Raw genomic sequence first — 115343 nt, forward strand, 5'->3', positions numbered from 1 at the left:
CTACTGATACAACTCCCACGTGAAGTATGGCCGGCTTCTTCCCAACACTTTTCACATAGTGGGGCCCCCCATTATTACTCTCTATAAATGCATCACCTGCTTTAAAGAAATTAATTTCTTCACCCCTCACATGCTTTAATCTTCCTCTGGTGACATGAATCAACATTGGGGAAGGATGAGTATGAATTGGAGTTTTCAAGCCAACTGGAATTTTTACTTTTAAGAGTCTTAATTCAGGCTTACCCTCGAGATAATTAAAATTTTTACCACTTAGTCCTTTTGAACTTTGAATAATAGGTATAACTTCAATCTTTTCTTCTGCAAGAGAAGGTTTTGGTAAAGCTAAAGTCCCAATTAAAAGGAAGCAAACTGGAATAAATTTCTTTAATCTCATTAGATATTTGAGTTTCACTAATAATAGGTAGTTTGCAAAAATAATAAACTAATTTATTTTTTATATAATTTTTCTAATTGCTTAATTTCCTCTCTTAAATCCTTACCTCTATTATTTAATTTATTATTCTTAATAACTATTGGGATAATCCACCAGGCTTGAAGACCTAAAAAGATAAATACTAGGATCAATAATTCAAAAGTACCAGGCTGCATTTGATAAATAACCCTTCTTTGTTAATAACATTATTCTAAAAGTTATTAAACATTCATGAGATATTAAATATTTCTAGGCTGCCTCTAATTCAATGTTAAGTTCAATTCCCTTTGAAATGATTGCTTCTTTAAATTCAATAAGTTTGGAAATTATTCTCTGCTTCTCAGGTTCAGTTTTATGGATATCATCTACAACTTCCTGCATTGCAAGTGTTACTTTTTGTAGTTTGATTTCTAGATCTTCCCTGTAATTCATAAACTTAAAGAAATTATCTTATTTATTAAAAAACAAAATAATTATTAGTAAATAAGTACTTAACCTTAAAAGGATTGACAGCAAAACAATGAGGATATAATTTATAGTACAAATGTATTAACAATCAGCCAGCCGATTAAAGGTAAAGTATGGATCCTAAGTACTCATTTGGTTGTAGCACTAGCAAGCCCAAAGGATGCCTACTAAATCCCGAAGGCAGCAGAATTATCTTTTTCGAAGAATGCAAAAATTCTCTTGAACCTAATTCGAAAATTCATACTCATCTTTTCTTTACAAATCACCTTGGCGAACCTGGAGGGTACAAATCCTCTGAAAAACTCAACATAGACTCAGCCTGGGAAAAGTGGCACGAACTGCACCAAAAAGGATGGACAGAAGTATCTCATAATTACGGATAAGTGATCCGGCCAAGAAAAAGCCTTTATAGATGAAAGGTGCAAACTAGCTCCTTTTTTTTTATCTTGCTATACAAATAATAAAAGATGATTTAACTTCTTCTGCTTCAATGAAATATTGTGGAATTAACTGAGCTAATTAGGGATTACGTTGCTACAGAATTATTATCAAATATTGAACTTGACTTTCTTGAAGGAGAATTATGGGAAACTACTCAACATATCGCAGAAATAAATACAGTAATCAAAGCCCCTAAAAACATATGCAAGAAATTAGGACTAGATGAGAAATCTTGTTGGCATTTATGCTGTGCAGCAGTTCTTGACTCCTCAAGACCATTAAAAAATGGACAAAATAGAGTTGATGATTTTAAAAAACTAATTAATCTAAATAAAATCAGCTACATATAAAAAAGACTCAATGATACGTTTACTTATTGCATCAATTCTTTTTTTTGTACCCCTAGGAGGTTTTGCTGATGAAAAGCAAAGAGAAATTGAGAATGAAGCTATAAATCTTGTCATTAAAAAATATGGAAAAGGCCTAGAAAATAGATTAAAAGGAACGGGAGTAACCCCCAGTTATCGAAGTTGGTATGAAAATGATTGTTTTGTAAGTATTGCAGCAGGTACATACCAAGAAGATACTTGGTCGGCAATAAAGTGGTTTAGCGTTAATGTCTGTTCTGAATCAGCTGAAATAATGGAAAGTGAATGAAGAGAATAAGGCGCTTATTAGTTTTACAGCATTTAGAAATAGAAGGGCCAGGTCTTTTTGAACAAATTGCTAAAGAAAGAGATTTGAAAATCGAAATTATTCGTTTAGATAATAAAAATGCTCTGCCGCAAACAAAAAAAGGTGACTTAATTCTAATTATGGGTGGACCAATGGGAGTTAAAGATATTGGAAGCGACAGATATCCCTGGCTTAAGTTAGAAAGAGATTTTATAAAAAAAGAATTAGAAAATGAAAGACCTATAATCGGTGTTTGCTTGGGTGCTCAGTTGCTTGCGAGTGCTGCTGGAGGAGATGTAGAAATTCTTAAATATGGATCACCTCCAAAAGCATTACCGGAAATTGGATGGTCTCAAATTTTTATTAATAAATTAAATAAAGACTTTAAAGCACTGTTTGAAGACCCTTTTCATGTACTGCATTGGCATGGAGATAGGATTTTATTACCTAATAAAGCAGTACTCATTGCTAGTAGTTCACGTTGTAAGGAACAGTTTTTTAGGATTGGTAATTTTGCTTACGGATTACAATTCCATATAGAGACGACGGGGGGAATGATAAATAACTGGATTAAAGAAGATAAAGAGTTTGTCCTTAAAGGATTAGGCTTAAATGGTCAGGAAACTTTAAAAGAAGAGAATAAAAAATATATTGATAAAACTTTTTTAAAAAGAAAGCTTCTAATAAATAAATTATTTGAATTATTAGATAATTAAAAAGAGCATAATAATCCAGTAAAAAAGGGCTTGATAAAGCCCCTGAAAAAATTTAAAAAGGATTTTTATTAGAAAATACCTGGAAGAATTTGACCAGTAAAATAGTAGGCTCCTACAAGAGCAAACATTCCAAGCATTGCTGCTTTACCATTAAGCTTTTCAGCTTTTTCGGTCATGATTTTTTTTGCGAATTCCATAAGAAAGTAAAATAAATTATATCTAAAAACTAATTATTCAAATATCAGAATGATGTAGTTTTTTCTACCAAATTGATATCTTTCTAAGGATTTTAAAATAAATACTGAAACAACAAATTGAATTTTTAATAGTTTCGAGCCAATCTGTAAAGCGTAGCAAGCCTAAAAAACAACAATTTAAAAGTTATTGTTACTGATATGTGACATTTATGTAGTAAATATCTTGAAAATAACTTAATTTCGGCCTAATACTTTACATTTGTTAATAGTAGTGTTACATTAGTTAACAATTACATAATTTAAATGGTTAATTCTAACGTTACTACTGAATCAGGTGGCAGACAGAATATGTTTCCAACTGAGACACGTCCTTACATAGATGAGTCTGTTTCATATGACAGCTACCCACAAAATGCTGAAAAAGTTAATGGTCGTTGGGCAATGATTGGACTTGTTGCATTAGTAGGTGCCTACGTTTCAACTGGACAAATTATTCCTGGCATTTTTTAATGAGTCCACTTTCAGGTTTCTTAGCCGTAATTGTATTCTTTACAGCCATCCTTGTTGCTTATCTAACCAAGCAATTTCAAAACGAAAATTTAAACTATTCTTCTTTTAATCAAATGAAAAACACAAACACAAAAGTCAAAACAATCGAAAAAGAAAAAGTTGTTGCAGAAACTCTCAACGGAAGATTCGCAATGCTTGGATTAATTGCTGCTGTTGGAGCATATCTCACAACAGGTCAAATAATTCCTGGTTTCGTTTAAATAAAAACTATTTATAAAACTTTCAACTGAGAAAAATGGAAAATTCAAAACCAACTTATTGGCAAAATGCCGAGAGAACCAATGGAAGAATGGCAATGATGGGCTTATTTGCATTAGTTGTAAATTATGGCTTATTCGGCTGGATAATCCCCGGAATTTTTTAGAATGAATTTAGGCTTACTTTTTCTTAAAGTAAATACTTTGGGAGTTATAACTCTTTCTGAACTTGATTGGATAACTAACCATCAATCTGAATTTTCAAGGTTAGATATGGCTTTAGTTATCAAGATCGGCCGTCTTATGGATTCTGGAGTGGTAGAAATTGATAATAGATTGCCTGTTTAATTTTTAAAAAATGATCGTCATGAGTGTTTGTCAATAGGGATACTGACAAACACTTTTTTATGAGAAAAAATATTTGTAAAAAAAAGAGATTGTTTCTTAGCTAAAAACAATCTCTAAATTACCTAATTCTTACATGAAAATTTCAAGTAAGCTTTCAGATATTAACTGATTTGTTTTTATAGTAAATCCGTAAAAATGCTTTTGTAATTTATCTTTTTAAACCACCTCTTTTTATCCAAAGGAACCATGTAACCCAAATAGGAGGGAGGAATCTTATTAAAAAAGAAATTTTATACATATAAAATGGGGCATTTTCACTTTGAAATAAATTCATCAAAAAGGAAGATATAGTTACCCAAAGTAAAATTATTAATATATTTGCTCCCAACAAAGCGAACTTATTTTGTTTGAATATTTTTGGCATAAAATAAATTTTTTATATTCTTAATTTTAAATAACCTTGGGAAGTAAATTATACATTATCAAAAAAACTTTAAATTTAAAATCCATATCCAAATAAAAAAAATACTAAATTTTAATCCTTCTCCAAATAACATTCCAAAAATAATAGGAGGCGAAAATATTAAAAAAAGAATAGAGAATAAACTAAATAAAGCAAATGATCCTCTTAGAAAAAAATTTTTTCTTTTTGTTCTTCTTAAATTTTTTAAAGTATTCCACTCCCATTCGATAAACTTGTAAAATTTTTCTGAAAATAAAAATAAATACTTCATTAATATTACTAATTTTTATCAGTTTTCCCTATTTATAAAATTAATTTAACTTATTAGCAATAAACTTTATCTCCTTTTTCGGATAGATAGTAAATTTTATTTTCCGAACTTACAAAGAAAGTTAATCCCTTATATTGTGATCTTCTATATCTTTCTAATCTAAGTTTGTGTAAATCCCAATTATCTGTGCTTATATCAGGATTGAATTCTTTTTCTTTTAAGAAAAAAATGTGAGGTGGACTAATAATTCTTTTGTTTTCTGACCTTTTTTTTCGTTTTGAATAGAAAGATAAGATACATAAAATTACTAAAAAAACAATCAGCAAGATAAGAATTAATAATATATTTGTCATTGTCAATTATCGAATTAAAAAAATTTTATTTTTAAAAATAAAAAACTTTTTACAACAACTTTTTTTAGTAAGTAAAAAATCCTATTTTTATATTCTTGTATTTTTGAATACTTATCAAGGGTTTACTTAAACAGATGATGAAATTAATTTCATTTTCTAAATGACTCAAAATTCCATGAATACTCCCTATGCAAAAAGAGTAGCTGAAAAATTTAAAGAGGCTCAAAACTACCTAAAAACAAATGGTTTTAGCAGATCCACTAAACATTTACTAGAAGATATTGAGAATACAGTTGAAAAATAATGTATTAAGTCATCATTTTCAAAAGATATAATATGAATGACTTAATTTATTTTCTAAAGTTATTTTAGATATCAAAAAACAAATTTTTAATATCCGAATAAAAACATTAATTTCAATAATGTTTTTAACTGTCACATCTGGTTGCTCTGTTCTTCATGAAAATAAAGATTTATCGAAAGAACTAAACAATAAATTTAACAGAGAAATTATAAGTAACTTCTCAAAGGCGATATCAAAATACCCTGATAATTTTTTATTTTACCTAGAGAGAGGAATAGCCAAACATGATTATGGAGATTATGTTGGTGCAATTAAAGATTTTAATATTTCATCAAAACTTAATCAAAACCCTAGAGTCATTTTAAAAAAAGCAAATTCCAAATACGCTATCGGAGATCATAAGGGTGCAATTAAAGATTACGAAAGATTAATTTCAAAAAAGATTTTTCAGGATCAGGTTTTTTATAATATCGCAAATTCTCAATTTATACTTCTAAACTATACTGAGGCAATTGAGAACTATACTAAATTCATTGAATACGTTCAAGATGAAGAAAATTCATATTTAAATAGAGGTAATGCAAAATTTAAAATAAGTGATTATTTGGGCGCTTTAAAAGACTATGAAAAATTCCTCGATATCAATAAAAAATCCTATATAGTTTTTAATAATATGGGAGTAACTAATTACAATTTAAAAGAATATAGGAGAGCTTTAAAAGATTTCAAAAAATCCCTAAAAATAAAACCCAATAATTACAATACTTTCTACAATAAATCAATAACACATTTCAAATTAAAAGAGTTTAAAAAAGCTTGTATTGACTTAAAAAAGTCAATCAAGCTAGGTAAAGAAGTATTTAAGAAAGAATATTCAGAAATATGTTTTTAAAATTTACCAATATTTTTTTTTGAGTATTAGGAAATAAATCTTTTTTATTTTGCTAAGAGAGCCTCAAGTCCAGCTATTTCGGCTGCCAACTTAGAAGTATCTTCACCTGCCGCTGCTGCTTTAGATAATTCTCTTTTCTTGAAATTCAGTTTAGCCTTGGCTTGCTTTTTCTTTTTAGCGGCCTTTGCTGCGGGTGAGGCGCCACCACCGCTTCCGCCACAAGCAATAAGATTATCCTTATTTACTTCATATTCAAATTTTTCTGTAAGATGATTTGCAAGTAGTTCGTTACCCACCAAGATACTCAATGGGAATGCAATTAACGCGCCCAGGGAAAGTTTTAAAACTTTACTTAACTTCATTAAATAAAATAAATTTGTAAAATTCTATGGGTTTATGTTTAGAAGAAATCAACCACGACATAATATTTAATATTTTTAAAATTTTAATTTTAAAATCTATCTATTTATTACCTCAATTATATCTTCAGCAAGTTTTGAACTTATTTTACTAGCTGCAAATTCAGTAAAATGACTATAGTCCAAAAACCAACTACTCGATTCAGCCTTTAGCGAATAATCAATATAAATTATATTTTTATTTTTTTCTATTTCTTCAGCCAAGGTTTCTCTATAATCTTTCTCAATCAAGTAGATCTCTCTCTCTGAAATTTTAGGTGGGAAAATAGGATTCCCAATCAAATGTTTTATCCCAATTAAATATTTATAATTTTGCCCATTTAATTGCTCTTTCGATAGAGAACTAAAGTAATTAGGTGCATATACATAAATATATTTGCTATCTAAATCAAGATTAGCAGTAGAACTAATATTCCTTAATGTAGATTGAATTGCATAATTTTTAATCTTTTCATATTCTGCGAAATCTAAATTTAATCTCTGTTCCAGGACCTCTTTAAGATTCTTATTTTTTATATTTGTTTCTGCATTTATTGTTAACTGTTTCCTTTCCATAATACCTGGCTTCACTTTATTAATAGATCTCAAATCATCTAGAAAGGTAAGTAAATAACTGCCTTTTTTTATCGAATTTAAGAATGCAATAAAACCACTTCTTATATTTCCTAGTGAGCTGCTAGTTAAAAAATTTACGTACTCAATATTATTTTTATTAATCATCATGCCATTAGCAAAACTATATTCATTTCTCTTTTCATCATTTTTTACTAAAAGTCTCATAAAATTCCAAAAATCTTGGATACCTCCAAAACTCACGATTAGATCTAGAGATGGCAAATAATCATTAAATGGTTCAGAGTTTAAATATCTAAAAGTTTCTACATGTTCTTGCCATGTATTAAAACCTGAATAAGCCCCGTTTATAAGATCAATTCTAGGATTTTCATTTCTTAAGTTTTTTTCTAATTGACTAGCAAAAGTTTTAGCATTATCAAAACCATAAAGTCCTTCCCCCATCGCAACACTATTACCAAGAAGCAAAATTCCATATGTATCCTTTTGCTTCCTGTCATTTTCATAAGGAGTCTTAATAAAACCATTTCGATCGCAAATTAAAAATTTATAATTTTCTGGATTAGCGTACTTATTAGCACAATTTTCTCTCCAGCCAGTTAAAGAATCATATCTTGTTCCATTAGTTAATTTTGTATTTGATTTATTTACAACAAAGAGTGTTATTTCTAAAATAAAAATTATTACTGGAATAAATATACTGGTATAAACTATAAACTTTATAATTTCATTTTTACTCCTCATTTTGAAGATATAAATATATTAATTACAAATATATTTTAAAATGAATATTAAATCTAACAATTCAAAATTATTAAAACCTTATCAACAAAAGCTAAATCGCAATATAAGTAAAAGGAACGATTACTTGCACTACGCTGATTATTAAAATCAAAATGATAGCCAACAAAATTGCTGTTATCAAAGCGGCCTGAATAGGAGTTGCATTCTTCCACGCAGATACTGTGATATGTTTTAAAAATCGAAAAAAACTAAACATTTAAATTTTTAAGTTTTTCTTTTTAGCAATCCTAAGTCAGTTAAAAGATAACTTAATTTTGTTCTCGAACAAACCATAAGTCCATCAACCAAGTCAAAGCAAGTAGGATCCCCACTAACATTTAGTGAAGAGTTAGCAAGTATTTCGATTCCCAAAGGCTCTAACTTAGAAAATAATTTACCTAGAGAAGAGTTATTTTCAACAATTTGAATACGTGCTGTTCCATCAACATGCGTTGTAGGAAATTTCAAAGAAACATTATCTTTAAGACATTCGCATGTTGCACTCATAGATTTATAGCAATCAATAATTTCGGGCCTTAATTTATAATATTTTTTCGCAATTTCATATCTCATAGCTGGAGAAGTTGGCCTAAAGGGACTTCTATTCTTTATGACAGTATTTAAGTTTTTTACAGCATCTTTATTTTTTCCATCACATATTAGAGATCTGTTGCCTAATGCTCTTGGACCTGTTTCACTGCAAGATAAAACTGTCCCGACAACTTCTCCTGCACTTATAAGTTCAGCAGCTTTTAAAAAAGCAGCGTCTTCATTTCTCTCGAGAAAAGTAAATTCATTTGAAATAATTTGCTCTGTGATAAGTTCATCATTTCTTATCTCTTTTAAAGAAGGAAATAAAGAAGGCTTGGAAATATTTAAACCACTATAGGAATTAGATTTTATATAGCAATATAAAGCAGCTCCTATGGCACACCCAGCGTCCCCAGGACTTGGTGGAATAATTATCTCATCAACAAATGGCAGTTGCGCAAGACTATCAATTGATGCTGAGTTCATAGAAACTCCACCTGAAAAAAGAAATCTTCTAGAACTAGTTATTTTATAGGCATGGGTAAAAATTTTTCTAAGTAGATAAGTTACCAAATCTTGGGCTCCCCTTGCTATGTCTGCATATCTCTTAAAATCATTATTTCCCGGAATAAGTTGAACGAACGGATTGCGAGCAGGGCCTAATAAGTCTTCTAATTTACTGCTGAATGAGTTAGATATTGATAAGTGATAATCAAAATAACTCATATCAGAAATTATTTTATTAGAAGTTGAATCCCAGTCCATTAGCCCTCTTACTAACTTTGCTAATTTACTGTTTGAATCACCAAAAGAAGCTAATCCCATAACTTTATATTCACCTTCATTAATTGCAAACCCTAAGTAATCAGTAATACTTGAATAGAAAAGACCTAGAGAAATAGGATATGGACATTCCCACAACTCATTAATCTCAGTAGGATCCACTATTTGACTAATTGAAGCCGTGCTTCTATCTCCAAATCCATCAACAACCACAGAGCAAATATCTTCTTTAGAATTTGAATACGCAAGAGCAGTTAAGGTATGGGATAAATGGTGATCACAATAAATTAATTTAGTCTCTAATCCTCTAAAAATTTTTGCAAAATCTAGGTAACAAGAAACTGATGAACGATTAAAATTACGAAACTGATGAGAAAGCAGCTCTAGGCTTTTTGGCATATGATTAGAAGCTTCTTTTACGATATGTAAGAATGCACTTAGAGGCCTTTCATAGAATGCGACTTTTTCGATATCTTTTAAATTAAGTTTATTAGTATCTAATATTTTTTTTATAGACCGCTTTGGAAAAGATTTATCACCCTTTATTTGACTTAGAGACTCTTCTCTACAAAAATCGATAAGTAATCCATTTCTATCAACTAATGCAGCCGAGGATTCATGATTATATCCAGTTACTCCAATAAACATTTTCTTTAATTACTAAATACTCTAAAGAATAGAGTTGGTTGAAATATCCATAAGATTTTTACCTTTTCTTTTAAATTCATTTAAATTTAATTTCTTAGAAATAGTTCCAGCCAAATAAGCCATAACTATATATAAGGGAGTCAGAAGTCTATCAAGAACCTTTAAATTTGCATCATATATTTTTCTTCCTTTATTATTTACAGTCTCTCTAATCCGGTAAATAATTAACTGCCAAGGCTGTAAAGCAGAGTAGTTTTTTAAAAAATGTTTTTTAGCCATTCCATGATGACGAAGTTCATCTTTCATAACGCCTGAAATTATTCTTCCTTCTTGAGTATTACTTCCAACTAAAGTTAATATCTTTTCAAAAGATGATTTTGCTAAAAGTTCGTTTGTATAAACAAAAGCAATAAAGTCTTTAAATTTCATTGTATCTATCAGAAAGCCTTTATTGGAGATGTAACCCTTTGTTATTAATGAGGGAGGTGTAAATCTAAAATCTCTAGCTTTTTCAACTGAGGCTATCTTTCCTCTTTTAGAAAGCATCTTAAAAAAATATCCAGCATGAATATATTCATCTTTAGCATGCATAAAATAACCGAATGCTTGCTTGGAAGAGTTAGTTCCTTTGCATGCCGCAAGCATTTCCAAGGCGGAAGCTAATTCTGCATGAGCTGTTTCATAAAAAATAGGTAGTTCTGACTGAATCTTTTTCATCTCACTTTAAACATTAAATAAAAACTCCATGACATCTCCTTCATTCACTACATACTCTTTACCTTCACTTCTGAGTAACCCTTTATTTTTTGCGTTAGCAAATGAACCTGAATCAATTAAATTTTGATACGAAATAGTCTGAGCTCTTATAAATCCTTTTTCAAAATCAGTATGAATTACGCCTGCTGCTTGTGGCGCAGTCATCCCATCTTTTATGGTCCATGCTTTTGTCTCCTTTTCTCCAGTAGTGAAATAAGTTTTTAATCCCAATAATTTATATGTTGATCTAATTAAAGAACTTAACCCCCCTTCCTCTACTCCTAAACCAATAAGATAGTCTTTTTTATCTTCTGGTTCTAACTCTATTAATTCAGATTCAACTTGCGCTGATATTTTTATACATTCTGTATTTTCTTTGCTTGCAAAACTCTGAACTTTTGATGAAAAATCATTACCTTCAGCTAAATCATTTTCATTCAAATTTGTTGCGTAAATAATTGGTTTAGCAGTAAGGAAGCCTAGTTGCTTAATTATTAAATTTTCTTCTTCACTCAAAGATATTGATCTAACTGAAAGTCCTTTCTGTAGCTCTTCTTCAATTTTTTCTAGTAAATTATCTTCTTTTGCTGCTTCTTTACTAGTTCTAACCTGTTTTTTAATTCTTTCTCTTCTTTTTTGGAGTTGGGATAAATCAGCTAAATTCAATTCCAGATTAATTATCTCAATGTCATCCAAGGGATCTACCTTACCGGAAACATGAATTACATCACTATCTTCAAAGCACCTCACAACATGAACTATTGCATCAACCTCCCTAATATTTGATAAAAACTTATTTCCCAAACCTTCTCCTTTATTAGCTCCTTTTACTAGTCCTGCGATATCTACAAATTCAATTTTTGTTGGGATAATATTTTGGCTAGAACTTAGATCACCTAACTCTTGCAACCTTTGATCTGGGACTGAAACTATGCCTTTATTAGGCTCTATCGTACAAAAGGGAAAATTAGCCGCTTGGGCCTTAGCATTTTCTACAAGTGCATTAAATAGAGTTGATTTTCCAACATTTGGTAATCCAATAATACCTGCTTTTAACATTTGAAAAAACTTATGGAAAAATTATCAAGAAAACATCTTCTAGTAATATAGTATTTACTTAACCAATCTTGGATAAGTTAATTATAATCGTCTTGATTATTTATTTAGTTCCTAAATATTCTCTACTTCTGCTTTTAAAAAGAAATGTTTGATTTAATAAAAAAAAATATAAATTTAAGAAGTGGAATTATGCTGCTTTCTCTAGCTATATTTTTCGTTTTTATAACCAATGCCTTCAAGAAAAATAAGTCAAAAGATATTTCTGATTTTGTAGTTCAAGTGGAAAAAGGAATCCTCTCAGATTCAATTAATACTAGTGGTGAAGTAAAAGCAATAAGGACAAGCAATATTGGGCCTCGGAAGCAAGGCGTAATAAAAGAAATCAAAGTAGATGAGGGGGATCTTGTAAAAAAAGATCAGGTTCTAGCTTCTCTTGATGATGAAGACTTTATCTATAAAATTGAAGAACTTGAATTAAATGTAGAAAAACAAAAATCTGAATTTTTAAGAAGAGAATATTTATATCAAGAAGGTGCGGTAAGTAAAGAAGACTATGAAAGTTATAAAAATAACTACAACATTAGTAGCGCAAAACTTAATGATGCAAAAGCTGAAAAAAGTTTCTATCTAATTAAAGCTCCTTATGGAGGGAAGATAACTGCAAAATATGCTGAGATAGGATCTTATGTCACACCAAGTACAAACTTAAGTTCAGACCCTAAAACCAAAAACTTTATTTTTGAACTATCAGAGGGCCTAGAAATTGTTGCGAAAGTTCCTGAGAGTGACATTGGCAGAATAAAAATAGGTCAAGAAGCCTCAGTAAGAATTGAGGCTTATCCATCAAAAAAATATAGTGCCATAGTTAAAAAAATAGCTACAAGAGCTGTAAAAGATAATAATGTAACCTCATTCGAAGTAACTTTAAATTTTAAAGATATTTCTGAAGAAATTAAAATTGGAATGACTGCAGATCTTGAATTTAGAGTCCAAGGGAATGAAGAAAAGATCTTAGTGCCAACAGTTTCTATTGTCACTGAAAAAGGTGAAAAAGGAATTTTGAAAGTTGATAAAAACAATTCTCCCAAATTTGAAAAAATCGAAATTGGTATTAGTAGTGGAAATAAAACTTCAGTAATTGATGGATTAGAACCTGGAGAGCAAATCTTTATTGATATTCCACCTTGGGCTAAGAAGAGAAAATGAGTTTAAAATCTGAAAACTCTAAAAAACCAATTTTACTTTTAGTCGATGGTCACTCACTTGCTTTTAGAAGCTTCTATGCATTTAGCAAAGGGATTGATGGAGGTTTAACAACTAAAGAAGGATTCCCAACAAGTGTGACTTATGGATTTCTAAAAAGTCTTCTTGATAATTGCAAAAATATTAGTCCTGAGGGTGTTTGTATTACGTTTGATACCGAAAAACCAACTTTCAGACATGAATTAGATCCAAATTATAAGGCCAATAGAGATGTAGCACCAGATGTTTTTTTTCAGGATATTGAACAACTAGAAATCATTTTAGAAGAAAGCCTTAATTTACCAATTTTTAAATCTCCCGGTTATGAAGCTGATGATCTTTTAGGCACAATTGCAAATGATGCTTCTTCTAAGGGATGGTGCGTGAATATTCTTTCTGGAGATAGGGACTTATTTCAATTAGTAGATGATCAAAAAGATATTTATGTACTTTATATGGGTGGTGGTCCATATGCGAAAAGTGGCAATCCAACTCTTATGAATGAAAATGGAGTAAAAGAAAAATTAGGTGTTGCGCCAGAAAGAGTAGTTGATCTTAAAGCCCTAACTGGTGATAGTTCTGATAATATTCCTGGTATTAAAGGGGTAGGTCCAAAAACTGCAATTAATCTACTAAAAGAGAACGATACGCTTGATGGAATCTATCAGGCTTTGGACAAGATTCAGCAGAACAATGATAAGAAATATAAAGGATTCATCAAAGGTTCAGTTATAGAAAAGCTCAGAAACGATAAACATAATGCTTTTCTTTCCAGAGATTTAGCAAAAATAAATACTGAGGTGCCTTTGATTTTAAGTAACGGTTATGAATTAAAAAATATAAATCAAGAACTACTTTCAGAGTCACTGAAAAAATTAGAACTATCAACACTACTTAGACAAATTGATATTTTCAATTCAACTTTCAGCAAAGGTGGTTTTGACAAAAATAATGTGGCTAAAGAGGAGGAGAAAGATCCAAAGGTCCCTAGTAAAAGTGAATTAGAAAATAGTGAAAACAAAATACCTAAAATCAACGTAACTGTTGTAAATGATTTCGAATTACTTGATAAATTAATCCAAAGACTAGATAAGACCAATCAAATAGTTTCTTTAGATACAGAGACCAATAGTTTGAATCCAATCGATGCAGAACTTGTTGGGATAGGGTTATGTCTTGGAGAAGAAAATGATGATTTATTTTATATACCTCTTGGTCATCAAACAAAAAAAGAGACTTCCAATCAATTATCAATTGAAGATGTTTTCTCAAAGCTAAGAAATTGGATAGAAGATCCAAACAAAGAAAAGGCACTCCAAAATTCTAAATTTGATAGGCAAATATTTTTTAATCATGGACTTGATCTTAAAGGCGTAACCTTTGACACCTTGTTAGCAGACTACCTTCTTAATAATCAGGAGAAACATGGGTTGGGTGAAATTAGTTCTAGATTATTTGGATTTAAGCCCCCCTCATTTAAGGAAACCGTTGGGAAGAATAAAGACTTTTCATTTGTTGATATTGATGAAGCAAGTATTTACTGCGGTTATGATGTTTTTCTAACTTTTAAGATTGTAAAAATTTTTAAGGAAAGTTTTTCAAAGGAAAAAGATGAATTAATCAAATTGTTCGAAGAAATCGAGCTACCTTTAGAGCCGGTATTGTCCCAAATGGAAATGAATGGCATAACCATCGACATCCCTTATTTGGATAAACTCTCAAAAGAATTAAAAAGTACCTTAGAAGATATTCAAAGTAAAGTTTATGAGTTAGCAGAGGAGAGTTTCAATCTATCTTCACCAAAACAACTTGGTGAGATCTTGTTTGAAAAATTAAATTTGGATAAGAAAAAATCACGGAAAACAAAAACAGGATGGAGTACAGATGCAGTAGTTCTGGAAAGATTAGTCGACGAACATGAAATAATCCAACATTTAATAAAACATAGAACTCTTAGCAAATTACTTAGCACCTATATTGATGCTCTTCCAAATCTTATTAACGAAAAGACAGGAAGAGTTCATACAAACTTTAATCAAGCTGCTACAGCGACTGGGAGACTAAGTAGTAGCAATCCTAATCTTCAAAATATCCCGGTTAGGACTGAATTTAGTAGGAGAATCAGAAAAGCATTCTTGCCTGAAAAAAATTGGAAACTTTTATCAGCTGATTATTCTCAGATCGAATTAAGAATACTCGCTCACTTAGCGGATGAAGAAATACTAATAAATGCATTTCATAAAAATAATGACATTCATTCTTTGACTGCAAGATTAATTTTTGAGAAAGAAGAAATTTCCTCTGATGAGAGGAGAGTTGGGAAAACAATAAATTTCGGAGTTATCTATGGTATGGGAATTAAAAAGTTTGCCCGTTCAACAGGAGTAAGTACTCCAGAGGCAAAAGAATTCCTAATAAAATACAAAGAAAGATATTCAAAAATTTTCAAATTTCTTGAACTCCAAGAAAGGCTTGCCTTATCAAAAGGTTATGTAAAAACAATTTTTGGTAGAAAGAGAGAATTTAAGTTTGATAAAAATGGACTTGGAAGACTAATAGGAAAAGATCCTTACGAAATTGACCTGCAATCTGCAAGAAGGGCTGGCATGGAAGCACAGTCATTAAGAGCCGCAGCTAATGCACCAATTCAGGGTTCAAGTGCAGACATTATTAAAATTGCAATGGTTCAACTAAATAAGAAATTCATAGAAATGAATGTTCCCGCAAAAATGCTTTTACAAGTACATGATGAATTATTGTTTGAAGTTGAACCAGATTCTTTGGAATTTACGACAAAATTAGTAAAGAAGACTATGGAAGATTGTGTAAAATTAAATGTGCCTCTTTTAGTTGATATTGGTATTGGAGACAATTGGATGGAGACAAAATAAACCTTATGAAATACTAAATTTAAGATGATCAAACTTTTTAATACTTTAAGCAAAAGAGTTGAGGTTTTTAAGCCTATTGATGATGTTGTTAAAATTTATTGTTGTGGAGTTACTGTTTATGATTTATGTCATCTTGGTCATGCCAGAAGTTATATAGCTTGGGATGTATTGAGAAGATTTTTAATTTACAGTAATTTCAAAGTGAAGTATGTTCAAAATTTTACAGATATTGATGACAAGATCTTAAAGAGGGCTAAAGAAGAAAGCAGTTCAATGAAGGAAGTATCTGAAAAGAATATCATTGAATTTCATAAAGATATGGATTCTTTAGGGATAATGCGTCCGGATAGCATGCCAAGAGCAACGAATCATATATGCAATATCTGCTCCTTCATAACAATCCTTGAGGACAAAGGTTATGCATACTCTAGGGATGGAGACGTTTATTATTCTGTTTTCAAAAATAAAAATTATGGAAAGCTAAGTAATCAAAATTTAAAAGAACAAAATATTAATCAACAAGGAAGAATGGTTAATGAGGAAAATAGTAAAAAACTTAATCCACAAGATTTTGCGCTATGGAAAAAAGCCAAAGATGATGAACCATTTTTTGATTCGCCATGGGGTAGAGGTAGGCCAGGATGGCATATTGAATGTTCGGCTATGGTTAAAGATGAATTAGGAGATACTATCGATATCCATTTAGGTGGCTCTGATTTGATTTTTCCACATCATGAGAATGAAATCGCCCAATCAGAAGCTGCCAATGGCAAAAAGCTAGCGAACTATTGGTTACACAATGGGATGGTCAATGTAAATGGACAAAAGATGAGTAAATCTCTTAAAAATTTTAAAACTATCAGAGAGCTAATTAAATCAGGTATTAGCCCTATGACTTTACGATATTTTGTTATGACTGTGAATTATAGAAAACCACTTGATTTTACTGAAGAAGCTTTAAGGAGTGCTTCAGAGGCTTGGAAAAACATTAATGTAGCCCTTTCTTTGTTGGACCTTACAAAAGGTGCTTTTAAATCTATTGATAAGAATGAATCTATCGAAGACGAATATAAAGAGAAAATAAGCTTTGAATTATCTCAAAAAAAGCTTAAATTTTCTGAGGCTCTGGGAAATGACCTTAATACAGCAGGTGCTATTGCAATTATTTACGATTTAGCAAAACCATTAAAAAACTTTTTAAACCAATTTCAAAGGGTTGAAGGTTTTAAAATAGACCTAAATGAAAAATTCTTTCTACTTGAGAATTTTAAAACTCTTGAAAAGTTGACTGAGGTACTTGGTCTTAAAAAAGAGGTTTTAGTAAAAGAAAGTAAAATAACAGAAGAAGAAATATTAATGCTTATTAATGAAAGATTGAAAGCAAAAAAAGAAAAGAATTATACGAAGGCCGATGAAATTAGGAATTTGTTAAAAGAAAAAGGTATTGAACTTATTGATCAATCAAAGGAAATAACAACTTGGATAAGGGTCTAAATTTTAAGAAAAAAACCAATTTGAAATTTTTGTTTTTTAAATACACCTTTAAATGGGAAGATATTAGAAATATCAGAGAAAATTGAAATACATTACTGTGCTCGGTTCTACTGGTTCAATTGGGACTCAAACTCTCGAAATAGCCAGTGAGCAGCCTGATAAGTTTAAAGCCGTAGCTCTTTCGGCGGGGAAAAATATTAATTTATTAACTGAACAAGTTAAAACACATAAACCAGAAGTAGTTGCGATTGAGGATGAAAATCTTATAGAAGATTTAAAAGATAATATTAATAACTTAGATTTAGATAGTGCACCCTTGGTTTTAAGTGGGAAGGAGGGGATTAACGCAGTTGCAGCATGGGATAAGGCAGATACTGTGGTTACAGGGATAGTAGGCTGTGCAGGCTTAATTCCAACAATGTCAGCAATTAATGCGGGGAAAAATATTGCACTTGCTAACAAAGAAACTTTAATTGCGGCAGGGCCAATTGTTATTCCTGCATTAAAGAAAAATAATAGTAGGCTTTTACCTGCTGATTCAGAACACTCTGCTATCTTTCAATGCTTACAAGGATTACCCAATTATGAAAATGCAGATTTTTCAACAGGAGAGATACCTAAAGGTTTAAAAGCCATACATTTAACAGCTTCTGGTGGTGCTTTCAGAGATTGGGCCGTTGAGGATTTAAAGCATGTCACAGTGGAAGATGCAACTTCACATCCTAATTGGGATATGGGAAAAAAAATAACTGTAGATTCTGCAACTCTTATGAATAAAGGATTAGAAGTTATAGAAGCTCATTATTTATTTGGGACCTCTTACGAAAATATCGAAATAGTTATCCACCCTCAAAGTATTATTCATTCAATGATTGAGATGGAAGATTCTTCAGTATTAGCTCAATTAGGTTGGCCAGATATGAAACTACCTATCTTATATGCGATGAGTTGGCCTGAAAGATTTAAAACAAATTGGAAAAGATTAAACCTAAGTGAAATTGGAAAATTAACTTTTAAAGAGCCAGACGAGTTTAAATATCCATGCATGGGACTTGCCTATGCCGCAGGAAAATATTCTGGGACTATGCCTGCAGTCTTAAATGCTGCTAATGAAATGGCTGTTGAACAATTCCTTAAAGAAAAAATTTCTTTTCAAGAAATTCCAACATTTATAAGTAAAGCTTGTGAATCACACAAGGAGAATTTGAATTTAAGTCCCGAATTGGAGGATATTCTTGAAGTAGACAATTGGGCCAGAGTTTTTGTTGAGCAAGAAATTAAAAAAGGGAAAAAATACGTAAGTATTGGATAAAAGTGAATATTAAAAGTCACCTAACTAACCATTTCTTACGACTATTGGATGCTGAACTTACAAGCAAAGTCTTTCATCTTTAAACTTTATGCCACTCTGAATTCTCGTTTCATATTCATTTCAGGCAAGTCATTCATTGAATCTCTCCATTCCTGGGCCCATTCACTTTGACTATGTCTATAAATTCTAATTAGTTCATCTACAGAAGAATCATGATAATCAACTCTAAGGTCTAGAAGAGGAAAGCCAAGTTCTCCGCTTACCTTTAGGGCGCTTGAAGTTGAACGGGGGCTTCGTCTATCTCCACCTATATTTTCTCCTGCATTAAGAGCATCAAGTAGTCTTTTCCCTAATTTGATATTTGGATCACTTTGTTTAAAAACATCAGCCATCACCTCAAGAACTTCAATATTCTCTAGAAAATTGCCAGCTACAGAAAAGTTTTCTCCAGTTATATGTCCACTTGTCTGAAAACATTCTTGACCTGTCCAGCATGCACTTCTCCCATACTTATCAATTAGGTGAACCTGTCTTTTTTCCCTGCCAAAATCTTCTTTAATTAAATCTTCCAAAACAATTTTTGAATCAGAGCAGGATTGAAGTGAATCAAGACTTCTTAATCCTAAATAAGGATTAGTTTGCCCTTGAGTTGCAACAGCACCAACCTTTGATCTAACGAATGAAACTGTTGAGCCAACAGCTATATGACAAGAAGAAACTGCAACACCAAATCTATTTTTTAAAGGATCAAAACCAATAATTGAAAATGTCATTTATATCATTAGAGGCTTGTCTAAAAAATTATTATCAATGGAAAATATTGTATTCAATAAAACCTCAATACCATTAGAGCATTGATCAAGAGAAGTATATTCCTTATAGGAATGACTCAGACCATTTCTGCTCGGAACAAAGATCATGACCATAGGACAGATCCTCCCTATTTCTTGTGAGTCATGACTTGCTTTGCTTGGTAATATTCCAGTTTTAAATCCCAACTTTTCAGATTCATGAAATGAAGAGCTAACTAACTTAGGACATGACTTAGTGGGAATCACTTCAAATTGAGGTTCTATCTGTACTACGCATCCATTAACTTCTTGAATTTCTGAGCATAGATTCTCAATTCTTAAACTCATTTTCCCAAGTACATCTTCATCTAAATCTCTCATATCTATCGTGAATACTGCCTCTCCTGGAATAACATTTGCCGCATTGGGATGTAATTTCAATTTACCAACTGTTGCGACTGCACTTTCAGAAGTAGTTTTAGCTATATGTTCAATGCCAACAATAATTTTAGAGGCGGCCAAAAGTGCGTCATTTCTATTTGACATCGGTGTAGTTCCAGCATGATTTGCCTGACCTTTAACCCTAACGGTGATTCTTTTTTGACCTACTATTCCATTAACAATTCCGATATCCAAACCACCATCCTCAAGTACCTTTCCCTGTTCAACATGTAATTCAAGAAAAGCGAATATATCTTTTTTACTTCTTGCCGCACTTTTAATCTCAAGCCAATTTCCACCAATCCTAGAAAGATTATCAATTATTGAGCAAGAATTACTGGTAACAAAATCTTCTTCATTTGCAGATAAATTACCTGTAAAGCCTTTACAACCAATCATTGTCGATTCTTCATCAGCAAAGACAATTATTTCAAATGGTCTATTTAATTTAATGTCATTTTCCTGAAGAAAAAAAGCAATTTCAATTCCTGCAATCACTCCTAAAGTGCCGTCATACTTACCTCCCTTTGGAACAGTGTCGAGATGAGATCCAGTAACAATGGGAGGTAAATTATTATCATGCCCATCTAATCTTGCAATAATATTTCCTGCAGAATCTATTCTTATTTGTAAACCTAATTCCTTAAGGGTTTTCATAAAAAAATTTCTTGCATAAATATCTTCATCAGAAAAACCTCTTCTTGAAACAGAACCATTCTCAGAAGCTCCGATTGAAGAAAAAGAATTTATCAAGTCTTGGATTCTCTCCCTATTTATTACCTGTGGCTCAAGGATATTTAAACCAGCGCTATAGCTCATACTTCTATTACTTAAACCCACTTAAGATCTCTTATTTTTCAAATAAAACCTGTATTGGTTTACACCTTTTCGGAAATTACTTTAAGAAACTAATTCAAACTTTCCAGCCCAAATTTTCAGCCATCTTTTGAGCCTTATCAGGGATATCCTCAATTATAAAAATCTTATATAAGATCTGAACGCTTAAAAGATGATTGATTATTGCATCCAATTGTACTTTTTCTGAGGCATCAGGCTCTGAACTAAAAAATTTATTGAGCAAATTATTTACTTCTGTTTCATCCAAGATTCCAAATTCTCTTATCCTCTCAGGACTTAAAAATTCATTCACAATTTCCTGCATAGAACTTAAATTATCTTTATCTGCATGGGAAGGGGGAGCCATGAAAGGAAATTTTTCACGTTTATATAATGATTCAGGCAGCAATCCTGACATGGCTTCTCTTAAAACATACTTCTCGACATTGTCTTTGATCCTTAATTCAGGGGGGACAGCAACAGCAGCTTCAGCTAGGTGATGATCTAAAAATGCAGGTCTGGCTTCCATTGAATTTGACATATCTACTCTATCTCCACCCCATGTGAGAATTTGACCCTCAAGCATAGTCTTCATCCAAACGTACTGAGCCTGATCAATTGCATATCTATCTTCTAACTGTTCAAGATCAAGTTCTCCAAAAATTGCCCCCCCGGGATCATAATTTTCCGTTATTTCTTTATATTTACTCGAGACTAGACTTTTCGCATAAGTTTCACATGCAAGCCAAGGTTGAAGGCAACTTGGCGTAAATCCTAAATATTCCTTGAAAGATTGATTACTTATCTCTTCATTAGCTAGCATCGCACCCTTGAAAATATCATTTGAATTTTCTAGATTTTCTTTAAGGTTCTCAGATTCTGAATTAGAAATTCCGACCCCATAGGTATACATATCTTTTCTAAAAGCGGGATAGCCACCAAACAATTCATCTGAACCCTCTCCTGTCATAACGACCTTATAATCGAGCTCATTCACTCTTTTACTCATAAGGTACTTTGCAATTGCAAGAGTGTTATAAATAGATCTTTCAGTAAACCATAGAACCTTTTCAAAATTCCCATACAGATCATCTCCATTTATTTTAAAAATCTCATGATCTGCATTTGTGGCGACTGCCATCTCTTTGGCTATCGAAGTTTCATCATATCTTTCATCACTGAAACCAATCGTGAATGCCTTTACTGATTTTTGACTTATGGCAGAAGCCAATCCCAAAATTGAGCAACTATCAATTCCACCGGATAAATAACAGCCAACCGGAACATCAGCGACCATTCTTAATTCAACTGCTCTCAATAATTCTTTTCTAATATTTTCAATAAAATATGCTTCACTTTTTTCTCTTTCATAAGTGTTTTTCTTTGGGAAATTTATATCCCAGAACTTTTCCTCTGTTATCTGAAATTTATTGTTTACTCTTTTGACCTTAAGAATATATCCAGGCTTAACTTGTTTAACACCTGAAAATGCCGTTGAGCCAGGGACCATAACCTGCATCAGTTGATGAACCAGTCCTTCTCCCGTAAATTTTCTTTCAACTGATGGATGGGCGAATAATACTTTTAATTCAGAGCCAAATATTAAGGAATCATCGGTCTCAATCCAGTATTGAGGTTTAATCCCAAAGCGATCTCTTACAAGATAAAGACAATCCTGTTCTGCATCAAATAATGAAAAGGCAAATTCTCCTCGCAGATAAGATAATGATTCATCAATGCCATATTTCTCATAAAGCCTAAGCAATATTTCCGAATCACTTTTTGAAGAAAAGCTTACGCCCTGAGCAACAAGATCAGCCCTGATTCTTTGAAAGTCATAAAATTCACCGTTATGTGCCATCAAAATATGATTTTCGGCACCTCCAACAAAAGGCTGTCTAGCTCGATCTTCATTTAAATCTATTATTGATAGTCTCGCATGACAGAATCCTACAGAAGTATCATCTGATAATTTATATCCAAAGCCGTCTGGTCCACGATGGCTTTGAATAGCAGCCATATTTACGAGAATCTGAGGTTCAACAGATTTATCTTTTGATTTATTAAAAACCCCCCCTATTCCACACATCTAGTTAAACGACATCCATTACTCTTGTTGTTCTATCCATCAGACAGGTAAGTAATGCCATTCTTACAAATACTGCTCCTCTTGACTGAGCAAAATACCAATTTTTTGAGGTTTGATCCAGTGATGTTGACAATTCAGGACCACGAGCAAGTGGATGCAATATTATGGAATCTTTTTTAAATGGCAACTCACTATGCAATTTAAATGCACTTCCATGAACTTCATAATTTTCTCCCACCCATGCAATTGCATTTATATATGTAACGTCTAGGGAAGGCAATACTTTTTGCATATCCTTCTCCAGCTCAATCTTTAGACCAGATTCAATAAGTTGTTCCAACTGGCCTTCATCAAATAGATCGTTCTGATCAATAGATTTGTCATCGTAAATTACAATAATTTTTTTTATGAAATATGGAAACTTGCAGAATAATTTCAGAAGAGATCTGACTGTTCTCATACGTGATGGAACTCCAATGATACCAATGGTTATTTTTTCACTATCATCAATTGATTTGTTAACCAGATGCGGTCTCCATTTAAAAATCGTGTAAAGATCAGACATCGCCTGAGTGGGATGTTCATCGATTCCGTTACCGGCATTGATTATTGGAATTCTCAATGATTTTGTCATTTCAAAGATCGCCTCATTGTCGCTTTCTCTGAGGACAACGCAGTCTCCGTAATTATTAAACATATGAGCAATATCCAGATGGGTTTCTCCCTTGGCAATTCCAGTGGAACTTTTATCGGTGATATTTATTGAATCGCCACCCAGCCTGTGCCATGCGCTATCAAACGATAACCTTGTTCTGGTGCTTGGTTCATAAAAGGCATTTATGAGTATCTTTCCCTTGAGGGGACTGTTATGGGAAATATATCTATTTGGGTTACTTTCGAATTTTGCCGCCAGCCTGAAAAGTTGTAGAAGACAATCTTTACTGAAGGGGTCTATGGAAATTACATGCCTGTCCAATAACTCATATAGAAATTCCGCTCTTTCCTTTATTTCAGATAATAAATTCTGAGGATGAGTGGAGCCGTAAATATCAGGTCCGATTCTTGAAAAAGAAAATGATTTTTCCTTATATAAGGTTTTTACTTTATATGATCCCAAAATATTAAAGTTCCAAAATTTGTGACGATAACTACATTTTTATAAACAAAAATCGATTATGACAAGTGATCTAAAAGAAAAATTTCAGAAAAAGTTTAATCATTATCAGTTTCTGTATAGAACTAATACAGGAATTATTTAATTCAGCTCAGAATTTAACAGCAATACTGGTTGCTTTACCCTTTAAAATAAGAGTTTTAACGGGGGCTTGTTTCATGCCCTAGAATTGACCTAATGGCAGTATGGCAATGGGATTTAAAAATGACAAAAAAGGTAAATAAACACCTTCTACTATGCGCAACACCCTCAAAACAGAAATGCTTCAAAGGCAATGAAGGTCAAAAAACATGGGAATGTCTGAAAAAGACTTTAAAAAAATTTGAGAATGATCACTATATAAAAAACGTTCATATATTAAGATCAAAAGCTGACTGTTTAAGGATATGTAAGAACGGCCCAATTCTTCTTGTGTGGCCTGATGGCATTTGGTACGAGAAAGTTTCTCCAGAAAAAATTTCAGAAATTTTTACCTCACATATTATTAACGGTAAGCCAATAGAAAAATGGATTTTTAAAAAAACACCCTTTTTAAATAGTCCTAGATACTAATAAACCAGTTCTTTACTACTTCGTCTGACCAGCAGCCATTGATAGAGTGAAAACCATTATGACCTCCTTTTTCAGTTATAAAAATAGTAAATTTATCAATAAATTTTCCTCTTAAATTCAAAGTTGTATTATATGGAACCCAAGGATCATCCTTGGCATGAATAAAAAGAATTTGAGGTAATTTTTTTATTGAGTTTTGGATTCTAAATATTGGAGAAGCTTTAACATAATAATCTTCTAAAGAATCAAATCCCCAACTTGGAGCTGTAAATTTCTGATCAAATTCCCTTATATTTTTTAAAGCTCTAATTTTTTTTCTTAATTTCTCATTATTAAGAATTTTGCCTTCATCATTAAATCCTTCCCATAACTGATTTTTTAAGCGGTGAAGTAACCATTTTTGGTAGATATAATTTCTAGGCTTTTCAATACACAGACTGCATGCAGATAAATCTAAAGGGGTACTCACGCAGGCAAGGCCATCTAAAAGTTTTTCTCCTTTGTTTTTATCGTAATCTAAGCAGGCATTTAAAAGAATTGTTCCGCCTAAAGATAATCCAACTGCGTAAATTGGCAGATTATTATTCCTTTTCATAAAATCTTTGAACTCTAAATTAATCAATTTTTTAAAATAATTAATTGCTGAAATAACATCACTGGAGCATCTAGCACAATAATTTCCTTTAGCTAAATATCTCGCTGATCCAGATCCTCTTAGATTTAATTTAAGAACTCCAAAACCATTATTTGCTAATTTCCTAGATATTCTTCTTAAACCAAACCGTTTAGTTGAGCCCCCTAAACCATGTGTAACGATTACAAATCCCCTAAGTGAGTTTAAGTTTTCAGGTAATTCTAAAAAACCTAAAAGATAATCACATTCAAATTTTTTAGAAAGAATTTTATTAATCGGAAAGAATATTTTTTTATTTTTTTTTGATTTGCCAAAATCAATAACAAAAGTATCTCTCAAAGTTTGTAAGTCGCCACCTATCCAAGGTAAGACTTCTCGAAATGGCTTATTTTTTAAGTAATCTGAAAAACTAAAAGATATACTATTATTTCTCCCCAACTCCAAGATCCTTTAATTCTCCAATCAAATCATTCAGTACCTTTTTTGCATCACCAAAGACCATTGAGGTATTTGGCAGATCAAATAAATCATTTTTTATTCCGGAGTAACCTGCACTCATACCACGTTTAATTACAAATACCGTTCTTGCTTCCTGAACATCAAGAACTGGCATGCCATATAAAGGAGAAGAGCTATCATTTTTAGCTTGAGGATTAACCACATCATTTGCTCCTAAAACTAAAACAACGTCCGTTGCTGGAAAATCAGGATTTACAACGTCCATCTCTTTAAGTTGTTCGTAAGGAACGTCTGCTTCTGCTAAAAGTACATTCATATGTCCAGGCATCCTCCCCGCTACAGGATGAATTGCGTAAACAACTTCAATACCATTTTGCTCTAGTTTTTTTGTCACTTCCCTTAAAGTATGTTGAGCTTGAGCTACTGCCAGACCATAACCAGGAACAATAATTACCTTGTTGGCTGCCTCTAAAGTCAATGCGCATTCTTCAACACTGCAAGAAGTTATATTTGTATATTCTCCTGAACCAGAAGAGGCTGTACTTTGTGCCGATAAAGATCCTCCAAAAAGAACTGAGACCAATGATCTATTCATACCCTTGCACATTACTTGAGTAAGTATTAGACCTGCCGCTCCAACCATTGCGCCTGCTACTATCAAAAGCTGACTATCTACAACGAAACCTGCTGCTGCCGCTGCAATCCCTGAATAACTATTTAATAAAGATATAACGACTGGCATATCAGCTCCACCAATTGGCAAAGTAACTCCAATACCTAATAAAGAAGAAACTATAACTAAAAGCCAAATAGAACTTGTATTGCCGTTTATCAAATCAAAAAAGGCTATCAAGGAAGCAACTGCAAAAACAATATTTACAAAATGTCTAACTTTGCTCTGAGTCCATCCTGGAGTTGACAACCAACCCTGTAACTTTGCCATCGCCACAATTGAACCTGTGAAAGTTATGGCACCAACAAATATAGAAACAGATATTGAAACTTCATTAATCAGTGACTTTAAAAAATCAAGATTTTCTACACTATTAGAAATAGGAAAAATAGCTACTCCTAAGGCCACCAAAAGTGATGACATTCCTCCACAACCATTGAACAATGCCACTGTTTCAGGCATGGAGGTCATAGGTACTTTTTTTGCAAGAATTGCTCCGCATAAACTACCTATTATTGATCCAATTATTATCCAAATCCAAGACTGAATAGCAATTCCCGAAGTGCCTAAATAATAAGAAAGTAATCCTACTACTGATAGCGACATCGCAAATGCAGCTAATCTATTTGCATCCCTTGCTGATTTTACTTTTGACAATCCTTTTATTCCCAAAGCCAGTAAAAGTACTGCTAGAAGGTCAATAACGAATTTAATGATTACAGGTAGATTCATTTTAAAAATTACTTCTTATTTGACGGTTTACGACTAAACATCGCGAGCATTCGATCAGTTACAAAGAAACCACCTACAACGTTGAAAAGAGCAAATCCAAGAGAAACTGAACCAATTATTAAAAGTGGTACGTTACCTTCTGCTTTTACAATTAAAGTCAAGGCTGCAAGCATTGTTATTCCCGAAATTGCATTTGCTCCACTCATTAGAGGTGTGTGAAGAGTAGGAGGAACTTTTCCAATTAACTCGAGGCCTAATAAACTACCAAGTAAAAGAACCCAAAGAAGACTTATAAAAGACATAATTTTAAAACCTCAATTTTCAAAAACTTTATTTTGAAGAACAACTCCTTCATCGCTTAATAAACATCCGGAAATGAGTTCATCCTCTTTATCTAATTTAATTAGACCATCTTTTATAAATGGTGTAATCAAAGATGTTAAGTTTTTAGCATAAAGTGAACTTGCATCATAAGGAACTGAAGAGGGTAATTCCCCCGCTCCTATAAGTTTTACCCCATCTTTGATAATAGTTTCATTTGATTTTGTTCCTTCGCAGTTGCCTCCCTGAGAAACTGCTAAATCAATAACTACTGCTCCAGGCCTCATTTTTTTAATCATGGGTGAGTCTATTAAAACAGGGGCCTTTTTACCTAGAACTTGCGCAGTACATATAGCAACATCAGCTTCAGATAAATATTTAGTTAAAGTTGCCTTCTGTTTTGAGAGGAATTCAGGTGTTACAGCTTTTGCATAACCTCCTGCCTCTCCTGGCTTTTCCTCAACTTCAGGAAGCTCTATAAATCTTGCTCCGAGGGACTCTACTTGTTCTTTAACAGCAGGTCTAATATCAGATACAAATACTATTGCTCCAAGTCTTTTTGCTGTCGCAACTGCCTGTAATCCTGCAACGCCTCCACCAAGAACCACTACTTTGGCAGGTTGGACTGTCCCAGCTGCAGTCATAAGCATTGGGAAATATCTATCTAACTCACTTGCAGCCAAAAGAACTGCTTTATATCCAGCAATATTGGCCTGTGAAGAAAGAACATCAGAAGATTGAGCTCTACTAATCCTCGGAAGCAACTCTAGTGACAAAGCTGAAATCTTATTACTATTTATAATCCTTAGAAGCTCCTTATTACCATATGGGTTAAGAAGACCGAGAAGAACAGCGCCTTTCTTTAACTTAGTTAAATTATCCTCTGATGGAGTTTGAACACAAAATATTAAGTCCGCTTCACCCCAAATTTTTTGATCTAAGTTGTTTATTATTGTTCCGCCCGATTCTTCATATGATAAGTCACTAAATCCTGATAATTTCCCTGCTGAACTTTCAATATAAACATCACATCCAAGGCTTTTTAATTTCTTTACCGCTTCTGGTGTAGCTGAAACTCTCCTTTCACCAGAGCTTGTTTCGGAAGGAATAAGTATCTTTGTCAATTTATTTATTTTTTTAACATACTAAATATAAATTGCAGAAAGTCAAAAGTCTTGGATTTTTGTTAAAAATATATTTTCTTTTCTATAAAAAATAGCTATCTAGAATATATAAGTACTAAATAATCCAATGAGTATAAAAGCAATCGAATGTCCTGATGGAGTGTGCCACAGTCATCATGGTGGTCATGCTGTTCCAAGGCAAGCTATGCAGAAAAATCTAGAAAAGCATGGTAAAGACTGGTGCGAGAAATTAGCAGAGAGAATTTATGAAATGTCAGTTGATACTTATTCACAGACAGTCATGCCCAGTCTCCACTCGGCAGGTTGGCAAAGAAGACATTTAGATTGGGAATTTAAGCTGGCAGAAAATGATTCTGAACCTGATGAAGCTCTTGTTGAAGGAATTATTAATGCCACAGAAAGCTTTCTAAGGAGTAGTGAGGTGCATAGATTATTTATTCAAGAATTAGTTCAGGGCACATTCGAGGAAGCAAATGATAAAAAAATAATTTCTAAAGCAATAAAATCTATCATTGAAGAAGAAATTGTTAGTTCACTAAGAGAAAAGAAAGAAACTCTTTTAAAGAAAATATCCGCAAAATTAATATCAGAAGAAAAAGTTAGCGAGGAACTTGCAATAAATTCAGCTAAAGAGGGTTTTGAAGAAGTTGAAAGGCTACTTGCAAATCACAGCGAGGCAGTCTAACTCTATTTCTTTATATTTTCTTTATATTTTCTTTATAATTTACCCAAAAATTGGCTCAAATATAAATTAAAGATTAAATTATTGTTTGGAAGTACAAAGTTGTAACTTATTAGACAATACATAAGTTCTTTGATGTGTTTATCTATATACAACTTAAATCTTCCAATGGACAATTTCATTAGAAAAAGGATCGATATAGCTACCTGTTGGGCAACCAATAGAATATCTGCAATGGACACTTTAGAAAGGTATGAAGACAGTTATGCAATCGCGGAAGAATTTAGAGAGTGGATATTACATATTGGAGAAAAAAACGAAAATTTAAAAGATTCTGTTTTAATCTTCCCAAATGAATTAAAAAAGTTATTAGATCAAAAAGTCAACGATTGAGAAATAAATCTTTCGAGTGAAATCCGCCCTACAATATTTGGGTTAGTTTATTATTATTAATAGTGAAATTAGCAAATAAATGGAAAATAAAGAGAAGATTTCAAACGTAGAAAATGTTGTAATTATAGGTTCGGGACCTGCAGGTTACACCGCTGCAATATATGCCGCACGAGCAAATCTTCAACCATTACTTGTAACAGGATTTAATTCTGGTGGAATTCCTGGTGGGCAATTAATGACTACAACATTTGTTGAAAATTATCCAGGTTTCCCAGATGGAGTACTGGGTCCTGAATTGATGGATCTAATGAAGGCTCAAGCAGAAAGATGGGGTACTAATTTATACGAAAGTGATGTTGTGTCAATAAATACTGATTCACACCCATTTGAATTAAAAACTTTAGAAGGGACTATAAAAACTAACTCAATTATTATTGCAACTGGAGCAAGTGCTAATAGATTAGGCGTGATAAATGAAGATAAATTCTGGAGTAAAGGAATAAGTGCTTGTGCAATCTGTGATGGAGCAACTCCACAATTCAGAGATGAAGAACTAGCTGTTATAGGAGGAGGCGACTCTGCATGTGAAGAAGCCGCATACCTCACGAAGTATGGCAGCAAGGTGCATTTAATTGTTAGATCAGAAAAATTAAGGGCTAGCGCTGCAATGGTAGATAGAGTAAAAGCTAACCCAAAGATAGAAATTCATTGGAACACAAAAGTTGATAAAGCTGATGGTTCTGAATGGCTTGAGAGAATAGAAACTATTAACTCTCAAGAAGGTAAAGGGGAAATCAATATAAAAGGTCTTTTTTACGCGATAGGTCACACACCAAATACGAAGTTTTTGGGCAACAAAATTGACTTAGATAATAAGGGATATATTGCTTGTAAATCAGGAAGACCAGAAACATCTATCGAAGGCATCTTTGCAGCAGGTGATGTTGTTGATTCTGAGTGGAGACAAGGAGTTACCGCTGCAGGAACTGGTTGCATGGCAGCATTAGCTACCGAGAGGTGGCTAGCCGAGAAAAACTTAGCAAAAACTATAGTTAGAGAAACACCCGAACCAGAAAAAAAACTTAATTCATCAGATTTTAATGAAGAAGAAGTTAATGAAGACACTTTCGATTCAAATTCTGAATGGCAAAAAGGCAGTTATGCATTAAGGAAACTTTATCACGAGAGTAAAAAACCTATTTTAGTAATTTTTAGTTCTCCAAGTTGCGGCCCATGTCATGTTTTGAAACCTCAGTTAAAAAGGGTAATTAAAGAACTTGATGGTGCAGTTCTTGGGGTTGAAATAGATATTGATAAAGATCAAGATATTGCAAAACAAGCTGGTATTAACGGCACACCAACAGTTCAACTTTTTAAAGAAAAATTATTAAAAAAACAATGGCAAGGTGTTAAGCAAAGAAGTGAGTTTAAAGAAGCGATAAAAAATATTATCTAAAGTATCTTTTTATTTATTATTTCTCTTAGGGTTATTTTTATTAGTAGTAGGTTTAGCACCACCTGCATTTCTTTCTCTATAAGTTATCCTCCCTCTAGAGAGATCATAAGGACTAATCTCAACTAAAACTTTATCTCCAGCTAATAATTTAATTCTAAATTTAGTCAATTTACCTGCAGCTCTACATAAACATTGATGTCCTTCAGGTTGTTCTAAGGTAACCAAATAAAATCCATTCCCCTGCTCTTTTTCTATTACACCTGAAGTTTCAATCATTAATTAATCTTTTACTAAGTACATATTATCAGAAAAAGATTGGCCAAAATTGATTTAAAAAAAATTACATCCGTAAAAATATGAAATTAAATTCAAATTGAAAATTTAATTTCATTAATTATTTGAAGTTGTCCATAGTAAAAATTTGCTTTTGCAATTTTTTCAGAATCTTCTAATTGATCAAAAAAAACAAACCCAAGGCTTTCCCATAATGAAGATCCGCAAACATTATTCAATTCATTTTTTGCTTCTTTTGCAAAATTATCTAGTTTTCTTTCAAGGTTTTTAGACTTAGAAACAGACATAGGTAAATACTATTTAATATAGTACAAATATACTATCTGATTCTAAAATTGCAACATTAAAAGGGTAATCTCTTTTTTTCTTCAATATTAAGATCTGCTTCCATTTCCCTTAATCTTTTAAGTATTTGTTGATAGTACTCCTTTATATAACTCTCTAGTGAGGTCATATCATCTTTTTTAAGTTCCAATATTTCGTAAGTTTTGCTCATGTCAGCATCTAATGATTCACCACTACTAGTTACTTCAGCAAAAGCCAATCGCTCAGCAACATTAAGGGAATCTTGGAAAAAGGAAACTACTTTTTGAGTGACACTAATAAGGAAGGGGGAAACTCTAAAAATTTTCGCCTTTTTTTCACTAAATTTTTCACATAAAGATATAACTTCATTTGAATCCCATGCTTTTGGACCTACTAATGGCAATGATGTTCTGTGAGTTTTTGGATTATTTACTGCTGCTACAACAATTTTCGCCATATCTTGAGTATTCATATAAGCAATTTTAGTTGGAGTACCACTCATCCACACTGCCTGACTATCCAAGATTGGGATGGCGAATTGACCAATAACTCCTTGCATAAAAGCTGCACATTTGAAAATGGTATATTCCAGATCAGATTTCTCAAGAAGTTTTTCAGTACAATATTTAATGTCCATTAAAGGTACATTTCTAAACTTTTCTGTTAGGAGGATAGAAAGGAATATTACCCTTTTTACGTTTAAAGATTCGCAAGCATTGAATAAGTTAAGTTTTCCATCCCAATCAATTTCATAAATACTTTTAGGATCATCTGGCCTACTAGTCGCTGCATCAATAACTACTTCAATGTCTTGCAATGCATATTCGATATCAGAAGAATTTAATAAATTACCTTTTGTTAGCTCACAACCCCATTCTTGTAGAAAGGAAGATTTTCTTGGATTTCTTACAAAACATCTTACTTCATGTCCATCTTCTATAGCTTGCTTTGCTATTTGTCTACCAAGTGTCCCTGTTGCTCCTACTAAAAGAATCTTCATACTTAAGATTTACTTAACTTTAAGACCATAACTCAAATTGTGATGTATCCGTGAGAATCAGTCTCCCTGAAACTTTAATAACAAAGCACCACCAACTAATCCTATTGGTATCAGTATCCAAAAAACTGCTGCAATACTAAAAATTTCTTTAGCCATAGTAAAATTCAATGATTACTATAATTTACATACAAAATACATTTATTTGTTAAAAATGTAGATAATTCAAATATCTTGAAAATTTTTGAATATATGAATAATAATTTTAAAAAAAATTTAAACATTCCTAATTACTGGAATTGGAATGGTTTTAAAATTTGTTGGAGTGTTACAGGCGAAGAAAATGAGATTCCAATTATCTTTCTCCATGGATTTGGAGCAAGTCGAAAACATTGGAGAAACAATTTAGAGTATTTTGCGAAAAAGAATTTTGCCTCTTATTCTTTGGATTTAATAGGATTTGGGGATTCAGATCAACCTGGGATTAGACAAATTGGAAAATTAAATAATGAGATTTGGTCTGATCAAGTGAAAGACTTTATTGCACAGGTAATAAGACCAAAGAATTCTGGGAAAGTAATTCTTATTGGCAATTCACTTGGATCACTAGTTGCTTTAACATGTGCTGTTTCATTAGAGGATCAGATTGCAACAGTTATTGCATCACCTTTGCCAGATCAAATTCAAGAAAATAAAAAGTCCATAACAAAAAAACCATCATTTAAGAACTTTCAAGATAGATTCATAACAATATTTTTTTTGTTTTTCCCTTTGGAGATTATTTTATTTTTAATAACTAAATTAGGGGTTATTAAACTGGGACTAAATTCTGCCTATTTCAAAAAAGATAATATTGATCGCGAACTAATAGATTTGGTAACAAAACCAGTTTTAAGGAGAACTTCAGCTAGATCATTAAGAGCAATGTGTATTGGAATGTCTTGTAGAGATGAAAAATTTAAAGCTTCTCACCTTTTGAAAAAACTTAGCGCATCAAAAAAAGTTCCTTTTTTATTGATTTGGGGCGAAAAAGATAATTTCATACCTTTGTTTGTTGGTAAAAAGATTGCAAATTTCCATAGATGGGTAAAATTAAAAATAGTATCCAATTCAGGGCATTGTATCCATGATGAAGACCCTTCAGTATTCAATAGAATTTCTTATGAATGGATTAGAGATTTAAAAACCTTTTAAAATATGAAACATACATTATCAGTTCTTGTAGAAGATGAATCTGGAGCCTTGAGTAGAATCTCAGGTCTCTTCGCCAGAAGGGGATTCAACATAGATAGCCTTGCAGTAGGACCTGCTGAATCTAAAGGGATTTCAAGGTTAACAATGGTAGTAGAGGGTGATGATGAAACTCTTCAACAAATGACTAAGCAACTTAATAAGTTATTTAATGTTCTGGGAGTTGTAGATTTTACTAATCTCGCAGCTGTTGAAAGGGAATTGATGTTACTAAAAGTTTCATCGAAAGAAGATACTAGGAGTAATATCCTTGATATAGTACAGATTTTCCGTGCAAAAGTTGTTGATGTATCAGATATAGCCTTAACTCTCGAGGTAGTTGGAGATCCTGGGAAGTTAGTTGCTCTAGAGAAATTACTCGAGCCATACGGCATTCTTGAAATAGCGAGGACTGGTAAGGTAGCTCTTAAACGCTCTTCAGGAGTTAATACAGAAATGTTGAAAATAAATAAATATTCTCTAGAACTTTAATTAGATATCTGGACTGCCTTGATGTAGTCTTCTTTATTGATTTTTTCGAGTACGTCTAATCCTTTAATAATCTTTCCAAAAATCGAATATCTTCCATCTAGTTCTGGGATCTTAGTCGTTACAAAAAAAAATTCAGTAGATGAAGACTTATTCTTACCGCTTTTAACCATAGCGATTGATCCACTCTCAAAAGTATTAACTAAATTTACTGTTTCACTAGGATTTTTTATTTGATAGCTATATCTTGGTTTTATTTCTTCTTTGAATTTTATTTCTAAAGGTATTGTTGGACTTGTCTTATTCAGGTTTTGTTTTCGTTCTATATAAGATTTATTTTCTGGATTAACGCCGCCATGTATAAACCTTATTTGGGGATAATTTATTATTTTATAAAATTTTTTATTTTCATAAATATTATTGTCTATATTTTCCAGAAAATTTGATACTGTTACTGGGTTATCTTTACCAAATAATTTTACCTCAAAATCACCTTTTGAAGTTTTAAAATTAACCACCTTATTATTCTGCACACAACTAAATTTAAGTTTTTGGCAGTAATAATTTGGATCAATCTTACTTTTATAACTACAAGCTTGAACCAAAATCAAAACCTGTATAAAAGATAATGTTTTTAAAAAATATTTTTTTTTTATTTTAGGCCCTCCAAATTAACATCTAAAAATTTAGCTAGACGAGCTCCTTCTTCTTCAACCTGAAGCAGTGGTTTTAGTTCACCTGCTCCGCTTAAAGGGAGAGGTTTTTTTCTACCTTTTAGTACTAAGGCAATTCTTCTTCTAGGATTAAATCCCTCACTTATATCCAACTTAACAGATTTAATTTCATCAAAATTTAATTTAACTTCAACATCTTTAAATAATCCCTTTCTTTTTATTTCTACAGATTTTGAGGATTTATCAAAATAATTACTTCCTGAACCAAAGTTTATGTAAACCAAATACCATAAGTAAAGATTTAATAAATTAGCTATTACTCCGTATGCTCCCATTATTATTCCTTGAGGGATAAACAACAAAGTTGAAGGATTTCCTAAAGGTAATAAATCCCTTCCTGTGTAGCTAGATATAGAGGCCAAAAGAAAACCAATACCTCCTATAGTCAACATTCCTCCAATAATATAATTTGAAATTTTTCTTGATCCACCAATTTTTTGTTCGATTTTATCGAATGACGTGAGGTCTGAATTCATTTTTATCTTTTTTTAGAGCCTAATTCAGATAATTTAACAAACAAAGGGAGTATTCTTACCTAATTTTTAATAAAAAAGTCAGGAAAGCTTTACAAGGCATTTCAGATATACAAATATTTCCCCACATTACTCTCAATCTTTGTTACAGTCACTGCGTATCCCGAAGCTAAAAACGATTTCTCATGACGATCGCAGTTGGTAGCGCCCCACAAAGAGGATGGTTTGATGTCCTCGATGATTGGTTGAAGCGCGACCGCTTTGTATTTATTGGTTGGTCTGGACTACTTCTACTTCCTTGTGCATACCTTGCTATAGGTGGTTGGTTTGTCGGAACAACATTTGTTACCTCCTGGTACACACACGGAGTTGCAAGCTCATACCTCGAGGGTTGTAACTTTTTAACAGCAGCTGTAAGCACCCCTGGTGATGCCATGGGACACAGTCTTCTATTTTTATGGGGTCCTGAAGCCCAAGGTAGCTTTGTAAGATGGCTACAACTTGGTGGCCTTTGGAACTTCGTTGCATTACATGGAGTATTTGGCCTAATTGGTTTTATGCTTCGTCAATTTGAAATTGCTGGCCTTGTTGGAATTAGACCATACAACGCACTAGCTTTTTCAGCTGTAATTGCAGTATTCACAAGTATTTTCCTTATTTATCCTTTAGGACAGCATAGTTGGTTCTTCGCACCTTCATTCGGTGTTGCAGCAATCTTCCGTTACATTCTGTTTATTCAAGGATTTCACAATATTACTTTAAATCCATTTCATATGATGGGTGTTGCTGGAATTCTTGGTGGTGCTCTACTTTGCGCTATTCATGGAGCTACAGTACAAAATACATTGTATGAAGATACAAGTATTTACACAGATGGTAAGGTACAAAGTTCAACATTTAGAGCTTTTGACCCAACCCAAGAAGAAGAAACTTATTCAATGATTACAGCGAATAGATTCTGGAGTCAAATCTTCGGTATTGCTTTCTCAAACAAGCGTTTCTTACATTTCTTGATGCTATTTGTACCTGTTATGGGTATGTGGACATCTTCAATTGGTATTGTCGGCTTAGCACTAAACTTAAGAGCTTATGATTTCGTAAGCCAAGAAATTCGTGCAGCTGAAGATCCAGAATTTGAAACTTTCTATACAAAAAATATACTTTTGAACGAAGGTATGCGAGCATGGATGTCTTCTGTGGATCAACCACACGAAAACTTTGTATTCCCTGAGGAGGTTCTTCCACGTGGAAACGCCCTTTAATAACTTATTAAGAGCTCCAAACCAAAGTATTGAGGAAACTGGTTATGCCTGGTACGTAGGCAACGCTAGATTAATCAATTTATCTGGACGTTTATTAGGAGCTCACATTGCTCACTCTGGACTAATAGTCTTTTGGGCAGGAGCAATGATGCTCTTTGAGGTTAATCATTTCACTTTTGATAAACCAATGTGGGAGCAAGGTTTAATCTGTATGCCACACGTTGCAATGTTTGGCTATGGTATAGGCCCAGGTGGTGAAGTTACTGATATCATGCCTTTCTTCCAAGCAGGTGTGGTTCACTTGATAGCTTCAGCTGTTCTTGGTTTTGGTGGTATTTACCATTCATTAGCAGGCCCAGAGAAATTAGAAGAAGATTTCCCATTTTTCTCTACTGATTGGAGAGACAAAAATCAAATGACTAATATCCTTGGATACCATTTGATTGTTCTAGGTGTAGGTGCATTAGCATGGTCAGTTAACTGGTGTTTTATTGGCGGTGCATATGACACATGGGCACCTGGTGGTGGTGAAGTTAGACTTGTTAACCCAACCTTAGATCCACGAGTAATTCTTGGTTATTTATTTAGATCTCCATGGGGAGGCGCTGGTTCAATAATCGGTGTTAACTCTATTGAAGATATTGTTGGTGGACATGTTTATGTGGGTATTACTGCAATTATTGGAGGAATATTCCATATCTTTACCAAACCTTTTGGATGGGCAAGAAGAGCATTCATCTGGAACGGAGAAGGACTATTAAGTTATGCACTTGGTGGAATTTGTGTAGCAAGTTTTATTGCTTCAACATTTATCTGGTTTAATAACACTGCTTATCCTTCAGAATTTTATGGCCCAACAAACGCTGAAGCTTCACAGGCGCAAAGCTTTACTTTCCTAGTGAGAGATCAAAGAATTGGAGCTAACGTAGGTTCAACAATGGGACCAACAGGTCTAGGTAAGTATCTCATGAGATCTCCTACTGGTGAAATTATATTTGGTGGTGAAACAATGAGATTTTGGGATTTCAGAGGCCCATGGTTAGAGCCTTTAAGAGGACCTAACGGACTGAGCCTTGAGAAAATCCAAAATGATATTCAGCCTTGGCAAGTAAGAAGAGCTGCTGAATACATGACTCATGCTCCTAACGCTTCTATCAACTCTGTTGGTGGAATCATTACAGAGCCTAATGCTGTTAACTTCGTCAACTTAAGACAATGGTTAGCTGCAGCTCAATTCTTCCTAGGATGGTTTACTTTCATCGGTCACCTTTGGCATGCTGGACGTGCTAGAGCAGCCGCTGCTGGTTTCGAAAAAGGAATCGACAGAAAGAGTGAACCAGCTCTAGAAATGCCTGATTTAGATTAATTTCTATTTCAAAAAAAAGCCCTATCTGAAGATAGGGTTTTTTTGTTCAATTTTATTATCTATATAAATTTTTTCTGAGCCATGGCAAGCTTAAGCCCATTACATTACTGAAACAACCTTCTATTTTTTCTATATATTTTCCGCCTATACCTTCCAAGGCAAATCCTCCAGCGCAATATAAAGGTTCATTTGTATCTACATAACTCTTGATTTCCCAATCTTCCAAATTAGAAAAATAAACTCTTGAACTTACTGTTTTTTTTATTATTTCAGTGATTTTAAAAATTTTTGAAGTTGAATCAAAATTCCCAATTATTAGGGTATGTCCAGTATGTAAAAATCCAAATTCTCCAGACATTTTTTTCCATCTAATAAATGCCTCCTTTTTATTAGATGGTTTTCCATAAGCTTCTCCTTTAAACTCAAAAATTGAATCGCACCCAAGTATTTCCAAAGGACCATAATTAAATTCTTCGGGCAGTGATATGTTTTGAATATTTTCATATAGACTATTAGCCTTTTGAAAAGATAATTCCAAAGCTAAATTAAATATATTCTTTTCTTGGATAGTAGTTTCATCAAATTCACTTGATATTTGGATAAATTTGATTTGACAATTTTCTAGTAATTTCTTTCTAGATTGTGAAGCAGAGGCTAGAATTAACACAAATTTTTTACCAAATTATAATTCAATTTAATAATTAATAAATTTTAAAATTAATATAAATTACTAATGGAGTTAGAAGCAAAATTACTTGAAATAAAGAAACCAATAATGGTCCTAGGCACTTCCAGTGGAGCAGGGAAATCGTTAACAGTTACTGCTATTTGCAGGATTCTTAAAAATTTAGGAGAAGAACCAATACCTTTTAAAGGACAAAATATGAGTAACAACGCTTGGGTTGATTGGGAAGGTGGAGAGATGGCATATTCACAAGCACTTCAAGCTTTTGCTTGTGGTATTAATCCCTCTGCAAAGATGAATCCCATTTTATTAAAACCACAAGGAAACTCAATAAGCGAGGTGATTCACCTCGGCAAAAGCATAGGGACCACAACCGCACAAAATTACTATAAAGATTGGTTTATTCCAGGCTGGGAAGTAATTAAAAAAAGTTTGAAGTCTATTTACGAAGGTAATCCGAATTGCCGTTTAATTATCGAAGGGGCTGGAAGTCCAGTAGAGATGAATTTAATTCATAGAGATCTGACTAATTTAAGAGTTGCTAAATATTTAAATGCAAATTGCATTTTGGTTACTGATATTGAAAGGGGAGGTGTATTTGCACAAATAATTGGTACTCTTGAATTAATGAATCCTGAAGAAAAGAAGCTTATTAAAGGAATTATTATCAATAGATTCAGAGGAGACCTTTCATTATTTGAAAATGGGAAGAAATGGATAGAGAATAAGACTCAAATCCCTGTTATTGGAATTATTCCATGGTTAAATGATTCATTTCCTCCAGAGGATTCTTTAGATTTAATAGAAAAAAAATCACTTACTAAAAATCCTGAAGTCAGAGTCGGGATTATAAAATTACCATCTATTAGCAACTTCTCGGATTTTGATCCACTAGAAAATGAAGAAACAATATTGATTGAATGGATTAGAAAATCACAAAATCTAAGTAAGTATGACTTCATTATTCTGCCAGGCAGTAAACAAACGATTAAAGATCAAATATTTCTTGAAAATTCTGGCTTATCTAAGGATATAAGGGACTATTCAAAAAACGAAGGAAATATTATTGGAATATGTGGAGGTTTACAAATGTTAGGCACTTCACTTGAAGATCCGTATTTTAAAGAGGGTTCCAAAAATTATTCTGAACAAAAAATTAAAGGTATTGGATTATTACCATTAAAAACGACTTTCTTTAAAAAAAAATTAACACGTCAAATTAACTCTAAATCTTTATGGCCGTGCCAATCAGAAATTAATGGATTTGAAATTCATAATGGTCAAACTGTATTAGATGATATCCAAAGTTCATTAAACATTAATCCTATTTTTGAAGATTGTGATCTTGGTTGGTACAAAGAAAATAAAGAAGGTGGCACTATTGCAGGAACATACATTCATGGGATCTTTGAAAATGACAGTTGGAGAGCGCAATATATTAATTTAATAAGGAAGGGTAAAAATCTTCCAAGATTAAATAAAAAAATAATATCTTATAAAGAGAAGAGACAATCCATTATTGATAATCTTGCGAATGAATTCCACAAACATTTAAATCTCAAATCATTTTTAAGTTGAAAGAAACAAACTATATAAAAGTAATATGGCCAAACAATAAAGAAACATTTGTTTCAGATGGTGATGACTGGTTTTCTTCTGCTGAAAAAGCAGGTTTAGAAATCCCTGCTGGCTGCCTCACAGGAAGTTGTGGAGCATGTGAAATAGATGTAAATGGTGAAACAATAAGGGCTTGTATCAGTGAAATTAAAAATAATAAAAAATGTATGTTACGGGTTTCTTTAACTACAGATCCCTTTTGGGAAAACTAAAAGTCTTTTTAATATAAAAAATTCAACTTAATTCCAAATTTATATTCATTATCTTTCAGGAGTTGTCCAATATCTTGAACTCCTGCGGCATTAGAATAATACAAATCTATTGACTTTTTAGGTGAGAAAGAATATCTCAATGCAAGAGATGTATTTATATCCGAATCTTTTTTAAGTGAAGAATTAATTTCTGGGATAAGCATCAAATTATCTGATAAATTGATATAACTTGAAAAGCCGATCCCACCAAAACTTTCCACACCGCTAAAAAAATATTTTGGGCTTATATTTAACGCTAACCAATCATTTATTCTAAAAGTATTTATCAATTCAGAGAATATATATCCTTGATGGTTACCACCTTCATTCCTTCCTAAAGATGTTCTTAATGTCATCCAAAAAAGATCATTCTTTTGAGGGCTAAAAATTAATAGTTTCCCTCCAAATCTATAATTAAAAGTATTTTCATTTAAATATATGCTTTGTAAGTTAGAGTTTTTTTCATTTTCTAAATTAACGCCATTAAAAAATCCAGTGCTTAATTCTAATTGGAATAAATTTGACAAAGAATAGCCGTATGAAGAAAATAAGTTTCCTTTTTCATCATAATTTAAACCTATTTGAGTCATACCTTTTTCTGGGAACAATGCATTTTCTACAGTTAAACCTCCAAAAAGCAACAACTTGTTGTTTTTATTCAAAGGAGCAAGCTCAGTATCTTCTAAAAAAGGTTGATATTTTCCACCTATGTAATAAAGTGGCTTATCATCTGAAGGTATTGTTAATAAAGAAGTAGAGGGCGTAAGGCCATAGCCATTGGTAATTTTCCCCTCAATGCCTACGACAGGGCTCAAATCCCAATTAAAACCATAGCTATAAATTGATTTCCTCTTGAAATCTAAATTTTCATCAAAGCTATTATTCCCAGGACCAAATAAATAAGTGTATGAACCTATTAATTGAAAATTTGTCGCAATGTCAAGATGTAATCCTGTCGCCAAAAAATAATTATTACCATAAAAGTTTTTCCCAACATTTTTATCTCCTATTTTGTCTGGGATAAAGTTTAATCCTGGAACAAAAGAGAATTTTGTTTGATTATTTAATTGACTTGTAAATGGGAAAGAAAATGAATAAATAAATTTCTCATATCTATCTAGACCAAAAGAATTATCGGTCTCGTTATAGATACTTTTTGTATTACCATCTCCGCTACTAACAACCCAATACTCTAAGGAGCTTGCAAAAGAAAATGAATTTTTAAAATCTCTAGATTCTAAAATTTGCTTCTTATATGAAAGCGCAATACTTGCCCAATTATTTGGAATCAATTTTCCTGCAATCAAATTATAAAGTGGATCATCTGTTTCAGAAAAATAAAATGAAAGTAATGAATAATCACTTAAACCATAATGAAATTTAAGACCATAGTTCTGATTTCCAGTTCCTCCCTCTGCACCACCACTAAAAGATGAAACCCAATTACTGGAGAAAATGAAATCACCAGTACTCAGAAAATTATTTAAAGGAATATGTGGTTGTATTTCTAATGATTCTTGATTATTTTCTTGATTATTTATAAATTGATTTTTTTCATTTGTCTTATTATTTATAGCCTTTTCTAGGTAATTATCTATATTATTTATATTTTCAAAATATATTTTGTCATCGTTATAGGATTTCCAAATAATTTTTTTTTTACTATTTAATTTTTTATCTCTAACCCTTTCCCATTTTATTGTTGATTGACTTGTTTCTTTTTTAATTTTTCCTGCTAAAACATCAATTAAATTAAATAATTGACTTAATAAAAAAATATAAAATATTAACCTCATTACAACAATCTTTTATTTTGAATGAATCCGTTATTAAATCATACTCTTTATAAACTAAATCCATCAATTATGTATATTTGAGCAAAATAAAATGATCCTTAGAGCTTAATCTTAAAAATTTCATAAAATCTTTTTATAAATTTATCTATCCATATCTAACAGCACTTTTTTATATTCATAAATGGTAGAGTTCTTACTATAAGACCTTTTAACATCTGAGAAGACTATAGAACACACCTGAACATGTTCTTCGTATCGAAAAGAATTGCCCGCCAACAAACCCACCAACAGCTACTTTTCTTTTAAGCAAAATTTAAACTTTGTATTAAATATTTAAAAATCTGAAATTAACTCAAAGAGCTGATTCTTCAAGGGTACAAAATAATTGTTTATCCGTTAAATAGTGAAATTTGAAATCGTACGGAGAGGGTGTACGTGGATCCAAAGTCTCATTATATGTAATTATGTATGAGGCATCAAAAAGTTGCATTTGATAGATGTCTGGTTCTCACGACTAGTTCAAAGATTCAATCACCTTTAAATCTCTTTTTACATGAGATTTAAATCATTTAAATCAAAATATAGAGACATTACTTTTTCTTTCAATCCTGTATCAATATTATATAGAAAATCTTTTTTTGATTCTCTAAATTCAAAATCATATTGTTCTTCTATTTTCACTAATTTTTGAATTTGAAACCAATAATCCTTATTCGAACAGAGTTTTTCATAGGATATAAAATGGACATTTTCCATGTTTTTTAAAGATTGAAAAGCATTACTATAGGTCTGTTCCCATTGTTCAATCCAGTGATTTATTTCTAAGTCATTATGAAAATTTAGACTTTGATTATGAATAGGAATATAATTGGGACCAAATTCTGTATGTCCAATCCATTTCATATATTTTGATATAAAGTTATCTTTTTTAGAATCTTCAATAAATTTTTTATGCTGGGTTAGTAAAGAATTTGCATGCTGTATTGGTTCTCTGAAAGGAATAAGTATCTTTGAGTCAGTAAAAATTGATGAAATTAGTTCAACTCTTTTTATGTTTTGATTATTTTTACTAAGGTATCTCTCTTTTTTATTCTTATGAACAATACTCCCCACATAGACTCTAAAATTATCTTCTAATTTTCCATACTCTTCTTCGGCAAAAGTTTTCCAAAATACCTCCTCGAATGCTTCTGGTGATTCTGTTGAAACTTTAATTCCATCTCCATGTGCTCTTTCCTTTAATTCTAAATCTCTTTTATTAAAAGATATTTTAGACCAAAGATTTGGAGCAAGTACGAATGGCATATCAGCATAAGAGAGAGATGCAAAAATATTTGATTTATAAAGTGCATTCAACAATATAGTTGTTCCTGCACGTGCAAGTCCTGTAATAAAAACATGGTCTCCAGTCTTACTTGACGGAGCGATATTAGTACTTTCAAAATCAAAAGTTACTTCTCTCATGAATTGCGATGAAAGAGCAAATTTATGCAACTTTTGTTCCAACCAAGAATAATTATTCATCTAAAAATTAGTTTTCTAATGTAGGCGTAACTAAATGCAAGCAATATAGATTCGATTATTCCTTTCCAAGAAAATATGAAAGCAAGAAAACCGCTAAAAAAGTTATCTGCAATAACAAAAATAAAAATAATCAAAAATATAATTAATAGCATTAGCATTGAATACTTCATCATCTGCAATGAATATTTGGGAATAATATTTTCTTTCCAGTGATCACTAATATTTTTGTTCTGTATGGTAGAGATTGCTTTCTTACTCACTTTAATGGTTGATGAAATTAAGGCAAAGTAATTTGACCTGATCAATATTTCAATAGACAATAAACAAATAACAAAAAGAATGGAATGATTCAAAGTCTTTTATTATTGACTTCTTTGGATAACATTTTTTTCTTAACCTTTTTATTTTTTAAAGCACGTTTGATTGGATAATATAAAATTCCCCATAAACCTAAAAAGAATGCAGCGATTATTCCAAATATAGCAGCAATAACTCCTCCACCCATTCCAGGACCTATATACATCAGTAAAGAATTTAAATTTGAAAAAAAATTAAAATTCATAATGGATTCAATCATTGCATTCACCTCTTGATAATAAGAAATTTTCTATTTTATTAATATCTTCATTTTTATATAAAATTCGAGAATTACCAACTCTATAAATATTTCCATCATCAGCTCGGTTTACATAGGACCATCTTAAGGAAGAATCTGCATCAAAATAAAGTTTCCTAGAATGATCTGTCTCCTCAACAAAAAGATCTCCATTCGGAAGGATCTGACTTATTCCTGATGTTATTGTTCTTACATCATTTTTAATCAAAGTTTCATTTAGATAAGTAGAGTACTGACGAGTCTTGAAATCAAAATTAACTACTGTGTTATGTCCATCAACAACATCACCACCGACAAAATCCTTCGAATTGTTATTAAAAACGGATATAGTATGGTCATTCAATATATCCACATCATGTTGATGAAAAAATGGACCCGTTCCTATCCATATAACTTTATCATTTGAGGGTCTATACAATAAAATCATTGACTGATGTCTTAAAGATAAAAAGACATCTCCTTTCTTCCAAAATTCTCCATCAAAATTTACAGGTTGAATATCATTTAAATGGATTGGATCTTTTGTGAAATTCCTATCACCGATAGCAAACAAGAGATACTCAAGACCATTATCAATAAAAATTTGAGAGACAGACTTTCGAAAAATGATTTCTCCATCTGGAGATAATTTAACAATTGCATCATCGTAATAACCTCCATCTTCAATGAGATCTCTTCCGACTTTTTCTACAGGTAGAGACTGAGGGTAAATGTATGAAGGGACCCATATATTTTCTTCAATATCTATTTCTATAGAGTGATGGAACCTGTCTTTAGTATTTTGAAAAACCAAATTAGAACAGCTATCTATTTTCATTAGTGGTGATGAATTAAAAACTAACCCTCCATCTTTAGTTAAATTTGGATTTGATAATGTAGTCCTTGAGTTATTGTGATCACGATGTACATATTTAAATTCATCTATCTTTTCTAATGATTTAAAAAATTGATTTATATCAGGGTTCCAGGTATGCAATATATTAAAGTTCTTTAGATCTACAAGTTCAACAATTCCTTCTTTTAAATCACCGTCATATCTTGAGAGAATTAGATAAGATTGATTTGTATTTGGAGTTCCATTAAAACCGCTTAATAGGGGAAATCTATCAATAACTTGCACATCACTAGATTGTTTAATTGCCTTTTTAATATTTGCAGGTATTTCTGAAAGAAATAATGCAGTTTTTGAAAACGGTCCGAATCTTTTTTCCCCAAGCATTCCATCTCTTACAAGAATCCCAAAAAAAACTGTTAAAGGAAAACTCAATAGTACGAATAAGAAAAGTATCCAGATTTCAATTTTTTTATTCATTATTGCTCACGAAAAAATTTAGTTAAAAAGTGACCTGACCTCATCATCAGACATATTACCTATATTAAACTGTTTAGAACCGGTATCTCTTGTATAGATTAAAAAAGATTAAAGAAAATACAGGATGGACAGCCAGAGCAATGGAAGAAAAAATAAACTGGCAAAAAGAATTAATAGAAAGCGGAAAAATATAATGATAAATTTTCAAAAAATCTTCTTGAACATGGAGCAAAAAACTTTATGCAAGGAATCAATCTTGGATATATGTATTCAAAATGAAGAAAAATAAGAGGTTTAGATAAAGATGATCCAGTAGAAAATTCAGGTCAAATGCAATCTTCACAAAAAGAGTTTGAGAAGAAAATTAAATGAAGGTGATACCTTCTTACCTCCAGAAGAATATGAACAACTCATTTAATAACAAGTGATCTTGAGGAATCCACCAACACCAAACTTTGTCAAACACATACCCACCCACCAACACATTAAAAATATCCACCAACACATCCACCAACACACATAAAAATAAAAAACAACTATAAAGAAATTGATATTTCTTAGAACTCTTATCTATCACTGCAATTTAAATAAAAACTCAAAAAATTAAGAGTCCTAATTATCCTATTAAAACGGAGAGGGTGGGATTCGAACCCACGAATAGTTTATCTATTAAACGATTTCGAGTCGTTCGCTTTCGACCACTCAGCCACCTCTCCAACAATATTGATTATCTACAAAATTATATTCTATTTATTGATCTTAATTTTTAATTCCAACCTGTATCTTTCATCAATTTTATTGCGAGAGAGTTGTTAACTCCAAGATCATCTACAGTAACCTTATCAGGAGTAAATTGTCCAAAATCCCTTACGATAGGATTTTGATTAACCTCTTTCAATGGATGTTCAAAGGTAGGTGCAGCTAATCCTTTACTTCCGACAGGAGATGCTAAATATTCAAGAAGCTTAATAGCTTCAGCTTTATTTGTGGCAAATTTCGCTACTCCACCAGCACTTATATTTACATGAGCAGGGTTAGGAGTAATAACTTTTGTTTTTTTTGCATAAAGAGCATCTCTCCTGCCATTAACCCCAGCCAGCATCCTTGCAACATAATAGTGATTAACAATTCCTACTCCACATTTTTTCTTAGAAACTGCTCTAATAATTGAAATATCTCCGGGGAAAAAAGGTTCTGAAACGTTAGAAATCATTCCGCTTAACCAAGCTTTAGTTTCCTTCTCGCCTTTATTTACAATTTGATTAGCGACTAAAGATTGATTATATGGACTTTTTCTGTTCCTCAAACATACTTTACCTTTTAAGGATGGATCAGCTAAATCCGTATAATCTTTTATCTTATTAACATCAACAACTTTTGGATTAGCAACCAAAACTCTCACTCTTCTAGTTAATGCATACCATTCCTTACTTTTATCTTTTAGCCCAATTGGAACATCATTTTCCAAAGATTTTGATTCTATACTTTGGAGTAATCCAGCTTTAGCAGCATTTGTGATTCTTGCAGCATCAACTAGTAATATTAAATCTGCTTGAGAATTCTTTCCTTCTCTTTTCAATCTTTCAATTAAAGATATTCCTGCCGCTTCAATAAGCCTAACCTTGATTCCTGTTTCTTCAGCAAACTTTTTGAAGACACTCCTATCAGTATTGTAATGTCTACCTGAATAAACTTTGACTTCTTTTTCTGTTGAATTAGCTGGAATATTTACATTCAGAAAAAAAGCACACGTTAATACAGAATAAAAAAGTTTGTTCAATTTTTGCACTTTGATAAAATAGTATCTATGGTTACTTTATATCTATCTTCATAACAAAGACTTAAAAAGATATTTTCTATACTCAACTTTGTATCATTTTTAATATCTAAAATGAATTTTTTAACTCATAAATTATTAAATACTGAAGAAATAAAATCATTAAGAATAAATCTTAAAAAGGAAGATTTACCTTGGGAAGATGGAAAAAAAACTGCAGGAAATCATGCTTCTTTAGTAAAAAATAATTTACAACTTGATAGAAAATCAGATATTTCAAAAAGGCTTTCGAATCTTATTGTAAAAAAAATACTTCAAGATGATTTGATTAAAAGCTTTTCACTACCAAAAATAATTCATGGAACCATGTTTACAAAATCATCTAAAGGCATGAAATATGGGCGACACATAGATAATGCATATATGTCATCAGGGAGAGCTGATCTGTCCTTCACAATTTTTCTTTCAGATAAAGATTCCTACCATGGAGGCGAACTATTTATTGAAGACCTTAATTCAGAGTATAATTTTAAGCTCGAACCAGGAGAAATAATAATTTACCCAAGTATACACTTACATTCAGTTAAGGAGGTTATTAGCGGCGAGAGGCTGGTTTTTGTTGGATGGATTGAAAGTTATATAAAAAGTATTGAAGAAAGAGAATATTTATTTGATTTAGATGCAGGAGCTAAAACACTACTATCTAAGCATGGGAGATCAGATGGACTTGATCTAATTTTTAAATCTTATTCAAATCTTTTAAGAGTGCTGGGCGATTAAAAAAGGATCATTTGATACATCAAATAGAATATGAATTTTAAAAAGTATAAAATATTAGAAATTATACTAATTTAATGCCAAAGAAGAGTTCTATTTCAATTTTTATAGCTGCATCAAGCGCATTAGCAATTGCAGCTACAAATACTAATGCTGTTAAATCAGGAGATAGTGGGTTAGGTGGATTAAAAGAATGGAATACAGACATGCCAATTGATGCAGATTTTAAACTAGATGCAGATGCACAAAAATTAGCCGATGAAGCAGCAAAATCAAGTACTTGTGTACCAATTGGAGAAGGGGAAAACTGCTGGTAAGTGAGAGAGAAAAAAAAACGCCCCGGTAGGGCGTTTTTTTTTATTTAAGATTCACATTAGAACTTAAATGTAGTCTCTAAAACTGCTCCAGAGACATCTCCTGCCTTTGTTCCATTTCTGTCAATTCCTCCGAAGATCGCAGGTGTGACAGTTACTGAATCATTTGGCTTGAATGAATAATAAACTTCATAAGCAAATGGACTTACGTTATCTAAAACTTCATTAGTCGTAGGTCGACCAAATGCAACGCCAATTTTATCATCAGCGCTGAAAATATCCATCCAATTCAAACCTACAAAGTAAGCTGTGGAGTTAGATTGATCAGATGAAGTATCACTATATGAAGTTGTATCGTAACCTACTGATATCGAAGGAGTTATTGTTCCAGTCTCCTCTGGTCTCCACCATCCTCTTAAACCTACTGATGACAAACCACTTCGTGCTTCAGCATCACCATTTACATCACCTGCTTTGTAGTAACTATCACTCCAACCATTAGTTTTGACATTTAGGATTGCGGAGGCAGAATATCTTGGTTTAGTAAAACCAATCTGAGTTGCCCAACTTGTTTTAGTCTCATCAGTAAGTAGACCTGTAACTACATAATCACCTGATGTAGCAGTACAAATATTTGCATTCACTCTACAAGAAGTAGTTGATTTAGTACCAATATTTGAACTTATAGCAAAGCCATTATCAGCTTTATAAGCCCAGCCTGCACCAGTGTCAGTACTTGCACCGTAAGCATGACCATTACCACCAAGTGCGAATTGTTTAGTTACTGGCTTGTAAATAGATGGAGCAGTACCATGCATGTAGTAGTTTTCAATTTTTGGGCCTACCCAAACAGTATTTTGCTCACCTATAGGGAATTGATACCAAATCTTGTCAACCTTAAGATCATCACCATTACCTTTTGCAGAACTTAAATAGCCACCATAAGTTGTTGACTTCATCCAGTCATTGGTATTTCCAGATTTAAGTCTCACATAAAGGTTATCGTCACCAGTGAAACTTGTATTAAGGTTCATTGTGTAACTATAGTAAGCCTGAATAGCTTCATTCTGAGCTGCAAGATCACGATCGTATCTCATAGCACCCATACTAAAAATGGCTTTACCATCTAAAGTTGTTGTGTCTGAAAAACTACCAGCCTCAATAACCCCCTGTTTGGCTTCTAATCCATCAACACGGCCGTTGAGAACTGCAAGTCCCTCTTTAACATCGTTAATAAAAGTTGTATTATCAAATCTTTGAGCTTTTGACTTGCTACGTCCATAGCTATTCATTGCTTCAAGATTTATCGTTTCGGAAGCTTGTGCTGCAATTGGCGAAAAAACACTCAATGCGGCAGATGCAACCAAAAGTTTTTGGAAGAGTTTCATTTTACCTCACACTAAAAATACCCACAGTGATGGGTAATTAAATTGTATCGAGCGCAACTTTTTTGGGGATAACAAATAGATGCTGTTGGAAGTATCAAATTTTACATTATTCTTTATTTTGTATTTTTTTTAATTATCTAGGTTTCCTGTCTAATGGGAAATTTAAAAATTCTCTTTCTTCAATCCACGTTGAAGCAACTTCTCTTGCTAATTTTCTAATCTTTTCAATATATTGAGCACGATCTGTAACTGAAATTACTCCTCTTGCATCAAGCAGATTAAAAGTATGACTGCATTTAAGAACAAAATCAAGCGCAGGATAAGTTAATTTCTTTTCAACTAAAGAACATGCCTCCTCTTGGTAAATCTCAAATAATTTCCTAAGATTATTAGCATTAGATTCATTAAAATTATATGAGCATTGGCTTTTTTCAAATTGAAGCCAAATATCACTATAGTTCAAATTTTTATTCCAATTAAGATCCCAAATACTTTCCTTATCCTGCAAGAACATTGCAATGCGCTCTAACCCATAGGTAATTTCAATAGGGATAGGATTACAATCGATTCCCCCACATTGTTGGAAATATGTAAATTGGGTAACTTCCATACCATCCAACCAAACTTCCCAACCTACTCCCCAAGCTCCAAGTGTTGGTGACTCCCAATTATCTTCTACAAATCTTATGTCATGATTTCTGTGATTGATTCCAAGAGCTTCTAAAGATGCCAAATATTTTTCTTGTATCCCCTCTGGAGAAGGCTTAATAATTACTTGATATTGAAAATAATGTTGTGCCCTATTTGGATTATCACCAAACCTTCCATCTGTAGGCCTTCTACATGGCTCAGCATATGCGACACTCCATGGTTCTGGGCCGATAGCTCTTAAAAAAGTATGAGGATTCATAGTCCCAGCACCCTTTTCAGTATCATAAGGTTGCATTATCAAACATCCTTCTTCAGACCAAAAGTTATTTAATTTTTGAATTATGTTTTGAAAAAACATGCAGTCAATATGTTTAAGAACTATGTGAAATATCTCCAACTATAATATCAGAGGTTCTTAGGAAGGTAATATTAAAAACTTTAAGTACAACGTAAATTTACCTGAAAAAATTTTTTTAACTTTAATTAGTTAGTAAAAAAATCTAATGGCAAAGGTCCGAAAGTATTGGATTCGCTATTATCATCATTGAAGTGACATGTTAATAAAATTCCCTCTCCGAGTCCATTTTCAGATCTAATAAATACATTTCCAGTTTTTTGATTAGCTTTTAAAAAAACATTTCCATTGGCACGAAGAGAATCTAACTCTGAAAATTTAATTGAGGAATATTTCTTAGAGATAGATTTTAATGCCCTAATAGCATCAAAATCAGAATTCGCCATTATTCCTATGGTTAACCAATCAGAATTCAAGATATTCACTTCAAGTTCCTCTAATAGTTTTTTTAATTTAATTTTACTTAAGTGAGGAGCTGACCTTAGTCCATTTAAGTCCAATAAATTATTTATTTCAATTTCCATGGATTCCTAAATCTTTTAATAAAAACGAAACAAATTCTATTAACCAAATGTCCTGCCATTCCATGCCCACATTGATGGAGATACGTCCTCGAAAGAGATATATACATTATCAATAGGAATACCCATTTTTTCATATACAAAATCGGAAATAGGCTTTGCCATATCTGAAGGAGACAAAGAACCTATTGACTTAATTTCTAGAAAACAAGATGGTCCTTGATCATCAAAATAAATTTCACACTTATCATCTAATTTTGCCATTACAAATCTTTTTGATTTATTTGTCAAAGATGAAATCAGTATTGAAAATTCTTCAAGGAATTTCTTTTTGTCTTCTACTTTTACTGAAGTAGAAACATTGATAAAAGGCATTTTTATGCTGCCAAATAATGCTTTTGATAATCAGTTTTTAGATGAACATTTTTATTTTTGTAACCTCTTTTGGATGATAGATATGCCATATCATATGAACTTATTCCATTTTTATAGGGATTGAAAAGAGCATTTTTAGACCTATTTTTTTTGCCCCTTTTAAATTCAATCATTTTAATATAATTATTAATTAATAATTTAACTTTTTTTGAATATATGTCTAGTTTTTTTCAAAATTTTTAATTAAACAAATAAAAATAAATTTTTGAAACGCAACTCGTTTTTCTATTGATTAGGTTTAATATATTACGTATTTATTTATTAGTAACTTATCTTGGAAGTTTTAAACAATTATCAAAGAAAAAAAATTGATGAGAATAATGATGAAGAATTTTATTCCGAACCAAAATTTGTTTATCATCTAGATTTAAATTTCAGGCAATATCTATCTTTTGTTTATGAAAATGAGATAGGAGATAATTCTACCGTACTTGATTTAATGTCCAGTTGGGATAGTTATTTGCCTAAAGGGAAAAAATATAAAAAAGTTATTGGACATGGATTAAACAAACAAGAACTTGAAAAAAACAAAATTTTTGATTTTTATTGGATACAAAATTTTAATTTTAATCAACATATTCCCTTAGAAAATGAAAGCATTGATTATTGTTTAATGGTTGCTGCTTGGCAATATTTACAATATCCAGAGAATTTAACAAAAGAAATTGCAAGAATTTTGAGTAGTCAAGGCAAAATAATTATTGCTTTTTCAAATAGAGCCTTTTGGCATAAAGCTCCTAACATATGGACTTCATCTTCCGAAGAAGAAAGATTGAAATATGTAAGAAAAGTATTAATCTCAAATGGATTTAATGAGCCTAAAATTATAAAAAAGTTTAATGAACCACAACTTAACATCTTCAATTTTTTTAAAAAAGACCCATTTTATTGCTTAATTGCTAGGAGGGAGTAAATAATTACTTTTATTAAATATAGAAAGAATCCTAGTTACAGTTATCAGCTATAGAACTCATAGCCATACTTTGAAATTTTTACTAATATTGGGTAGTTAAGAATAATCATATGGGTTCTAAAAGAGAAAAATATCCTGAAAAATGTCCTTGGGATCTGGGTCCTAATCAACATTTAGCCAAAGAAGACAACTGGACTTTAAGATTAGGAGAAGCAAATGTATGCTTCAGCAAAAACAAATTAGATAATAATTATTTTCATGTAATTAGCAATGAAAATGAAGAACAAATTTTAGCTTTTAGAGCAAGACTCCTATATCAAAAGCTACTTGATAAAGGATTTAGACTGGTTGAGTAAAAATACTAATTTAATAATCGTAAATCCTTGAATTCAAACTTTTGTGTTTCTTCTTTTTGATTTTGGTTTAAGTATTTTATTGTCCTAGAATTTAATATCCAATAGTCCTCTTGACCTACATTGACAAATTCATCCTCGTATTCCAATTTTTGAGAATTAACATTTAGCGTATCTGGATCAATTTGTTGACTACTATATTTTTTACTTAGTAAACCAATTCCAGTATCAAAGAATTCTTCAACAAAAATCTCAATTATAGTTCCATGAATTTTTCTATAAACCATATTAATACTGTTATTTTTAACTCTATATTTATCGCCTTGATTCTTACCTGAAACACTCATTTCGATCCCACTTTCAGAATTTTGGAGCAAATTAAAATCATTTTCTGAATGCACAGATTCGAATTCTCTTTTGACCCTGTGTATACACACCTCAAATAGTTGAGAGGCAATACTTTTAACAACTTTCTCATCTTCTATTTTTTGAATATTTGGCTTAAAGTCTTTACCTAATACAAAGTTACCTCTATAAATATTATTGTTAATCAATAAATTACATTTACCTTGGTAACCCTTAAAATTATTTTTCCATGTGTACCTATTTTCAAACGCCTTTCTGAAAATCTCCTTACAATTAATCTCTTTTAGATTATCCATTAATTTTTTGAATACTTAAATAAATTCTACAAAAAAAAACCTCCCTACTTTGAGGAGAGGTTTTTTAAAATTAAACTAGTTTTGCGTAATTTTTGTATTTTCAATATTATCAAAAGCCTGACCAATTTTCTTAAAATCAAACCCCATTGCTCTTAGTGCATGCCAAAGGTGACCTTGTAAGAAAAAGAAACCCAGATAGAAATGAGTATTGGCAAGCCAAGCTCTTGAGCTATATGTACCTGAACCTAAATCTACTGTATCAGTAAAATAAGGTGCAAATTCAAATTGAAGCTTTAAAGGTTCCCCATAAAGATCAACTGGATATATGGTTGTATTTGAAGCACACCAAAAAGCGGCAACGAAAGCCATATAAGAAACACCTACCACTGAATATGACAAAATTGCCTCAGCACCAAGTAATCCTTTTCCTTTGAATTCTGTATATTCTCCAAATTGTTTAGTACAAATATGGAAAACGCCTCCAATTATTTCGAGGAAAGCCAAGAAGGCATGTCCTCCCATTACATCTTCAAGGCTATCTATTTTTAAGAAATCAAATTGATGATTCCAAATAGCGGCGATATCTAAATTGTAAATAACTTGTCTTGTAGATCCTATCGCTGGGTCGTAAATTCCATGAATTCGAGCCCATTCTACGAACATTATTGCCCCAAGTCCAAGAAAGATTAGATGATGACCAAGAATAAAAGTTAATTTATCTGGATCATCCCATTCGAAATCAAATTTTTGTGGCTTACTATTCTCTGGATAGTCTCCAAGATCGCCTGCAAATTTATTGGAGTGTAATAACCCCCCAGCACCCAATACTGCTGAGAAAATTAGATGTAATGTGCAAATTACAACAATTCCATATGGTTCTGTAATTACACCATTTTCAACGCCACCAATTCCAATGCCCGCTAGGTGAGGCAAAACAATTGCTTTTTGTGCACCCATTGGAATACTGGCGTCGTAACGAGCTAATTCGAATAATCCAAAAGCTCCTGCCCAGAACATCATTAAGCCTGCGTGGGCAGCATGAGCTGCTATGAATTTACCTGAACGGCCAACAACACCAGAATTTCCTGCGTACCAGTCATAGGTGACATCAGCTTTTCCGTAAGTTTGTAACACTTGATTTAAGTAAACAGCAAGTTGAGCATATTGCTAATCAGTATTGTTTTTTACATATTCTTTACAGATTTAATTACTTATGTAAAAAAAACATATCGTGAAAGAACAAATGTTACAAATTAGGAAAGTAATATCTTTGAAATATTATGCCAATGAAGGGATTTCGCCCTTTAGCTGAGAAGCCCATGTTTCAAGACGTGAATCAGTCAAATCAGATTCACTATCCTCATCAAGAGGTAATCCACAAAAACTTTCTCCAATAACACTTTTAGACTCATCAAATGTATAAGAAGATTTATCTACATATCCGACCATTTCGGCACCTGCTTTAGTGAAGTAGCTATGAAGTTCTTCCATTGCATCACAATAATTTTCTGTATAGGTGGAAGAATCTCCTAAACCAAAAATTGCGACCTTTTTGCCGGATAAACTTAGTTCTCCAATATCTTCCAAAATTGAATCCCATGCAGTTCCTGATCTTTCTTCATCTGCGCCGGTATTCCAAGTAGGTATTCCGCAGATAATCCCATCAAGACTTTCAAATTCTGAAAGGTCATCCAAATCAGATACATCTTTAGGTGATTCTGCTGAAGATATAAAATTATGAAGACGATCAGCTACGTCTTCAGTTTTTCCAGTTGTAGTTGCGTAATAAATTCCTACAGTCATAACTTCAAAAGTGTTTACCTTAAAATAATAAAATCTAAAAACGTTAAATTAATTTCTTTAAAAACTTTTTCATGTATGATTTTATACTAAACAACGTAAGCAAATTTTCTTGGAAATAATCTATAAAATAAATATTTAAACATCGTGACTGACAAATTCCAAAATGACATCAAAAGTCTTGTTGAAGAATTCAACTTCAAAGGTGAAAAACGATTTAAATTAATCGTTTTATTAGGCTTATTAGGAGATTTTGATAGTTTTGAATATGCAATAAATCTTCGAAATTTTATCGATAATCATCAATGTATAGATTTAGATATTTTTGCTATTGCCATTGGTACCCAAAAGGGAAAAGAAAAATTCTGTAACTTTACTGGCTTTTCTGAAGAGAATTTAATAGTTGTCTCTGATAACCAAATCCATAATAATCTTAAAATTTCTAGAGGTTTAGATACAGGTTTAGGCGGTTGGGTCAATATGCTTTTTATGCTAACTGGAATAAATTCTCTTAAAACAATCAAGGAGGTTATTAGAGGTTATACAGGAGACCGTAAGGCGAAACAAATTTATTCAGAATTTGACAAAATTGACGTTTTGGAATTTTTAAATTTTTCAGGTAATTCTTTCAGCCAGGTTTTCGGAGATGGTTATTTAAGACCATTTGAATTGGCAACATTTAGATTAAACAATATGAATGAAATAATCCAAAATTGGGGTGATTATATTCTTCATGCAAAATATCTTCCTCAAAGAGGAGCTTCCTTTTTATTAAATGATAAAAATCAAGTTATTTACAAATTTTTCTCAAGTGATGTTCTTGGATATTCATCAAATATGAGAGATCCTTTAGAATTTTTATCTGATTTAATTAAAAAATAATTTTATTCCTTTATGAATATAGACATATTTGGATACCTTGCCGCGATATTAACAACAGCTGCATTCCTGCCTCAGTTGATAAAGACACTTAAAACAAAAAAGGCAGATGATGTTTCTTTGACAACTTTAATAATGTTCATTATTGGAGTTTTGTTCTGGATTATTTACGGTTATAAAATTTCTTCCACACCGATATTGATTGCAAATTTGATTACCTTAATATTAAATCTCTTGATATTAATCTCGAAATTATATTTTTCAAAAATCTCAATTTAACAGTAATTACCTTAATAGTATTAAGTTATTTAGATATTACTTAAATATTAATTATCATAAATTAAAAATTTTCTGATCTTGAAAACTTCAAAATGCTGGGTTTGGTTTAAAGGAAGCCTTGAGAATGGAGGTTTTTGGAAAGAAGGATTTACTTGCACTTTTGATGAGAAACCAGGGGTTTTAATAGAAAGTCCTGCTTATGTCACTTGTAGAGTTCCAAGTTGGAGAGTTTCAACTAAAGAACCAGAAGACCTTTATAAATCTCCTTTAATTCCTGACAATGCATTATGGAAAATAATTTAATTTATCCAAGGATGAAAAAAAACTTTTTGGCTGTGCGACGGCAAGTTAATATTGCTTTATTAGATATTTAATTAATACCATCTACTCTCTCTTTATAAATATTATCCCTCTATTAGTTTTTGGTTTTTTTCTGGGGAAAAAGAATCCAAAAATTTCTAAAAATATTGCAAGATCTCTCATAAGATTTGGTATCCCTCTGAGTGTAATGGGTCTTTTATTGAAAGAGGGTATAGATATAAACCTTATCAAAAGCGCATTTTTAGCATTCTCACTAATTGGAATTTTAATAATTCTGATAAATTTATTCCAAATATTTAAAAATAAGCTTTCAAATTACACACTGCAGCTAGCTGGCCTAATTGGTAATACATCTTTTCTTGGGATACCAATTGCAATTGCTCTTCTACCTTCAACAACTATTAACTTCACCATCGGATTTGACTTAGGGACAACATTATTCGCTTGGATATTTGGACCTATTTTTCTTCAAGAAAAATTCCAAAAAAAGAACATCCTAAATTTCAAAGGCTTATTAAACGCATTAATAAATAGCCCTGCATCAAGAGGGATAATTGGTGTACTTTTGGCATATCTTTTCAATCTAGATGAGATATTAGGCAATTACCTTTGGATACCAGCAAGAATAGTTATCGCTGTAGCGATACTAATTGTTGGAACAAGACTAGGAATAATAACAAATCAAAAGGGCAAAATTTTTGATCTTGATGAAGAAATTAAATTCTCAATTTTATTAAAGTTATTTATTCTTCCTTTAATTGTTTTTTTGATATGCAAATTTTTAAATTTTGACTTCTATCAATCATCGGCTCTAATACTCCAGGCAGGAACCCCAACGGCAATATCTACAATATTAATGGCAGAGGCTTATGACGTTAAACAAAAAATCGCTTCAAAAATTCTTTTTACCACAACCTTAATTTCAATATTTACAATTCCTCTCTTAAAAATTCTATTAAATGCAGTTAAATAAATATTAAACGCATGTTTAATGAATATTGTAAAGAAAATATCCTGAAAACTACATAATGTCTTAAGATTTAGATTATGAAGTCAGCAAACCCTGAAAACGAATATATCCCCTTAGACTTGAGGATATCTGTGAGAAGGGATACTTTAAGGCTAATCTCAGAGATGGCTCAAGATATGGGAATAAGCATTAATGAAGTTTTTAGTTTTTTGGCCGAAGATTCTGTAATAGATCTTGAATTACTCGAAGATCTGAATGAAATTGAAATACCCAGTCAGTGCAGCCTTGATGATCTTAAAAACGCTCTTCTTAAAAAGAAGCTTTGTTAAAACTTTTCAACTTTTCTATTTTTCCAATCAGATTTAAAACCGTTATTAACTAAAAATTTCGAATATTTATTCAAATCACTTTTCTGAATTCGCCATAAATGATAAATCCCATATTCTCCCAATTTTTGATGATTAATATTTGACCAGTGCTCTGAGCGGGCGGAATATGCATCTATCACGACCAATAAAGACTTGAATTCATAATCAGGTTGATCCTCATAATTTGATCTCTTATCGGTATTTAGCCTATCTGAAAGATTAATTAATCCTTCTTTAGTATTCGGTTCATAAAAAACTATTTGTCTCGAATAATAATGTAAAGAAGGTTTTCTTATCCCTATCATTGATAAAGTTTCCTTTCCTTCTCGAATATCTGAAATTAATTTTGAGATATTTCTCAAAGGTAATTGCCTAGAAGTATCTGCTAATTTTCTTATTGGCGACATCAAAAAAGATTGTCCAAGTAATAGAAAAATTTGAAGGTAAAGAAAAATATTTTTAAATTTTAAAGTAAATAAAATTGTTGCAAGAAGTGTAAATGAAGAGAAGAACAATTTGGCTTTAAAAATTATGCCAGAGTCTTTTAGTTCAGATACCAGATTAGGTATTTCAGGATCATTTATTGTACTTAGCCAAATATTTGAGAAAAAGAATGCTATTGAGATGCCGAACAAAATTAAAATATTAAAAATCCACAAAATTAAAAAACTTTTATTCGAACTTTTTTTTAAATTCTTTAAATTTACATAGCTATTACTAATTAAGATTGCCGCTGCTGGGATTGCTGGCAACCAATAGCTTGGCAGTTTAGTAGCAGAAATACTAAAAAAGATTAAAACTGATATTAACCAACATAGAGAATATGTATAAAGGGTTTCATTGACATTGCTAATTTCTTTTGAACTTTTCAAGAAATCTTTAAAGGCTTTAAATATACCGTGATACAAAAAAGGAGTGAATGGTAATGAAGCCAATATCATTATGTAAAGAAAAAACCAGAATGGTTCTCCATGATTATTTACGACTGAGGTGTATCTTTGAAAATTATGATAACCAAAAAAATTGTCCCAAAAAGGCTTTCCTTCTTTTAATAGTTCTAAGATGTACCATGGAACACTTATTAGAGTTGTTATTAAAAAACCTTTCCGAGGGTTTATCTTGCAGAGCAAAATTTTCCAATCCTTCTGAGTGAATAAGAAAGATGTAATAGTAAATGTCGCCAAAACAAATGCAACAGGTCCTTTCGTTAAAATTGCAAAACCTAAAAATACCCACGCGGAAATGCATTGATCATTATTTTTACTGGCCATTCTTCTCCAGAATAAAAGCAAGCTGATCCCTATGGTTCCAGTTAAAAGAGCATCGCTCACAGCAGTTCTACTCCAAATAACTATTAATGGAGACAAAGCAAAGCTTAATGATGCAATTATTGGAGTAAGGAATTGCCTATCACCCTTCTGCGGCCAACAATACAAAGTATCTCCGATTATCAGCATTAAAAATAATGATCCCAAAGCTGAAGGAAGTCTTGCCGAAAGTGTCCCGAGACTATCCCAAATTTCGTTTTTTGGTAATGAGTAAAAAAAACCCATTAGCCAATACATTAATGGAGGCTTATCAAAACGGAACATTCCATTAACTTTTGGTGTTAACCAATCACCCGATTCACTCATTGCCCGTCCAGCAGCTGCAAATAAAGGGGGTGTTTCATCCACCAATCCTGTACTGCCTAGACCTAAGATAAATATTATGATCCCACAAACTAAAACTATCAGTAAGGTTAAAAACCTTTTTTTTGATTTAAGATGGATCATTTAATATTATTTATTTATATTCGTGCATTACCTTATTAAGCCAGTTCACTACCTTCTTAGCAAATATTTCTGTTGAGGCATTTTTTTCTACCCATTCTCTACATTTTTTACGCTTTATTTTTTCAATAATCTCTACATAGGAAAGCATATTTTTTTTATCATCAGGATCAGCGAGATACCCTGTTTGCCCATGCTGAATAATTTCACTAGGGCCTCCCCTTTTATAGGCTATGACTGGCACTCCACAGGCTAAAGCTTCAACAACTACGTTCCCATATGCCTCATTCCATTTCGGAGTATTTAGCAAAGCCCTACATTTACCGAGTTCTTTTTGTAATTCATTTGTTGATAAAAAACCCATCCAATCTATAGTTCCTTGAGGAAAAGATCGTTCTATATTTGATGCATAGGCCTCATCTTCTATAACCCCCCAAACATTTAGTTTTTCACCAAGTTCTTTTGCTACATAAACAGCATCCTCTAAACCTTTCTCAGGTGCCACTCTCCCAACCCAAGCCAAGGGTCCCTTCCTTGAATCTTGGAAAGTATAGTTATCCAATTTAAAACCATTACCAATAATTGTTGGGTTTTTTATAAATGGATAATCATCTGCTTGTATTTTTGAATGGAATGCAAAATTTTGTGGATGTTTAGCATATACCTTTGAGATTAAATTACTTATTGCTAAACTCTCAGAACCCATACTTATTATATGTGCAATGGGCATCTCAGCATTTAAAGTCATCCAAATAGGCAACCAATCATAAGACATGTTCAACAATACATCTGCTTGCTTTGCAACATCTAATCCCTTTTCAAGGATGTTTGCTAGGAGAGAATTATCTGGGATGCTTACAGGAGACTTGTAATTTTGATGCTGCCAACTAATTTGATCTTCACCTTCTACCAAGTGTAATTTTGCCTTTTCATTACTTTTACATAATTTAGAATTTCTTGGAGCTATTACTTCTACAGAGTGGCCTAAAGAAAGCAACCCTGAAACCAAGGAGTTTAAAGTTAATTCAACTCCACCACCTTTGCCACTCCCCAAGTACCCTATTGGAGTACTAATCAAAACTATTCGCATTATGAGGCTTTTTTACAAAAAGACACTAATTAAATAGTAGTATCAGAAAAATTATTTTCCCATAAACTCTTTCTCTGGCTAACAAAAAATACCGAGATAAGAACAAACACCACTCCTATCCATTGCACAATAGTGAGTCTTTCATCTAACCAAACACCTCCACTGAGAAGAGCAAATACAGGAGTTAAAAATGCAAGAGTACTAAATCCAGTTATTTCTTTATTATTAGCAAAGTAGAAAAACAATCCATAGGCAATTGCACCTCCAAAAATACTTGCAAATGACATAAGTCCCCAATCAAATAATGACCAATCTGGGATTATTTGAAAATTTGACTGTAAGCAATGCTTGATAATTAAAGGTAAACTCCCTAAAACCATATGCCAACCTGTTACGGCTACCGGATCACTTTTGGTACAGGTGAATCTAATCAAAATAGTTCCTATTGCCATAGCTAGCGAAGCTGCAAGCATCCATAGCTCTCCAAAGTTAAACGCTACATCACTAATGGTCATATCAGACATTAACCACCAATTTCCTAAAAATTCTTGGGGGACACCCAAGAAAATTATTCCTCCCAAACCAAAAAGTAAACCTAACCATCCTATGGGATTTATTAAATTTCCAAAAATTGTCCTTGCTAAAATTGCTACTAAAAGAGGCTGAGAATCAATCAATACAGAGCCTAGACCAGCTCCAGTTTTTTCAATACCATAAGTTAAAAACAGTTGAAAAAAAGTGGCGTCAACAATCGTAAATATAAAAAACCACTTTAAATCGCATTTATAAATCTTAAGATCTCTTTTAAACAAATATGTTGTAATTAGAACAAGAATTCCTGCAGGAAGTAATCTTAAAGAAGCTACAAACTCTGGTCCAGCACTAGACACTAAGGGTGTCATAGCTGCCATTGAAGTACCCCAGAGTGCAAAAGGGAGTATCATTAAAAACCAATTTAGGATTGAATTCATTAGGTCTGCTGATAATCTTTTTAAAGTAGTTTTATGTATTTACCTTAAAAGAATGATTTGGCCTTTTAGACGAAAGTCAAAAAAAAGAATGGCTCGTATCGTAATTGATGAGCCAATTACAAGTTCAACTAGAGTTTCCGTCCTTAAAGCTCTTAAACAAGTTGAGGATAGAGAATTTCCTGCTTTAATCGTGAGAATCGATTCGCCAGGAGGTACTGTTGGAGATAGCCAAGAAATATACTCTGCTATTAAAAGACTAAAAGATAATGGATGTAAAGTCATTTCAAGTTTTGGAAATATATCTGCATCTGGAGGTGTTTACATTGGTGTTGCATCTGACAAAATAGTTGCCAATCCGGGCACAATTACAGGATCTATTGGCGTGATCATAAGAGGAAATAATTTATCTGAACTATTAGATAAAGTTGGTATAAAATTCGAGACTGTCAAAAGTGGGGTTTTTAAGGATATCCTTTCTCCAGATAAACCTTTAACTGAGGAGGGGAGAAAACTGCTTCAAGGTCTAATAGATGAAAGCTACAAACAATTTACCGAAGCTGTTGCTGAAGGAAGAAATTTACCCGTTGAAGAAGTAAGAAAATTTGCTGATGGAAGAATTTTTACTGGAACCCAAGCAAAAGAATTAGGCCTTGTTGATGAAGTTGGAGACGAATTTGTTGCTAGGGAACTTGCCGCAAAGATGGTTAATATCGATCCTAAAATACAGCCCTTAACGTTTGGAAAGAAAAAAAAGAAAATACTTGGATTAATTCCTGGGAGTAGAATTATTGAGAGAGTTATCAACAATATCTTTTTTGAAATTGATTCATCTAATAAAATACTTTGGTTATATAGGCCTTAAATCACTAGGTATGAAAAAATGAAAGATGAATATAAAATTAAATTTATTCGAGGGGCTACTACTGCATCTGGAAATTCTATTGAGGAAATAGAAGATGCAGTCGTGGAATTAATAGATGAATTAATTTCACGTAATAATTTGATTAAGACAAATTTATTATCCATTACATTTACCGCAACAAAAGACCTAGATGCCTGTTTTCCCGCTTCAATTGCGAGAAAATGTAATGGACTTGATTCTGTAGCTTTTTTAGACTGCCAACAAATGAATGTCTCTAATGATGTTGATTTCTGTATAAGAATGATGGCACAAGTCTTGTTACCGTCAAAAAGTCAAGTGAGACATCCTTATTTGAGAGGCGCTTCAAAATTAAGGACAGATAGATGTTAATCTTAGTAAAACAATTTTTTCACTTAAGATTTGGGCATACCAAATTACAACTTTAAAATTTTTATCTAATTCAATGTTAAAAAAAACAAATAGACATGTATTAAATTTTAAAATTTTAAGATTTTTTCTTTTACCTATAATTTTATTCTCAACTCCATTATTCAATAGCAGCCAAGTCGCTAAAGCAGGTTTGGAATTTCAGTGGGACCAAAACTCTGGCTTCAAAAGATTAAAGTGGCTTCAAAAAGAAAATAAAAGAAGATTTAGAAATAAAATTTATTTTTTCTTAAGGCCATCTGATAGAAATTCTGAACTTTTAAAAATAAATCTAGCTATACCTGAAACCTTTAAAACGAATTTAAAAAAAGAAAAAATTAGTCTTTGCAAGGTAAAAATAGGCGGTTTTGAAAGTCGTACTAAATGTCTTGAAGACATACCAGCTGATATTGAAATCACTACTGATGAATCATCCTTACGTTCATTAAACATCTACCCCCATAGCCCAATTCCCTACAATAAAGATAGTATTGCAATTGTATTAAAAGTTTTTAATCCAAACAAATCAGGGCTTTTTCAATTTCATTCATATGGGCAACCAAAAGGACAATCAGTTTTAAGTTATCTAGGTAGCTGGACTATATTATTAGACGATTAAATGATAAATTTAAATATGGATATTTAATAAAATGACTAAAAGAACTTTTGGTGGAACCTCTAGAAAAAGAAAACGTGTATCTGGTTTCAGAGTAAGAATGCGCTCTCATACTGGCAGAAGAGTTATTAAAAGCAGAAGACAAAAAGGTAGAGAAAGAATAGCAGTCTAACTCTAAATAAAAATGGCCTTACCCAAAAATATGCGTTTAAAAGGTCATAGGACTTTTAACTATATTCACAAAAATTCCACAAAATATTACGGGGAATTTATGACTTTTAAAGTTGCAAGTTCGAATCCAGATATTCTTTTATCACACAAACTAAGTAATCATTCAAATAATTTGAGGGTAGCAATTTCAATTAGTAAAAAATTTTCAAAAAAAGCAGTAGAAAGAAATAAAATAAGAAGAATTCTTCAAGATTGGTTATTAAAGAATATTCAAAAAATCAATAACCACAAACCTTATTGGTTACTTGTTAACCTAAGATTTGGAGGTTTCTGCAATGATAAAAACAAACTTTTGGAGGAATTTCAAAACTTAATGTCCAAATCTAGTCTAATCAAATGATTAACATGAATGAAGAAACCTTTTACGAAGGGGGTCCCGCAAAAAGTGATTTAATAATTAATCTACTTGCGGGAATAACTATTCTTGGTTTGCCATTTACCTTTGCCGCAATAGTTAGGGCCTTATGGTTGAGATATAAAATTTCAAACAAAAGAATTACAATCGATGGTGGATGGTTTGGTAAAAACAAAACACAAGTCTCAATAAGTAACATTGAAGAAATTAGATCTATCCCTAGGGGATTCGGATCGTATGGTGATATGGTTCTAATTCTTTCAGATGGTTCAAAGGTTGAGATGAAATCAATACCTCTTTTTAGAGAAAAGCAAGAGTTTATTGAAAATATCATAAGTAATAGATCACAAATCTCGAATCTCAACCAAGTTGAAGGATTTGCAACCAAATCCTAAATAAAATAATTACAAAAATCTTCTTTTCCTGTAAAATAAAATGTCTAGCAAATTTTTATTCTTTTTAATATCGTGATAGGGTTCATTTCTGAAAAATTACTTATCCCGATTCTAGATTTTTTCTATGGTTTAGTCCCTAGTTATGGTTTAGCAATTGTTGCACTAACAGTTGTAATTAGAATTGCACTTTTCCCTTTAAGCGCTGGATCCATTAGGAGCGCAAGAAGGATGAAAATTGCTCAACCAGTAATGCAAAAAAGACAAGCAGAAATAAAATCTAAGTTTTCTGGCGATCCAAAGAAACAGCAAGAAGAGTTAGGGAAACTTATGAATGAGTTTGGCAGTCCTCTTGCAGGGTGCCTACCTTTGATCGTACAAATGCCTATACTATTCGCATTGTTTGCGACCCTAAGAGGATCACCTTTTGCTGATGTACCTTATAATATTAATCTAAAGGTTGTACCCCAGGATCAAATTGCGGCTATTGATCCAAAACCATATAAATCTCCCAGACACTCTATTTTCATTACTGAAAAATCTCATTTTCCTGTAATAGCTACTATTCCTAATGGAACAAAGTTAGGAACTCAAGAATCAATAAAAATAAATTTGCAAACAACAAATGGTAACAGCTACTCAGAAGTTTTATCTAATTATGACAATGGTTCAAAATTCCTTCCTACATGGAAAGTAGCTAAAGGGGAAGATAATATAAAAGTTTCTCAAGATGGAACTGTTACTGCAATAAAACCAGGTGATGCAACAATTGAAGCTAAAATTCCTGGCCTAGCTGCTAAAAGTGGATTTCTTTTTATCAAGGCACTTGGACAAGTTGGCTTTTATGTAGATGGATCTATTAATTGGGATATCGCTGCACTTGTTGGGGCTTTTGGATTAACTTTACTACTTTCTCAAGTTCTTTCTAGTCAGGGAATGCCTGCAAACCCTCAGCAGTCAACGGCCAACAAAATCACTCCAGTAATGATAACTGGAATGTTTCTGTTTTTCCCCTTACCTGCAGGTGTATTACTCTACATGGTTGTTGCAAACATATTTCAAGCATTTCAGACCTTTCTTCTTAACAAAGAAGCTCTTCCTGAAAATCTGCAGAAAATTTTAGATCAACAATTATTGACGAAAAATAATTCCATAACAACTGCTGCCTCCACTATCTCAGAAAAAAGATTACCCTTTGAACCTAATAATAAGAAATAAACTTTATCTTTAAAAATGAGTTCTTGGAGTAAAAATTTAGAATTACTTATTAAATCAAGAACTTCATTAATTTGGATTAGGACTAAAGAAGAGGAAAGATTAGAAAAACTTCTCTATTATTCATGTGAAAGATTAAATATAAAAAGGTATATATCATGGGATTGTGTCAGTGGTATCAAGGGATTAATAAATGAAGAAAATAAATTTTCTAATAATCCATTAGGAGTGCTTAACTGGCTTAAGCGACAAAGTTCTGAGGTATCTACAGTATTATTAGTCAAAGATTTTCATAAATTTTATGATGATCCATCTATAAATAGAACTATTAAAGAACTATCTTCTCTGCTGAAAAAAACTAGTAATAATTTAATTATTAGTTCACATTTATTTCCCTCGTCCGAAGATCTAGATGAATTAATGACAATCATAAACTTACCTTTACCCGATCAAAAAGATTTGAAAAATCTTATAGAAAATATTGCAATTAATACTAATTCAAATCTTGAAGAAAAAGACTTAAACGAACTTTCTATTGCTTCAAGTGGATTAACCGAAATAAAAGTAAAACAAGTAACTGCAAAGGCACTTGCTCAAAGAGGAAGAATAAGTAAAGAAGATATCAAAGACATTCTAGAAGAGAAAAAACAAGTCATCGCGAGAAGTGAGATCTTAGAATTTTTTGAGGCTAAATCCAGCCAAGATGATATTGGTGGTTTAAAGATCTTAAAAGTTTGGCTTAATCAAAGATATAGGGCCTTTTCCAAGGAAGCTAGAGACTATGGACTGCCAATCCCAAAGGGTGTATTACTTGTCGGAGCTCAAGGGACAGGGAAATCACTTACTGCAAAATCAATTTCTAATAGTTGGTCGATGCCACTTCTTAGGTTAGATGTAGGAAGACTATTTTCTAGCCTTGTTGGTTCAAGTGAGGCTAGAACAAGAGAAACGATATCGAGAGCTGAGGCCATGTCACCATGTATTCTTTGGATAGACGAAATTGATAAGGGCTTTGGAGGCGATGCTAGAAGTGATGGAGGAACAAGTCAAAGAGTTTTGGCGAGTTTGCTAACTTGGATGGCGGAAAAAGAATCAGCCGTATTTGTAGTTGCAACTGCTAATGCTATAGATAAACTTCCTGCTGAATTATTAAGAAAGGGTAGATTTGATGAGATATTTTTTCTTGATTTGCCAAGTTCAGAAGAAAGATTAAGCATCCTTGAGTTGCACTTAAAAAAAAGAAGACCTAATTATACTTTTCCTTTATCAACCATAGTTGATAGAACAGATGGATTCTCGGGGGCAGAACTTGAGCAAGCTGTTATAGAAGGGATGCACATTTCATTCTCCGAAGATAGAGAGCTTATGGAGAAAGATTTAATTAAGGCAGTTTCCGATTTAGTTCCCTTATCCAGAACAGCTAAAGAGCAAATTGATTTACTAAAAAAATGGTCATCTTCAGGAAGAGCTCGTTCTGCATCCTGACACAATTTAATCTTTTAAACATATTTCATAAGTTAGGAATCATAAATTAAGTTAATTTTTCATCAAAAATACCTAATTATTAATTTAGATTAACTATCTTAATTAAGGTATAAAAAAAAAGAGTGTTAGACCAAAAATTAATAAGAGAAAATCCAACATCTGTTGAAGAGAACTTATCCCGAAGAGGACAGGAATATAATATATCTCATATACACGAATTAACTGTCAAAAAAAAGGAAGTTGATATTGAAATATCCAGTCTCCAATCTGAAAGTAAAAAATTAAGTAAATTAATTGGTCAAGAAATTAATAAATCTCAAAACAGTAATTCTCCAGAACTGAAAAATTTAAAAGAGGAAGGAAACAGATACAGAATTAAAATTTCTGAATTTGAAGAGAAGCAAAGAATATTAGATAAAAAAATACACAATGAGATTTGTAATTTACCAAATTTCCCTGGCAAAGATGCACCTCTCGGAAAAGATGAGAGCAATAATCTCCAATTAAAAACTTGGGGAGATCCTTTGATATCAGAAAATCTTAAATCTCATTGGGAGATAGGCGAAAATCTTAATCTTTTTGAATCTATAAAATCTACAAAAACGTCAAAAAGTCGTTTTATTACACTTATTGGTAATGGCGCCAGATTAGAGAGGGCATTAATAAATTTCATGCTCGATATGCATACAAATAATGGTTATTTAGAGTTAATGCCACCAGCATTAGTAAATTCAGAAAGTCTTAAAGGATCTGGACAATTACCTAAATTCTCAAATGAAAGTTTTAAATGTTCTAATGACGATTTATGGCTTTCTCCAACAGCTGAAGTCCCCCTAACTGCTTTTCATAGAAACGAGATTATTGATATTAAGCAGTTACCTATTAAGTATGTTGCATACACACCTTGTTTTAGGAGAGAAGCTGGTAGCTATGGAAGGGATACGAGAGGCTTGATTAGACTTCACCAGTTTAATAAGGTCGAATTATATTGGTTTTGTGACCCAAGCAAATCCTTAGAGGCCCATAAAAAGATTACCGCTGATGCAGAAAGCATTTTAAAAAAACTCAACCTACCCTACAGATTAGTAGATATTTGTTCTGGAGACTTAGGATTTTCTTCTAGTAGAACTTTCGATCTTGAAGTCTGGCTACCAAGTAGTAAATGTTATAGAGAGATCTCAAGTTGCAGCAATTGTTTAGACTTTCAAGCACGCAGATCTTCAATAAGAACAAAAATTGATAAAAAAAATACATATTTACATACTTTAAATGGCAGTGGGCTTGCTATTGGAAGAACTATGGCTGCAATTCTTGAAAATGGTCAACAAAAAGACGGTAGCGTTAAGATTCCAGATGCTCTAGTTCCATATTTTGGATCAAATTATTTAAAATCTAATTAATATAAAAAAATGAATGTTTTAACATCAATAACTGTTCTTGGATTTCTCATTTTTTTTCATGAGTTAGGTCATTTCCTTGCTGCGATTTTACAAGGTATTTATGTTGATGGATTTTCAATTGGTTTTGGACCCTCAATACTTCAAAAAAAATATAAAGACATCACCTTTTCATTTAGAGCATTCCCTTTAGGTGGCTTTGTTTCCTTTCCTGATGAAGGACTAAATAATATTGACCCTAAAGATCCAAATCTTCTGAAAAATAGACCTATTATCCAGAAGGTAATTGTAATTTCTGCTGGGGTTTTAGCCAATTTAATTCTTGCTTATACAATTTTGATTATAAACGTAACCACTGTTGGTATCCCTTTTGATCCTGAACCAGGTATTTTAGTTTTAGCGACACAACCAGAGAAGGCTGCTTCTATTTCTGGCTTAGAACCGGGAGACAAAATCATAAAACTTGAATCTAGTACTTTAGGAGTTGGGGATCAAGCTGTTTCCACTTTGGTAAAAGAGATTCAAAACTCATCTGGAAAGGAAATTTCGCTAGAAATTGATAGAAACGGAATCTTTAAAGACATTACTTTGATCCCTAAAAATGTTGATGGTAAAGGTACAATTGGTGCTCAGTTACAACCAAACATCAGAAAAGAAACTAAAAAAACAAAAAATATATATGAACTTTTTAAATACACAAATAATGAGTTTTTATCCCTTTTAGTAAAAACAATTCAAGGTTATAAAGGATTATTGACAAATTTCTCCTCAACAGCACAACAATTAAGTGGGCCAGTCAAAATTGTTGAAATTGGTGCTCAATTGTCAGAACAAGGAGGCGCTGGAATCTTACTATTTGCTGCTTTAATTTCTATTAATTTAGCCGTGCTTAACTCTTTGCCTTTACCCCTCTTAGATGGTGGGCAATTGGTTTTCACAATAATTGAAGGATTAAGGGGAGAACCGGTACCGGCAAAAGTACAAATAGCTGTCACTCAATCCAGTTTTTTTCTTTTAGTAGGACTGAGTGTACTTCTCATCATTAGAGATACTAGTCAACTTTTAATAGTACAAAGATTATTTAACCAATAAATATATTTCTAATATGTTTACCAAGATGTTAATATATAAATTATTTAATTTTTTTTAAATGGCGAAAAAGTCCATGATTGCGAGAGAAGTAAAGCGCAAAAAACTCGTAAATAAATATGCTGCAAAAAGAAAATCTTTGTTAGCTGAATTTAATGCTGCAAAAGATCCAATGGAAAGATTAGAAATACATAGAAAGATTCAAGGCCTCCCAAGAAATTCTGCACCTAATAGAGTCAGGAATAGATGTTGGGCAACTGGAAAGCCAAGAGGAGTTTATAGAGATTTTGGTTTATGCAGAAATCAGTTAAGACAGAGAGCTCATAACGGTGAGCTTCCAGGAGTTGTAAAATCCAGTTGGTAATAAATTTTGTTTAATATTGTAGTTTTTAACAAAAAATCGAGCATCAAAGACATTTAAAGTCCATTTCTTGGAAATTTTTAAAAATTTTTATAGCTTATCTAAATAATTTACTCAATATGTCCCTATAAAATGTAAGAATGAATTATGTATAGATTTATAATTTAAAAAGTGGAAGGACAAAATAAGTCGATCACGTTTGACGGACGAGAGATACGACTAACTACAGGACTATATGCTCCTCAGGCGAGTGGGTCAGTAATGATTGAGTGTGGGGACACCTCTTTATTAGTAACAGCAACAAAAACTACAAAAAAAGAAGCTGCTGATTTTCTCCCTCTAATATGTGATTACGAGGAAAAACTATATGCTGCTGGACGAATCCCAGGCGGTTTTATGCGAAGAGAAGGTCGTCCACCAGAAAGAGCAACATTAATAGCAAGATTAATTGATAGGCCAATGAGACCTCTATTCCCTTCGTGGATGAGAGATGAAATTCAGATAGTTGCTTCATGCCTTTCACTCGATGAGAGAGTACCAGCAGATGTTCTGGCAGTTACGGGGGCATCTATTGCAACATTAATTGGTGAAATACCATTTTATGGACCGATGGCTGCAGTTAGGGTTGGACTAATTGGAGATGATTTCATCCTAAACCCAAGCTATAGAGAAATAGAAAAAGGTGATCTTGACATAGTTGTAGCAGGTTCCCCTGAAGGTATTGTGATGATAGAAGCAGGGGCTAATCAATTATCTGAGCAAGATACTATTGAAGCAATTGATTTTGGATACGAAGCTGTTACCGAACTTATTAAATCACAAGAGGATTTACTTAAAGATTTAGGAATAAAACAGATTAAGCCAGCTGAACCTGAAGAGGATAAAACATTACCCTCCTATTTGGAAAAACACTGTACGAAATCTATTGAACTCGTTTTAAAGAAATTTGATCAGTCAAAAGAGGACAGAGATCTTGAATTAGAAAAAATTAAACTTAAAACTCAAGAACAAATAGAATCTTTAAAAGACGATAACCAATTAAAAACTTTATTATCTGAGGATGATAAATTAATTCATTCTGACTTTAAAAAATTAACGAAAAAATTAATGAGGTCACAAATCATTAATGATGGGAAAAGAGTTGATGGGAGAGACCTTGATGAAGTTAGAAAAATATCTGCTTCTGCTGGCATACTCCCAAAAAGAGTTCATGGTTCTGCTTTATTTCAAAGAGGTCTTACACAAGTCTTATCAACAACGACGCTTGGGACACCTAGCGATGCTCAAGAAATGGATGACCTAAATCCTAGTACGGAAAAAACTTACTTACATCATTATAATTTTCCACCTTATTCAGTTGGAGAAACTCGACCAATGAGAACTCCAGGTAGAAGAGAAATAGGTCATGGAGCATTGGCAGAGAGAGCCATAATCCCTGTACTGCCTGGAAAAGAAACTTTTCCGTATGTATTAAGAGTAGTTAGCGAAGTCTTGAGCTCAAATGGATCCACTTCGATGGGATCAGTATGTGGTAGCACACTCTCATTACTTGATGCTGGTGTACCACTGAAGGCTCTCGTTAGTGGGACGGCTATGGGGTTAATTAAAGAGGGAAAAGATGTGCGAATCCTTACAGACATTCAAGGTATTGAGGATTTTCTTGGAGATATGGATTTCAAAGTTGCAGGTACTGAAAAAGGCATAACAGCATTACAAATGGATATGAAAATCACAGGCTTACCAGTCTCTATAATTTCTGATGCAATTAAAAAAGCGAGGCCTGCAAGATTGCATATCTTAGAAAAAATGCAAGAAGCAATAGATAAACCTCAAGAATCTCTATCTCCTCACGCACCAAGACTTCTAAGTTTCAGAATTGATCCCGAACTCATAGGTACTGTTATAGGACCTGGAGGTAGAACTATTAAAGGTATAACCGAGAGAACAAATACAAAAATAGATATTGAGGATGGAGGAATTGTAACTATCGCTTCTCATGACGGAGCTGCTGCTGAAGAAGCTCAAAAAATAATCGAGGGTTTAACTCGCAAAGTACATGAGGGAGAGATCTTCTCAGGTGTAGTGACTCGAATAATTCCTATAGGCGCTTTTGTAGAAATATTGCCTGGGAAGGAAGGAATGGTACACATATCTCAATTATCTGAAGCGAGAGTTGAGAGAGTTGAAGATGTCGTAAGGCAGGGAGATGAAGTAACCGTAAGGGTTCGTGAAATTGATAGCAGAGGAAGAATTAATTTAACATTGAGAGGAGTCTCCCAAAATGGAGGCATGTCTTACCCAGAACCAACACCAACACCGGTAGCGCCTTTAAATTAGATATCTAAAGGCAAAATATCATATTCTTTAATAGTTCTCTTTAATTCAGAACAAAGATCATTATGATTTTCCTTATTGTTAGAGGCAACGATTACTCCTCCTTGCTTGAAATCTGATTTTCCATAACTCAACTCCTCGTTATCCAAATTTGTGATTGATCCACCAGAAGCCCTTAAAATAGCTTCTGGCGCTGCAAAATCCCAATCCTTAGGAGAACTCTTCCCAGGCAAGCTCAAACATATATAGATATCGCTCTCTCCTCTTAATATTGAAGCAATCTTACAACCAATACTTCCCATAATTAATACCTGATTAAATTTGATTTTCTTTATTAATTTATTAAGAGACTCATTACCATGATTTTTACTTGACACTATAGTCATTTCTTGAAGATTTCTGATATTAGATAATTTAGGTTTATTCTTTGAACCATCTTTTTTTTCGCACCACACTTTATTTCCATGCGCAAACCATAATTCATCCTTTTCTGGAATAAGGACAACTCCTATATAAGGTTTTTTCTGGTAGTTTAAAGCCAAATGCAAAGCATAATTGCCTGTTCCTTGAATGAAATCCTTCGTTCCATCAAGCGGATCTAGAACCCATATCCAGTCTTTATTAGTATTAAAACTTTGCTCATCAAATTTCACATTTTCCTCGCTTAAGATTCCCCAATCTACATTTGAATATTTTTTTTTAATTCTACTAATAATGATCTCATTAACTTCTAAGTCAGCCTTTGTAACAGGATCATCTATATTTTTATTTTTTAAAATATTGATTTTATAATTTGATTCTTTTAATATTTTGGAATAATGAAGTAGTATTTCAGCTGCTTCCCAACTGAAATTCCTCAAGTCATTAATTAAATCATTTATATCTATGTTAGATGGTAAGGTAATCACTAAATGAATACTAATTACTCATTTTCTCATAAAAGCCAAGAACCTGAAAGTGGAGTTTTATATATTGTTGGCACTCCAATAGGTAATTTAGGTGATATTTCTTTTCGAGCAATAAATATTCTGAAAAATGTTTCTTTAATTGCCTCCGAAGATACAAGACAAACAAAAAAAATTATGCATAAATTTGAATTTAAAAATACTTTAATAAGTTTCAACAAACATAACTCTTTGCAGAAGATTCAGAGAATACTTAATGATCTTTGCTCGGGAGACTCAATAGCTTTAGTAAGCGATGCAGGAATGCCGAGTATTTGCGACCCAGGAGAAGATCTCATAAAAAAAGCAAAATCCATTGGGTTAAAAATTATATGTATTCCAGGGCCATGTGCAGCGATTACTGCGATTGTATCAAGCGGTCTTCCATCTTCTAAATTTACATTTGAGGGTTTTCTTCCAAGAAAGAAAAGCGAAAGAGAAAAAATTCTTTTAGAAATTTGTAAAAATGAAAAAACTACAATTTTGTTTGAATCGCCTCGACGTCTTAAAAAATTACTTTGCGAATTGAGATATTTTTGTGGTGGGGAAAGAGAAATTCAAGTATTTCGAGAATTAACAAAAAAATATGAAGAACATATCGGTAATAACATTAATCAGGCCATAAAATATTTCGAGGACAAAGAAATTTTGGGTGAACTAACAGTTGTCATTAAGGGTCAAGATAAAGCAAATTCATTAATTAAATTTGATAAGACACAATTAAATAAGGATTTAAATGAGCTAATTAAAGCAGGTCTTAGTTTATCTTCAGCATCAAAATACCTAGCAAAAAAAAATAATCTATCAAAAAACTTAATTTATAAACTGCATTAATATAAAAGTACTATATTCAACATATGTTGCATCTACTTAAAAAGTTAACCTACATTTCAACATTAAATCTATCATTTTTTTTTATTTTGATGATTGGGATACAAAATAGCTCAAAAGAATCAAAAGTGAATCTTATATTTAATGAAACTGTTAATTTGCCAATAAGTTTTATAATTGGCACGAGTTTTATAAGTGGCTCAACTACAGCAGGTGTTTTAATCTTATTGAACAAAAAAACAAATTCATAAATACCTTTACTTTATAGAGCTATTAATTTATCATCACTAACTATCCTAGAAATACCTCTAGACACTAGCAAAGGAGCTACGATTCTAAAAACCTCTGTATTTGGGACCTTGATAACTTTTTGTTCTTTATTGCAAAATCTTTTTGCATTTCTCAATTCCAAATGGATTTCAATTGTTTTTCTGTTTAACTCTTCCTGAGATAAGAATTGCCAATTTGGAAAATCTTTTAGGTATTTAATTTCTAATTCAATTTTCTTATCTACAATCATATAAACAGTTTTTGGGAATTCAATTTCAGAAATATGAACTGAAGAAAAATCTTTTTGAGGAATTTTTTCAATTTCGCAATCTAGAGGGGTTATTTCCATAAATGTATTTTCTTGGAAAATTTGATCTTCTAGATTTTCATGAGCATTATTTGAGTCAAATTGATCTGAATCATCAATAGAATTGGTCTCATTTTGATCTTCTAGATTATTAATTTTTAATCTATTTTTTTTGAGTAACTCTTTATATATTTTTTCCCCCAAAGTCTTCTTCAAGTTTCTAGAAATTGTTAACTTTGTAAATTTATGTTCTTCAGCTAATTGTTCGATTGTTCTACCATCTTTAAAATTTTTTACTATTTGCTTTTTATCAATCAAAGAAAGCCTTTTAGCCAAAATAAGAAGATAACTCTAACCTATTCTATAGGATACCTTAATTAAACAATCTTCAAATTAGTTTTAACATTATTTTTTTCAAAAAAATTTTTTATTATTGTTTGGGATATATCTGTCAGATATAATGACTAAGTGCTTCCTTAGCTCAGCTGGATAGAGCAACTGCCTTCTAAGCAGTGGGCCGCAGGTTCGAATCCTGCAGGAAGCGTTTTAAATAACTTTATCTATCTTATTTTTTCTAGGATGAAGCTCGAACTTGCAAAGTTTAGATAAGTCACATTTGATTAATAAAACAACAATAAATAATAAGCTTGAACTTATTCCGATAAGAACTGTATATTCATCAAGTTTATTAAATGAGGCAAGTAGGGAAAAAGATACAAACCATTGACTTAGGGCAAAAATTAATGTGACTGAATCAATTTGATTAAAACCTCCATCAACCAAACGATGATGGATATGGAGTCTATCAGGATAAAATATAGATTTACCTTTACTTAGCCTTGCTAAAATAACATAAATCATATCAAAAACAGGAACAGCAAAAAATAATAATGACTCTAATAGATAAAAATCTAGTTCTGAATTAAACCCATCATTTAAGCCAGGCTCAAACATAAGAACACTAAGAGATACTGAGAAGAACCCAAGAAAATAAGAACCTCCATCTCCCATTACGATTTTTGCTGGATGATAATTAAAAATCAAGAATCCCAGACAAGAGCCTAATAAAGCAGAAAGAATTGGCAAATACTCAATATTTCCATGACCAATTGCAGCACAAATCATCCCTAAAGTTGAAATGCAAACTATCCCTATTGCTAATCCATCTAACCCGTCTATCCAATTAATTGCATTTATCATCCCAACTATCCAAAGGACTGTAAAAGAAAGACTCAATAAACTTATTAAAGATATTGATAGAGGAACTCCAATTAAGGTTTGGATTTCAAGAATATTTATATGAAAACCAATAGCCCAAAATATTATTGATAGTACTATTTGAAAAAACAATCTAACGAAAGGCGATAAATTAAATAAATCGTCAAAAAAACCAATAATAAAAAAACATGGTGCAATCCCAAAAACTGGCCAGAAAAAACTATTTTGCGGGAAGTTTATAAAACCAAAAGCCAATAATAAAATTATAGGGAGATATAATCCAATTAAAATCCCTAAACCTCCAAGCCTTACAATATTTTTTTTGTGCTGTTTTCTTTTATCAGGTCTATCTATTAAATTTAATTTTAAACTTAAGTTCTTGATTATTGGAATAGTAATTACTGTCAATATGAAAGCAAAAATGAATCCTATTAAACTATTAGCGGCATTAAACAAAATATGAATATATAGATTATGGGTATCAAGAGTCTATTATAATAAAATTTAATAGATTTTTACTAAATTATAAATAATGTGTTTTATCTTTTTTAAAAAAAAATCTCAAGAATTTATTTTTGCTAAATATTTTTTATATTTCTTTATTAAACGAAAACAATGTCAATATTAGTAACTGGTTCAGCTGGCTTTATTGGTTTTCATCTCGCCAAACGACTTTTAAATGAGGGTTATGATGTGATTGGGATAGACAATTTAAACAATTATTATGATGTAAATATAAAGTACGCAAGATTAGAAGAACTTAATAAAGTTTCAAAGAATCTTTCAAATAAATTTTATTTTTATAAAAATGATATTGAAAATGTAGAATTTTTAAATAAATTATTTCGAGATTTTAATTTTAAGAAAGTGGTAAATCTTGCTGCCCAAGCAGGTGTTAGATACTCAATAAAAAATCCTAAAGCATATATAAACTCCAACATAGTGGGATTTGCAAATATCTTAGAGGCTTGCAGAAAAAACAATTTAGAGCATTTAGTTTATGCCAGTAGTAGTTCGGTTTATGGAGGGATTAAAGAATTACCATTTTCAGAAAAGGATAATGTCGATAAACCTATAAGTCTTTATGCTGCGAGTAAGAAAGCTAATGAATTAATGGCATATTCATATAGTCACCTCTATGGTATACCTTCAACAGGTCTACGTTTTTTTACAGTATATGGTCCCTGGGGAAGACCAGACATGGCTCTTTTTGAATTCACAAAATCAATTATCAATTCAAAGCCAATAAAAGTTTTTAATAAAGGCCAAATGATGAGGGATTTTACTTACATAGACGATATTATCGAAAGTCTTTTTAGAGTTATTAATAAGACACCTCTTAAAGATGCAGAATCAGCTGGTAATTCTGATCCTTCAAACAATATTCCATATAGAATATTTAATATTGGGAATTCTAATCCAGTGCCTTTGATGGATTTCATATCTGAAATAGAAAATATAATTGGTACTAAAGCAAAAAAAGAATTTTTGGAAATGCAACCTGGAGATGTCGCAAACACTCACGCGGATACGACTTCTCTAGAGAACTGGATAAAATATAAACCAAGAACTAGTGTTTCAAAAGGCATTTCAGAATTTATCAATTGGTATAAAAATTTTTACAACGTTAAATAGTTTTTAAGATGTTTGACTCCTTCCCAATAAACTATCCTTCAATAGAAAATTGCAAAATTTGCATAGTAGGTCTTGGCTATGTGGGATTACCATTAGCTATTGAATTTTCAAAAATCAAGAAAAGTATAGCGACAGGTAAGGATCTAAATAGAGAAGTAATAGGTTTTGATCTAAATCAAAAAAGAATTAAAGAATTAGAGTCTGGAATTGATTCAACAAAAGAAACTGATTTAGAAGATCTAAAAGAATTTAATAAAATAAAATTTACTTCAGATATAAAATTAATTAGAGAATCAGATGTTTATATAATTTCAGTCCCTACTCCTATTGATGAGAATAAAAAACCAGATTTAAGTTGTCTCATAAAAGCTTCTGAATCAATAGGTGAAACTTTAAAAAATAGAAAATCAAAATATAAGCCAATAATCATTTATGAAAGTACTGTTTTCCCAGGAGCAACAGAAGAAATATGTGTTCCAATTCTTGAAAAAAAATCCAGCTTAAAATTTAATGAAGACTTTTTTTGTGGCTATAGTCCTGAAAGAATTAATCCGGGAGATAAAAAACACAGATTATCTACAATTGTAAAAGTAACTAGTGGGAGCAACAAAGAAACTACTGATTGGGTAGATCAACTATATGCATCAATAATTAAAGCAGGGACATTCAAAGCTAAAAGTTTAAAGATTGCTGAAGCTGCAAAAGTTATCGAAAACACCCAACGAGATATAAATATTGCTCTAATAAATGAATTAGCCAAGATATGTAATTTATTAAATATAGATACTTTAGATGTCCTTGAAGCAGCAGGAAGCAAATGGAATTTCATGCCATTTAAACCTGGATTAGTTGGAGGGCATTGCATAAGTGTTGATCCATTTTATCTAACTTATATTGCAAAAAATTATGGCTACGAACCTAAAGTAGTACTTGCTGGCAGGGAAATAAACGATGACATGAGCAAATGGATTGTTGATCAACTAGAAATTAAAATGCAGATGAAAAAAATATTTTTCAGAAATTCTAAGATTTTGATACTTGGAGTAACTTTTAAAGAAAATTGTCCAGATACAAGAAATTCAAAGGTATTAGATATTATTAAATTTCTTAATCAAAAAGAAATTACACCATACGTACATGATCCTTATATAACTAACGAAGAAAATCTTGAAAACAATTTTAACTTTTTAGAGAATTTACCTACAGATGGTGCTTTGAAATTTGATGCAATTATAATTGCCGTGGCCCATAATGAATATAAACTAATAGATTTAAAAAACTGGAAAAATTTAGTTTCTGAAAATTACATTTTTTATGATTTGAAAGGTATTCTTCCTCGAGAACTTAACCCAGTAAGGCTTTAGAAAATTTTACTTTTTAACTTTCAAAATTTTCCTAATATAAAAAATTTTGATTAAAAATAATTATGAAGACCAAAAAAAATAAAAAAATCATTCTGATATCAAACACAGCTTGGTATGTTTATAATTTCAGATTAGATTTACTTAAACTAATAAGAAGTAAAGGATTTGATGTGTATATTATTTGCCCATATGACAAATATAAAGAAAAAATTGAGGCTATGGGATTTAAAATTTACGAATGGCACTTAAAAAGAAACTCTATAAATCCAATTAATGAACTGGTTTCAATTTATAATTTATTTATTATTTACCAAAGAATTAAACCTGATATAGTTCATCACTTTACAATAAAAGCATCCATATATGGTTCAATCTGTTCTTGGATTTGTAAAACAAAAACTACTATAAATAGTTTTACAGGCTTAGGACACTTATTTATATCTAATGAGAATAAAATTATTTTAATTAGGAATATAATTAGTCCTATATTAAAACTTGTTTTTTCAAAAAAAGATACAAAACTCATTTTTCAAAACTCATCAGACCGAAATCACTTAATAAAATTAAAACTAATAACAAAAAACAACTCTTCTGTAATACCTGGTTCTGGAATAAATGTAAATTACTTTAAACCATCCAAAAAAAATGATGGAGATAAATTTTTGAAAATATTATTCCCATCAAGATTGATTAAAGAAAAAGGTATATTTGAACTCATAAAGGCTTGTAATTTAATTTGGAAAAAAAAAGTACCAATTAAGCTTTTTATTGCGGGAAAATTAGATAAAGGTAATAGGTCTTGTTTAACTGAAAAAGATATAAAAAAATTAAATAAACAAAAATATATTTATTTAATTGGTCATGTAGAAGACATGAGATCTATTTATAAATCTGTTGATATTGTTGTTTTACCTTCATGGAGAGAAGGATTATCGAAGGCCTTGTTAGAAGCAGCATCTATGGAGAAAGCTATAATTACAACAGATGTCCCTGGATGTAGGGAAATTATTGATCATATGGAAAGTGGTTTATTAGTAAAGAAAAATAATCCTTTACAGATAAAAAATAGTATACTCAAGCTCTATAATGAGAAAGATCTTATTAAAACATTTGGTAAAGCTGCAAGAATAAAAGTAAAAAAAGAATTTGAAATTAAAAAGATAAATAATATGACAATAAATCTTTATGAATAGAATTAATTTATTCAATATTGGTCAGAAATCCTTTAATCTAAGCATCATTTTCTTAATGACAGCTCCCTTCCTTTCTGGATTATTTTTAATATTATCATTGATAATTTCGATAATCTTAAAAGGAGAATTTTTAATAAAGAATAAATGGAATTACCCTATATTTATTAGCATTGGAATTTTATTTTTAAGTTGTATAAGAAATACTATTTTTAATACCCAAGAAATAAATCAAAATCTAACTTTATGGGTTGACGTATTTAATTGGATACCTTTTTTACTTATTTTTATTTTCATACCTTTATATATTTCTTCAACAAACCAAAAAATATTATTTAGTAAATTACTTATCATAAGCAACGTACCATTATTAATATCTTGTTTTTTACAAAAGCATTTTGAAATTTATGGGCCATTTTCTATTTTCAACGGCCTAATTGTATGGTATCAAAGAGTCCCAGGAGAGACTACTATAAGCACTACTGGATTATTTAATAATCCAAATTATGCAGGATTTGCATTAGTTACAATGGTACCTTTTATTTTTTTTAATATCGGAATAAATAATAAATCTAAATTAAATAAATTAATAACAATATTTATATTATTGATAACAATTTACACTATATTTATAACTAATTCGCGAAATGCTTATATAGGTTTATTAATTAGTTTCCTTCTATCATTTGGAATAAAAATTATTTATATTATTGGAATTTCTATATTATTATTATTACCAATAAATATTATTACATTTAATCTATTTAATCTAGAAACTTTATCTATAGTTTCAAAACAAACTTTGATTGATTTTTACCATAATATAATTTCCATAAGAATTGGAGACATATTATTTACACAAAGAGTAGAGATTTGGAACAAGGCTATAAATTTAATCTTTCAAAAACCTATATTTGGTTGGGGAGCATCGACTTTTAGTTTTTTATATTTAAAGAATAATGGCTTATATGGTGCACAACATACACACAATATAATCCTACAAATATCACAGAATTACGGTATTCCTTTTGCAATTTTAATCTCTGGAACTGTTCTTTTACTTACTTTCAAATCAGTAAGGATATTACGCGAAGTAAAGAATAAAAAAAACTTAATAAATAAATTCTGGATAATATCTTTATTAGTAGCTATTTTTCATCTATTATTTGATGTAGTTCTATTTGATTTAAGATTAAATATACTTTTTTGTATACTAATAACAGGTTCAAAAATTCTTGTTCTTGAAAATAAAAACCATGATAACTTTAATTTTAAAGATAGATTATTCAATTACAAATAAATAGATTTGATTTAATATAATAAAATATCAAATTAATTTATAATTTAATCAATGAGAAATATAAAAATAAATAATCAAAAATTTAATAAAGATAATCAATTAATAATAGCTGAGATAGGTCAAGCGCATGAAGGTTCAGAGGGACTAGTTCACTCTTTTATAGATGCCCTTTCTGAGGCTAAATGTGAAGCTATAAAATTTCAAATACATCTAGCTGATTATGAATCTTCTCTTCAAGATGAGTTTAGAGTTAAATTTTCTTATGAAGACAATTCTAGATATGAATATTGGAAAAGAACTGAATTTAGCCCTGAACAATGGAAGAGAATAATTGATCATTGCAAATTAAAAAAAATTATCGTAGGAGCTTCAGTTTTTAGTATAGAAGCACTTAAAATTGCAAAAAATTTAGAGGTTGATTTTTTAAAAATCGGATCTGGGGATATCCTTTTTGAAGAGTTAGTAGATCAGATTAGCGCTTGTGATATTCCAGTTATTATGAGTTCCGGGTTGTCTAATTGGAATGAACTTTCTGAAGTTTCATCAAAATTTATTAATCATATTAAGAATGAGAAATTTTCTATTCTTCATTGCACAACAGAGTACCCTACAGAACCAAAAAGAATTGGATTCAATAACATCAGTCTTATTGAAGAAAAATTCAATATACCCTCTGGATTATCAGACCATTCTGGAAATAAACTAACGTCATTCTATGGATTAGCCAAAAATTGTTCAATTCTAGAGGTTCATGTAAATTTTGATAGAAATATGTTTGGACCTGATAGTTCTTCATCTTTAACTATTAAAGAATTTAAAGAAGTGATGATTACAAAAAAATATTTTCAGGAGTTAAACACACACACTAATAAAGATTTTGAAGAAAAAAAACTTAGCTCCACTAAAATGAAATTTTCCAGAAGCATAGGTATCAGAAGAGATATAAAAAAAGGAGAATTTATTCAAAAAAAAGATATAATTTATAGAAAGCCTGGAGGATATTTAGGTAAAAATAATTTAAAGAATGTTATAGGTAGAAGGGCAAAATATGACCTTAAAGCATTGAATATCTTAAGATGGGAAGATATAGAAGAAGTCTAAAGATTATGAAAATAGCTGTCGTAGTTAATAGCAGAGCTAATTATGGTCGAATAAAATCATTTTTAGAAAGCGCAAGAAAATTTAAAACTTTAGATATTAAAGTTATTGCTGGAGCATCGGCTTTATTAGCTAAATATGGAAGAGTTATTGATATTATTAAAAAAGACGGCTTTGAAGTATCTGCCGAATTGGATTCTATAGTTGAAGGTGATGATCCAATACATATGGCTAAATCTACAGGATTGGGGATTATAGAGACATCTACAGCACTGAAAAGCCTTTCTCCGGACGCTGTTTTAACCATTGCAGATAGATATGAAACTTTAGCTACTGCTGTAGCGGCCAGTTATATGAATATCCCTGTAATTCATACCCAAGGTGGGGATCAAACTGGTTCAATTGATGAGTCTGTGAGACATGCTATTACGAAACTCTCACACATTCATTTTCCTGCATCTAAAGAATCAGAAAAAAGAATAATTTCCTTAGGAGAAAACCCTGAATTTGTCTTTAACGTTGGATGTCCAAGTATTGACTTAATAAAAAATACTAATTTATCCTACAAAGAAGGAATGTTCAAAAATGCCAAAGGAATTGGAGGAGCAATTGATTTTTCTAAACCTTATATTGTCGTACTAATGCATCCTGTAACTACTAAAATCAAAGAAACTTCAGAATCAATTAATGAGTTATTAAAAGCAGTAATAAAAATTAGAAATAAAAATATTCAAGTTGTTTGGCTTTGGCCTAATATTGATGCAGGCGGAGAGATGGTTTCAAAAGCTATTAGAACCTCAAGAGAAACATCTGAATTAAAGAATGTACACCTCTATAAGAATTTTCCTCCAGAAGATTACTTAGTTTTAATAAATAATTGCAAATGTTTAGTAGGAAATTCTTCCTCGGGTTTAAGAGAGGGATCATTCTTAGGTATTCCTGTGGTAAACATCGGTACAAGGCAACAGCATCGTGAATCTGCATCGAATGTTAAAAATGTTGACTACAATTCTGAATCAATATTTGAAGCAGTAATTTATCAAGTAAATCATGGAAAGTATTCTTCATCTAAACATTTGGGAGATGGTGAGGCTGGATTGAACATGTGTAAAATTTTGTCCACCATAAATTTACCTTCATCACAAAAAAAATTATATTATTAATGTTTAATTTTAATCCTTCCCAATATACAGAATCTTTCAGAGATTATGAATCAGCCTATGCTTATCTTGATAATGGTGGAATACCTACATATAAGCTAATAGAATGTTCTGACCAAAAAAAATTAATTAAACCAAATTTAATTGACCTTGCTCGACTTTTTAAAATTTGCAGAGCCATTAAACCAAATCGGATTATTGAATATGGATGCGGATTCAGCTCTTATATCTTTAATTATTATCTATCCAATTTTGATATAAATATAGATTCAAAAAAGCAGCTTCACATAATAGAAGTTCACAGAAATTATTTGCAACACGCGTTAAGTAGATTTGAAGAGGGTAAAATCAATATTGATCTAACTTCAGAAATATGTCCCGTAATATTAGATACAAAAAGAGACGATGGTTCCCATAAATATTTAGTTGATTATAAATTCACTCCTGATTTAATTTATTTAGATGGACCTGATCCCGCTGATATTACGAATACAAAATTCACGGATGGAGATCAAAGAGTTCCTATTTCATCTGATCTCTTAACCATTGAATCATGGCTCATACCTGGAACGGTAATTATCGTAGATGGAAGAATTGCTAACGTAAGGTATCTGAAAAAAAATTTACAAAGAGAATGGCATTGGAACACTAGTGTAGATAATGATTGTTCCATTGGAATATTAAACGAAAGTCCATTAGGTAAAAAAAATCTATCAAATTTAAAAAAGAGAGGTTTAATATAATGATTAAAAAAAATCATAAAAATCTATTATCAAAGAATCAAAAAGATCATATAAAGGTTCTTGAAGGGAATGTTTTCGAAATAAATAATTATCCTTCTTTTAGATTATTAATTAAAGGTTTAGAGAATATTTTAATTAAATACGATTTTCCTGATAAGAAAGTGTGCATTCTTGAAAGAACTAAATTATATGGGACTTCATTATTTGGAGGTCTATTCCAAGAAGCTGAAACCTGCAGTTTCGATTGCAGTCCTAAATCTGCACTTCAAAGAGGCAGTTATAATTCTTATATGGTGAATGATGAAAATTTTATTAAATATAATGACATTATTTCGATTTCGCAAAATAAACTTTTCAAATTACCCAGGGATGAATTCGATGTTATTTTTATTCCCAACTTAATACATCATTTTCGAGATCAAAATAAATTGTTCTCTGAATGTTTTGAATCCTTAAAAGATCAAGGAGAACTAATAATATTCGAACCTACTTTTAGGGAGGTACATCAAGCACCACATGATTACATAAGATATACCCCATATGGAATAAAACAAATATTTGAAGATTTCTTATTCAAAAATATAGAATGTGAGGAAATTGGGGATAGTTTTGAAGCTATTACTTACATAATTAATGTAATGATGGCAAAAAGAGAGGATTCGGAATTCTTAAAATGGTGCCAAGATTTGAAAAACAATATAAATATATTTAAAAAAGGAAAAATTGATATTGTTAAAGATCATGCACGATTTCCTAATGCTTTTTTATGTTCAGGAATTAAATATGTTTAAAACAAATGATCTTTGTATAATTGTGCCTGCACGTTCAGGAAGCAAAGGTATACCTAATAAGAACATTAAAGTAATAAATGGCAAATCTCTTTTAGAAAGGACATTAGAATCTGCAGGGAAACTGGTAAGAATGGAAGATGTTTGCCTTAGTTCAGATTCAAAAGAATACTATAATCATCTTAAAAACGTAGAGAAACCTATTTTTTTAGAAAGATCCAAAAATTTATCTGGAGATAAATCGCTAGCAATCGAAGTCTGGAAGAATGCTATAGAATTTCTTAATAAAGATAATAATAAATATAATTTTTCACTATTTCTAGAGCCAACATCACCAATTAGAAATACATCTTGGATTAAAGAAGTTTATGAAAAATTTAAAATTTCAAGGGATGATCTTTGGATGTCAATCAAAGAAACTGATTCAAAGTACAGAATTGAAAAACAATTTGAAATAAAAGAAAATGGGGAAATAAAAAATCAATTTCAAAAAAACGATATTTATTCGCTAAGACAAAATAGTAAGAAAACATACCATAAGGATGGTGTTTTTTATATGGCGAGAAATGACTACATTCTACAAGCCTCAAATCTTCTTGAGGGCAAAATTAAAGGGATAATAAATAAGTTCATATCTATAAATATAGATACTTACGAAGATCTAGATTATGCAAATTATTTAACAAAAAAAGAAGTTACGGATTAAAATTAGAATTTGATTTCTTATTTATAAAATTATTTTTTCTTTTTTAATCATATAGATTAATAAACTATTTCTGAAATTAATAAGAAAATAATTACATGTAAAGAATTAATTCTTATCTTGAACAATAGTTTATTAAAATTTTTCACCCATCCTTAATGAAAATGCTATTATAAAAAAAAATAAAAATAGTTGAAAGAAAAACCTCTTAAAACTGGTGGCAAGAGCTTAATCATCAATTCGAGGGTAAAAGCAGATAAATTCCCATCTAAATTTAAAGATTGCTTAACAAATTATTCAGAAATTGCCAAAAATTATTGTGATGAAGGTGAATGGTTTTATTTTTTGAAGGCAAAAGAAGAATTCTTAGCAAGACCAGATTTTGGTTGGTCAAGTTTATCTTTACAAGAAAAAAAGATAATTCATGGATTAGATGAATTCAAAATTGCCGCATATTTAGGCTATAGGTTTTCTTTTAAAGCTGGATTAAATAGAAAAGGTTATGAAAAAAAACCAATTTTTGCTTTGCTCGAAGTTTCCAGTGCCTGCAATGTAAAGTGCCCTTTCTGTTTCCAAAGTGATCCATCTTTTACTACCCAAGAATATATGGGAATAATAGATACTAAGTTAGCCATGAAAGTGGTTGACCAAATTAACGACATGAAAATAAGGGGTATCACAATCGCTAGTAGAGGGGAGCCACTTCTATATAAAGATTTAGAATATCTTCTAAATTATATCGGAACAAAAAATAATATTATTGAAATTAAAATCAATACTAATGCAAAACGATTAACTGAAGATAGATTAATAAAATTAATTAAAACCCCACTCAACATACTAGTTGTATCTACTGATCATTATGAAAAAGAGATGTATGAAAAATATCGTCATGGTGCTAATTATGAAACTTTTGTAAAACATATTTCAAAAATTAATAAAATCAGAAATGGACTTAATAGAGAAATGAATCTTTATACCAGAGCTAGTGGTGTAATGGTAGATCCAAATATGAACAAAACTAAATTTGATAACTTTTATAGTGACTTCTTTGATGAAAGTGCATCTGTAACCCTTACAGAAATGTGGGACACCTATTCAAATAAAATTGAGGATATAAGCAATTTAGGGCCCTGTGGCATGCCATTTGAGAAACTTTATATTTGGCATGATGGCACAACAAATCCATGCGATGTAGATTATAAATCACTTCTTTCCCCAGGTAAGGTGGGAAATTTGTCATTACAGCAATGTTGGGAAAATATGCAATACTTAAGAAACGAAATGCTCTCTAATAAAAGGCATTTACATAAACCATGTGATAGATGTTATGTGAATTAATTATTCATGAAAATATTATTTTACGGATATGGAAATCATGCTAAAAGAATTAAAAAATATTTAGATGAATATATACTTATTCCCAAAAGTTATTGCTTTATAAATCACAACCAAGAAAAAATCAATAACAAAGATTGCTTCAAAACGATCGAAGAAAGTTTAAATACATTCAAAAACTTTTCTTGTGCTTTTATAACTTCCCCAAATGCATATCATCTGGAGCATCTAAAAAAATGCCTAAAAAATAATATTCCATATGTTTATGTAGAGAAACCAGCTTTTGGGATTGAGGAATATTTTAAAAGTTATAATTTTTCAAAAAATAATTTAAATTTTTTACAAGTAGGTTATCAATACAATTACTCTAAACCAATAAATGATTTAAAAAAAATTATAGAAACAAATTCAAATGGAAATCTCTTGAGATTGGATATTTTTTTTGGTAAAGGCATTTCCTTTAAAGAGAGTTTTAGAAATGAATGGCGTTCAAAACAAAAAGAAGCTATCGCTGAAACTCTTGGATGTCATCTTTTAAATACTTGCATTTTCTTATTAGGAGAGAAGGGGATTAAATCAATTTATACTAAAATAAAAAAAAGTAGTGAAAATGGTTTTTACGATACTTATCATGCTTGTGGTTTAACCAGAAAAGCTGAAATGTTTTCTTTAACTGCAAGTTGGGGTTCACCATTAGAACAAAAAATAACTGCATACTTTTCAGACTTGGTATGGGAATCCGATATGCAACAAATATTTAAAAGTTTCCCAAGAGATTGTTTTGATGAAAATGGATATTTTATTAAACCTTCAACTAGCGTAGAAGTTTCTGAGGAAATTGGAATAAAACCAAGCATATCATCATTCATAGACAAAGTTTTAAGTAAAAAAAAGTATCAATTTGAATTTAATAACTCGTCGCTTACTTCAGAACTTCTATTAAAAAATATTTATTGATTTAAATTAAATCACTTTATTATGCTAAAAATTTAAAAAAGGATACTAAATGCCAATTTTTGTAGGGGGAATGTTTAAAAGTGGCACATCGCTTACTCGAAAATATTTAGGTAATCATCCAGGGATATTTGCAGGCTTAGAAACAAACTGGTTTCAACTTGATAATTACTTTAAAAACAAAAATTTAAATATATCTGAAATAGTAGAAATGTGGGATTCTTTTTATGATACTAACAAAAATGAAATCTATAAAATGATAGAGATATCAAAATGTTCTGAAGAAGTTCTTGATAGGATGATGCATTCTATAAAATCTAAAAATAACTTTATAGATTGGTGTGATAAATCCCCTCCAAATATTTCACATGGTAAAAGAATATTTAGTTATTGGAAGGATGCAAAAATTATTCATGTTATTAGGGATCCTTATGATATTTTTGGTAGTTTAAAACAAGCAAAAAAATGGAATTCACCTAAAGAATTTGTTGAGAGATGGACACCTATTTTTGCTGATATAGATTATTTGAGAAAACAAAAAAATTATATCGAGATACGCTATGAAGATTTGATATTGAATACTGCAAAAACATTAAAAAAGATTTATAAGTTTTGCAATTTAAAATGGGAGGATATTTATGCTAAACATGAACCTAACCAATGGGAATATAAAATTGTAAAAAAAATGACTGGTAAAGATTCAACTACTTTAAAACGTTTATCTGGACCTATAACTGAGGCTAGAATTGGTATAGGAGAAAAAGTAATAACCCAAAAAGAAAAAGATGAAATAAAATTTTTAATAAGAGAAGAAGGTCTTACAGAAGAATTCGCTATGGCTTCAAAAAAAATTTAAAATATGATTGGTCTTGCCTACCATTATTTGAGTAATACATGTAATCTTTATAAAGGCATACACCCTTTAGATTGGTATACTTTTGAAAGACAAATAGATAAACTCAAAAAAAATTCTGCTACTTTAACATTTGATGAAAACATAAATTTTTATTTAAATGAGAAAAATGATTTTGCCCAAAAAAAATATTTATTAACTTTTGATGATGGATTAAAAGAACATCTTAAAGCTGCAGAAATTTTATCTCAGAAGGGAATTAAAGCAATTTTTGCGATAATAGGATGTGCAACTTTTAGGAATAAAATGCCACTAGTTCACAAGTTACATTGGTTAAGATCAAATATTGAAATTAATATTCTCAAAAATAAATTAGAAGAAATAAAAGACATAAATTTCTTAATAGATGAAAACACCAAGAAAAAAGCACAAGCAATGCATATTCATGATGATCTTGATACAGCAATCTTGAAATATAATCTAAATTTCTTAATAGATTATTCAAAGTTAGACTATGCAACTAGTAAATTAATTAATTTATATTCAAAATCTGAAAAGGAGCTTTGCAAAAAGTACTTTTTAAATATTGATGAGATCAAAAAAATTGATAAACTTGGACATATTATTGCTTGGCACACAGATAAACATTTACCCATGAGTAAACTTAGCAAAAAAGAGCTTAAAGAGGATTTAGATTTTGGATACGAATTTTTAAAAAAAATCAACTCAAAATCAGAAAAACATTTATGCTATCCATATGGAAGAATTGATGCATTACCATTAAAAAATTTAGATTATGTCTTATCTTCAAAGTTTAAATATGCTTGGACATTGGAGAAATTTGATAAAAAATATTTTAAACCAAAATATAATAATTTTCTTTTGCAAAGAATTACTACAAATGAATTATTCAAAAACGACACTCAATTAATATCAAAAAGTTTATATTTAGATATTAAATAATTTGAAGATGTTTTTAGAAATATTTGATAAAAAACTCTTAATGAAATTATTTAAAAATGCAGGTCTATTAATTTCATTATTTGTTATCAAAATATCAATAAAATCAAACTTTAAGCATATTTCAATTTTGGGATATATATTTTATTTAGCAACATCATCAAATAATTTTTTTATTTACATATTTAATATTATTTCAAACAAAAATAAACCTTTTATCATTCTTCTTGAGAAAGGAGGTTTTAATGAAGATATACAAATAATTAAAAATAACTTTAAAGAAATAGATTGTATTGGATTTTCAAGAACATTTGTAAAAGGGATCGCGAGTTGTTATTTATCAAAAGATATTTGTGATAATAATTATTTTAGTAGTGCAACTATACATAATAAATCAAAAGTTAATCTCTTCGTTTTCTATGATTTTTTATTTTCAAGATTACCTTTAAGGGTTAAACCAATTGCTATTTTTACTGGTAACTTTGGATATTCTCCAGAACAAGAATTATTTAAAGCTTCATCAAAAAATAATATTAAAGGAATCGCAATTCAAAAAGAATGTTTAAAGCCAGATGGATTATACGACTTATGGAAATATATTTATTCTGTTAGAAGAGGTGTATTTGGTGGGACATTAGTACTTAATTATAATCAAATTGAAGAAGAGATACAAAAAAAATCTCAAGTTATAAATACAAAAAAAACTAGAATGAAAATTATTGGTTGTCCAAGGTTAGATGATGCACATTATTTGAGGAAAAACCATAATTTGATCCAAAATCACCAAGTATTAATGTTTGGATTTGGTACAAAATCATTTCTTCCGGTAATACCTAGAAAATCTTATGGTGATCTTGAACCTCATCACGAATATCTTAATCGAGAAGATAAAAACCTAACCTGGGCAAAACTTATAAAAGAATTATGCACTTCTTTTTATAAATGTGCGCAGCAAAATCCACATATTCCTTTCATAATAAAATTAAAGGAAATGTACCGAGAAAATTATGAGATGCTAAGTTTTTTTGAAAAAAAGAAAAAGCTTAGCAATATTAAAATCACAACTAAAGGGAATGCATTAACTCTTGTTAGAAATTCTTCTGTAGTCATAAGTCATAGATCAACAACCCTTTTTGAAGGTATTGCAAGAGGAATTCCTGTGATAATTCCAAATCTTGGAGAATGCAGAATTGAAAAATATAAGAAATATATATTCGAATTCACCAATGCTGATAATGATTTAATAACAGTAAATACTGAGGATGAATTTATAAAAGAATTAAATAATATTTTAAGTATCCCTCCAAATATAAAAACTAAATTAAGCAATACAAAAAAAGAAATTCTTGATAAATGGATGGGTAATGCGGATGGTAAAAGTGGCCAAAGATTAATTTCAATATTAAAAAAAGAATTAAAATAATGTATTTCCCTTTTAGATATTCATTAAATATAGAGAAACAAATTCTTTGGTATTTGTTAGCAATTATTTTCTTTTCTAAGAGTTACAAAAAAATATTAGATGCTGGTTGTGGCCTTGGACAAAATATAAGGTTTTTTAAGTTTGAGAAATATCTGGGTATAGATATAGATCCAAAGAGAATAGCTAGAAATAAAGTCAAATTTAATATTAATAAAATAAATTTCAAATCACATGATGTTATTAAAGAAGTTCCTAATTTCAATAATAATTATAATTTAGTGGTATTAATTCAAGTTTTGACTAACTCTTTTTTTAATAAAAATGAAGTTAAGACAGCTTTAAAAAATCTTATTGAAGTTTGTCAGGAAAAATTCGTCTTTAATACTAGCAGTAAAAATACTGAAAATATTCATGAAATAAATAATTTACTGGATAAATCAAATTTAAAATATAAGACAATTAATTATGGGATACCTAAAAATTTGAGGAAAATAAAGTTGCCATTAATATCACAATTAATCGCATTAATATATTTGTTATTTATTTTGATTAATAATAAAATAATGAGCAACGTAAAGATTTTATATATATGCGAGATAAGATAACAATATTTTTACCTGTAGAGACTAAGTCTCGAGAATTACCATATAAGTCTCCATTAGCCTTTTTGTTAGCAAATTTAGGTTGCAAAGTTTTAATTGGTCGGCAGCAAGAATTAAGGCTCTTATGGTTTAATAAAAGAAATTTTTTTTACTTAGATAAAAGCTGTGCAAAAACAAAGTACAGCTTGTATCGAGATATAAAAAGTTGTGGAGGAGGTATTGGAGTATTTTGTGAAGAAGGTCTCGTCTATAGAACTAAGCAGCAATATTTATCTGAAAGAATATATCAAAAAAGTTTTGACTTAATAGATATTTTCTGGTGCTGGGGTAGAAAACAATTTAGCGATATAAGCGAAAAATATAATAAAAGTAAGTTAAAAATTATAGATCCTCCAAGATTATCCATAACTTTAAAATATAAGGAGGCTCTCAAATCAAAAAATAAAAAAGAGAAAAAGGTTCTTTTTCTAACAAGTTTTGGAAGATTAGATAAAAGAATTAACAATAAAAAATTTACTCAGTTAGAAATATTAAAGAAAAGAGGAACATATAATCCTGAAATTGGAGAGAAATTTTATTCTGATTGGGACAATTATTTAAAACAATATCAAGAAAAGTTTATTAATTTAATAGAAAAATTTTGTGAAAGTTTTTCCGACATAAAATGTTCAATAAGAATTCACCCCTCAGAGTCAAAAGAAAAATATCTTAGATTAGTTGAAAAATACCCTAACTTAGAATTCTCAGAGTATTTACAGATTGGTGATTCAATTATTAATTCAACTCATATAATTTCTTCATTTTCAACTAGTTCTGTAGAAGCTAAACTTATTAATTCAAATTCTTATGTTTATAACCCTAATTCTGATCAAAGATATGAACCAAAAATTATTAAGGATATTTGTAATTGCTATAGCAATTATGAAGAAATATTTTCTGAGATCCTAAGTAATAAAATAAATTTCAAAGAAAATAGTCATCTAAAAGAATATATATCAAATATTGAGATTGATTCAATTAATATATTAAAAAACTACGCAAATGAAATTTACAATATTGGTAAATCAATAAAATATAAAACTAATAATATAAGCTCCTTTTTCATAAGAGCAAAATATCTAATAAAGCATAATTTAAGAAATATCCTTTATGTTCTAAGAATAAAAAAAGATAGCCTAGTCGCTAAGTCAAAATGTAATTTAATTACTTCAAAAGATATTATTAAATATGGTGAAGAATTTTTATGCCAGCATGATACGTTTAGTAGGATAAAAAATAATTTTGGTATAAAAAAAATACATAATAATGTTTTTGAAGTTTATAAATATTAGAAAATTTATAAAGAAAATTGGAAAATTTACAAAGAATTTTCCTCCACTTCATAGATTTATTGCTAACACATTTAATTTTTACATAATATATATTCTCCCAATTTTCAGTTTATATAAAAAAATTGATTTTAAAAAAACAAAAGATGTTTCAAAAATTCTTGGTCTTCAGTCAATAAGATTAATTAAATTAAATAATATCGACCTAACAAATAGAGATACTTTAAAGAAGTCATTTAAAAAAATTGATTTTAAAGAGGGTGGTTGGTGTATATATCATAAAAATGCTTTTGATATTTTAGATAAAAAATTATTTATAGAGTCCTACAGAAATAAACCTATAGGTTTAAAAATACTTATTAATGACAAAGAAATTGTTTCAGATAAAAATAATACAAGTTATGGTTTGAGACCTTTTGGTAGGTATTCCGATGTAAAGGAAATACTAAGGGTTGGTAATAGAATGTTTTTGTTAAATATTGGACCCAAAATTTATGATCTTATTAGATTAGAAGACAAAAATGGTATTAGATGTTATGCATATCTAATAAGCAATATTGAAAGTAAAGATGTGGAAATTACAAAAAAAGATTATGCTAGGTTTTTAAATTTTTTGAAAGTCGAAAGATGGTTGGAGCCTATTTGGACTACCACCTTTTTAATTGATGATTTCGATACAAAAAAGAAATCTTCAAATATAGTCATTAATATGAGAGGTGAAACTAAATTTTTAGACTTTCAGGCCTTTGCTATCCCAAAAGAAAATGAATATATCAATCAGATCGTAGAAGATTTTGGAGTAACTGCATTCGGGAAAAAAAGACTTTTTTCAAATTCAAATTTTCTTTACCAAGTTTTGCCAGAAGTAAATGATGGCAAGAGAGATACCTTAAAAAGATGGAAAGAATTTGACAAAATGTTCAATAAAATTAACCTATCTATTAATAATAAAAATATTCTAGATGTAGGATGTAATATAGGCATGAATTGTTATTACGCTCTTTCTAGAGGTGCAAGTTTTGTATACGGAATTGATACAAAGGAAATTTCAAATCGAGCTAACCATTTGTTAAATTCTTTAGGTGCAACGCGATATGAAATTCATGGTTTGGATTTAAATTACCAAAAAGATTTAAATAAGATAAGTGAATTAATAGAAAATAAAATCGATTTTGTTTTTTATTGTTCAATTGATGGACATATTGGATATCCAAATCAAATAAGGGATATCCCTTTTAAATATATTCTTCATGAAGGCCATCCCAACACTAGTTTAGAAGAAAACATAAATAATTTGTTAATCAATAATTGGCTAAATTCTAATTCTTCAAATATATTGTTTAAAGAATACATATCTGATGGAGATAGTCCATCAAGGCCACTAATTCTTGCTTCAAGATAGGAATGAAAATCCACAAAATAATATTCTCCCTTTTCTCATTTTTTAAGGGTGATATTTTTGCATTAAAAAAAATTTATAATATCAAAATTGGGAAAAATTGCCGTTTAAGTAAAAATAATTATGGTGAGGAACCCTATTTGATTTCTATGGGTGATAATGTTAGTGCAATTAAAGTTGATTTTATAACTCATGATGGGTCTGTTTGGCTATGGAGGAAAGAAAATCCAAATTTAGACTTTTTCAATTCAATAGAAATTGAATCTAATATATTTATTGGACATAAATCTATCTTATTACCTGGAACTTATATTGAATCCAATGTAATAATTGGAGCAGGATCTGTTGTTAAAGGAAGATTATTAAAAAATAGTGTTTATGCGGGCGTCCCTGCCCGTAAAATCAGTTCAACAAAGGAATATTATTTAAAAAATATTAATAAATTCAGCAATACAAAATTAATGAGCCGAAAAGAGAAACGAGAATACTTAATGAAAAATTTAAATAACTTTAAATTATGACTAGAAAAGTTGTTCACATTATTAATGATCTAAGAAAAGGGGGCACAAATAATTGTTTTGTGAATTTGATATCAGAAATAGATCCAAGTGCAACAATAATTTGTATAAATAAAAAGGATTATTATTATGATTATCTACTATTAAAAGAATTTAAAGTTTATTATCTAGACAATTCATCAATATTAAAGTTCTTAACCTCTTTTTACACAATCATAAAAATCTTAAGAAAAGAAAGATTCTCAATTTTAAGTTGCTGGCTTTATAAATCATGCTTATTTGGGGGATTATTTTCAATATTTTTTAGAAATAAAAATGTTATTTGGAATATAAGACATTCCGATACCAGCTTTAATATTAAAGATTTAAGAAAATTTACTGTTATTAGGTTGTGTTCAATAATAACTAAGCTTAAAAAAATAAATATTATTTATAATTCTTATTGCGCAATGGAATCTCACAAAAATATTGGTTTTAAATCGCCTAAAATTGAAGTCATAAATAATAGTTTTGATACATTTAAATTTAAGAACTCAAAAAATAAAAAATTTTTTCTAGAAAGATATGGAATTCAAAATAATAAATTAATAATTTCAATGTACGGTAGATATCATCCAATAAAAAACCACATTACCCTATTAGAATGTATTTCCCAAATATATAAAACCGTTCCTGATATTCATTTATTCTTAGCTGGGCAGGGTATTAATAATCAAAATTTAACTTTAAAAAAAGCTATTAAATCATTTAAAATTGAGAAGATAACAACTCTAGCTGGATTTTTGGGAGAAGAAGAATTAATAGATGCCTATTCTTCTAGTGATTTAACTGTTTTAACTTCTTCTTCTGAATCATTTCCTAACGTAATTGGGGAATCTATGTCATGTATGACACCATGCGTATCTTTTAACGTAGGAGATTGCAAAAAATTAATAGGAAATACTGGATGGATAACGAAAAATAATAATTTGTCTTCATTAATTTATACCCTAGAGAAAGCCATAAACTTTACAAGGGAAAAAACTAATTGGTTAAATATGAGAAAGAGGTGTCATCAAAGAATTAGAGATTTATTTAATTATGAAAAAGAGATTGCAAAATATGAGAATTATTACCAAAAACTTAAATAATTTTTTTTTAAACTGTTTGTTAAATTTAACGAAAATGATATCTTTATAAAGATGGCAAAAAAAGAAATAAATTAATGACTAACATAATCAAAATTATTAAAGGATTTAAAAAATTATATGAATTAACTAAATATCGAAATATTGAATTAATGGGCTTATTAATTTTAATTTTTTTTTCAACCTCTATTGAAGTTATATCGATTTCATTAGTGCAACCTTTAACTTCAATAGCTGCAGGCGAAAAAATTATTAACTTTTCAGAAAAAAATTTTTTACTTAATAAATTTTTTTCAAGTTTAAATATTGGTTCCTTTGATCTAAATCAGTTAAGTATATTTTTGATAGTAAGTTTATCTCTGAGTTTTTTTTCTACAATCCTTTTACTTTACTCAAGTATCTCACTCTCAGTACGACTTAGAAAAGATTGGACTAAAAAAATCCTTTCAAATCTCCTCCGGTCTCCATATTCTTCAATTGCAAAAGAACGAAGTGGGAAATTAATAGAGACAATTTCTAATGAAACAAAGCTAGGAGGAGAAGTAATCCTTACTTTATTACAGTTAATTGAAAAACTTTTTTTATCTGTATTATTAATAATTGGAATGCTAATTTCTAATTTCCTTCCGACTTTATATATAATACTTATTGCATTTATTGTACTTATATTTTTAAAATCAATTGGAGTTTTTAGAAGTGTTCAAAGAGGACGTAAATTAATCAAATATAATCAATCAATAGCTTCCATCATTGCTGAATCAATAAATAATGTAAGACAAATAAAATTACTAAATGCATACCAATATCCGCTCAAAAAAATTGATGAAGATTTAAAAAAACATGGCTCAGTACAAGTAGCCTATGGAGTCTCAAAAGGAATCCCAACATCATTCTTTAAATATTTATTCATTACAGGAGGCGTAATAGTATTAATGTTTATAGGTGCAAGAGGTAAAGAAGAAATAACTAATTCGCTTCCAAATTTAACATTATTAGCTCTTTTAGCAGGAAGACTTTCAACAGTTTTCAGTTCACTATCAAAGCAAACTATGAAATTCAATTTAGGATTGGCAAATATAGAATCAGTTCATAGCAGAATATTTAGTAAATCAAAAAAGGAAAACCTCACAAATGGATTACCAATTAATAAAAAGATTAAAAAGATTAGCTTTGAAAATGCCTTTTTTTCATGGAATAAAAAAGACTTCTTAATAAAAAATCTAAATATAGTTTTTGAAAAAGGTGTTAATGTTTTAACTGGACCTAGTGGCTGTGGCAAAAGTACAATCGCATCACTTTTATTGTCTTTACTGAAATTGGATAAGGGAAAGATAATGATTAATGATGAAGATATGAATGTTTTTAATTTAAATTCTTTAAGAAAAAAGATAGCTTATGTCACCCAGGAAAATGAATTTTTTAATGGAACTTTTAACGAAAATATTAAATTAGGGAATCCACTTGCTAATGATCAAGATGTAATTTCAGTAGCGAAGCTCTCCTCTTCGCATGAGTTTATACAATCATATGAAAAAGGTTACCAAACTCAATTATCAGAAAAGGGTTCCTCTTTGTCAGGTGGGCAAAAGCAAAGATTATCACTAGCGAGAAGTTTAATAATGAAACATGATGTATATATTTTTGATGAGGTTACTAATGCATTAGATAAAAATAACGAAAATATAATACAAAATATTATTGAAGAATTAGGCAAAGAAAATATAGTAATACAAATTTCTCATCTACCAAATGCTATTAAAAAAGCTGATAAGTTATTTGAATTTAATAAATCCGGTAAAGTTAGAATAATTACTAAAAGTGATAATAAATTTACTTAATAATTTAATAACTTTTGATTAAGATATTTTTTGGAGGATTAATAAGTTAAAATTTAATAATGGAAATGCAAATTAAAAATATTTGTTGCATCGGTGCGGGATATGTAGGAGGTCCCACCATGGCAGTAATAGCTGAGAAATGTCCAGATATAATTATTAATGTAGTGGATTTAAATGAAGAGAGGATAAAAAATTGGAATAATCATGATTTTTCAAAACTTCCAATATATGAACCTGGACTTGCAGAAATTGTAGAAAAATGTAGAGGCAAAAATTTATTTTTTTCAAATGAAATTCAAGAAAAAATAAAAAATGCAGATATGGTTTTTATTTCAGTTAATACCCCTACAAAAACAAAAGGTTTTGGGGCTGGAAAAGCAAGTGATTTGAAATGGGTAGAAGCTTGTGCTAGGCAAGTAGCAAACTTTTCTGAAGGACATACAATAGTTGTTGAAAAAAGTACTCTCCCAGTAAGAACAGCAGAAGTAATTAAAGCAATACTCTTAGGATCTAATCAAAGTAAAGAAAAAAGTCTTTTAAATACTTCTTTTGATGTATTGTCAAATCCAGAGTTTCTCTCTGAAGGGACTGCAATAAAAGATCTTTACTATCCAGATAGAGTTCTTATTGGGGGAGAAAAAGAAGAGGCTATGGAAGCCTTATCGAAAATTTATAAAAATTGGGTTCCTGAAGAAAAAATATTAAAAACCAACATATGGAGTAGCGAACTTGCAAAACTTACTTCTAATGCTTTTTTAGCGCAAAGAATAAGTTCAATTAACTCTATAAGTGCTATTTGCGAAGCTACTGGTGCAGATATTCGAGAAGTTACAAGAGCTATTGGATCAGATACTAGAATAGGTTCGAAATTCTTAGATTCTGGTCCAGGATTTGGAGGTAGTTGCTTTAAAAAAGATATTCTCAATCTTGTTTATTTATCAAGTTATTTTGGATTAGAAGAAGTAGCAAATTTTTGGGAAAGTGTAGTAGAGCTTAATAAATGGCATCAACATAGAATATCAAAATTAATAGTTAACAAATTATTTGGGACAGTTAGAGGAAAAAAAATCTTTATTTTAGGCTTTGCTTTTAAAGCTAATACAAACGATACCAGAGAATCTGCAGCAATTAATATTTGCAAGGATTTACTAGAAGAAGGAGCAGTACTTTATATTCATGATCCAAAAGTAGGACCGGATCAAATCTGTAAAGATATAGGTATTAAAAGAAAATTGCAGGAAGATGAAATTAAAAATAAAAATTTTTTAAATGAGAGTTCTTGGTACTTTACTAATGATTTTATTGAAGGTGCGGATGGAGCTGATGCAGTTGTAGTTTTAACTGAATGGAGAGAATACAGAATATTGGATTGGGCAACATTATCAAGAAAGCTAAGAAAACCAGCTTGGATTTTTGATTCAAGATCCATAATTCCAACAGAAGTACTTAAAAGTTTAGAGATAAATTTTTGGAGAATTGGTGATGGTTTAAATTAGTAAACCCTAAATTAAAATATTTAATTATTTTCTTCCATACTTATCATTAAATCTAACAATGTCATCCTCACCTAGATAACTACCACTTTGAACCTCTATTAAAATTAGTTCCGCATTAATTGGATTAGACAATCTATGTTTAATCCCTTGAGGAATATATGTACTTTGATTTTTATGTAAAATTTTCTGTTCTTCACCTACTTCTACTAAAGCTGTCCCAGAAACAACTATCCAATGCTCAGATCTATGTTTATGTAATTGCAGAGATAAAGATTGACCTTTTTTAACTGTTATTTTTTTTACCTGCCAATTAATATCTCCAGCTATTGATGTATAAAAACCCCAAGGTCTATAAATAGTTTTATGATTTTTAACCTCTTTTTTTCCTACTGATGCAATTTGAGATACAAGGTTTTTCAGATCTTGAATTTTATCTTTATTCGCAACAAGTATCGCATCAGTTGTTTCTATAACTGCTAAATTCTTAATCCCAAGACCAACCAACAAACTTTTTTCAGATCTTAAATAAGAATCACTAGTTGAGCTAAGAACAACATCACCATAAACAACATTACCATCGTTATCTTTATCTGATATTTCCCATAATGTGTTCCAACTACCAATATCACTCCAGCCTACATTTAATGGTAAAACCATTCCAGAATTTGTTTTTTCCATTATTGCCTTATCTATAGAAATATCCTCACAAGATTCAAAAGATCTCTTTTCTAATCTTTGAAAATCTAAATCTAAAAGTTTTTTAGATAATGATTTTCTGCAAAAATTATAAATTTCTGGCTTGAATTTTCTAATCTCATTAATCAAAATACTCGCTTTAAAAAGAAAAATTCCGCTATTCCAAGAAAATCTTTTATCTTTAATAAATTCTGCAGCTTTTTCTTTATTCGGTTTTTCTATGAATTCTCTTATTTCTACAGCTTTTAATGTGGCTTCATCAAGTGCCTTAGCAGCCTTAATATATCCGTATCCTGTTTCTACTTTGTGTGGAAAAACTCCAAAAGTTAAAAGTTTGCCTAAGTTGCAATACTTCAAAGCAGATTCGATAGTTTTTTGAAATTTCAAATTATCTTTTATAAGATGATCGGAAGGTAACACAAATAAAATAGGGTCTTCACCTGCCTCAATAGCTTTTAAAGCAGCAATTGTTATTGCAGGGGCAGTATTTCTTGCGACAGGCTCAAGTAAAATTGATTGTGGTTTAATTTTGATATCTCTCATTTGCTCGGCGACAATAAATCGATGTTCCTCATTACATATAATTATTGGTTTATTAAGGTTTTCAAAATTTTCTAATCTTTGAAGAGTTTTTTGCAAAAAAGAAAATTTTTCATTCTCAAATACTTTTAAATATTGTTTTGGGAAAGAAGTTCTTGATAACGGCCAAAGTCTTGTACCACTGCCTCCACAAAGAATTACTGGTAAAATCTTAGTCATATTTATAATTTTAAATTTAAGAAATCATTATAATTTTCTTACTTTTTAGTAAAAATGTAATTTAAAATTAACTTATATCTGATTTATTGGGAAGAATTTATTAATTTTTTTTTAGTTTGAAACTTAATTTATAGTTTTTGATACATAAAGGTTAAAATAAAAGGTTGTTAGACTATTAAAAAGAGTATTAATTTTTGAAAAATAATCCAGCAAATAAAATCGCCTTAATTACTGGCATAACTGGACAAGATGGGAGTTATCTAGCAGAACTTCTTTTGCAAAAAGGATATGAGGTACATGGCGTAAAAAGACGTTCTAGCAATTTTAATACACAAAGAATCGATCATCTTTATCAAGATCCTCATAATCCAAATCAAAAATTAATACTTCACTATGGTGACCTAACTGATAGTACAAATATAATAAATATTATTCAAAAAATTAAGCCAGACGAGATTTATAATTTAGGAGCACAAAGTCATGTATCAGTAAGCTTTGAATCTCCTGAATATACCGCTAATTGCGATGCTCTAGGTGCTTTGAGAATTCTTGAAGCGGTAAGGTTACTTGGACTTCAGAAAAAAACAAAAATATATCAAGCGAGTACCAGTGAGCTATATGGGCTTGTTCAAGAGTCCCCTCAATCAGAATTTACACCCTTCTATCCAAGAAGTCCCTATGCAGTTTCAAAGCTTTATGCATATTGGATTACGGTCAACTATAGAGAAGCTTATGACTTATTTGCTTGCAATGGGATACTTTTTAATCATGAAAGTCCTCGAAGAGGAGAAACTTTTGTCACTAGAAAGATAACAAGAGGATTATCAAGAATTAGTGTAGGTTTAGAAAATTGTATTTATATGGGAAATTTAAATTCCTTAAGAGACTGGGGTCATGCAAGAGATTATGTAGAGATGCAATGGCGCATGCTTCAAAAAGAAAAGCCAAGTGATTATGTTATCGCCACTGGAAGACAGGAATCAGTTAGGAAATTTATAGAGTTGGCTGCAATAGCTCTTGGATGGAATAAAAATAATTCCCAAGGAATAATTTGGGAAGGAGAGGGTTTAAATGAAGTTGGGCTAAGAGCAGATACAGGGGAAATTGTTATAAAAATAGATAAAAGATATTTCCGACCCTGTGAGGTAGACACATTATTAGGAAACCCATCAAAGGCTTCAAAGGAACTTGGATGGGAAGCTACTACAAGTTTAGAGGAACTTGTAAAAGAAATGATTAATGAAGATCTTGAAATAGCACAAAAGGAAGTTTTGATTTCCGATAAAGGTTTTGATGTTAATACGCCTAAAGAAAATCCTCCTAGCTATATCAATAACACATAGATGAATCTAATAAATAAAAATGATCTTATTTTTGTTGCTGGTCACACAGGAATGGCTGGAAATGCAATAACAAAATTCCTCAAAGTTAATGGATATCAGAATTTACTCTTACCGACAAGATTCGAACTTGATTTAACTGATTCAAAAGCAGTAAAGGAATGGTTTTGTAAAAATAAACCCCAAGTTGTTATTTTAGCTGCAGCTAAAGTAGGAGGAATAGAAGCAAATTCAAAATTTCCAAGCGATTTTATTTTAGAAAATCTTAAAATAGAAATTAACATAATCGAGAATTCATGGAAATTTAATGTTAAAAGATTATTATTTCTTGGTAGTAGTTGTATATATCCAAAATTTGCAAAACAGCCTATTAAGGAAGAATATTTATTAGAAGGTGGATTAGAAATAACTAATGAATCTTATGCAGTTGCCAAAATCGCAGGAATAAAAATGTGCTCATCTCTAAAGAAACAATATGGTTTTGATGCTATTTCTTTAATGCCAACAAATCTTTATGGGCCAGGAGATAATTACCACCCTACAAATAGTCATGTTATGGCATCATTAATCAGCAAATTCTTTAATGCAAAAGCTAAAAATCTAGATAAAGTCTTATGTTGGGGGAGTGGATTACCCAAAAGAGAATTTTTGTATGTAGAAGATTTAGCTAAAGCTGTCCTTTTTACTCTTGAAAAAATATCTTCTGATAATAAATTGCTTTATGATGAAGATTCTAATTATCTAGGATTTCTAAACGTTGGAACTGGTAAAGATATTTCTATAAAAGAATTAGCAAATTTGATTGCAGAAGAAGTAAATTTTAAAGGTAATATTGAATGGGATTTGTTAAAACCAGATGGCACTCCAAAAAAATTACTAGATGTTTCAAAATTAAATAAATTAGGATGGTTTGCTAGTACTGAAATAAATAATGGTATTAAATCAACAATTAATAATTATTCCGATAACTTAAACAAAAATAAATTGCGCTCAAATTAAATTTTTTAAATATAAATTTAATAAAATAAACTATTAAGCTAGGATGATCAAATATGATTATTAATTAAAAATTTAATTAAGTCTCCCTGATTCATTACTTTTTTAGATTAAAAGTAAAAAAAATTAAAGAATGTCATCTCAGAAATTTCCTTTTAAAAAAGAAATCAAATTTTGATAAAGTTTTGAAAAATAAATGAATCTAGAACTTTTCACAAATAAAATACTATCTTTACCAAAACCAATAAGACATTTTATCTTGTTTTCTATTGATTTTTTATCAATAACTTTTTCTTTCTTTATAGCCTATTCAATAAATAATCAAAATCTAGATGGAAAAAATTTTCCAATAAATTATTCTATTATCTTTATATTAATTAACTTAATAATTTGCATATATACTGGCCAATACAAATCAATCACTCAATTCAATACTTTAAAAGGATATTTACAGATTTTTATGAGAGTATTTTTAAGCTCTATAATTTTCTATTATTTTGCTAATAATCTTTCTTTAAATAAAAACTTTTTTATTAATTTTACTCTTATTTCATCTTTTGCATTAATTAACTCACGAGTATTAATATCATTAATTATAAATTTTAAATTTTTTAAAAATAGAAAAAACATTATTATATATGGAGCAGGAACTGCTGGAGCTAAATTAGCAAGATCGATATCAATAGATAAAACTAATAGAATACTTTGCTTTATTGATGATAACTCCGCATTATGGGGGAGATCTATATTCGGTTATGAAATTAAAAGTCCTAATTATTTAAATAGTTTAGAAAAAGATATTGATTGTGTTTTATTTTGTATACCATCAATTAAAAATATTGAAAAAAAGAGAATTTTAAATTTTTTAAATAAATTTTCCTTTAGAGTATTTAAAGTTCCGACTATTGAGGAAATAAAAACAGGTAAAGCAAAAATTTCAGAGTTCAGAAATATCAATATTGAAGATCTTATATATAGAGATTCAAACGCAAAGATTGAAAAGTTAACAAAAGATTTGCTTTTTGGAAAAAATATATGCATTACGGGAGCAGGTGGTTCAATAGGAAGTGAGTTGACTAGGCAAATTATTAATCTGAGTCCAAAAAAAATCATATTGTTAGAAATTAGCGAAATAAATTTATATTTAATTAATGAAGAAGTATCGAAATTTGAAGATAAAAAAATTGAAGTAATTACAAAATTAGGAAGTGCATCTGATTATGAATTGGTAAATAACATCTTAAAAGAAAATAATATAAATTACTTAATCCATGCTGCAGCATATAAACATGTTTCTCTAGTAGAAAAAAATCCATTAGCAGGATTATCAAATAACATATTATCTTCAATAGTTATTTCAAAATTATCTAGAAAATATAATATTGATGGTTGCATTCTCATCTCAACAGATAAGGCAGTAAGACCAACTAATATAATGGGTGCTTCAAAAAGAATTTCGGAAATAATTTTCAAGGTTTCTCAAAAAATTTCTAATCAAAAAAATATGTTTACAAAGTTCTCTATTGTTAGATTTGGAAACGTTCTTGGGTCTTCAGGTTCGGTAGTGCCCTTGTTCAAGCAGCAAATTAGAGATGGAGGTCCTCTTACAGTAACTCATCCAGAAGTCATAAGATATTTTATGACAATTGAAGAAGCTGTTAATTTAGTCATAAATACTATTGCGATAAGTAAAGGGGGAGAAACTTATATATTAGATATGGGAGAACCGGTAAAAATTTTAGATTTAGCAAAAAAAATGATTAAATTAAGTGGTCTAAGATTAAAAGATAATAAACATAAATCAGGAGATATTGAAATAAAGTTTTTAGGATTAAAAGAAGGCGAAAAACTTTATGAGGAGTTATTGATAAGTGGCAAATCAAAATCTACAATTTTTGAACAAATAAACGAAGATATTGATTTAACCAACTATGAGGATCCTAAATTAATTGGATTATTAGATCAACTGGAGACATATTTAGTTGATAAAAATCTTAAAAATTCAATTAATTTAATCAGTTCCATACTACCTGAATGGTCTAAATCCCAAAAAATTATTAATTTAAAAAATTAATTTTGGAAAAACCTTTTAAATACTTTATTTAATTAGTTTCTATATTCGATTTTTTTAGTTGCCACCTCCATTCATCCAAACACATATCATCTAGTTTCTTTATTGGTTTCCATTTAAGTATCTTAATTGCCAATTGATTATCAGCTACTAGCACTGGCACATCACCAATTCTCCTTTTCACATACTTAAAGGGTAATTCTACATTATTTACTTTCTCAAAGGTTCTAATTAAATCAAGGACACTTACACCTTCTCCATTCCCCAAATTAATAGTAATAAATCCAGGATTATTTGTTAATAAATAATCTAAGGCCAAAATATGGCCTTTCGCTAAATCCATAATATGAATATAATCCCTAATACAAGTTCCATCTTTTGTTGGCCAATCTTTGCCGTATATTTCAAATATTGGCCTAATACCTAAAGCAACCTGATTTAATAATGGGAATATATTATTTGGCTGGCTAATTACATATTCTCCAATTAAACCAGTATCATGAGCCCCTATGGGATTAAAATATCTTAAAATTGCTATCCTAAATTGATCTTCACATTCTTGATGCAAATCAAATAGTATTTTTTCAACTATAGATTTAGTTATCCCATAAGTACTTATAGGCTTAACTTCAAAATTTTCTTTTATTGGGATGCTAGTCGGCAGTCCATAAACTGTAGCGCTGCTACTAAAAACAATTGTATGACATCTATATTTTTTCATAACTTTTACTAAATTGATTGTACCCAAGACATTTACATCCCAATATTCAATTGGTTTTTCCATAGATTGACTAACAGATTTGAGTCCACAAAAATGAATAACACCCAGAAATGGTCCTTTTGATGAAAATAATTCGTCAACATAAGAGTAGTCTCTAATATCGCCAACAGATAATTCAATATTTACTTCAAGTTTTGGTGAATCTTTTTTTATAACTTCTCTAATTCTATCTATTGAAAACTTATTGCTATTTATCAAAGAATCTAAAATAGTAATTTGAAATCCTTGTTTTATTAATTCAATGCATGTATGACTACCAATATAACCGCAGCCTCCTGTAACTAATATTTTTTTTTGCAAAACAATTTATAAGTACGTTATTAATAAATTTTACAGTAATTTACTTTTAAAAAGTATCAAATATCTTTAACAAGAATACAAATACTTACGGCTAGATTTCCAGAACAGGATTAAACATTTCTATTCTTGTTTGAATAGCTGATTCTGATAAATCTTCAAAACAAATACTATGCTCAGCTCCCAACCAAGCACTTGCAAGCATCATTAATAAAGACTCTTCGGATGCTTTGATAATTCCCATTATCTTAAGCTTGTTGCCTAATTTATTTATATTTATTTCTTTAATTCTTGATACTAAAGATAAAACAATATTTTTTAAATCTCTTTTATTAATAATCTTAAGAGTTGTATTTTCTTTTATAACTTTTACGATTACATCCTCATCAGAGAAATTTTTAAGCAACTCATCATATATAGAAATTTTTCCCTCAGATTTTAACTCCGATTGCCAGGATTTAGGTGGGTAGAAGGTAAAAGTTTTATCTTGCTTATTATTTTGATTATTAATAAGATTATAGTTCATATTTAAAAAATTAATTATTTAATAAAATTACTGAAGTAACTATTTAAATAATTAAACATAATATTCTTAACAAGAAAAACTTCTTTAACATAGTATTGCATGTCACAAAAATTAAATCAAAACTTATATCGTAGAGAGATTGATGGCATAAGAGGTTTTGCAGTTATAGCAGTAATTATAAATCACTTTAATAAAGATTTTTTACCAAGTGGTTTTTTAGGAGTTGACATATTCTTTGTTATATCAGGTTTTGTTATCTCTTTATCTTTATCAAAAAGAACATATAAAAACTTTAAAGATTTTGCTCTTAATTTTTATTTAAGAAGAATTTGCAGGATTCTTCCTACCTTAATTATTTTTGTATTTATAACTGGTTTAATTATCACTTTTATTGATCAAACACCAATTACTTCATTAAGGACTGGAATTGCATCATTATTCGGATTAGGAAACATTTACCTATTTAGTGATTCGACAAATTATTTTAGTGAATCTGCAAACTTAAATCCTTTCCTACATACTTGGTCACTGGGGGTTGAGGAGCAGTTTTATTTTGTTTTTCCCTTTCTTTTTTGGCTAATTATTTCTCAAAAAAAGAAATTTAAAAAATTATTTCCAAAATTTTTAATAACCTTTTTAACCTTTGTTTCATTTTTTGTTTTTATAATTACTTATTTTAAAAATTATAATGCAGTTTACTATTTAATGCCTTTTAGGTTTTGGGAAATAGCCTCAGGTTCCCTAATTTTTATTTTTTTTAAAAATAACTATAATTTTTCAGGGCTAATTTTTAAAGTTTCTAACTATCTTATCCCAGCTTTCTTAGTTTTAATACTTTTTTTACCTGAGAATCAATTTCTTTTTGGTTCATTTGCAGCAGTTTTTCTAACCTCAATACTAATAATTTGCTTAAACAAAAAAAATTCCTTTCTTTTCAAAATATTTGATAATAAAATTTTAAGATACCTTGGTAAGATCTCTTATTCTCTTTATATTTGGCATTGGCCTGTAATCTCCATTAGCAAATTTACAATTGGAGTTACATGGTGGACTATACCCATACAAATATCAATAATTTTTCTAATTTCTATTTTTAATTTTCGCTATATTGAAAATAAATTAAGAGATAAAGCTAATTCATACGAAATAAAAAAAATATCTTTATTAACATTAATTGCATTATTTGGTGGATTTTTAAGCACTTTATTTTTAAATTTTGAAAAAATTCATAATAGATTTTATCTAGGTGATAAAAAAGATAATTATGATTTTATTAATCAAAATCATAAGATTGAAAAGATTCTAAGTCATTCAAAATGTCATATTTCTAAAGATCGTAAATTGAATAATATTGAAAATTTATTTTATAATTGTAGAAAAATCCCAGAATCAGGTAAATATAAAAAAACTATCGCCTTTATAGGCGATAGTCATACAGGTGCATTAATTAATTCTGAGAAAAAAATTTTTGATCTAAATAATAGGGTAATTCATTTCTCAGCAACTGGTTGTCCTTTCCCTAGGACAAATTTTGGGAATTCATCTGCAAAGTGTGATTTTTTTCTTGAAAATACTGAAAAATTAATTCTTAAAGAATTAAAATTCGGGGACTCTATAGTAATTACTAATTACCAACTTAGTTATTTAAGTGATATCAGTTCCAATGATGTATCTAATATTTTTTTGAATAAAAACTCTGCAGTTGAGTTATCGATGAATAAAAAAAGAGAATTATATTCGAATGCAATTAAGAGATTTTCAAAAGAAGCTTCGAAAAAAGGAATTAATATTATATTCATTGGTGCAACCCCTAGGTATCCTTTATATGAAATTTCAAAAAAAGAATGGTTTAGACCCTACGTAAATGAGAGACTATTTAAAAAAGAGAAAAAGCTTGGACAGGAATTAAACTTATTCTTTAAAACTGAATTTCAAGAAATAAATAATTTAACTTTTGTAGATCCGTTTTTGGAGATGTCAGAGTGCTGCAAAAATTTAGAAGATTATAGAAAATATTTTCAAGATAAAGACCACTATTCAATACAAGGAGCTCATAAATTAATAAATATAATTATTAAAAAGTTAAACTACTAAAATAAGCAAAATAAATATCAACTGGCTAATAATCTTGCTAATAATGTAAAATATCAGAAGTTAAATAAAATTGATTTAGAAAGAACTTAGTATTTTAAAACTTAATATATATAGATTATCAAAAAAAGAATTATTCTAAATTCAATGTCAATAATAGATTCCAATCCATTTGTTCATCCAACAGCCATAGTTGATAAGGGAGCATATATTGGTAATTTTACAAAAATATGGCATTGGACTCACATTTCATCTGAAGCTAAAATAGGGGAAAATTGTACTCTCGGTCAAAATGTATTTATTGGCAATAAAGTAACTATAGGAAATAATGTTAAGGTACAAAACAATGTTTCAATATATGATATGGTTTCGATTGAAGATGATGTTTTTTGTGGGCCAAGTGTAGTTTTCACAAACGTATATAATCCAAGATCTAAGATAAATAGAAAAAATGAGTATCAAAAAACATTAATTAAAAAAGGAGCTTCAATTGGAGCAAATGCCACAATAATTTGCGGAAATACAATAGGCTCTTTTGCTTTTATTGGTGCCGGGGCGGTAGTAAATAAAGATGTAAAACCATACTCTTTATTGGTAGGAGTTCCAGCCAAGCAAATTGGCTGGATCAGTTCATACGGGGAAAGAATTAAACTTCCTTTGATTGGAGAAGGTGAATGGGAATGTAAAAAAACGGGTGAAGTTTATATTTTAGAATTTAACCAAATAAAACTTAAAACTTGAACAAATTTAAATTTAATGTTGAAAATTAAAACTGTTATTGGAGCAAGACCACAATTTATTAAAGCAGCTGTTTTATCAAAATCTTTTGCCAAGATTGATGCAAATCAAAGCACTCTTAATCATGAAATTATTCATACTGGGCAGCACTTTGATAATAAAATGTCATCTATTTTTTTTAAAGAATTAAATATCCCAGAACCAAAATTTAATTTGAACATTAATTGTGGTACTCATGGATCTAACACAGGAAGAATGTTGGAAAAGATTGAGGAAATACTCATAGATGATTATCCCGATATGGTAGTAGTTTTTGGAGATACTGATTCAACTTTGGCAGGTGCATTAGCGGCCAGCAAACTCAAAATTAAAGTTGCTCATATTGAGGCTGGTCTAAGATCATTTAATAGATATCAACCTGAAGAACAAAATAGAGTTTTAACCGATCATCTATCTTATATTTGCTTTGCCCCCAGTGATGACTCAGTATTAAATCTTATTAATGAAGGAATTTCCAAAAACAACATTTTTCGAACAGGTGATATCTTAGCTGATGCAATTAGATTATTTAATACTTCAGATAAAGAAACTAAAGAATTATTAAAGAAATATGGTATTAAAGAGAAGAATTTTATCTTATGTACAATCCATAGACCTGAAAATACTGAAGAAAAAGTTTACCTCTCAAACATATTCAAACAATTACAAGCATCATCATTACCGGTAATTATGCCGCTCCATCCAAGAACTAAACATTGCATTGAAAAATTCAATTTAGAAAATTTGCTAACTGGTTTAAATGTAATTGAACCAATAGGTTACCTAGAAATTATTTCCCTTCAAAAAAAAGCATCGTTAATAATAACAGACTCCGGCGGCATTCAAAAAGAAGCATATCTGCAAGGAACTCCTTGTATAACTGTAAGAAAGGAAACAGAATGGATCGAATTGGTTCAAAAAGGTTATAACATTCTTGCCGACCCAGAAAAAAATGATGCAATATTAAATTCCATTGATAAACAATTACAAAAAAAAATAGATAATTTTAATAATCCCTTATATGGTGATGGACATGCATCAGACCAAATAGTTAGAGAAATAATCAATTCATGTTAATTTTTAAATAAAAACCATAAAAAAAACCTTACTTTGTATTAGTTTTATTTTTTATATATTTATATTTTAGAATTATTAAACAAGTCAAAAATAAAAAAATTAATATTGCTTTAATAGGTTGTGGCAGAATAAGTAAAAAACATATTGATGCAATATTTGCGAATAATAAAAAGGCTCAACTTTCTTGCATTTGTGACATCAATCCCAAAAAAATAGATCAGATTGATCAATACATAACAAAAATTAAAAGAAAATACGAAGAGGAATGCCAATCGATTGAAAAATTCCATAGCTATGAAGATCTCCTATTTAAAGTTAAGCAAAAAGAAATATTTTTAGATTTAATAGTTATATCAACGCCAAGTGGCTTACATGCAGAACAAGTAAAATTAGCAGCAAAACATGGTATTAATGTTTGCACGGAAAAACCAATGTCAACAAATTGGGATGATGCAAAGTCTATGGTTAGTTGTTGTGATGAAAACAAAGTTAAATTTTTTGTCGTCAAGCAAAACCGTTTTAATAGTACTTTGCAACTTTTAAAGAAACAAATTGATGGTGGAAGATTTGGCAAAATAGCTCTAGTTTCGATAAATGTTTTTTGGTCAAGAGGTCAAGATTATTACGATAAAGATGAATGGAGAGGAACATGGGAATTTGATGGCGGAGCATTAATGAATCAAGCAAGCCATTATGTCGATCTTCTTACATGGCTTATTGGACCTGTTGAAAATATTGGGGCTAAAATTGCAACTATTGCGAGAAATATTGAGGTTGAAGATACAGCTGTTCTTAATTTAAAATGGAGAAATGGAGCTTTAGGTAGTATGAGCGTAACAATGGTCACCTATCCAAATAATCTCGAGGGATCAATTACTATACTTGGAGAAAAAGGTACAGTAAAAGTAGGAGGAATAGCTGTTAATGAAATTAAAGAGTGGAAATTTTCTACTCCTAGCGAAGACGATAAATATATTGATCAAGCTAATTACAATACTGCAAATGTATACGGAGCAGGGCATATTCCATATTACGCAAATATGTTAGATACCCTTCTAGGAGAAGCCCAAGCAATCTGCGATGGCAGAGAGGGTCTTAAAAGTCTAGAATTATTAATTGGTGCTTATAGATCTGCGAAGGAAAATAATACAATTAATATTCCTTTGGATTAGATTAAAGCAAAAATTATTCTTTTAATGAATACCTAATTTTATAATTTGAATTTTATATATTTTTATGTAGAATATAAAATTACCTAGAGGATACAAAGTTGATTACGGGTTTATTTATAATAGGTAGTCAAAAGTGTGGTACAACTTCTCTAGCACAATGGCTTAATCAACATCCAGATTTATCGTTATGTTCAAATAAAGAACCTAGTTATTTTAGTATAAAATTTAATGATACCAAGGAAATTGATTATCATAATTTATTTCATCAAAAAGAGGAGGAAAATAAGTTATTTTTTGAGGCCAGCACAAGTTATACACAATATCCTTTCTTTCCAGAAGTTGCAAAAAGAATATTTGAGTATAATAAAAACGCAAAATTTATTTATATTATTAGAGATCCCATAGAAAGAATTAAATCGCACTACAGACACAACTGGATTAAAGGATATACAAGAAAAAGTTTTGTAGAAGAAGTTTTAAATAATCCCGAATATATTTACTTTTCATCTTATGGATTACAGTTAAGACAGTATTTAAATTATTTTCCTATGGAAAGAATTTACATTACATCACTTGAAAAATTAGTTAGTAATAACATAGAAGAATTAAACAATATTTTTAATTTTCTTGGAGTTAAAAAATTAAAAAATAAAGATATTGTCTTTAAACCAAAAAATGTATCTAGTGAAGTTCCTCAAGTTCCATATATCTATTTATATTTTTCCTTTATATATAAATACTTTAATCCAAATATAAAAAGATTTTTTAAAAAAATACTTTCAGTTAAAGCAAATTGCAAATTAAATAGTACCAAAGATTTTGACGCAATTCTCAAAGATCTCCTAGCCCAAGATAAAAAGGAATTTAAAAAAATCCTAAAAAAAAGTATATAAAATTATTATTTATGGATTTCTCAAACAAAAGTATACTTGTTCATTATCATCATAACTTTTGTTTCCAAGAAAATAGAGTTTTTATATCTAGAAATATTGGCTTGTGGTTAGAAGCATTATCTAAAAAATTTAAGAAAGTTACTTATTTATCATTCTCTACAAAAATCATAAATAAAGACCAAGTTCATAAAATTACTTCAGAAAATATTTCTTTTATATCTTTAGGTAATCAAGCAGGGGGATTTCCAAGCTTTTATGGAAAAATTAGAGCCATTAAATATTGCATCAAATACACATCCATTGAAGATTTTATTTTAATAAGAGGATTTACACCGCTCCAAAATATTGTTTGGTTTTTTTCAAAACCAAAAATGCACAAAGCTTTTTTATTAGTAAGAGAACTTAAATCAAAGAGACCAATAAATTTTAAAGTATTAGTACTTTTAAAATTTTTTTTAAATAAATATAGAGAATTTACTTTTAACTTTATCTTAAATTCAAAAGGTATTTTCTTATCAAACTCTTATCACAATATTGACAAAATCAAATTAAGCAAAAATATTAATATGGGATTTATGAATACTAATATTTTAAGTAAAAATGATATTCCAGAATTCAAATATAATATGAAAAATAATAATGATGAAATTAATTTACTTTTCGTTGGTCGTGTATCATCTTTAAAAGGAATTTACGACCTTTTCAGAGCTATATTAATATTAAAAAATCAAAAATTAATTAATCAAAAAATTAATTTAAAAATTGTTGGAAGTTTCTCTAAAGAAATAAAAATAGACCTTTTAAAGATAACGGGCTCAATTTCTAAAGACTCTTTAAATATAAATTTCCTTGGATATGTGAGTTTAAATAGTCATTTAAATAAAATTTATCAGAATTCAGATTTGTTTATATTACCTAGTCAATCAGAAGGATTTCCAAGATGCATATGGGAAGCAGCCGCCAATTCAACT

Annotated in this window: 123 protein-coding genes and 2 tRNA genes (2 of these 125 cut by a window edge); 77 read left to right on the forward strand and 48 right to left on the reverse strand. The window is 30.4% G+C overall.

Annotated features, from left to right (window positions below; all coding sequences use genetic code 11):
- From JJ844_00385 to JJ844_00395, 3 genes are all read right to left on the reverse strand, one after another.
- Nucleotides 1-394, reverse strand: the 5' portion of a protein-coding gene (locus JJ844_00385) for a cupin domain-containing protein (GenBank protein MBO6974135.1). Its footprint begins 29 nt before the window's first position; the window shows 394 of its 423 coding nt (coding positions 1-394); it begins with the start codon at nucleotides 392-394; the stop codon falls past the left edge of the window.
- A gap of 53 nt (nucleotides 395-447) precedes the next feature.
- Complete coding sequence (locus JJ844_00390) at nucleotides 448-609, reverse strand: hypothetical protein (GenBank protein MBO6974136.1); 162 nt, start codon at nucleotides 607-609, stop codon at nucleotides 448-450.
- A 73-nt stretch (nucleotides 610-682) separates the two neighbouring features.
- Entirely contained in the window at nucleotides 683-865 is a 183-nt protein-coding gene (locus tag JJ844_00395; protein MBO6974137.1) for a hypothetical protein, read from the reverse strand.
- Nucleotides 866-1014: 149 nt separating this feature from the next.
- Here JJ844_00395 and JJ844_00400 point away from each other — a divergent pair, with 149 nt between their 5' ends.
- The 4 genes from JJ844_00400 (at nucleotide 1015) to JJ844_00415 (ending at nucleotide 2733) form a co-directional block, all read left to right on the forward strand.
- On the forward strand, nucleotides 1015-1284 hold the full coding sequence (locus JJ844_00400; protein MBO6974138.1) for a DUF1651 domain-containing protein: 270 nt from the start codon (nucleotides 1015-1017) through the stop codon (nucleotides 1282-1284).
- A 117-nt stretch (nucleotides 1285-1401) separates the two neighbouring features.
- Nucleotides 1402-1692 (forward strand): inward rectifier potassium channel, encoded by a 291-nt coding sequence (locus tag JJ844_00405; protein ID MBO6974139.1) that lies wholly within the window; start codon nucleotides 1402-1404, stop codon nucleotides 1690-1692.
- A gap of 10 nt (nucleotides 1693-1702) precedes the next feature.
- Nucleotides 1703-1999: a heat-labile enterotoxin alpha chain gene (locus JJ844_00410; protein MBO6974140.1), complete on the forward strand. Its 297-nt coding sequence runs from the start codon at nucleotides 1703-1705 to the stop codon at nucleotides 1997-1999.
- Nucleotides 1996-2733: a type 1 glutamine amidotransferase gene (locus JJ844_00415; protein ID MBO6974141.1), complete on the forward strand. Its 738-nt coding sequence runs from the start codon at nucleotides 1996-1998 to the stop codon at nucleotides 2731-2733. The genes JJ844_00410 and JJ844_00415 overlap by 4 nt, the downstream gene beginning before the upstream one ends.
- A 68-nt stretch (nucleotides 2734-2801) precedes the next feature.
- On the opposite strand, the gene JJ844_00420 is transcribed toward JJ844_00415, so the two are convergent.
- Nucleotides 2802-2909 carry a high light inducible protein gene (locus JJ844_00420; GenBank protein ID MBO6974142.1) on the reverse strand — a complete coding sequence of 36 codons (108 nt, stop codon included), beginning with the start codon at nucleotides 2907-2909 and terminating at the stop codon, nucleotides 2802-2804.
- Nucleotides 2910-3233: 324 nt separating this feature from the next.
- Here JJ844_00420 and JJ844_00425 point away from each other — a divergent pair, with 324 nt between their 5' ends.
- The 4 genes from JJ844_00425 to JJ844_00440 are packed head-to-tail and all read left to right on the forward strand — an operon-like array spanning nucleotide 3234 to nucleotide 4045.
- The gene (locus JJ844_00425) at nucleotides 3234-3440 is read left to right on the forward strand and encodes a high light inducible protein (GenBank protein MBO6974143.1); all 207 of its coding nucleotides are present in this window, start codon (nucleotides 3234-3236) and stop codon (nucleotides 3438-3440) included.
- Entirely contained in the window at nucleotides 3440-3700 is a 261-nt protein-coding gene (locus JJ844_00430; protein MBO6974144.1) for a high light inducible protein, read from the forward strand. Before JJ844_00425 ends, JJ844_00430 begins: the two co-directional genes overlap by 1 nt.
- A gap of 35 nt (nucleotides 3701-3735) precedes the next feature.
- Nucleotides 3736-3864 carry a high light inducible protein gene (locus JJ844_00435; protein MBO6974145.1) on the forward strand — a complete coding sequence of 43 codons (129 nt, stop codon included), beginning with the start codon at nucleotides 3736-3738 and terminating at the stop codon, nucleotides 3862-3864.
- 1 nt (nucleotide 3865) lies between these two features.
- On the forward strand, nucleotides 3866-4045 hold the full coding sequence (locus JJ844_00440; GenBank protein ID MBO6974146.1) for a hypothetical protein: 180 nt from the start codon (nucleotides 3866-3868) through the stop codon (nucleotides 4043-4045).
- Between the two features lie 787 nt (nucleotides 4046-4832).
- Here JJ844_00440 and JJ844_00445 read toward each other — a convergent pair.
- Nucleotides 4833-5132 carry a cytochrome B gene (locus tag JJ844_00445; GenBank protein MBO6974147.1) on the reverse strand — a complete coding sequence of 100 codons (300 nt, stop codon included), beginning with the start codon at nucleotides 5130-5132 and terminating at the stop codon, nucleotides 4833-4835.
- A gap of 160 nt (nucleotides 5133-5292) precedes the next feature.
- Between JJ844_00445 and JJ844_00450 the strand changes: the two genes are divergently transcribed.
- Nucleotides 5293-5436: a hypothetical protein gene (locus JJ844_00450; GenBank protein MBO6974148.1), complete on the forward strand. Its 144-nt coding sequence runs from the start codon at nucleotides 5293-5295 to the stop codon at nucleotides 5434-5436.
- A gap of 118 nt (nucleotides 5437-5554) precedes the next feature.
- The gene (locus JJ844_00455; GenBank protein MBO6974149.1) at nucleotides 5555-6328 is read left to right on the forward strand and encodes a tetratricopeptide repeat protein; all 774 of its coding nucleotides are present in this window, start codon (nucleotides 5555-5557) and stop codon (nucleotides 6326-6328) included.
- A 44-nt stretch (nucleotides 6329-6372) separates the two neighbouring features.
- Here the strand turns inward: JJ844_00455 and JJ844_00460 are convergent, their stop codons facing one another.
- From JJ844_00460 to ychF, 5 genes are all read right to left on the reverse strand, one after another.
- Nucleotides 6373-6690, reverse strand: coding sequence for a hypothetical protein (locus tag JJ844_00460; GenBank protein ID MBO6974150.1), 318 nt, complete (start codon nucleotides 6688-6690; stop codon nucleotides 6373-6375).
- 96 nt (nucleotides 6691-6786) lie between these two features.
- The gene (locus tag JJ844_00465) at nucleotides 6787-8064 is read right to left on the reverse strand and encodes a hypothetical protein (protein ID MBO6974151.1); all 1278 of its coding nucleotides are present in this window, start codon (nucleotides 8062-8064) and stop codon (nucleotides 6787-6789) included.
- Between the two features lie 264 nt (nucleotides 8065-8328).
- A complete protein-coding gene (locus JJ844_00470) occupies nucleotides 8329-10065 on the reverse strand; it encodes a hypothetical protein (GenBank protein MBO6974152.1) in 1737 nt (578 codons plus the stop codon).
- A 21-nt stretch (nucleotides 10066-10086) separates the two neighbouring features.
- The gene (locus JJ844_00475; protein MBO6974153.1) at nucleotides 10087-10782 is read right to left on the reverse strand and encodes a hypothetical protein; all 696 of its coding nucleotides are present in this window, start codon (nucleotides 10780-10782) and stop codon (nucleotides 10087-10089) included.
- Nucleotides 10783-10788: 6 nt separating this feature from the next.
- Nucleotides 10789-11880: a redox-regulated ATPase YchF gene (gene ychF / locus JJ844_00480; protein MBO6974154.1), complete on the reverse strand. Its 1092-nt coding sequence runs from the start codon at nucleotides 11878-11880 to the stop codon at nucleotides 10789-10791.
- Between the two features lie 144 nt (nucleotides 11881-12024).
- Between ychF and JJ844_00485 the strand changes: the two genes are divergently transcribed.
- From JJ844_00485 to JJ844_00500, 4 genes are all read left to right on the forward strand, one after another.
- On the forward strand, nucleotides 12025-13086 hold the full coding sequence (locus JJ844_00485) for an efflux RND transporter periplasmic adaptor subunit (GenBank protein MBO6974155.1): 1062 nt from the start codon (nucleotides 12025-12027) through the stop codon (nucleotides 13084-13086).
- The gene (gene polA, locus JJ844_00490; protein MBO6974156.1) at nucleotides 13083-16013 is read left to right on the forward strand and encodes a DNA polymerase I; all 2931 of its coding nucleotides are present in this window, start codon (nucleotides 13083-13085) and stop codon (nucleotides 16011-16013) included. The genes JJ844_00485 and polA overlap by 4 nt, the downstream gene beginning before the upstream one ends.
- 24 nt (nucleotides 16014-16037) lie before the next feature.
- The gene (locus tag JJ844_00495; GenBank protein ID MBO6974157.1) at nucleotides 16038-17507 is read left to right on the forward strand and encodes a cysteine--tRNA ligase; all 1470 of its coding nucleotides are present in this window, start codon (nucleotides 16038-16040) and stop codon (nucleotides 17505-17507) included.
- Between the two features lie 82 nt (nucleotides 17508-17589).
- Nucleotides 17590-18819, forward strand: a complete 1230-nt coding sequence (locus tag JJ844_00500; protein ID MBO6974158.1) for a 1-deoxy-D-xylulose-5-phosphate reductoisomerase — start codon at nucleotides 17590-17592, stop codon at nucleotides 18817-18819.
- Nucleotides 18820-18905: 86 nt separating this feature from the next.
- Here JJ844_00500 and JJ844_00505 read toward each other — a convergent pair whose 3' ends face one another.
- The 4 genes from JJ844_00505 to JJ844_00520 form a co-directional block, all read right to left on the reverse strand.
- Nucleotides 18906-19592 (reverse strand): DUF1028 domain-containing protein, encoded by a 687-nt coding sequence (locus JJ844_00505; protein MBO6974159.1) that lies wholly within the window; start codon nucleotides 19590-19592, stop codon nucleotides 18906-18908.
- Nucleotides 19593-20870, reverse strand: coding sequence for a Zn-dependent hydrolase (locus JJ844_00510; protein MBO6974160.1), 1278 nt, complete (start codon nucleotides 20868-20870; stop codon nucleotides 19593-19595).
- Nucleotides 20871-20964: 94 nt separating this feature from the next.
- Complete coding sequence (gene asnB, locus JJ844_00515) at nucleotides 20965-22977, reverse strand: asparagine synthase (glutamine-hydrolyzing) (GenBank protein MBO6974161.1); 2013 nt, start codon at nucleotides 22975-22977, stop codon at nucleotides 20965-20967.
- Between the two features lie 4 nt (nucleotides 22978-22981).
- Nucleotides 22982-24037 carry an aspartate carbamoyltransferase gene (locus JJ844_00520; GenBank protein MBO6974162.1) on the reverse strand — a complete coding sequence of 352 codons (1056 nt, stop codon included), beginning with the start codon at nucleotides 24035-24037 and terminating at the stop codon, nucleotides 22982-22984.
- Between the two features lie 318 nt (nucleotides 24038-24355).
- On the opposite strand from JJ844_00520, the gene JJ844_00525 reads away from it, so the two are divergent.
- Complete coding sequence (locus JJ844_00525) at nucleotides 24356-24703, forward strand: (2Fe-2S) ferredoxin domain-containing protein (GenBank protein MBO6974163.1); 348 nt, start codon at nucleotides 24356-24358, stop codon at nucleotides 24701-24703.
- Here JJ844_00525 and JJ844_00530 read toward each other — a convergent pair.
- From JJ844_00530 to JJ844_00545, 4 genes are read right to left on the reverse strand one after another with little or no spacing between them, the layout of a single operon-like run.
- On the reverse strand, nucleotides 24693-25781 hold the full coding sequence (locus tag JJ844_00530) for an alpha/beta hydrolase (GenBank protein ID MBO6974164.1): 1089 nt from the start codon (nucleotides 25779-25781) through the stop codon (nucleotides 24693-24695). The genes JJ844_00525 and JJ844_00530 overlap by 11 nt on opposite strands.
- Nucleotides 25762-27201, reverse strand: coding sequence for an NAD(P)(+) transhydrogenase (Re/Si-specific) subunit beta (locus tag JJ844_00535; protein ID MBO6974165.1), 1440 nt, complete (start codon nucleotides 27199-27201; stop codon nucleotides 25762-25764). Before JJ844_00535 ends, JJ844_00530 begins: the two co-directional genes overlap by 20 nt.
- Before the next feature lie 8 nt (nucleotides 27202-27209).
- Complete coding sequence (locus tag JJ844_00540) at nucleotides 27210-27503, reverse strand: NAD(P) transhydrogenase subunit alpha (GenBank protein MBO6974166.1); 294 nt, start codon at nucleotides 27501-27503, stop codon at nucleotides 27210-27212.
- 12 nt (nucleotides 27504-27515) lie between these two features.
- Nucleotides 27516-28646 (reverse strand): Re/Si-specific NAD(P)(+) transhydrogenase subunit alpha, encoded by a 1131-nt coding sequence (locus JJ844_00545; GenBank protein MBO6974167.1) that lies wholly within the window; start codon nucleotides 28644-28646, stop codon nucleotides 27516-27518.
- 127 nt (nucleotides 28647-28773) lie between these two features.
- Between JJ844_00545 and JJ844_00550 the strand changes: the two genes are divergently transcribed.
- From JJ844_00550 to trxB, 3 genes are all read left to right on the forward strand, one after another.
- Nucleotides 28774-29352, forward strand: a complete 579-nt coding sequence (locus tag JJ844_00550) for an EF-1 guanine nucleotide exchange domain-containing protein (protein MBO6974168.1) — start codon at nucleotides 28774-28776, stop codon at nucleotides 29350-29352.
- Between the two features lie 165 nt (nucleotides 29353-29517).
- Nucleotides 29518-29742: a hypothetical protein gene (locus tag JJ844_00555; protein ID MBO6974169.1), complete on the forward strand. Its 225-nt coding sequence runs from the start codon at nucleotides 29518-29520 to the stop codon at nucleotides 29740-29742.
- 79 nt (nucleotides 29743-29821) lie between these two features.
- Nucleotides 29822-31198, forward strand: a complete 1377-nt coding sequence (gene trxB, locus JJ844_00560; protein MBO6974170.1) for a thioredoxin-disulfide reductase — start codon at nucleotides 29822-29824, stop codon at nucleotides 31196-31198.
- 9 nt (nucleotides 31199-31207) lie between these two features.
- On the opposite strand, the gene infA is transcribed toward trxB, so the two are convergent.
- From infA to petM, 4 genes are all read right to left on the reverse strand, one after another.
- On the reverse strand, nucleotides 31208-31474 hold the full coding sequence (infA, locus tag JJ844_00565) for a translation initiation factor IF-1 (protein MBO6974171.1): 267 nt from the start codon (nucleotides 31472-31474) through the stop codon (nucleotides 31208-31210).
- Between the two features lie 92 nt (nucleotides 31475-31566).
- Nucleotides 31567-31779: a hypothetical protein gene (locus tag JJ844_00570; protein ID MBO6974172.1), complete on the reverse strand. Its 213-nt coding sequence runs from the start codon at nucleotides 31777-31779 to the stop codon at nucleotides 31567-31569.
- Between the two features lie 56 nt (nucleotides 31780-31835).
- Complete coding sequence (locus tag JJ844_00575; protein ID MBO6974173.1) at nucleotides 31836-32798, reverse strand: NAD(P)H-binding protein; 963 nt, start codon at nucleotides 32796-32798, stop codon at nucleotides 31836-31838.
- A 57-nt stretch (nucleotides 32799-32855) separates the two neighbouring features.
- Nucleotides 32856-32954, reverse strand: coding sequence for a cytochrome b6-f complex subunit PetM (gene petM / locus JJ844_00580; GenBank protein MBO6974174.1), 99 nt, complete (start codon nucleotides 32952-32954; stop codon nucleotides 32856-32858).
- 93 nt (nucleotides 32955-33047) lie between these two features.
- Between petM and JJ844_00585 the strand changes: the two genes are divergently transcribed.
- Together JJ844_00585 and ilvN are read left to right on the forward strand one after the other, a co-directional pair.
- Nucleotides 33048-33989: an alpha/beta fold hydrolase gene (locus tag JJ844_00585; GenBank protein ID MBO6974175.1), complete on the forward strand. Its 942-nt coding sequence runs from the start codon at nucleotides 33048-33050 to the stop codon at nucleotides 33987-33989.
- 3 nt (nucleotides 33990-33992) lie between these two features.
- Nucleotides 33993-34517 (forward strand): acetolactate synthase small subunit, encoded by a 525-nt coding sequence (gene ilvN, locus JJ844_00590; GenBank protein MBO6974176.1) that lies wholly within the window; start codon nucleotides 33993-33995, stop codon nucleotides 34515-34517.
- On the opposite strand, the gene JJ844_00595 is transcribed toward ilvN, so the two are convergent.
- Both JJ844_00595 and JJ844_00600 read right to left on the reverse strand, forming a co-directional pair.
- Nucleotides 34514-35119 (reverse strand): peptidylprolyl isomerase, encoded by a 606-nt coding sequence (locus tag JJ844_00595; GenBank protein MBO6974177.1) that lies wholly within the window; start codon nucleotides 35117-35119, stop codon nucleotides 34514-34516. The genes ilvN and JJ844_00595 overlap by 4 nt on opposite strands.
- Before the next feature lie 47 nt (nucleotides 35120-35166).
- Nucleotides 35167-35724, reverse strand: coding sequence for a photosystem I assembly protein Ycf4 (locus JJ844_00600; protein ID MBO6974178.1), 558 nt, complete (start codon nucleotides 35722-35724; stop codon nucleotides 35167-35169).
- Nucleotides 35725-35906: 182 nt separating this feature from the next.
- Between JJ844_00600 and psbD the strand changes: the two genes are divergently transcribed.
- Nucleotides 35907-36983: a photosystem II D2 protein (photosystem q(a) protein) gene (psbD, locus tag JJ844_00605; GenBank protein MBO6974179.1), complete on the forward strand. Its 1077-nt coding sequence runs from the start codon at nucleotides 35907-35909 to the stop codon at nucleotides 36981-36983.
- Nucleotides 36967-38349, forward strand: a complete 1383-nt coding sequence (gene psbC / locus JJ844_00610) for a photosystem II reaction center protein CP43 (protein ID MBO6974180.1) — start codon at nucleotides 36967-36969, stop codon at nucleotides 38347-38349. The genes psbD and psbC overlap by 17 nt, the downstream gene beginning before the upstream one ends.
- Nucleotides 38350-38404: 55 nt before the next feature.
- On the opposite strand, the gene maf is transcribed toward psbC, so the two are convergent.
- Nucleotides 38405-39016, reverse strand: coding sequence for a septum formation protein Maf (gene maf / locus JJ844_00615; protein MBO6974181.1), 612 nt, complete (start codon nucleotides 39014-39016; stop codon nucleotides 38405-38407).
- A gap of 66 nt (nucleotides 39017-39082) precedes the next feature.
- Here maf and JJ844_00620 point away from each other — a divergent pair, with 66 nt between their 5' ends.
- Complete coding sequence (locus JJ844_00620; protein MBO6974182.1) at nucleotides 39083-40612, forward strand: cobyric acid synthase; 1530 nt, start codon at nucleotides 39083-39085, stop codon at nucleotides 40610-40612.
- Nucleotides 40609-40863, forward strand: a complete 255-nt coding sequence (locus JJ844_00625) for a 2Fe-2S iron-sulfur cluster binding domain-containing protein (protein ID MBO6974183.1) — start codon at nucleotides 40609-40611, stop codon at nucleotides 40861-40863. Before JJ844_00620 ends, JJ844_00625 begins: the two co-directional genes overlap by 4 nt.
- 8 nt (nucleotides 40864-40871) lie before the next feature.
- Here JJ844_00625 and JJ844_00630 read toward each other — a convergent pair whose 3' ends face one another.
- From JJ844_00630 to JJ844_00655, 6 genes are all read right to left on the reverse strand, one after another.
- Nucleotides 40872-42698, reverse strand: a complete 1827-nt coding sequence (locus JJ844_00630; protein MBO6974184.1) for a hypothetical protein — start codon at nucleotides 42696-42698, stop codon at nucleotides 40872-40874.
- A gap of 549 nt (nucleotides 42699-43247) precedes the next feature.
- Nucleotides 43248-44222, reverse strand: coding sequence for a sulfotransferase (locus JJ844_00635; protein ID MBO6974185.1), 975 nt, complete (start codon nucleotides 44220-44222; stop codon nucleotides 43248-43250).
- A gap of 349 nt (nucleotides 44223-44571) precedes the next feature.
- A complete protein-coding gene (locus tag JJ844_00640) occupies nucleotides 44572-44799 on the reverse strand; it encodes a hypothetical protein (GenBank protein ID MBO6974186.1) in 228 nt (75 codons plus the stop codon).
- Nucleotides 44792-46150, reverse strand: coding sequence for an arylsulfotransferase family protein (locus tag JJ844_00645; protein MBO6974187.1), 1359 nt, complete (start codon nucleotides 46148-46150; stop codon nucleotides 44792-44794). The genes JJ844_00640 and JJ844_00645 overlap by 8 nt, the downstream gene beginning before the upstream one ends.
- 630 nt (nucleotides 46151-46780) lie before the next feature.
- A tRNA-Ser gene (locus JJ844_00650) sits at nucleotides 46781-46866 on the reverse strand.
- 50 nt (nucleotides 46867-46916) lie between these two features.
- Nucleotides 46917-47939 carry an extracellular solute-binding protein gene (locus JJ844_00655; protein MBO6974188.1) on the reverse strand — a complete coding sequence of 341 codons (1023 nt, stop codon included), beginning with the start codon at nucleotides 47937-47939 and terminating at the stop codon, nucleotides 46917-46919.
- Between the two features lie 102 nt (nucleotides 47940-48041).
- Here JJ844_00655 and JJ844_00660 point away from each other — a divergent pair, with 102 nt between their 5' ends.
- Both JJ844_00660 and JJ844_00665 read left to right on the forward strand, forming a co-directional pair.
- Entirely contained in the window at nucleotides 48042-48707 is a 666-nt protein-coding gene (locus JJ844_00660; protein MBO6974189.1) for a Fe2+-dependent dioxygenase, read from the forward strand.
- A gap of 74 nt (nucleotides 48708-48781) precedes the next feature.
- Complete coding sequence (locus JJ844_00665) at nucleotides 48782-49021, forward strand: hypothetical protein (protein MBO6974190.1); 240 nt, start codon at nucleotides 48782-48784, stop codon at nucleotides 49019-49021.
- Nucleotides 49022-49077: 56 nt separating this feature from the next.
- Here JJ844_00665 and JJ844_00670 read toward each other — a convergent pair whose 3' ends face one another.
- The 5 genes from JJ844_00670 to JJ844_00690 form a co-directional block, all read right to left on the reverse strand.
- Entirely contained in the window at nucleotides 49078-50406 is a 1329-nt protein-coding gene (locus JJ844_00670; GenBank protein ID MBO6974191.1) for an iron uptake porin, read from the reverse strand.
- A 133-nt stretch (nucleotides 50407-50539) separates the two neighbouring features.
- Nucleotides 50540-51415 carry a glycine--tRNA ligase subunit alpha gene (gene glyQ, locus JJ844_00675; GenBank protein ID MBO6974192.1) on the reverse strand — a complete coding sequence of 292 codons (876 nt, stop codon included), beginning with the start codon at nucleotides 51413-51415 and terminating at the stop codon, nucleotides 50540-50542.
- Between the two features lie 125 nt (nucleotides 51416-51540).
- Complete coding sequence (locus tag JJ844_00680; GenBank protein ID MBO6974193.1) at nucleotides 51541-51930, reverse strand: DUF1824 family protein; 390 nt, start codon at nucleotides 51928-51930, stop codon at nucleotides 51541-51543.
- A 45-nt stretch (nucleotides 51931-51975) separates the two neighbouring features.
- Entirely contained in the window at nucleotides 51976-52308 is a 333-nt protein-coding gene (locus JJ844_00685) for a hypothetical protein (protein MBO6974194.1), read from the reverse strand.
- A 2-nt stretch (nucleotides 52309-52310) separates the two neighbouring features.
- Nucleotides 52311-52481, reverse strand: coding sequence for a hypothetical protein (locus JJ844_00690; protein ID MBO6974195.1), 171 nt, complete (start codon nucleotides 52479-52481; stop codon nucleotides 52311-52313).
- Between the two features lie 161 nt (nucleotides 52482-52642).
- On the opposite strand from JJ844_00690, the gene JJ844_00695 reads away from it, so the two are divergent.
- Nucleotides 52643-53281 carry a methyltransferase domain-containing protein gene (locus JJ844_00695; protein MBO6974196.1) on the forward strand — a complete coding sequence of 213 codons (639 nt, stop codon included), beginning with the start codon at nucleotides 52643-52645 and terminating at the stop codon, nucleotides 53279-53281.
- Nucleotides 53282-53391: 110 nt separating this feature from the next.
- Entirely contained in the window at nucleotides 53392-53637 is a 246-nt protein-coding gene (locus JJ844_00700) for a hypothetical protein (GenBank protein ID MBO6974197.1), read from the forward strand.
- A 5-nt stretch (nucleotides 53638-53642) separates the two neighbouring features.
- Here JJ844_00700 and JJ844_00705 read toward each other — a convergent pair whose 3' ends face one another.
- The 3 genes from JJ844_00705 to fldA form a co-directional block, all read right to left on the reverse strand.
- The gene (locus JJ844_00705) at nucleotides 53643-54296 is read right to left on the reverse strand and encodes a DUF3386 domain-containing protein (GenBank protein MBO6974198.1); all 654 of its coding nucleotides are present in this window, start codon (nucleotides 54294-54296) and stop codon (nucleotides 53643-53645) included.
- Nucleotides 54297-54371: 75 nt separating this feature from the next.
- Nucleotides 54372-55430, reverse strand: a complete 1059-nt coding sequence (locus tag JJ844_00710; GenBank protein MBO6974199.1) for a chlorophyll a/b binding light-harvesting protein — start codon at nucleotides 55428-55430, stop codon at nucleotides 54372-54374.
- 144 nt (nucleotides 55431-55574) lie between these two features.
- Nucleotides 55575-56099 carry a flavodoxin FldA gene (fldA, locus tag JJ844_00715; GenBank protein ID MBO6974200.1) on the reverse strand — a complete coding sequence of 175 codons (525 nt, stop codon included), beginning with the start codon at nucleotides 56097-56099 and terminating at the stop codon, nucleotides 55575-55577.
- A gap of 144 nt (nucleotides 56100-56243) precedes the next feature.
- On the opposite strand from fldA, the gene JJ844_00720 reads away from it, so the two are divergent.
- From JJ844_00720 to JJ844_00740, 5 genes are all read left to right on the forward strand, one after another.
- Nucleotides 56244-56978: a hypothetical protein gene (locus JJ844_00720; GenBank protein MBO6974201.1), complete on the forward strand. Its 735-nt coding sequence runs from the start codon at nucleotides 56244-56246 to the stop codon at nucleotides 56976-56978.
- 12 nt (nucleotides 56979-56990) lie between these two features.
- A complete protein-coding gene (locus JJ844_00725; GenBank protein ID MBO6974202.1) occupies nucleotides 56991-57254 on the forward strand; it encodes a SemiSWEET transporter in 264 nt (87 codons plus the stop codon).
- Nucleotides 57255-57332: 78 nt separating this feature from the next.
- Nucleotides 57333-57557 (forward strand): hypothetical protein, encoded by a 225-nt coding sequence (locus tag JJ844_00730; protein MBO6974203.1) that lies wholly within the window; start codon nucleotides 57333-57335, stop codon nucleotides 57555-57557.
- A gap of 205 nt (nucleotides 57558-57762) precedes the next feature.
- Nucleotides 57763-58548, forward strand: a complete 786-nt coding sequence (locus tag JJ844_00735) for an AEC family transporter (GenBank protein MBO6974204.1) — start codon at nucleotides 57763-57765, stop codon at nucleotides 58546-58548.
- A 74-nt stretch (nucleotides 58549-58622) separates the two neighbouring features.
- Nucleotides 58623-58874 (forward strand): CopG family transcriptional regulator, encoded by a 252-nt coding sequence (locus JJ844_00740; GenBank protein MBO6974205.1) that lies wholly within the window; start codon nucleotides 58623-58625, stop codon nucleotides 58872-58874.
- Here the strand turns inward: JJ844_00740 and JJ844_00745 are convergent.
- Genes JJ844_00745 through JJ844_00755 form a run of 3 tightly spaced genes read right to left on the reverse strand, consistent with a single transcriptional unit; the run spans nucleotide 58871 to nucleotide 62746 of the window.
- A complete protein-coding gene (locus tag JJ844_00745; protein ID MBO6974206.1) occupies nucleotides 58871-60688 on the reverse strand; it encodes a glycosyltransferase family 39 protein in 1818 nt (605 codons plus the stop codon). The two genes, JJ844_00740 and JJ844_00745, sit on opposite strands and share 4 nt — an antisense overlap.
- Nucleotides 60689-60698: 10 nt before the next feature.
- Nucleotides 60699-61775 (reverse strand): glycosyltransferase family 4 protein, encoded by a 1077-nt coding sequence (locus JJ844_00750; protein MBO6974207.1) that lies wholly within the window; start codon nucleotides 61773-61775, stop codon nucleotides 60699-60701.
- Between the two features lie 29 nt (nucleotides 61776-61804).
- Complete coding sequence (locus JJ844_00755) at nucleotides 61805-62746, reverse strand: DMT family transporter (GenBank protein MBO6974208.1); 942 nt, start codon at nucleotides 62744-62746, stop codon at nucleotides 61805-61807.
- A gap of 52 nt (nucleotides 62747-62798) precedes the next feature.
- On the opposite strand from JJ844_00755, the gene sppA reads away from it, so the two are divergent.
- From sppA to JJ844_00815, 12 genes are all read left to right on the forward strand, one after another.
- Nucleotides 62799-63608: a signal peptide peptidase SppA gene (sppA, locus tag JJ844_00760; GenBank protein ID MBO6974209.1), complete on the forward strand. Its 810-nt coding sequence runs from the start codon at nucleotides 62799-62801 to the stop codon at nucleotides 63606-63608.
- 18 nt (nucleotides 63609-63626) lie between these two features.
- Nucleotides 63627-63998, forward strand: a complete 372-nt coding sequence (gene aroH, locus JJ844_00765) for a chorismate mutase (GenBank protein ID MBO6974210.1) — start codon at nucleotides 63627-63629, stop codon at nucleotides 63996-63998.
- Between the two features lie 73 nt (nucleotides 63999-64071).
- A complete protein-coding gene (locus JJ844_00770; protein MBO6974211.1) occupies nucleotides 64072-64653 on the forward strand; it encodes a DUF2808 domain-containing protein in 582 nt (193 codons plus the stop codon).
- A 31-nt stretch (nucleotides 64654-64684) separates the two neighbouring features.
- Nucleotides 64685-64822 (forward strand): 50S ribosomal protein L34, encoded by a 138-nt coding sequence (rpmH, locus tag JJ844_00775; GenBank protein ID MBO6974212.1) that lies wholly within the window; start codon nucleotides 64685-64687, stop codon nucleotides 64820-64822.
- A 12-nt stretch (nucleotides 64823-64834) separates the two neighbouring features.
- Entirely contained in the window at nucleotides 64835-65221 is a 387-nt protein-coding gene (gene rnpA, locus JJ844_00780) for a ribonuclease P protein component (protein MBO6974213.1), read from the forward strand.
- Nucleotides 65218-65631 carry a PH domain-containing protein gene (locus JJ844_00785; protein MBO6974214.1) on the forward strand — a complete coding sequence of 138 codons (414 nt, stop codon included), beginning with the start codon at nucleotides 65218-65220 and terminating at the stop codon, nucleotides 65629-65631. Before rnpA ends, JJ844_00785 begins: the two co-directional genes overlap by 4 nt.
- Before the next feature lie 72 nt (nucleotides 65632-65703).
- The gene (gene yidC, locus JJ844_00790) at nucleotides 65704-66846 is read left to right on the forward strand and encodes a membrane protein insertase YidC (protein ID MBO6974215.1); all 1143 of its coding nucleotides are present in this window, start codon (nucleotides 65704-65706) and stop codon (nucleotides 66844-66846) included.
- 15 nt (nucleotides 66847-66861) lie between these two features.
- Nucleotides 66862-68328, forward strand: a complete 1467-nt coding sequence (locus JJ844_00795; GenBank protein ID MBO6974216.1) for an AAA family ATPase — start codon at nucleotides 66862-66864, stop codon at nucleotides 68326-68328.
- A 122-nt stretch (nucleotides 68329-68450) separates the two neighbouring features.
- Complete coding sequence (gene serS / locus JJ844_00800; GenBank protein ID MBO6974217.1) at nucleotides 68451-69728, forward strand: serine--tRNA ligase; 1278 nt, start codon at nucleotides 68451-68453, stop codon at nucleotides 69726-69728.
- A 9-nt stretch (nucleotides 69729-69737) separates the two neighbouring features.
- Nucleotides 69738-70817, forward strand: a complete 1080-nt coding sequence (rseP, locus tag JJ844_00805) for an RIP metalloprotease RseP (GenBank protein MBO6974218.1) — start codon at nucleotides 69738-69740, stop codon at nucleotides 70815-70817.
- 58 nt (nucleotides 70818-70875) lie between these two features.
- Nucleotides 70876-71178, forward strand: coding sequence for a 30S ribosomal protein S14 (gene rpsN, locus JJ844_00810; protein ID MBO6974219.1), 303 nt, complete (start codon nucleotides 70876-70878; stop codon nucleotides 71176-71178).
- 168 nt (nucleotides 71179-71346) lie between these two features.
- Nucleotides 71347-73512: a polyribonucleotide nucleotidyltransferase gene (locus tag JJ844_00815; protein ID MBO6974220.1), complete on the forward strand. Its 2166-nt coding sequence runs from the start codon at nucleotides 71347-71349 to the stop codon at nucleotides 73510-73512.
- On the opposite strand, the gene JJ844_00820 is transcribed toward JJ844_00815, so the two are convergent.
- Nucleotides 73509-74417 (reverse strand): 3'(2'),5'-bisphosphate nucleotidase CysQ, encoded by a 909-nt coding sequence (locus JJ844_00820; GenBank protein ID MBO6974221.1) that lies wholly within the window; start codon nucleotides 74415-74417, stop codon nucleotides 73509-73511. The genes JJ844_00815 and JJ844_00820 overlap by 4 nt on opposite strands.
- A 3-nt stretch (nucleotides 74418-74420) precedes the next feature.
- Between JJ844_00820 and rsmI the strand changes: the two genes are divergently transcribed.
- Nucleotides 74421-75287, forward strand: a complete 867-nt coding sequence (rsmI, locus tag JJ844_00825) for a 16S rRNA (cytidine(1402)-2'-O)-methyltransferase (GenBank protein ID MBO6974222.1) — start codon at nucleotides 74421-74423, stop codon at nucleotides 75285-75287.
- 259 nt (nucleotides 75288-75546) lie between these two features.
- On the opposite strand, the gene JJ844_00830 is transcribed toward rsmI, so the two are convergent.
- Entirely contained in the window at nucleotides 75547-76197 is a 651-nt protein-coding gene (locus tag JJ844_00830; protein ID MBO6974223.1) for a hypothetical protein, read from the reverse strand.
- A 134-nt stretch (nucleotides 76198-76331) separates the two neighbouring features.
- On the opposite strand from JJ844_00830, the gene JJ844_00835 reads away from it, so the two are divergent.
- A tRNA-Arg gene (locus JJ844_00835) sits at nucleotides 76332-76405 on the forward strand.
- A 2-nt stretch (nucleotides 76406-76407) separates the two neighbouring features.
- Here JJ844_00835 and JJ844_00840 read toward each other — a convergent pair.
- On the reverse strand, nucleotides 76408-77487 hold the full coding sequence (locus tag JJ844_00840) for an undecaprenyl/decaprenyl-phosphate alpha-N-acetylglucosaminyl 1-phosphate transferase (GenBank protein MBO6974224.1): 1080 nt from the start codon (nucleotides 77485-77487) through the stop codon (nucleotides 76408-76410).
- A gap of 207 nt (nucleotides 77488-77694) precedes the next feature.
- On the opposite strand from JJ844_00840, the gene JJ844_00845 reads away from it, so the two are divergent.
- From JJ844_00845 to JJ844_00945, 21 genes are all read left to right on the forward strand, one after another.
- Nucleotides 77695-78714 (forward strand): NAD-dependent epimerase, encoded by a 1020-nt coding sequence (locus tag JJ844_00845; protein MBO6974225.1) that lies wholly within the window; start codon nucleotides 77695-77697, stop codon nucleotides 78712-78714.
- An 8-nt stretch (nucleotides 78715-78722) separates the two neighbouring features.
- Nucleotides 78723-80078: a nucleotide sugar dehydrogenase gene (locus JJ844_00850; protein ID MBO6974226.1), complete on the forward strand. Its 1356-nt coding sequence runs from the start codon at nucleotides 78723-78725 to the stop codon at nucleotides 80076-80078.
- A 62-nt stretch (nucleotides 80079-80140) separates the two neighbouring features.
- Entirely contained in the window at nucleotides 80141-81271 is a 1131-nt protein-coding gene (locus tag JJ844_00855) for a glycosyltransferase family 4 protein (GenBank protein ID MBO6974227.1), read from the forward strand.
- Nucleotides 81272-81326: 55 nt separating this feature from the next.
- The gene (locus JJ844_00860; protein ID MBO6974228.1) at nucleotides 81327-82568 is read left to right on the forward strand and encodes an O-antigen ligase family protein; all 1242 of its coding nucleotides are present in this window, start codon (nucleotides 81327-81329) and stop codon (nucleotides 82566-82568) included.
- 51 nt (nucleotides 82569-82619) lie between these two features.
- Nucleotides 82620-83669, forward strand: a complete 1050-nt coding sequence (locus JJ844_00865) for an N-acetylneuraminate synthase family protein (GenBank protein ID MBO6974229.1) — start codon at nucleotides 82620-82622, stop codon at nucleotides 83667-83669.
- A gap of 5 nt (nucleotides 83670-83674) precedes the next feature.
- A complete protein-coding gene (neuC, locus tag JJ844_00870; protein MBO6974230.1) occupies nucleotides 83675-84829 on the forward strand; it encodes a UDP-N-acetylglucosamine 2-epimerase (hydrolyzing) in 1155 nt (384 codons plus the stop codon).
- Nucleotides 84829-85569: a hypothetical protein gene (locus JJ844_00875; GenBank protein ID MBO6974231.1), complete on the forward strand. Its 741-nt coding sequence runs from the start codon at nucleotides 84829-84831 to the stop codon at nucleotides 85567-85569. The genes neuC and JJ844_00875 overlap by 1 nt, the downstream gene beginning before the upstream one ends.
- Entirely contained in the window at nucleotides 85569-86360 is a 792-nt protein-coding gene (locus JJ844_00880) for a methyltransferase domain-containing protein (protein ID MBO6974232.1), read from the forward strand. The genes JJ844_00875 and JJ844_00880 overlap by 1 nt, the downstream gene beginning before the upstream one ends.
- Complete coding sequence (locus tag JJ844_00885; protein MBO6974233.1) at nucleotides 86353-87063, forward strand: acylneuraminate cytidylyltransferase family protein; 711 nt, start codon at nucleotides 86353-86355, stop codon at nucleotides 87061-87063. The genes JJ844_00880 and JJ844_00885 overlap by 8 nt, the downstream gene beginning before the upstream one ends.
- A gap of 189 nt (nucleotides 87064-87252) precedes the next feature.
- Entirely contained in the window at nucleotides 87253-88401 is a 1149-nt protein-coding gene (locus JJ844_00890) for a radical SAM protein (GenBank protein ID MBO6974234.1), read from the forward strand.
- A 6-nt stretch (nucleotides 88402-88407) separates the two neighbouring features.
- Entirely contained in the window at nucleotides 88408-89355 is a 948-nt protein-coding gene (locus JJ844_00895) for a hypothetical protein (protein ID MBO6974235.1), read from the forward strand.
- Between the two features lie 49 nt (nucleotides 89356-89404).
- Entirely contained in the window at nucleotides 89405-90208 is an 804-nt protein-coding gene (locus JJ844_00900; GenBank protein MBO6974236.1) for a sulfotransferase, read from the forward strand.
- Nucleotides 90209-90211: 3 nt separating this feature from the next.
- Nucleotides 90212-91168: a polysaccharide deacetylase family protein gene (locus JJ844_00905; GenBank protein ID MBO6974237.1), complete on the forward strand. Its 957-nt coding sequence runs from the start codon at nucleotides 90212-90214 to the stop codon at nucleotides 91166-91168.
- Between the two features lie 40 nt (nucleotides 91169-91208).
- Complete coding sequence (locus JJ844_00910; GenBank protein MBO6974238.1) at nucleotides 91209-92588, forward strand: hypothetical protein; 1380 nt, start codon at nucleotides 91209-91211, stop codon at nucleotides 92586-92588.
- Nucleotides 92588-93193, forward strand: coding sequence for a class I SAM-dependent methyltransferase (locus JJ844_00915; GenBank protein MBO6974239.1), 606 nt, complete (start codon nucleotides 92588-92590; stop codon nucleotides 93191-93193). The genes JJ844_00910 and JJ844_00915 overlap by 1 nt, the downstream gene beginning before the upstream one ends.
- Entirely contained in the window at nucleotides 93178-94521 is a 1344-nt protein-coding gene (locus tag JJ844_00920; protein ID MBO6974240.1) for a hypothetical protein, read from the forward strand. The genes JJ844_00915 and JJ844_00920 overlap by 16 nt, the downstream gene beginning before the upstream one ends.
- Nucleotides 94496-95920 carry a hypothetical protein gene (locus JJ844_00925; GenBank protein MBO6974241.1) on the forward strand — a complete coding sequence of 475 codons (1425 nt, stop codon included), beginning with the start codon at nucleotides 94496-94498 and terminating at the stop codon, nucleotides 95918-95920. The genes JJ844_00920 and JJ844_00925 overlap by 26 nt, the downstream gene beginning before the upstream one ends.
- 2 nt (nucleotides 95921-95922) lie before the next feature.
- On the forward strand, nucleotides 95923-96438 hold the full coding sequence (locus JJ844_00930; protein MBO6974242.1) for an acyltransferase: 516 nt from the start codon (nucleotides 95923-95925) through the stop codon (nucleotides 96436-96438).
- Nucleotides 96435-97565 carry a glycosyltransferase gene (locus JJ844_00935; GenBank protein ID MBO6974243.1) on the forward strand — a complete coding sequence of 377 codons (1131 nt, stop codon included), beginning with the start codon at nucleotides 96435-96437 and terminating at the stop codon, nucleotides 97563-97565. Before JJ844_00930 ends, JJ844_00935 begins: the two co-directional genes overlap by 4 nt.
- A 74-nt stretch (nucleotides 97566-97639) precedes the next feature.
- Complete coding sequence (locus JJ844_00940) at nucleotides 97640-99400, forward strand: ABC transporter ATP-binding protein (GenBank protein MBO6974244.1); 1761 nt, start codon at nucleotides 97640-97642, stop codon at nucleotides 99398-99400.
- 59 nt (nucleotides 99401-99459) lie between these two features.
- A complete protein-coding gene (locus tag JJ844_00945; protein MBO6974245.1) occupies nucleotides 99460-100896 on the forward strand; it encodes a nucleotide sugar dehydrogenase in 1437 nt (478 codons plus the stop codon).
- Nucleotides 100897-100920: 24 nt separating this feature from the next.
- On the opposite strand, the gene JJ844_00950 is transcribed toward JJ844_00945, so the two are convergent.
- Complete coding sequence (locus tag JJ844_00950; protein MBO6974246.1) at nucleotides 100921-102351, reverse strand: mannose-1-phosphate guanylyltransferase/mannose-6-phosphate isomerase; 1431 nt, start codon at nucleotides 102349-102351, stop codon at nucleotides 100921-100923.
- A gap of 194 nt (nucleotides 102352-102545) precedes the next feature.
- Here JJ844_00950 and gmd point away from each other — a divergent pair, with 194 nt between their 5' ends.
- The 3 genes from gmd to JJ844_00965 all read left to right on the forward strand — a co-directional run bounded on the left by gmd (nucleotide 102546) and on the right by JJ844_00965 (nucleotide 106761).
- Nucleotides 102546-103694: a GDP-mannose 4,6-dehydratase gene (gmd, locus tag JJ844_00955; protein MBO6974247.1), complete on the forward strand. Its 1149-nt coding sequence runs from the start codon at nucleotides 102546-102548 to the stop codon at nucleotides 103692-103694.
- The gene (locus JJ844_00960) at nucleotides 103695-104690 is read left to right on the forward strand and encodes a GDP-L-fucose synthase (protein MBO6974248.1); all 996 of its coding nucleotides are present in this window, start codon (nucleotides 103695-103697) and stop codon (nucleotides 104688-104690) included.
- Between the two features lie 457 nt (nucleotides 104691-105147).
- Nucleotides 105148-106761 carry a polysaccharide biosynthesis protein gene (locus JJ844_00965; GenBank protein MBO6974249.1) on the forward strand — a complete coding sequence of 538 codons (1614 nt, stop codon included), beginning with the start codon at nucleotides 105148-105150 and terminating at the stop codon, nucleotides 106759-106761.
- 28 nt (nucleotides 106762-106789) lie between these two features.
- On the opposite strand, the gene galE is transcribed toward JJ844_00965, so the two are convergent.
- Both galE and JJ844_00975 read right to left on the reverse strand, forming a co-directional pair.
- Nucleotides 106790-107839 carry a UDP-glucose 4-epimerase GalE gene (galE, locus tag JJ844_00970; protein ID MBO6974250.1) on the reverse strand — a complete coding sequence of 350 codons (1050 nt, stop codon included), beginning with the start codon at nucleotides 107837-107839 and terminating at the stop codon, nucleotides 106790-106792.
- A 91-nt stretch (nucleotides 107840-107930) separates the two neighbouring features.
- The gene (locus tag JJ844_00975; protein ID MBO6974251.1) at nucleotides 107931-108362 is read right to left on the reverse strand and encodes a hypothetical protein; all 432 of its coding nucleotides are present in this window, start codon (nucleotides 108360-108362) and stop codon (nucleotides 107931-107933) included.
- 99 nt (nucleotides 108363-108461) lie between these two features.
- On the opposite strand from JJ844_00975, the gene JJ844_00980 reads away from it, so the two are divergent.
- From JJ844_00980 to JJ844_01005, 6 genes are all read left to right on the forward strand, one after another.
- A complete protein-coding gene (locus JJ844_00980) occupies nucleotides 108462-110456 on the forward strand; it encodes an acyltransferase (GenBank protein MBO6974252.1) in 1995 nt (664 codons plus the stop codon).
- A 144-nt stretch (nucleotides 110457-110600) separates the two neighbouring features.
- Nucleotides 110601-111194 carry an N-acetyltransferase gene (locus JJ844_00985; protein MBO6974253.1) on the forward strand — a complete coding sequence of 198 codons (594 nt, stop codon included), beginning with the start codon at nucleotides 110601-110603 and terminating at the stop codon, nucleotides 111192-111194.
- Nucleotides 111195-111209: 15 nt separating this feature from the next.
- Complete coding sequence (gene wecB, locus JJ844_00990) at nucleotides 111210-112307, forward strand: UDP-N-acetylglucosamine 2-epimerase (non-hydrolyzing) (protein ID MBO6974254.1); 1098 nt, start codon at nucleotides 111210-111212, stop codon at nucleotides 112305-112307.
- A gap of 74 nt (nucleotides 112308-112381) precedes the next feature.
- Complete coding sequence (locus JJ844_00995) at nucleotides 112382-113479, forward strand: Gfo/Idh/MocA family oxidoreductase (protein ID MBO6974255.1); 1098 nt, start codon at nucleotides 112382-112384, stop codon at nucleotides 113477-113479.
- Between the two features lie 98 nt (nucleotides 113480-113577).
- Nucleotides 113578-114372 (forward strand): sulfotransferase, encoded by a 795-nt coding sequence (locus JJ844_01000; protein MBO6974256.1) that lies wholly within the window; start codon nucleotides 113578-113580, stop codon nucleotides 114370-114372.
- An 11-nt stretch (nucleotides 114373-114383) separates the two neighbouring features.
- Nucleotides 114384-115343 carry the 5' portion of a glycosyltransferase family 4 protein gene (locus JJ844_01005; protein MBO6974257.1) on the forward strand. 231 nt of this gene lie beyond the right edge of the window, so only the first 960 of its 1191 coding nucleotides appear in the window; the start codon lies at nucleotides 114384-114386; its stop codon lies beyond the right edge, outside the window.

This window comes from Prochlorococcus marinus CUG1435 (assembly GCA_017644375.1).
GTDB lineage: Bacteria > Cyanobacteriota > Cyanobacteriia > PCC-6307 > Cyanobiaceae > Prochlorococcus_A > Prochlorococcus_A marinus_AH.

Excerpts from the sequence above, each read along its gene's own strand:
- JJ844_00945 (MBO6974245.1), top strand. The coding sequence starts at position 99,460 with ATGGAAATGCAAATTAAAAATATTTGTTGCATCGGTGCGGGATATGTA.
- JJ844_00875 (MBO6974231.1), top strand. The coding sequence starts at position 84,829 with ATGTTTAATTTTAATCCTTCCCAATATACAGAATCTTTCAGAGATTAT.
- JJ844_00785 (MBO6974214.1), top strand. The coding sequence starts at position 65,218 with ATGATTAACATGAATGAAGAAACCTTTTACGAAGGGGGTCCCGCAAAA.
- JJ844_00900 (MBO6974236.1), top strand. The coding sequence starts at position 89,405 with ATGCCAATTTTTGTAGGGGGAATGTTTAAAAGTGGCACATCGCTTACT.
- JJ844_00975 (MBO6974251.1), bottom strand. The coding sequence starts at position 108,362 with ATGAACTATAATCTTATTAATAATCAAAATAATAAGCAAGATAAAACT.
- JJ844_00540 (MBO6974166.1), bottom strand. The coding sequence starts at position 27,503 with ATGTCTTTTATAAGTCTTCTTTGGGTTCTTTTACTTGGTAGTTTATTA.
- JJ844_00395 (MBO6974137.1), bottom strand. The coding sequence starts at position 865 with ATGAATTACAGGGAAGATCTAGAAATCAAACTACAAAAAGTAACACTT.
- rpmH (MBO6974212.1), top strand. The coding sequence starts at position 64,685 with ATGACTAAAAGAACTTTTGGTGGAACCTCTAGAAAAAGAAAACGTGTA.
- JJ844_00485 (MBO6974155.1), top strand. The coding sequence starts at position 12,025 with ATGTTTGATTTAATAAAAAAAAATATAAATTTAAGAAGTGGAATTATG.
- JJ844_00860 (MBO6974228.1), top strand. The coding sequence starts at position 81,327 with ATGACAGCTCCCTTCCTTTCTGGATTATTTTTAATATTATCATTGATA.
- JJ844_00445 (MBO6974147.1), bottom strand. The coding sequence starts at position 5,132 with ATGACAAATATATTATTAATTCTTATCTTGCTGATTGTTTTTTTAGTA.
- asnB (MBO6974161.1), bottom strand. The coding sequence starts at position 22,977 with ATGTGTGGAATAGGGGGGGTTTTTAATAAATCAAAAGATAAATCTGTT.
- glyQ (MBO6974192.1), bottom strand. The coding sequence starts at position 51,415 with ATGTTTTTTCAAAACATAATTCAAAAATTAAATAACTTTTGGTCTGAA.
- JJ844_00985 (MBO6974253.1), top strand. The coding sequence starts at position 110,601 with ATGTCAATAATAGATTCCAATCCATTTGTTCATCCAACAGCCATAGTT.
- JJ844_00880 (MBO6974232.1), top strand. The coding sequence starts at position 85,569 with ATGATTAAAAAAAATCATAAAAATCTATTATCAAAGAATCAAAAAGAT.
- JJ844_00705 (MBO6974198.1), bottom strand. The coding sequence starts at position 54,296 with ATGGATAATCTAAAAGAGATTAATTGTAAGGAGATTTTCAGAAAGGCG.
- JJ844_00635 (MBO6974185.1), bottom strand. The coding sequence starts at position 44,222 with ATGAATAATTATTCTTGGTTGGAACAAAAGTTGCATAAATTTGCTCTT.
- JJ844_00470 (MBO6974152.1), bottom strand. The coding sequence starts at position 10,065 with ATGTTTATTGGAGTAACTGGATATAATCATGAATCCTCGGCTGCATTA.
- JJ844_00525 (MBO6974163.1), top strand. The coding sequence starts at position 24,356 with ATGACAAAAAAGGTAAATAAACACCTTCTACTATGCGCAACACCCTCA.
- JJ844_00585 (MBO6974175.1), top strand. The coding sequence starts at position 33,048 with ATGAATAATAATTTTAAAAAAAATTTAAACATTCCTAATTACTGGAAT.
- JJ844_00700 (MBO6974197.1), top strand. The coding sequence starts at position 53,392 with ATGGGTTCTAAAAGAGAAAAATATCCTGAAAAATGTCCTTGGGATCTG.
- JJ844_00465 (MBO6974151.1), bottom strand. The coding sequence starts at position 8,064 with ATGAGGAGTAAAAATGAAATTATAAAGTTTATAGTTTATACCAGTATA.
- JJ844_00745 (MBO6974206.1), bottom strand. The coding sequence starts at position 60,688 with ATGATCCATCTTAAATCAAAAAAAAGGTTTTTAACCTTACTGATAGTT.
- ychF (MBO6974154.1), bottom strand. The coding sequence starts at position 11,880 with ATGTTAAAAGCAGGTATTATTGGATTACCAAATGTTGGAAAATCAACT.
- rsmI (MBO6974222.1), top strand. The coding sequence starts at position 74,421 with ATGAATACTAATTACTCATTTTCTCATAAAAGCCAAGAACCTGAAAGT.
- JJ844_00930 (MBO6974242.1), top strand. The coding sequence starts at position 95,923 with ATGAAAATCCACAAAATAATATTCTCCCTTTTCTCATTTTTTAAGGGT.
- JJ844_00630 (MBO6974184.1), bottom strand. The coding sequence starts at position 42,698 with ATGAGGTTAATATTTTATATTTTTTTATTAAGTCAATTATTTAATTTA.
- JJ844_00740 (MBO6974205.1), top strand. The coding sequence starts at position 58,623 with ATGAAGTCAGCAAACCCTGAAAACGAATATATCCCCTTAGACTTGAGG.
- JJ844_00435 (MBO6974145.1), top strand. The coding sequence starts at position 3,736 with ATGGAAAATTCAAAACCAACTTATTGGCAAAATGCCGAGAGAACCAAT.
- JJ844_00670 (MBO6974191.1), bottom strand. The coding sequence starts at position 50,406 with ATGAAACTCTTCCAAAAACTTTTGGTTGCATCTGCCGCATTGAGTGTT.
- JJ844_00555 (MBO6974169.1), top strand. The coding sequence starts at position 29,518 with ATGGACAATTTCATTAGAAAAAGGATCGATATAGCTACCTGTTGGGCA.
- JJ844_00640 (MBO6974186.1), bottom strand. The coding sequence starts at position 44,799 with ATGATTGAATCCATTATGAATTTTAATTTTTTTTCAAATTTAAATTCT.
- JJ844_00475 (MBO6974153.1), bottom strand. The coding sequence starts at position 10,782 with ATGAAAAAGATTCAGTCAGAACTACCTATTTTTTATGAAACAGCTCAT.
- rnpA (MBO6974213.1), top strand. The coding sequence starts at position 64,835 with ATGGCCTTACCCAAAAATATGCGTTTAAAAGGTCATAGGACTTTTAAC.
- neuC (MBO6974230.1), top strand. The coding sequence starts at position 83,675 with ATGAAAATAGCTGTCGTAGTTAATAGCAGAGCTAATTATGGTCGAATA.
- JJ844_00600 (MBO6974178.1), bottom strand. The coding sequence starts at position 35,724 with ATGAATTCAGACCTCACGTCATTCGATAAAATCGAACAAAAAATTGGT.
- JJ844_00570 (MBO6974172.1), bottom strand. The coding sequence starts at position 31,779 with ATGTCTGTTTCTAAGTCTAAAAACCTTGAAAGAAAACTAGATAATTTT.
- fldA (MBO6974200.1), bottom strand. The coding sequence starts at position 56,099 with ATGACTGTAGGAATTTATTACGCAACTACAACTGGAAAAACTGAAGAC.
- JJ844_00965 (MBO6974249.1), top strand. The coding sequence starts at position 105,148 with ATGAGAGTATTTTTAAGCTCTATAATTTTCTATTATTTTGCTAATAAT.
- JJ844_00455 (MBO6974149.1), top strand. The coding sequence starts at position 5,555 with ATGTTTTTAACTGTCACATCTGGTTGCTCTGTTCTTCATGAAAATAAA.
- ilvN (MBO6974176.1), top strand. The coding sequence starts at position 33,993 with ATGAAACATACATTATCAGTTCTTGTAGAAGATGAATCTGGAGCCTTG.
- JJ844_00550 (MBO6974168.1), top strand. The coding sequence starts at position 28,774 with ATGAGTATAAAAGCAATCGAATGTCCTGATGGAGTGTGCCACAGTCAT.
- sppA (MBO6974209.1), top strand. The coding sequence starts at position 62,799 with ATGATTTGGCCTTTTAGACGAAAGTCAAAAAAAAGAATGGCTCGTATC.
- JJ844_00925 (MBO6974241.1), top strand. The coding sequence starts at position 94,496 with ATGTTTTTGAAGTTTATAAATATTAGAAAATTTATAAAGAAAATTGGA.
- wecB (MBO6974254.1), top strand. The coding sequence starts at position 111,210 with ATGTTGAAAATTAAAACTGTTATTGGAGCAAGACCACAATTTATTAAA.
- JJ844_00865 (MBO6974229.1), top strand. The coding sequence starts at position 82,620 with ATGAGAAATATAAAAATAAATAATCAAAAATTTAATAAAGATAATCAA.
- JJ844_00950 (MBO6974246.1), bottom strand. The coding sequence starts at position 102,351 with ATGACTAAGATTTTACCAGTAATTCTTTGTGGAGGCAGTGGTACAAGA.
- rpsN (MBO6974219.1), top strand. The coding sequence starts at position 70,876 with ATGGCGAAAAAGTCCATGATTGCGAGAGAAGTAAAGCGCAAAAAACTC.
- trxB (MBO6974170.1), top strand. The coding sequence starts at position 29,822 with ATGGAAAATAAAGAGAAGATTTCAAACGTAGAAAATGTTGTAATTATA.
- JJ844_00450 (MBO6974148.1), top strand. The coding sequence starts at position 5,293 with ATGACTCAAAATTCCATGAATACTCCCTATGCAAAAAGAGTAGCTGAA.
- JJ844_00850 (MBO6974226.1), top strand. The coding sequence starts at position 78,723 with ATGTTTGACTCCTTCCCAATAAACTATCCTTCAATAGAAAATTGCAAA.
- JJ844_00510 (MBO6974160.1), bottom strand. The coding sequence starts at position 20,870 with ATGAGCTATAGCGCTGGTTTAAATATCCTTGAGCCACAGGTAATAAAT.
- JJ844_00440 (MBO6974146.1), top strand. The coding sequence starts at position 3,866 with ATGAATTTAGGCTTACTTTTTCTTAAAGTAAATACTTTGGGAGTTATA.
- JJ844_00645 (MBO6974187.1), bottom strand. The coding sequence starts at position 46,150 with ATGAATAAAAAAATTGAAATCTGGATACTTTTCTTATTCGTACTATTG.
- aroH (MBO6974210.1), top strand. The coding sequence starts at position 63,627 with ATGAAAGATGAATATAAAATTAAATTTATTCGAGGGGCTACTACTGCA.
- petM (MBO6974174.1), bottom strand. The coding sequence starts at position 32,954 with ATGGCTAAAGAAATTTTTAGTATTGCAGCAGTTTTTTGGATACTGATA.
- JJ844_00390 (MBO6974136.1), bottom strand. The coding sequence starts at position 609 with ATGCAGCCTGGTACTTTTGAATTATTGATCCTAGTATTTATCTTTTTA.
- JJ844_00425 (MBO6974143.1), top strand. The coding sequence starts at position 3,234 with ATGGTTAATTCTAACGTTACTACTGAATCAGGTGGCAGACAGAATATG.
- JJ844_00735 (MBO6974204.1), top strand. The coding sequence starts at position 57,763 with ATGGGTCTTTTATTGAAAGAGGGTATAGATATAAACCTTATCAAAAGC.
- JJ844_00575 (MBO6974173.1), bottom strand. The coding sequence starts at position 32,798 with ATGAAGATTCTTTTAGTAGGAGCAACAGGGACACTTGGTAGACAAATA.
- JJ844_00410 (MBO6974140.1), top strand. The coding sequence starts at position 1,703 with ATGATACGTTTACTTATTGCATCAATTCTTTTTTTTGTACCCCTAGGA.
- JJ844_00935 (MBO6974243.1), top strand. The coding sequence starts at position 96,435 with ATGACTAGAAAAGTTGTTCACATTATTAATGATCTAAGAAAAGGGGGC.
- JJ844_00980 (MBO6974252.1), top strand. The coding sequence starts at position 108,462 with ATGTCACAAAAATTAAATCAAAACTTATATCGTAGAGAGATTGATGGC.
- JJ844_00495 (MBO6974157.1), top strand. The coding sequence starts at position 16,038 with ATGATCAAACTTTTTAATACTTTAAGCAAAAGAGTTGAGGTTTTTAAG.
- JJ844_00685 (MBO6974194.1), bottom strand. The coding sequence starts at position 52,308 with ATGCCTTTTATCAATGTTTCTACTTCAGTAAAAGTAGAAGACAAAAAG.
- JJ844_00795 (MBO6974216.1), top strand. The coding sequence starts at position 66,862 with ATGAGTTCTTGGAGTAAAAATTTAGAATTACTTATTAAATCAAGAACT.
- JJ844_00505 (MBO6974159.1), bottom strand. The coding sequence starts at position 19,592 with ATGACATTTTCAATTATTGGTTTTGATCCTTTAAAAAATAGATTTGGT.
- JJ844_00415 (MBO6974141.1), top strand. The coding sequence starts at position 1,996 with ATGAAGAGAATAAGGCGCTTATTAGTTTTACAGCATTTAGAAATAGAA.
- JJ844_00460 (MBO6974150.1), bottom strand. The coding sequence starts at position 6,690 with ATGAAGTTAAGTAAAGTTTTAAAACTTTCCCTGGGCGCGTTAATTGCA.
- JJ844_00855 (MBO6974227.1), top strand. The coding sequence starts at position 80,141 with ATGAAGACCAAAAAAAATAAAAAAATCATTCTGATATCAAACACAGCT.
- psbD (MBO6974179.1), top strand. The coding sequence starts at position 35,907 with ATGACGATCGCAGTTGGTAGCGCCCCACAAAGAGGATGGTTTGATGTC.
- JJ844_00940 (MBO6974244.1), top strand. The coding sequence starts at position 97,640 with ATGACTAACATAATCAAAATTATTAAAGGATTTAAAAAATTATATGAA.
- JJ844_00885 (MBO6974233.1), top strand. The coding sequence starts at position 86,353 with ATGTTTAAAACAAATGATCTTTGTATAATTGTGCCTGCACGTTCAGGA.
- JJ844_00755 (MBO6974208.1), bottom strand. The coding sequence starts at position 62,746 with ATGAATTCAATCCTAAATTGGTTTTTAATGATACTCCCTTTTGCACTC.
- polA (MBO6974156.1), top strand. The coding sequence starts at position 13,083 with ATGAGTTTAAAATCTGAAAACTCTAAAAAACCAATTTTACTTTTAGTC.
- JJ844_00665 (MBO6974190.1), top strand. The coding sequence starts at position 48,782 with ATGCCAAAGAAGAGTTCTATTTCAATTTTTATAGCTGCATCAAGCGCA.
- JJ844_00770 (MBO6974211.1), top strand. The coding sequence starts at position 64,072 with ATGTTAAAAAAAACAAATAGACATGTATTAAATTTTAAAATTTTAAGA.
- JJ844_00895 (MBO6974235.1), top strand. The coding sequence starts at position 88,408 with ATGAAAATATTATTTTACGGATATGGAAATCATGCTAAAAGAATTAAA.
- JJ844_00910 (MBO6974238.1), top strand. The coding sequence starts at position 91,209 with ATGAAATTATTTAAAAATGCAGGTCTATTAATTTCATTATTTGTTATC.
- JJ844_00750 (MBO6974207.1), bottom strand. The coding sequence starts at position 61,775 with ATGCGAATAGTTTTGATTAGTACTCCAATAGGGTACTTGGGGAGTGGC.
- JJ844_00915 (MBO6974239.1), top strand. The coding sequence starts at position 92,588 with ATGTATTTCCCTTTTAGATATTCATTAAATATAGAGAAACAAATTCTT.
- JJ844_00920 (MBO6974240.1), top strand. The coding sequence starts at position 93,178 with ATGCGAGATAAGATAACAATATTTTTACCTGTAGAGACTAAGTCTCGA.
- JJ844_00430 (MBO6974144.1), top strand. The coding sequence starts at position 3,440 with ATGAGTCCACTTTCAGGTTTCTTAGCCGTAATTGTATTCTTTACAGCC.
- JJ844_00725 (MBO6974202.1), top strand. The coding sequence starts at position 56,991 with ATGAATATAGACATATTTGGATACCTTGCCGCGATATTAACAACAGCT.
- infA (MBO6974171.1), bottom strand. The coding sequence starts at position 31,474 with ATGATTGAAACTTCAGGTGTAATAGAAAAAGAGCAGGGGAATGGATTT.
- JJ844_00905 (MBO6974237.1), top strand. The coding sequence starts at position 90,212 with ATGATTGGTCTTGCCTACCATTATTTGAGTAATACATGTAATCTTTAT.
- JJ844_00845 (MBO6974225.1), top strand. The coding sequence starts at position 77,695 with ATGTCAATATTAGTAACTGGTTCAGCTGGCTTTATTGGTTTTCATCTC.
- JJ844_00400 (MBO6974138.1), top strand. The coding sequence starts at position 1,015 with ATGGATCCTAAGTACTCATTTGGTTGTAGCACTAGCAAGCCCAAAGGA.
- JJ844_00690 (MBO6974195.1), bottom strand. The coding sequence starts at position 52,481 with ATGATTGAATTTAAAAGGGGCAAAAAAAATAGGTCTAAAAATGCTCTT.
- JJ844_00620 (MBO6974182.1), top strand. The coding sequence starts at position 39,083 with ATGGAGTTAGAAGCAAAATTACTTGAAATAAAGAAACCAATAATGGTC.
- rseP (MBO6974218.1), top strand. The coding sequence starts at position 69,738 with ATGAATGTTTTAACATCAATAACTGTTCTTGGATTTCTCATTTTTTTT.
- JJ844_00660 (MBO6974189.1), top strand. The coding sequence starts at position 48,042 with ATGAATTTTTTAACTCATAAATTATTAAATACTGAAGAAATAAAATCA.
- JJ844_00420 (MBO6974142.1), bottom strand. The coding sequence starts at position 2,909 with ATGACCGAAAAAGCTGAAAAGCTTAATGGTAAAGCAGCAATGCTTGGA.
- JJ844_00960 (MBO6974248.1), top strand. The coding sequence starts at position 103,695 with ATGAATCTAATAAATAAAAATGATCTTATTTTTGTTGCTGGTCACACA.
- JJ844_00535 (MBO6974165.1), bottom strand. The coding sequence starts at position 27,201 with ATGAATCTACCTGTAATCATTAAATTCGTTATTGACCTTCTAGCAGTA.